The following is a 103,864-nucleotide window of genomic DNA, read 5'->3' as shown; positions in this document are numbered from 1 at the left end:
GGTTGCGTGCCAATCCAAACTGAATCAGCACTACTTCTGCGGCACCAGCATCAACCGCTTCACCCCATAGGCCCGGTCATAATTCTGCGACTGCAGCGGGATCGGCACGTATTGCGCCTTGAGCCAGGACTCGATGCCATTGGCGTAGTCAGGGCTGGCCGGGTTGCCGGACTGGCCGCTGGCGTTCTGCACCATCATCGGCTCCACCTGGGCGAAGTCGACGATCATGCGCAAGGATGAGGCGTTGCTCACCCCGAAACCCGCGCCCCATGCATAGCCTGCGCCATTGAGCGTGCTGTGGTCGCCGCCGGCAGCCACGGCCTCGCGCACCGGCTGCCCTTGGGTCGAGAGCCAGCTGTAGCTGTGCAGTCGGCCCCATTGCCAGGCCTTGCGGTCGACGCCCAGTTGGCTGTCGCCGGCGGTGATGGCAGCGGCCAGGCTGCGAGCCAGAATCTCGGGTTTGTCTTCTTTCTGCGGCGTGCGCACGTCATCCCAGAATGGGCTGTCCTCCCGGCCCAGCAGATGGTCGGCCTGAGCCGACCAGGAGCGCTGGCCGTTGGCAACGAAGGCTTTCCAGCTCGGGCTGTCTTCCGGGCCCAGCTCGTCGAGGAAGATCTGCCGGGCGCTCTCTTGCAAGAACAGTTCGTACACCGCCGCATCTGCCGACGTTGGCGAGAGCCGGCCATCGAAGGCCATCAGCCGGCTATAGGCTTCGCGAGCCTTGGCACGGTCGGCGTCAGGCAAACGCTCGATGGCTTGCTTGAGCGGCTGCACCATGCCGGGGGCCTCGAACATCTTCTTGAGCTTGGCCGCGAACAGCGTGGTCTGGTCGTATTGCATGGCGATGGTGCTGCGGCTGTCCTGCTTGGTCGCTGTAACAAGCTGGGCGAGGCGCTCGCTGCGCGACGGGTCGGCCCAGGCATTGGACAGTTGCATGCCATAGCCATGGGGCACCGTGCGCTGGTTGGCCGTGCCGACCCAGCCCTGAGTGGGATTCTGGTCATAGGGGAACAGCATCGGGTCGGCGTAACCGTCCCAATCGTATTGTGTCTCCCAGCCTGGTGACGGGATCATGCCCAGCCCGTCGCGACGGTTCGGGTAGCGACCGGTGACCTGCCAGCCGATGTTGGCGGCGTCGGCGAACACCATATTGGCAGCAAGGGCGTGAATCTCGCGGCTGGCGTCCGAAGCGTTCTCCACCGATTCGGCCCGCGACAGGTCGAACAGCGCGTCGAGGCTCTTGTCGTCCTTGAAATCGGGTAGTTGCAGCGCCAGGCCATCACCCCCCAGGGCCGGCGACCCGTGGTTGATCGAGAGGTCCAGCAGTGGCCCGTGGCGGGTTTCGTACACCACCTCGCGCAACGGGCTCTGACCCTTGATGAAATAGGTTTCGTTGTGGGCGCTCAACGGCTGCCATTTGCCGTCCACCTGGTACACCAAACGGTTGCCTTCGCTGCGGATTTTTTCCAGGAACAGGTCCTGGTTGTCGCCCTTGACCGCGCTCAGGGCCCAGGCCACCTTGCCGTTGAAACCGCTCAGCACACCGGGCATGCCCGCCAGGGACCAGCCCGCCGTGTGGTATTTCGGCGCGCTGATCTGTACCGCGTTCAAGAGCCCGGGGAGGCGTGTCGGCAACTGCAGGTCGCTGGCCAGCAGGCTCTTGCCCAAGCGCGCCTGTTGCGGCGCGACGGCCCAGTTGGTGGAGTCGTTGGCCCCGGTCATGCTCAACGCGGCGAGTTGTGCACTGGCGGCCTCAAGCGTGGCCAGCCCCGGCAACACGCCGGTCAGGCTGATGCCCTTGAGCTTGTCGGCTTCGGCCAGCGGCAGCGGCTCGTCGGGGTAGGTGGGCAGCAGCCAGGCAAGCTTGTCGGCCCCGACTTTCTGCGCCAGTACCAGCGAGGAGATCTCCTCCTGCAGGTTCACCGAGAGGTTGAAGCTCATCAGGCTGAACACCAGCGCCGAGTCCTCCGGCTGCCAGTATTCCGGGCGGTAGCCGCTGTCGGCCAAGGCCTTGGGCAGGTTGTCGCGATAGCGGAACAGGTAGGCGTTGACCCCGCGAGCATAGACCTCGAAAAAGCGCTTGAGCCGGGGCGATGAGGCGGTGTAGAGCTGCTCGGCGCTGCGCTTGAGGTTGATGCTGCGCATCAGCCGGTCGACGTCGAGGGCTTCGGGGCCATCCAGTTCGGCCAGGCGGCCCTGGGCCAGCAGGCGCATGCGCACCATCTGCTCGATGCGGTCGGTGGCGTTGATGTAGCCCTGGGCGAACAACGCGTCATGGAAGGTGTTGCTCTCGATCAGCGGCATGCCGAGGCTGTTGCGCCGCACCGAAACATTCTGCGCCAGGCCCTTGAGTGGCTGTACGCCGACGGTCGGCGGCAGGCTGCTGGCGTCATTGCCGTCCAGCCAGGCCTGGCAACCGGTCAAGCCCAACAGGGCAACCATGGCGGCGGCTTTGCCGAGGCGGGGAACAAGGGGATTGAGGGCTGGCGAGGCCATGGCGAAGCTCCTGCGGGGTGTGGCGTCGGAAAGGCGCTACGTTAGTGAGGCCGCAGGGCAGGCGCAAGGAGGGGGCGCGGGTTTATTTTCACTCGCCGCGTACCCGCCTCAGGGCGCGCCGGGGTTGATCCTCTGGGCCACGGCATAAGCCCGCACTGTCGCCGGCCGCGCCTTGATCGCTTCGTACCAGCGCTGGACATTGGGGAAGTCGGCCAGATCCTGGCTCTGCCACGGGTGGCGGGCGATCCAGGGGTAAATGGACATGTCGGCGATGCTGTACTCGGCCCCCGCGACAAAGTCGCGATCGGCCAGGCGCCGGTCCAGCACGCCATACAGCCGCGCGGTCTCGTCGATGTAGCGCTTGATGGCATAGGGCAGCTTTTCCGGTGCCGCCCGAGTGAAGTGGTGGTTCTGCCCGGCCATCGGGCCCAGGCCGCCCATCTGCCAGAACAACCACTGCAAGACCTCTTCACGGCCGCGCAGGTCCTGGGCGATGAACTGGCCGGTCTTTTCGGCCAGGTACAACAGGATGGCGCCTGACTCGAACAGCGAAATCGGCTCGCCGCCGTCACTCGGGGCCTGATCGACAATCGCCGGGATGCGGTTGTTGGGGGAAATTTTCAGGAACGCCGGTTCGAACTGCTCGTTCTTGCCGATGTTCACCGGGAACACGGTGTAGGGCAGCCCGGCCTCCTCGAGGAACAGAGTGATCTTGTGGCCGTTGGGGGTGGTCCAATAGTGCAGGTCGATCATGGCGGGGCTCCTGGCGGTGGGTTGTTGGTCTTGTCGAATTGCCTGGATGTCTGTCCTGGCTGCCGTTGGCAGCCAGGGAGATGCATCAAGCCCGGCTCAAGCCCCGTGGCATTTCTTGAATTTCTTCTCGCTCCCGCAAGGGCAAGGGTCGTTGCGACCCACATCCTTCAAGGTGTTGCGCACCGGTTCCAGGGGCGCGTGGTTGCAGTGCGGGCCATGCACGTGGCCGTGGTCATGATCATGGGCGTGGTGGGCATGGTCGTGATCATGGTTGCAATCAGGGCCGTGGACATGGGGTTGCTGGGTCATCGATGTTTCTCCGCAATGAAATTGGCGGGGATTATCTCACCGCTGCGCGCCAATTGCAGTGTGTGTGCGTAGAGGAACCCAGTTTGCAGCTCGCCTTCCAGCCGATAAGGCACTGGCCGGTCGGGGTGGCGCATCAGTTTCACCAGCCCGCGCAGGTGTTCCCAGAGGTTGGTGCGCACCGGCACCTCGAAGTCACCGGTGTGGTGGGCGTCCAGGGTAAACCATTGGTCGCTGGTGCCGTCGGCCAGCAGCAGGTCACCCAGGTAAACCCGGTAGGTCAGGCTGCGGACCGCGACGTTGTCGTCATCCGGGTTGTCGATGCGAAAGTGCAGGATGAAACGCTGCTCCAGCAGGTGCGCCTTCACCACCTGCACCTTGACCAGCGTCAGCTCGGGCTCGCGGGCGTTGCCGGGCAGCCAGCTGGAGCAGCCGGAGAGTTGCAGCAAGGTGTAGAGGTAGAGCGCAACCCAATGCAGACGTGGCATCATTCGACGACTCCCGGGGCCCGCGTGTTGGGCAAACTTTCATCCTGCGCCATACTGCCACGATAGCGCGGCCAGCAGGTGCCGACGAGCAGGAGCAGGTGATGAGTCTTTTCGAAATCGTATTCAGCGGCGAGGTGCTGCCAGGTTTTGCCGGCGAACAGGTCAGAAGCAACCTCGCCCGGCTGTTCCAGGCCGACGAGAGCCGGGTGGCCACGCTGTTCTCCGGGCGCCGCCTGGTGCTCAAGAACAATCTGGATGCCGCGGCGGCAGAAAAATACCGCGCGACCCTCGAGCGTGCAGGCGCACTGGCCGAGGTCAGCCCGATGCTTGTCGAGCCTGAAGAAATCGAGATGACCGCGCCGCCTGCCGCCCCCGTCCGTCGCCTGCAAGTGGCACCCCGGGATGCCTACATGGCGGCCTTCACCCAGGTCGATGCCCCTGACTACGCCATAGCGACCGCCGATGCCAACCTGCAGGACGCCAAGCCCGCTGCCCGTGCGCCGCAACTGGACCTGAGCCAGTTCAGCGTGGCCCCCGCCGGCGCCGACATGGGCCAGGCCAAGCCAGCGGCTGCTCCGCCTGCACCTGACACCTCGCACATCAAGCTGTCCTGAGGTTCAGCCTGAGGTTCAGCGGGTCAGGTAGCTGGAACAGCACTTCTTGAATTTCTGACCGCTGGCGCAAGGGCAGTTGTCATTGCGCCCGGCCTTGAGCGGCACCGTCGGGTCGATGAAATACCAGCGCCCCTGATGCTGCACGAACGATGAACGCTCGCGGTGGCAATGCTCCCCCGCCTGATCGTGCCAGCGCGCGCTGAAACTGACGAACGCATGCTCGGGCTGGCCGCCGAACACCTCCGCCCCTTCTACCTCCAGGCCCAGCCAGGTGCTCTGGGCACTCCACTGGGCAATCGCCTCCAGGTCCAGCCCGGGCTGTTGCACCGGCAAGGTTGTGGCCACCAGGTAATCCAGCTGGCCCAGCACGTAGGCGCTATAGCGCGAGCGCATCAAGGTGCGCGCGTCGGGTGCCGCCTGCCCGGCGTGGTAATGCCCGCAGCAGGCGTCCAGCAGGTTGCCGCTGCCACAGGGACAAATCGAAACACTCATCGGATCTACCACCAATACTTGCCGAAATTCTCCGGATTCGCCCAGAACCGCGCATTGAGCCAATCCGGCACCTGTTTGTACTCCCGCACATCATAGGTATAGAGCGTCACCACCTGATCATCACGCTGAAACCGCTCACTGGCCTGCAACGCCAGCGAATAAAAGTCGGTGTCCCCCCAGCCACAGACCGCCAGATCAGCCAGCACGGCAATCCGGCTGGCATTGAGGTTGCGGATGCCACCCAGCAATTGCAGGCCATCGCGTTTGGGCAGGTGTTCGAGGCAGTCGATAGCTAACGCCAGGTCGAAACGCCGGGCAGCTACCTCGGCGGGCAATGGCCCGGGCGCTACGCAGGTCACCTCGCACCCGGGATGGGCCTGGGCAAAGGCTTGCAGTGCCGGGAATGCACAAGCCCCCAAGACCAGCAAACGAGCGGGTGCCTGTTGGTCGAGCAGGGCGGCCAAAGCCTGTTGCGGGGTGCGGGTGGATAAAGCCTGGGTCATTGCATGTCCTCGTCAGAACCGACAAGACTAGCCGGGAAGGGCGTTATGGCTCAATGGTGGCGCGCATCCGATAGACGGGCTTTACTCTCAGAGCATCGGCGAGCTCGCCGATTCTGATAATAAGGAGAAATCTCGATGAAAAGAGTTCGCAAGGTGCTTCCATTGGTTGTATTGACCACCGTGTTGACAGGTTGTGCAGGATTGCAGAAAACCGATTGGCCGATGTGTGCAGCGGTGGGCGGGGTCACGGGTGCGGCATTGGGAGCCATCAAGACCGGCGCGTGGATCGGCCCTGGGGCTCTGGTCGGCGGAGCGGTGGCGGCGGGTTGGTGCTACGCCCACGGCGATGGCGACGAGGACGGTGATGGCGTGCCGGACAGCCGTGACAAGTGCCCGCACACGCCCAAGGGTGTGAAAGTCGATGCGGACGGTTGCCCGCCACCCGCGCCAGCACCTGTGGTAGAAGCCCCGGCTCCGGTCATGGCGCCCGCCAAGGAAGAGACCCTGGTCATTCGCGATGTGCACTTCGAGTTCGACTCGGCCAAGCTGACTCCGTCGGATAAAAGCCAGCTGGACAAGGTAGCCACGCGTCTCAAGGCTGAAGCCAGCACGGCGCGCCTGAGTGTCACCGGCCACACTGACAGCGTCGGCAGCGACGCCTATAACAAGAAACTCTCGGACAAGCGCGCACATTCGGTGACTGAATACCTTGTCGCCAGCGGCGTTTCGCGCAGCGAATTCATCTCGGTCAAGGGCATGGGCGAAAGCCAGCCGGTCGCGGACAACAAGACCGCTGCGGGCCGGGCTCAGAACCGCCGTACTGAAATACTGATCCAGCGTTAAGGGGGAAAGGAACGGTTCACTGCCCGGTATGTAACCATTCTTGATACTTGTCGACCGTTCGTCCTTGTTAAGTCAAGACAGGCGGTCTTTACTCCTGAGGTACCGGCATCGGCCGGTGACACAGGAGTAATACATAATGAGAGTGTTTACACGGGCAGTGATACCCGTTCTTCTGGTCAGCAGTGTCCTGTCAGGGTGTGCGTCTCACGGAGACGGTTATCCCCCCCTGAATCAGAAGACTTGGCCGATATGCAGCGTGATAGGTGGCCTGGCCGGGGGCGGTCTGGGCGCCATCAAAAGCGGTGTGGTGGCAGGCTTCGGCGCGGTGCTGGGGGCAACCGCCGGTGGCTTGATCTGCTTTGCCCAGGACAGAGACTCGGACGGTGACGGGGTGCCCGACCGTCGTGACCGTTGCCCTGATACCCCGGCCAATACGCCAGTCAGCCACAACGGCTGCCCGTTGCCGCAATACCCCGTCGCTGCCAAGCCGGCGCCTCCCGCACCCGCACCGGCCCCTGAAGAAGTCATTACCTTGCGCGATACCACTGGCAAGGTGCTGTTCGGCTTCAACAAGTCCGACCTGACCCCGGAGGCGCAAAGCGAGTTGCAAGCCCTGTTGCCCAAGCTCAAGGGCGATGACGTCACGGCAGTCAAGGTCGTCGGCCATACCGACAGCGTCGGCAGCGATGCCTACAACCAGAAACTCTCCGAGCGTCGCGCGGCCAGCGTGGTGAACTATCTGGAGCAACAGCAGGTGCCAGCGGCCAAGTTGTCCAGTGAAGGCAAAGGGGAAAGCGAACCCGTCGCCGACAATGGCACAGACGAAGGACGCGCGCAGAATCGTCGCGTCGAGTTGCACTTGAGTCATTGAATCAGACCCGGGTCACAGGCCCTCTGCACTGACATGCAGAGGGCTGCGCTGCCAGATCAGCGTAGCTTCGTGCCCTCTTTCATAAATAATAGCCTCAACCACTGGTGCAGGCCGCTCCGGAGCCGTTACTGTGCGCCCAGTAAAATTCTGGGGGAGGCGGGGATGAAAGGTTATGTTGTGCAAGGTGCAGCCGTCAGAAAACTGTGCGGGCTGGGTTTCATGGCGGTCATGTTCAGTCCGTTGGCAATGGCGCAGAACCTCGATGTCGCGGCCAACTCGCTGATGCGATTGCCCGGCAACTCCACCGTGGTCGAGTTGCAGGAACTGAACGTGGCCGAGTACGGCACGCTGCTGATCCCCGCCAATCTCGTCGAACTCAAGATCGGTCATCTGCACCTGGGCCATGAGGCGCGCATTGCCGTGGTGCCTCATTCCGAAGAGCTGCGTCTGACTATCCAGCAGGCGGATCTGGAGCCGGGTAGCCAGATTCTTGCCCGCGGGGCCCCAGGCACATTCGAAAAACCACCGTTGCCGGCCCGTAACCTGACCCTCCAGATCCAGGCCCTGCAAGGCGCCGAACTCTCCGTGGACGCCCGCGGCGGCAGCGGCACGCCTGGCTATGCCGGGCTGGATGGCGCCGAAGGCGATCCTGCGGGCTGCACCTGGGGTTCGGCGACCCGCGGCTACAACGGCGATAACGGTGCCGACGGCCACGACGGTTCGGCCGGCGCGCTGGTGCGCCTGCAATTGCCGGCCAGCTATCCGGCCGAGCAGATCAAGGTTCGCGTCGACGGCGGCGCCGGTGGTCTGGGCGGCGCGGGCGGCAAGGCCGGTGCGGGAGGGGCAGGCAAGGGGTGCCTGGTCTATCACGCCGACAGTGGCAAGGCCGGACGGGCCGGGGTTGCCGGGCAGCCGGGGCGTCAGGGGCCGGCTGGGCAGGTGGTGGTGCAGCGCTACTGAGGCGGCGATGCCCAAAACACATCCAAGCACAAACCTTCGGACGATCAGAGCAACTGGATTCAGCACAGGATGGTTTAGCGAGGTATGATAGCCGCCGACCCAAACCACTGAAAATTTATCCAGCCCTTGTACATTTTCCGATCATGATCAGTAACCAGCTCAAAACCCAGATTCAGGGGGCCTACACGCGATTTCTCGAGGCCAAGAGCCTCAAGCCGCGCTATGGCCAACGCCTGATGATCGCCGAAATCGCCAAGGTATTGGGCGATATCGAATGCGACGACGAAGGCCGTCGCAGTGGCGATCCCGCCGTGGTGGCGGTGGAGGCAGGTACCGGTACCGGCAAGACCGTGGCTTACAGCATGGCAGCTATCCCTGCGGCCAAGGCGGCCGGCAAGCGGTTGGTCATTGCCACGGCCACCGTGGCCTTGCAGGAGCAGATCGTCTACAAGGATCTGCCCGACCTGATGAAAAACAGTGGGCTGAACTTCACCTTCGCGCTGGCCAAGGGGCGCGGACGCTACCTGTGCCTGTCCAAGCTCGACGTGCTGTTGCAGGAAGGCCATGCGCAGACGGCCACCGCCCAGCTGTTCGAAGAAGAAGGCTTCCGCATCGAGGTGGACGAAGCCAGCCAGAAGCTGTTCACCAGCATGATCGAAAAACTCGCCGGCAATAAGTGGGACGGCGACCGCGACAGCTGGCCCCAGGCGCTGGAAGACAAGGACTGGATGCGCGTCACCACTGATCACAGCCAGTGCACTACGCGGCACTGCCCGAACTTCGGGCAGTGTGCCTTCTACAAGGCCCGCGAGGGCATGGGCAAGGTCGACGTGATCGTCACCAACCACGACATGGTGCTGGCCGACCTGGCCCTGGGTGGCGGCGCAGTGCTGCCCGATCCCCGCGACACCATGTACGTGTTCGACGAAGGCCACCACCTGCCGGACAAAGCCATTGGCCATTTCGCCCACTATTCCCGGCTGCGTTCCACGGCCGACTGGCTGGAGCAGACGGCCAAGAACCTGGCCAAGCTGCTGGCCCAGCACCCATTGCCTGGCGACCTTGGACGCCTGATCGAACAGGTTCCGGAACTGGCCCGCGAGATCAAGACACAGCAGCAGTTCATGTTCACCGCCTGCGAGCAACTGGCGGATTTCCGCGCCGGGGAGGACATGGAAGGCCGCGAGCGGCCGCGTCACCGTTTCGTCGGTGGCGTGGTGCCCGAGCACATGCGCGAGATGGGCATCGAACTGAAGAAAGGCTTCTCCAAGCTCACGGACCTTTTTACTCGCCTGGCCGATCTGCTCAAGGAAGGCATGGACGGCGAAAAGAACATCGGCATCGCCAGCCATCAGGCCGAGGAATGGTACCCGCTGTTTGGCAGCCTGCTGTCCCGGGCCCAGGGCAACTGGGAACTGTGGACCGCATTTACCGCCGAGGACCCCGAAGACAGCCCGCCCATGGCGCGTTGGCTGACCTTGGCGGAAAGCGGGGCCCTGTTCGATATCGAAGTCAACGCCAGCCCGATCCTCGCTGCGGAAATGCTGCGCCGCAACCTGTGGAACGTCGCTTACGGTGCCTTGGTGACGTCCGCTACCCTGACCGCTCTGGGCAAGTTCGATCGTTTTCGCATGCGCGCCGGTCTGCCCAAGGCCGCGGTCACGGCTGTGGTGCCCAGTCCGTTTCATCACGCCGATGCCGGTGTGCTGCGGGTTCCTGACCTGCGCGCCGACCCTCGGGATGCGCCTGCCCACACGGCCGCGATCATTCGCGACTTGCCTGGGCTGGTGGAGGGCTCGCGGGGTACCTTGGTGCTGTTCTCGTCCCGTCGGCAGATGCAGGATGTCTTCGATGGCCTTGACCGAGACTGGCGCAAGCAGGTGTTCATCCAGGGCAACCTGTCCAAGCAGGAAACCCTCAACAAGCACAAAGCCCGGGTGGACGGTGGCGATTCCAGCGTGCTGTTCGGCCTGGCCAGTTTCGCCGAGGGGGTCGACTTGCCCGGTGCCTATTGCGAGCACGTGGTGATTGCCAAGATTCCTTTCGCAGTGCCGGATGACCCGGTGGAAGCCGCGCTGGCCGAATGGATCGAGGCGCGGGGCGGAAATCCTTTCATGGAAATTGCCGTGCCCGATGCTTCGTTGCGCCTGATCCAGGCCTGCGGGCGCTTGCTGCGCACCGAAGCCGACCGCGGCACCATCACCCTGCTGGACCGCCGTGTGGTCACCCAGCGTTACGGCAAAGCCATCCTCAATGCCTTGCCGCCGTTTCGTCGGGAAATCTCCTGACATCTCCTGAAACAAACAACTTGCCCGTCTGAGCCGCTATTTTTACAGACGTCATACAAAACCTTCGAAAGCGATGTCTATGAGACATCGCGCGGCCAGCCATTGGCCACCAAGGAGCTCCCGACCTTTATGATCTGCCGCTTACTGCCCGCTGTTCTTGCCATGACCTGTGCCATGCCGCTCTTGGCTGCCACGGCTGACCAGCAAACGCTGTTCAATTTTGTCCGGCCTACCGACACCGTCCAGGTGGTCACCGACGACACCAGCCTGCCCCAGGTCAATGGCGAGCAGACCGCCGACGGCGAGGTGTTGCGCCGGGTCGTGTTCAATGCCGTGCCCGCGCCCAGGTTGACCCTCAAGCCCAAAAGCGGCAACTGGGACTGGTCTGCCGAGAGCGCCTTGACCATGCGGGTGCAGAGCGCCCAGGACTGGGCGCAGACACTTTATGTGACGGTGCAGAGTAGCGATGGCAAGACCCTCACCAGCCGCGTCGACATGCCGGCCGGGCCGGCCCAGACCGTGGTAGTTCCGCTGGTGGCCAACAGCGCGTCGAGCCAGGGCATGCGGGTCGGGCCCCCGATGCCGTGGAGCTATCAGGGTCAGCGCACCTTGCTGGCCAGCAGCGCCGGGGCCGTTACCCTTGGCCAGGTTGCCTCGGTCAGCGTGGCCATGGACAAACCAGCCGCCGCGCAAAATGTCTTGATCGAGCGTTTTGGCACGGTCGAGGGCGATGCACTGCAAAAAGCTGCGTACGCCGAGCTGTTCGATGGCTACGGCCAATACACGCGTGGGCACTGGCCAGAGAAGATAGCCAGCGACGCGCAACTCAAGTCCGCCGCCACCAAGGAACAGCAGCAGCTCAAAGGCTGGTTGATGGAGCGAAACAAATGGCCAATGGACCGCTATGGTGGCTTGACCAAGGCGGGCTCGTTCAACGCCACGGGCTTCTTCCATACGCGCAAACAAGATGGGCGCTGGCTGCTGGTCACGCCTGACGGGCATCCGTTTTTCTCTCTGGGCGTCAACACCGTTGCGCCTGATGGCGGCAAAACCTACGTCCAGGATCGCGAATGGATGTTTACCGACCTGCCCACCAGCGCTGCGCCACTGGCCCGTTATTACGGCAGCGGTGACAGCCGTACCGGCACCGGCGCCAGCCAGGGGGTCGGCTACAACAGCGGCCGCTGGTTCGACTTTTATGCGGCCAATCTGGAGCGCACCTACGGGCGAACCCCGGAAGGTCTGGACAGCAAACGCTGGGAAAGACACAGCCTTGATCGCTTGCAGGGCTGGGGTTTCAACACCGTGGGCAACTGGAGTGACCCGGGTCTGGAAAACCACGCACGGGTGCCCTACACCTTGCCGCTGTCGATCGTCGGCGACTACGCCAGCATCAGCACCGGCATGGACTGGTGGGGCCGCCTGCCTGATCCGTTCGACCCGCGCTTCGCCATGGCCGCCGAGCGCGCCGTCGCCATCGCTACCCGCGATCACCGCGATGACCCTTGGCTGATCGGCTATTTTGCCGACAACGAGTTGGCCTGGACCGGTGCCGGCAATGACCCCAAGGCGCGCTATGCGCTGGCCTACGGGACGCTGCGCCTGACCACCGACGTGCCCGCCAAGCGGGCCTTCCTCAAGCAGTTGCGCGACAAGTACCGCAATCAGCAGGGGCTGTCCCAGGCCTGGGGCATTGATCTGCCAGCCTGGGAATTGATGGAAGACCCGGGGTTCGAGCCGCCATTGCCCAATCCCGAGCATCCGCAGATCGAAGAGGACTTCAAGCACTTCCAGCGCACCTTTGCCGATGCTTACTTCAAGATCATCGCCGACTCGCTCAAGTGGCACGATCCTAACCACCTGTTGCTGGGCGGTCGTTTTGCGGCCAGTACCCCGGAAGCGGTCGCGTCCTGCGCACAGTATTGCGATGTACTGAGTTTCAATTTCTACACCCCCAAACCTCAGGACGGCTATGACTTCGCGGCTCTGAAAGCGCTGGACAAGCCAGTGATGATCACCGAGTTCCATTTCGGGTCCACTGACCGCGGCCCGTTCTGGGGCGGCCTGATGCAGGTGCCGCGCGACGAGGATCGCGGCGGAGCCTATGCCGGGTTCATCAAAGCGGCGGTGGACGATCCCGTTATCGTGGGTGCGCACTGGTTCCAGTACCTCGACGAGCCGGCCAGTGGACGCCTGCTGGATGGCGAGAACGGTCACTTCGGCCTGGTGGGCATCACCGATGTGCCATGGGCCGGTTTCATCGGCGCAGTGCGCAAGGCCAACCTTGATATGCAGACCAACCTGACCCGGCAGCTGCAACCGGCGAAGAGCAAACCCTGACGCTCGCCGAGGTTCACAAGCGGCCCTGTTGCTGGAACAATGCACAACATTTGTTGTAACACCGGCGCAGGGAATTGAAGGATGCAGATTCAAGGTCATTTCGAGCTCCAGTTCGAAGCCGTTCGCGATGCCTTCGCTGCGCTCTTCGATGATCCTCAAGAGCGCGGAGCGGGGTTGTGCGTGCAGATTGGCGGTGAAACCGTCCTCGATCTGTGGGCCGGTACCTGCGACAAGGAGGGTACCGAGGCCTGGCATACCGATACCATTCTCAATCTGTTTTCCTGCACCAAGACCTTCACCGCTGTCGCCGTCCTGCAGTTGGTGGCGGAGGGCAAGCTGGCCTTGGATGCGCCCGTCGCGCGCTACTGGCCGCAATTCGCAGCGGCTGACAAAGCGCAGATCACCGTGCGCCAGTTGCTCTGCCATCGTGCCGGGCTGCCGGCCCTGCGCGAGTCGTTGCCGCCCGAAGCCCTTTACCAGTGGCAGACCATGACCGACGCCCTGGCCGCCGAAGCGCCCTGGTGGGAGCCAGGCACGGCCCATGGCTACGCCGCCATCACCTATGGCTGGTTGGTGGGCGAGTTGTTGCGCCGCGCCGACGGTCGAGGGCCGGGTGACGCTATTGTCGCGCGAGTCGCCAGGCCTTTGGGTCTGGATTTCCACGTGGGCCTGGCCGACGAGGAGTTTCATCGGGTGGCGCATATTGCCCGGGGCAAAGGCAACACCGGCGACGAGGCGGCCAAGCGTCTGCTGACGGTGACCATGCGCGAGCCGCTGGCGATGTCGACTCGCGCGTTCACCAACCCGCCTTCGATCCTGACCAGCACCAACAAGCCGGAATGGCGGCGCATGCAGCAACCGGCAGCCAACGGTCACGGCAATGCCCGCAGCCTGGCCGGGTTTTACAGCGGTTTGCTGGACGGCAGCCTGCTGGAATCCGAACTGCTCGCCGAATTGACCCGCGAGCACAGCCAAGGGCAGGATCTGACCCTGTTGACGCCGACTCGCTTCGGACTGGGCTGCATGCTCGATCAGCCGCAGTTGGCCAACGCCACCTTCGGCCTCGGGCCTCGCGCCTTTGGCCACCCTGGTGCAGGCGGCTCGGTGGGTTTTGCCGACCCGGAGCGCAATGTTGCCTTTGGCTTTGTGACCAATACGTTAGGCCCTTATATATTGATGGATCCTCGAGCACAGCGTTTGGCCCGTGCGTTGGGCGATTGTTTATAAAAATCGATTTAGCGCTATCAATCGACCGACGGTCTTCTTTATTGTGCTCGACTGTTCTACCCTCGAATCAATTGTTTAAGCGGGTTTCTTAACCCGTTTTATATTTAACTGCTCATTGGAACGCCCATGTCCGCTTACAAGACCCTTGCCCTCGCTGTTTGCCTGGCCGCTGCCGGGTGTGCCCAGACTCCACAGAATCAAAGTGCCCAGAGCGGGCCAGCCTGGTGGCCGTTCGGTGCGCAGAAAGCGGCAGACAAGGTCGCGGACAAGGACGTGGAGAAAGCGGTCAACGACAAGGTTGCCAAGTCTGATGCCCAGTCGGCCGAGCAGAACCATTGGTGGTGGCCGTTTGCTGACGAGAAAAAGGCCGCCGTCCCTGCGGGCCCCGTTGCCGCCGCCGTTATTCCGATGCCTGACCCGAAAGTGACGCAGGCCTGGCTGGACAGTTACGAGCCACGCGTGCGCGAAGCGATCAAGGGCAGCACCTTCAAGCTGGAGCGCCGCGACAACGTCCTGGTGGTGGTTGCACCGGTGGACTCCAGCTTCAACCCCAATCGTCCTGCCATGCTCTTGCCGGTGACCCTCGGCCCGATCACCAATGTTGCCAAAGTGCTTGAGACCGACCCGCACACGGCCGTACTGGTGCTGGGCCATGCCGATACCACCGGGGCGGCCGACGTCAACCAGAAGGTCAGCCAGGAACGCGCTCAGTCCGTGGCAGCGATTTTCCGTCTCAGCGGGCTCCAGCGTAATCGTCTGAACCTGCTGGGCATGGGCTCGGTCATGCCGCGAGCCGCCAATGACAGCCCGCAGGGTCGCGCCTTGAACCGCCGTGTGGAGATCATCCTGACCCAGCAGGAAACCATGCTGGCGCTGGTCAGCAAGTACAGCCAGCCGACGCCGCCTGTCGCCGAGATGGTTGCCATTCAGGACGTCCAGGCCGTGCCGCCGGTCAAAGAGAAGGCAGGGGTAAAGAAGAAAGCCGTTGCTGGCAAGAAGGCTCCAGCCAAGACCGTCGCCGCCAAGAAAAAGCCGGCGACCGCCAAGAAGCCCGTGACGCCGGTGGCGAAGAAGAAAACGGATACCGACCTCACGTCCAACTGATTGCCGAGGCAAGTGAATGACCCAGTCCCTGGCTGACATGCGCCGTGACTACGCCCGCGATGGTTTGACTGAAGTGCAGGCGCCGGACGAGCCGTTCGCGCTGTTCCGCCAGTGGTTCAGTGACGCGGTGAAGACCGAGCAGGCGCCGGTGGAGGCCAACTCCATGCTGCTGGCCACCGTCGACGCTGACGGGCGGCCGCACTGCCGTGTGTTGCTGCTCAAGGGCCTGGATGACCAAGGGTTCACCTTCTTCACCAACTATGAAAGCGCCAAGGCTCAGCAGATGGCGGCCCATGGTTTTGCTGCCATGACCTTTTTCTGGCCGACCCTGGAGCGCCAGGTGCGGATCGAAGGGCGGGTGGCCAAGGTCAGCCATGAAGAGTCTGATGCCTATTACCAGGTGCGGCCGCTGGGCAGCCGCCTGGGGGCCTGGGCGTCGCCCCAGAGCCGAGTGATTGCCGATCGCGGTGAATTGGAGGGGCTGCTGAAGGCCACTCAAGAGCGCTTCGCCCATGACCTCCCACACTGCCCGGAACATTGGGGAGGGTATCGTCTGGTGCCCGACCGTATCGAATTCTGGCAGGGGCGTCCGAGTCGCCTGCACGATCGCCTCAACTACCGTCGCGAGGGCGACAGCTGGACGCGCGAGCGTCTGGCACCCTGATCCGTCCCGAGCTCGGGCACGGGTGTCAGAGACGCCCCGAGGTGCGTTATATTGAGCCTCGGTTTGCGCGGCACGCTGTATGAAGACTGAATAGATACAATTTTATACAGCCTCCGTCGTGACACGTATTAGCACACGGCGTTTAATGTGTGCCTGCCTTTTGGAGAGTCCCTCAATGCGTAAATCATTATTGCTGGCTGCCAGCATTACCAGTCTTTCTCTGATGCTGGGCGGTTGCATGTCCAACCTCAGTGGCGACAGCTATTCGCGCGATGAGGCGCGGCAAGTCCAGACCGTTCGCCTAGGCACCATCGAAGCCTTGCGTCCGGTCAAGATCGAAGGCACCAAGTCGCCTATCGGCGCCGGCGCCGGTGCCGTGGTCGGCGGCGTCGCCGGCAGTGCGATCGGTGGCGGGCGTGGCAGTATCATCACCGCCGTTATCGGCGCAGTAGCGGGTGGCCTTCTGGGCTCGGCCGCCGAAGACGGTCTGACCCGCACTCAGGGCGTGGAAATCACCGTACGTGAAGACGACGGCAGCATGCGCGCCTACGTGCAGCAAGTGCAGGAAAACGAGATTTTCCGCGTGGGCGAGCGTGTTCGTATCATGACGGTCAACGGTACCAGCCGCGTCGCGCACTAAGCGTTGTCAGTGGCGCACAAAAAAGTCCCGGAGTCGGGGCTTTTTTGTGCGCTGGCGTTTGTCTCAGTCAGGGCTGGTCGGCTTTGACGCCATCCGCGTCCAGCCATAGCCGATCAATGCTGCCAGGATAGACCCTGTCAGGATCCCCATGCGGTCTTCACCAGCGTACTCGCTCACCCCCGACACGAATGCCAGCGAGCCGACGAACAGGCTCATGGTGAAGCCGATTCCGCAGAGAATCGCGACGCCAAACACCTGGCCCCAATTGGCGCCTCCCGGTAGCCGGGCCAAGCCCAGCTTGATGGTCAGCCAAGCCAGACCGAACACCCCGAGTGTCTTGCCCACCAGCAGTCCAACGGCAATGCCCAGCGGCACGTGATGAGTGAAACTCTCCAGCGTCACCCCGGCCAGCGGGACCCCGGCGTTGGCGAAGGCAAACAGCGGGAGGATGGCGTAGCCGACCCAGGGATGCAGGGTGTGTTCCAGGCTACGCAGGGGTGACGGTTCGGCGTTGCGGGTACGCAGCGGAATGCAGAATGCCAGCGTCACCCCTGCCAGGGTGGCATGCACGCCGCTCTTGAGCACGCACACCCAGAGCACCAGGCCCACCAGCAGATAAGGCGCGAGCTTGATCACCCCCAGACGGTTCATGGCGATCAGCACCACGATGCATGCCCCAGCCAGCAGCAGCGCCTGGCTCGACAGGTCGGTGGAATAGAACACCGCGATCACGATGATTGCCCCGAGGTCGTCAATGATCGCCAAGGTCATCAGAAACAGTTTCAGGGAGGTCGGCACTCGCTTGCCCAACAGCGCCAGCACCCCCAGGGCAAACGCGATGTCGGTGGCCATGGGAATAGCCCAGCCGCCCATGGCATCGGGGTGGTCGCGGTTGATGAACCAGTAGAGCAGGGCCGGCACCACCATGCCGCCAATGGCGGCGGCACCGGGCAGCACGATCTGCGCAGGATTGGCCAGTTGGCCCTCCAGCACTTCGCGCTTGACCTCCAGGCCGATCAGCAGGAAGAACAGCGCCATCAGGCCATCGTTGATCCACAGCAGCGCCGGCTTGGCGATGACCACACCGCCGATGCCCGCGACCACCGGCGTGTCGAGAAACGCCGAGTAAATGGACGACAGGGGCGAGTTGTTGATGATCAGCGCCAGCGCGGCTGCAGCAATCAGTAGCAGGCCACTGGCGGCTTCCATCTGGAAAAAACGAGTAAAGGTGCTGCGCAGCGCCAAAGGAAATACTCCCTGTAAATTCTGGAAAGAGCCAGCCTAACCCGTTACCGGCATCGTACACAGGTTTTTTCTGCAAGGAATTGTTCGGATGGGCGGGGTGCAGACAGGCCTGGGTTCAGGCTTGCCGAAGCGGCTATTTAAGCGGCTCCGGCCTGGGCTGTCTGTAGGACTTTTCCGAAGCTGAGGCGCAATCAGACTGGAAACTTGAGGCCCAGCATGTTGCGCGCGACGGCTTCGGCAATGCGGATGCCATCCACACCGGCCGAGAGGATGCCGCCGGCATAGCCGGCGCCTTCACCGGCAGGAAACAGGCCGCGAGTGTTGAGGCTCTGCAGATCGGCGCCGCGGGTCAGGCGCAGCGGCGAGGAGGTGCGCGTCTCGATGCCGGTGAGTACCGCGTCATGGCGGGAAAAGCCCTTGATCTGCTTCTCGAAGGCTGGCAATGCCTCGCGGATGGCCTCGATGGCAAAATCGGGCAGGGCCAGCGCCAGGTCACCCAAGGCAACCCCGGGCTTGTACGAAGGCTCGACGCTGCCCAGGGCAGTCGAGGGCACCCCGGCGATGAAATCGCCGACCAGCTGGGCCGGGGCCTCGTAGTTGCTCCCGCCCAGCAGGTAGGCCTTGGATTCCAGCTGTTCCTGCAGTTCGATGCCGGCCAGCGGTCCGCCAGGGTAATCCTGCTCGGGGGTGATGCCGACGACGATACCCGAGTTGGCGTTGCGCTCGTTGCGCGAGTACTGGCTCATGCCGTTGGTGACCACGCGCCCTGGCTCGGAAGTCGCCGCCACCACGGTGCCGCCCGGGCACATGCAGAAGCTGTAGACCGAACGGCCATTGCGCGCGTGGTGCACCAATTTGTAGTCAGCCGCGCCCAGCTTGGGGTGCCCGGCGTATTTGCCCAGGCGCGCCTGATCGATGATCGACTGCGGGTGTTCGATGCGAAAGCCAATGGAGAAGGGTTTGGCCTCCATGAATACGTCCCGCGCATGGAGCATGCGAAAGGTGTCACGGGCACTGTGGCCCAACGCCATGACCACGTTGCGCGAGGCAATGCGTTCGCCGCCGGCCAACTCCACGCCTTGCACCTGGCCTTTCTCGACCAACAGGTCGGTGACCTTCTGTTCGAAACGGATTTCCCCGCCCAGTGCCTCGATCTCGTGGCGCATGGTCTCGACCATGCCGGTCAGGCGAAAGGTGCCGATGTGCGGTTTGCTGACGTAGAGGATCTCCTCGGGCGCCCCGGCCTTGACGAACTCGTGGAGCACCTTGCGGCCATGGTGCAGCGGGTCCTTGATCTGGCTGTAGAGCTTGCCGTCGGAGAAGGTCCCGGCGCCGCCTTCGCCGAACTGCACGTTGGACTCGGCGTTGAGCACATTCTTGCGCCACAGGCCCCAGGTGTCCTTGGTGCGCTGACGCACTTCGCGTCCGCGTTCGAGAACGATGGGCTTGAAGCCCATCTGCGCCAGCAGCAGCGCAGCGAAAATGCCGCAGGGCCCGAAGCCGACCACCAGTGGGCGCTCCTCGAGCCCGGCAGGGGCTTGGCCGACTGGCTTGTAACTGACGTCCGGCGCGGTGTTGACGTTGTGATCGTGCTCGAAGCGATACAGCACCGAGGCTTCATCCGCCAGCGTCAGGTCAATGGTGTAAATGAATTGCAGTTCGGTGTTTTTCTTGCGGGCGTCATAGCTGCGCTTGAACAGGGTGAAGTCCACCAGTTGTTCATCACCGATGCCCAGCCGCTGCAGGATGGCAGGGCGCAGGTCTTCTTCAGCGTGATCCAGGGGAAGTTTGAGTTCGGTGATTCTTAACATGACAGGGTCCAATATCCGGGCCACGGGAGAACGGCCCGGCGGCTTTGCATTAACCGGCAATTATAAACTATTCGCCTGTGCGCTGGCTGTCAGTCGTTGCGGGCGCCGCCGAACCATGCGCACCCACGTTGTACCTCATTGTTGAAACGAAACTCGGCCGTCAGCGACGACACCGTGCCGGTGGCGCTGTCCACGCAGCGTTGCGGGGCGATCCACAGTTCGATGCGCTGGTCATTGGCTTCGGTGGAGAGGTCGAGCCGGCCATCGGGAAGCGTTTCTTCCAGGAAGGGCAGCGCCAGGTCAGGTTGGCCCGGGCGCTGGATTTCCATGCCCTTGGCGTTGACCCGTACAGTCCAGTGCGGCGCCTGGCCGCTGGCTTGCAAGACCAGGTTCTTGTAATTCGGATCGGTGCAGGCGCTGTTCGAGCGCGTCAGGCGGTAGACCTGCTGCAGGTTGACCTGACCATCGGTGCCCCCGGTCTTGCTGGCATCGAAGCTGCCGCGGATGTCGGCATAGAGCGAGCCTGGTTGGCTGGCCAAGGTAGCCGCTTCCTGCAGCACGCTGGTACCGCCGGTATCGCTGACCACGTAATGACGGGGCTCACCGCAGGGATGGAATAACAATTGGCCATTGGCGGCAGTCAGCACGCCTTGCATGCGGGTCAGGCCGGCATTGGAATTCTGGAGCGGGGCGGGTGTGAACAGTTGGCAGGCGCCGAAGAGCGGCAGAAGGGCAAGCAGCAAGGTGGATCGAACAGCGCGCATCGCAGGTCTCCGGGTGGGTTGCGCGGTTTATAGCATGGCGTTTGTCGGCAAAATGTCGGTGACTTTGCACAGGAAAGAGCTTGCTCGGGAACCCGGCACCGCGATGTGATTAATACAACGCAATGCAGGGTTGTTCCCGAGCAAGCTCGTTCTTGCAGCGGCGTCGATCACCCGCCGAGGTAGGCCTCGCGCACCTTCGGGTCAGTCAACAACGTTTCCCCGCTGCCTTGCATCACCACCCGACCGTTTTCCAGTACATAGGCCCGGTCAGCGATTTTCAGTGCCTGGTTGGCGTTCTGCTCTACCAGAAACACGGTCACCCCATCCTTGCGCAGTTGTTCGATGATGTCGAAAATCTGCTGAATGATGATCGGTGCCAGGCCCAGGGACGGCTCGTCCAGCAGCAGGAGCTTGGGTTTGCTCATCAGTGCGCGGCCGATGGCGAGCATCTGCTGCTCGCCCCCGGACATGGTGCCACCGCGCTGGTTGAAGCGTTCCTTGAGGCGCGGGAACAGGTCCAGCACCTTGTCCATCTGCTCCTGGTAATCGCCTTTGGCAGTAAAGAAGCCGCCCATGGCCAGGTTCTCTTCCACCGTCAGGCGGGCGAACACCCGGCGTCCTTCCGGGACCACGGCAATGCTCTTGCGCATGATCTGCGCGGAGTCCTGCCCCACCAACTCTTCACCCATGTAGCGGATGCTGCCCGAATGCGCGCGCGGCGCACCGCACAAGGTCATCAGCAGGGTCGACTTGCCGGCACCGTTGGCGCCGATCAGGGTGACGATCTCGCCCTGACGCACTTCGACGTTGACGCTGTGCAGCGCCTGGATCTTGCCGTAAAACGTGGAAACGTTGTCGAACTGCAGCATTACGCTTCCCCCAGATAGGCTTTGATCACGGCCGGGTTGTCCCGGACTTCTTCAGGCGTGCCGTCGGCCAGAGGCGTGCCCTGGTTGATCACCACGATGTGGTCGGAAATGCTCATCACCAGCTTCATGTCGTGTTCGATCAACAGCACGGTGGCGTCATGCTCCTCGCGCAGGGTGCTGATCAGGGCCTTGAGGTCGTCGGTTTCCCGAGGGTTGAGGCCGGCGGCCGGCTCATCGAGCATGAGGATGCGCGGGCGCGTCATCATGCACCGGGCGATTTCCAGGCGCCGTTGCTGGCCATAGGCCAAGGTGCCGGCGGTGCGGTTGGCAAACTCCTTGAGATTGACCCGCTCCAGCCAGTGCTCGGCGTATTCCATGGCTTCGCGTTCGCTGCGGCGAAACGCCGGGGTCTTGAACAGGCCGGCCAGGAAGTTGGTATTGAGGTGGCGATGCTGGGCAATCAGCAGGTTTTCCACCACCGTCATGTCCTTGAACAGGCGCACGTTCTGAAAGGTGCGAACCACGCCTTTACGGGCGATCAGATGCCCTGGCAGCCCTTGAATCGGCTGTCCATCGAGCAGGATGCTGCCGCCGGTGGGCTTGTAGAAGCCGGTCAGGCAGTTGAACACCGTGGTCTTGCCGGCGCCGTTGGGGCCGATCAGGGCCACCACCTGTTTTTCCTTGACCGTCAGGCCTACGCCGTTGACCGCCAGCAGGCCGCCGAAACGCATGCTGAGGTCGCTTACCTTGAGAATTTCCCGAGTCATTTCTTCAACTCCATATGCGGACGCTGCATAGGGAGCAGGCCTTGCGGACGCCAGATCATCATCAGCACCATCATGGCGCCGAACATCAACATGCGGTACTCGTTGAACTCACGCATCAGCTCGGGCAACAGGATCATCACGATCGCCGCCAGAATCACCCCCAGTTGCGAGCCCATGCCGCCCAGCACGACAATGGCCAGGATGATGGCCGACTCGATGAAGGTGAACGACTCAGGCGTCACCAGCCCTTGGCGCGCAGCAAAGAAGCTGCCGGCAAAACCGGCGAAGCAGGCGCCAAGGGTGAAGGCCGAGAGTTTGATGATGGTCGGGTTAAGCCCCAGCGCGCGGCAGGCGATCTCGTCTTCACGCAACGCTTCCCAGGCACGACCGATGGGCATGCGCAGCAGGCGGTTGATGACGAAGAGCGCGGCCAGGGACATCAGCAACGCGATCAGGTAAAGGAAGATCACCTTGTCGACCGGGTTGTACTCCAGACCGAAATACTCATGGAACGTGCGCATGCCTTCGGCCGCAGTGCGGTCGAAGCTCAAGCCGAACAGCGTCGGTTTGGGGATGCTGCTGATGCCGTTCGGGCCACCTGTCAGGTCCGTGAGGTTACGCAGGAACAGACGGATGATCTCGCCGAAGCCCAGGGTCACGATGGCCAGGTAGTCGCCGCGCAGACGCAGCACCGGAAAGCCCAGCAGGAAGCCGAAGGCAGCGGCGGCAAGGCCGGCCAGCGGCAGGCAGATCCAGAAGCTCCAGCCATAGTAGTGGGACAGCAGCGCGTAGGTATAGGCGCCCACGGCATAGAAACCGACGTAGCCCAGGTCCAGCAGGCCGGCCAGACCGACCACGATGTTCAACCCCAGGCCCAGCATGACGTAGATCAGGATCAGCGTGGCGATGTCGACTGCGCCCCGGGAGCCGAAGAACGGCCAGGCGAACGCGGCGGCGATCAAGCCCAGGATGATCCATTTCTGCGTCGAAGGCAGTGTCAGGAAGTGGCTGGCGCTGGCCGGGATCAGCGGGCCGCGGTGGGTCGAGCGCAGCAGCGAGCTGATCCGCTCGTTGAACAGCACCCGCAGGAACATCAGCAACGAACACAAGGCAATGATCACCAGCGTGGTGGTGCTGGTTTCATGCACTTCCAGGTTGATGCCGACGATGCTCAGTTTCAGGCCGAGCACCGGGTAGGCGACGGCCCAGACCAGCAAGGCGCTGAACAGCGCCGATTTAAGAGAGCGAGTCATACTTTTTCAACCTCCGGGCGGCCCAGAATGCCGGTCGGACGGAACAACAGAACCAGCACCAAAAGGCCGAACGACACCACATCCTTGTACTGGTCGCCGAACACGTCGGCGCCGAAGGCTTCGGCCACCCCCAGTACCAGTCCACCGAGCATGGCGCCCGGAATGCTGCCGATACCGCCGAGTACGGCCGCAGTGAAGGCCTTGAGGCCCACCAGGAAACCGGCGTTGGGGTTGATCACGCCGTATTGCATGCTCAGCAGCACGGCCGCCACGGCGGCGAGGGCGGCGCCGATGACGAAGGTCAGGGCGATGATGTTGTTGGTGTTGATGCCCAGCAGGTTGGCCATCTTCATGTCTTCGGCGCAGGCGCGGCAGGCGCGGCCCAGGCGAGAGCGGGAGATGAACAGGGTCAGGCCGAGCATGGCCACCAGGGTGATGACGAACACCACCACTTGCATGTAGGAAATCATCACTTCCTGTGCCCCCCCTGGCCCGAACGTAAAGTTGCCGGGGATCAGGTTGGGAATGGATTTGTCCTTGGAGTCCTGCGCCAGCAGAACGGTGTTCTGCAGGAATATCGACATGCCGATCGCCGAGATCAACGGGATCAGGCGGTTACTGCCACGCAAGGGACGATAGGCGATGCGTTCGATGCTGTAGCCGTAGGCACTGGTGACCACGATGCTGGCGATGAACGCCGCGATCATGAGCAGCGGCAGGCTATGGATACCCAGCATGGCCAAACCCGCCAGAGCGATGAACGCCACGTACGAGCCGATCATGTACACCTCGCCATGGGCGAAGTTGATCATGCCGATGATGCCGTACACCATGGTGTAACCAATGGCGATCAGGGCATAGGTGCTGCCGACGGTCAGGCCGTTGATCAGTTGTTGGAAGAAGTGATAAAGGTCGGGCATTGAAGCGCTCCTGAAACCTGTACGCATTTCACTGGTGGACCGCCGAGGCACTGCGCTGCGTCAGAGAGCCCGGTTTGGCCAGCGAACCGCTGATAACGGTTTTGAGATTTTCAGGTGAACCGGGTGCCGGATCGCGACACCGGGTTCGTATGAAACAGGTTGATGAAAAACAGGGGTCTGACTAAAACAAAGCCCACTGCTGTCATGCAGTGGGCTTTGTGTCGATCGACTGCGTATTACTGGGGTTTGGCTTCGGTTTTAGGTGCGCCGAAGTGCCACTGGTAAACCACGAATTTGAAATCTTTCAGGTCACCCTTGGCGTCGAAGCTCAGCTCGCCGGTCGGGGTCTTGAAGGTGCCGGCGTGGATGGCTGCGGCCACCTTGGCAGGGTCTTCGCTCTTGGCGGCAGTGATGCCGTCGGCGATAACTTCAACGGCCGAATAGGACGGGAACACGAACGGACCGCTCGGATCCTGCTTGGCATCCTTGAACGCCTTGACCAGCGCAATGTTGGCCGGGTCCTGGTCAAAGGATTTCGGCAGGGTGACCAGCAAGCCCTCGGAGGCTTTCTGGGCAATCTGCGAGATCGAATCGTTGCCCACGCCTTCCGGCCCCATGAACTTGGCGTTCAGGCCTTTTTCCTGTGCCTGGCGCAGAATCAGACCCAGCTCCGGGTGATAGCCGCCGTAGTAGACGAAGTCGACATTGGCTTGCTTGAGCTTGGCGATCAGCGAAGAGAAGTCCTTGTCGCCGGCGTTGATGCCTTCGAACACGGCAACCTTGACGTTCTTGCCTTCAAGGGTCTTCTTCACGGCAGTGGCGATGCCTTCACCGTATTGCTGTTTGTCGTGGATGACCGCCACGATCTTCGGTTTCACGTAGTCGGCGATGTAGTTGCCGGCGGTCGGGCCCTGGGCACTGTCCAGGCCGATGGTGCGGAAGATCATCTTGTAGCCGCGGGCGGTGATGTCCGGGCTGGTAGCCGCCGGGGTGACCATCACGATGCCTTCGTCTTCGTAGATGTCCGAAGCCGGCTGAGTAGAGCTGGAGCAGAGGTGCCCGACCACGAACTTCACGCCGTCGTTGACGACCTTGTTGGCTACCGCCACCGCTTGCTTGGGATCACAGGCGTCATCATATTCGACGGCTTCGAGCATCTTGCCATCCACGCCGCCCTTGGCGTTGATCTGTTCGATGGCCATTTTCGCGCCGCTGAACTGCATGTCGCCGTACTGGGCGACTGCGCCGGTCTTGGGGCCGGCAATGCCGATCTTGATGGTGTCGGCGGCGAACGAATGACTGGCTACGCCGGCCAGGATCATGGCGCCAAACAGCTTGGAAATCCGCTTATTCATAGTGCTCCACTCTAATGTTTTCTTTTTTATAGTCCTGGTGACAGCGTCCGCAGGACCGAGACATCCCTGGGTAGCGCCTACCCCGCGCATGTTACCCCGGGTTGAATCCACCCCCGCCTGCCTGCGCTAACTGTACCGGTACAGTGTATGGCGCGGCTTTGTCGGTTGGAAAGCTGGGGCGGGGGGACAAACGTGTAACGTGTCGCCTTGTCGACACAAAGATACAGAATCACGACGGATCACTGATCTGTCTCGGCAGGGCGCACTGTGAATCAGGGTTTGTCTACGAAAAACAGCACGTTATGATTGCGTACGATTTTTTCTGAAGACGCACCCATGAACGAACAACCTAGCACCCTCTATGCCAAGCTGCTCGGCGAGACCGCAGTCATCACCTGGAAGGAGTTACAACCGTTTTTTGCCCGGGGTGCCCTGTTGTGGGTCGAGTCATCCCTGGACCTGGTCGCCGTGGCCGAGGCCGTGGCGATAGATGATCGAGAGAATGTGGCAGCCTGGCTGGCCTCGGGGGAGCTGGAAAAGCTGTCTGAGACACGGGCGCTGGACCTGGTGGAGCGCGAACCGGTGTTGTGGGCAGTGGTGGTGTCGCCCTGGGTGATGATCCAGGAAAGGGCGGAGCCGTAGGGGTGCGCACCTTTTCAGTGCGATTCTTTTGGGTTGGCGTTGGTACCATCACGGCCAAGGCCTGATCCCGCGGGGTGAGCTTGAAGTTCAACCTTGTGGGAGCAGGGCTTGCCCGCGATGGCCGTGACGCGGTCTTCAGCCGGCCACCAACACCCGAATCGCCTCCAGGCGCAACGCCGCCTTGTCCAACATGGCCAACCCTTCTTCACGCTGCTTGCGCAACGCCACCAGCTCGCTGTCGCGCACAGTCGGGTTGATGGCCTGCAAGGCGGTCAGGCGTGACAACTCTTCATCGGTTTCCGCCGCCAGCCGACGCTGAGCCTCGGCCACGCGCTGGGCGTGGCGGTCGGCGACCTTGCTCTCGCCGGCGTTGATGCGGGGCGCCAGCACGTCGCGCTGGGCCTGGATGAACTTGTTGGCGCTGGCCTTGGGCACGCTTTCGAGCTGGTCATTCAGGGTTTCGAAGGAAACCCGTGCCGCCAGATCGTTACCGTTGGTGTCCAGCAGGCAGCGCAAGGCGGCCGGCGGCAGGTAGCGGCCCAGTTGCAGGGAACGGGGGGCGACTACCTCGCTGACGTAGAGCAGTTCCAGCAAGACCGTGCCGGGCTTGAGTGCCTTGTTCTTGATCAACGCCACTGCCGTATTGCCCATGGAGCCAGACAGCACCAGGTCCATGCCGCCCTGCACCATGGGGTGTTCCCAGGTGATGAACTGCATGTCTTCGCGCGACAGGGCCTGGTGACGATCATAGGTGATGGTCACGCCTTCGTCGTCCCCCAGCGGGAAGCTGGCGTCAAGCATTTTTTCGCTGGGCTTGAGGATCAGCGCGTTCTCGGAATGGTCTTCGCTGTCGATGCCGAACGCATCGAACAGGGTTTCCATGTAGATCGGCAGGGCGAACTGGTCATCCTGTTCTTCGATGGCCTCCACCAATGCCTTGCCCTCACCGCCGCCACCGGAGTTGAGCTCCAGCAGGCGGTCACGACCGGTATGCAGTTCGCTTTCCAGACGCTCGCGCTCGGTGCGTGCTTCTTCTACCAAGGCATCCCATGCATCGTCTTCACCGCCTTCGAGCAGCGGAAGCAGGCGCGGCCCGAATTTGTGTTGCAGGGCGTTGCCGGTCGGGCAAGTGTTGAGGAACGCATTGAGGGCTTGGTGGTACCACTGGAACAGGCGCTCTTGCGGACTGTCCTGCAGGTACGGCACGTGCAGCTCGATGATGTGCTTCTGGCCGATCCGGTCCAGACGGCCGATGCGCTGCTCCAGCAGGTCAGGGTGGGCGGGCAGGTCGAACAGCACCAGGTGATGGGAGAACTGGAAGTTGCGGCCTTCACTGCCGATTTCCGAGCAGATCAGCACCTGGGCGCCGAACTCTTCATCAGCAAAGTAGGCGGCGGCACGGTCGCGCTCGAGGATGTTCATGCCCTCGTGGAATACCGTGGCAGGAATGCCGGAGCGCACGCGCAGGGCGTCTTCCAGGTCCATGGCGGTTTCGGCGTGGGCGCAGATCACCAGGACCTTGGTGCGCTTGAGCATTTTCAGCTGATCGATAAGCCACTCGACCCGCGGGTCGAAACGCCACCAGCGATCGGCATCCTCGGTGGTGCCTTGGGCCTGGAAGGCCACTTCCGGGTACAGCTCGGCGTGTTCGCCCAGCGGCAACTCCATGTACGGGTCCGGATTGGTCAGCGGATAAGGATGCAGCTTGCGCTGGGGGAACCCTTGCACGGCGGCGCGGGTGTTGCGAAACAGCACGCGACCGGTGCCATGGCGGTCCAGCAATTCGCGGATAAGGCGCGGGCCGGCCTCGGCATCGCCCTCGTTGACGGCGGCTGCCAGGGCTTCGCCTTCGACGCCGAGAAAGCCGCGAATGGTTTCATGGGCCTTGGGTGACAGTCGGCCTTGGTCAAGCAGCTCCTGCACCGCTTCGGCCACCGGGCGGTAGTTCTCGCTTTCGGCACGGAAGGCTGCCAGGTCATGAAAGCGGTTCGGGTCCAGCAGGCGCAGACGGGCAAAGTGGCTGTCCTGACCCAGTTGCTCCGGGGTCGCGGTCAGCAACAACACGCCCGGGATGACTTCGGCCAGTTGTTCGACCAACGAGTACTGCGGGCTGACCTTGTCTTCATGCCAGACCAGATGGTGTGCTTCGTCCACCACCAGCAAGTCCCAGCCGGCCGCGAACAGGGCATCCTGAGCTTTCTCGTCCTCGGTGACCCACTCCAGCGACACCAGTGCCAGTTGGGCGTCTTCGAACGGGTTGCTGGCGTCGCTCTCGATGAACCGCTCGGCGTCGAACAAGGCCACTTGCAGGTTGAAGCGCCGGCGCATTTCCACCAGCCACTGGTGTTGAAGGTTTTCCGGAACCAGGATGAGCACGCGGTTGGCGCGGCCGGACAGCAGTTGGCGATGGATCACCAGACCGGCTTCGATGGTCTTGCCCAGACCCACTTCGTCCGCCAGCAACACGCGGGGTGCGATGCGGTCAGCCACTTCACGGGCGATGTGCAATTGGTGGGCGATCGGCTGCGCACGCACACCACCCAGGCCCCACAAGGAGGACTGCAACTGCTTGCTGGTGTGCTCCAGGGTGTTGTATCGCAGCGAGAACCAGGCCAGCGGGTCGATCTGGCCGGCGAACAGGCGGTCGCTGGCCAGGCGGAACTGGATGAAGTTCGACAGCTGGGTTTCCGGCAGGGTGCACAGTTGGTTCTGCGCATTGAGGCCGTGATAGACCAGCAGGCCGTCGACGTCCTCGACTTCGCGCACGGTCAGCTTCCAGCCTTCGAAGTGCGTGATCTGATCACCTGGAGAAAAGCGCACGCGCGTCAGCGGTGCGTTGCGCAAGGCGTATTGGCGGGTCTCGCCCGTGGCCGGGTAGAGCACCGTCAAGAGGCGGCCGTCCTGTGCCAGGACCGTCCCCAGGCCCAGCTCGGCTTCGCTGTCGCTGATCCAGCGTTGCCCCGGTTGATACTGCTGCGCCATTCTGCTCGACTCCCCGCCTGTAAAAAGCCGATGATTCTAACGGATCCGGGGCCATCAGGCCAAAGACTCCGGTTCGCTGGCCGGAATTAGCCTTCTCGCCGACTCTATAGAGCGTTTTGTTGTGAATATGTGACATGGTCGATACATTTGTTCGGCAGTCACTCAAGTCCGGCCATTCGCCGCCGAAAGACAGACTGAAGAGAGGAGAGACCCTTCATGCTGTCGTCTGTATTGCCCATGAATCAAATCGCGGTGACCTCCCAGCTCGACCCGGCCAAGACCGCGCCGATCGTCCCCCCTGTGGCACCCACACAACCCGTGGTGGGCGACAGCCAGGTGAACCTGCGTCAACGGGATTCCGAAGAATCCGCCAGCCAGCTGCGCGAAGAACAGCGCCGTCGGCAGAAACGCGAGCGTCGTCGTGGCGATACCCTGGAACACCTGGATCCCGAGCAGCATCTGCCGATCCCGGGTACTGTCTTGAACGCCGACAACACCGTCCCGGTGGCGCCGTTGATCGAGAACGAAGGCCGTCAGGGACTCTGGGTCGACATACAGATATAGCCAGCAATGCGCGCAGCCGCCATTATTGGCACCTGCCCCCCACCTTGCAGCCATGAGCCATGAGCCAAGACCCGACCCCCATCATCGATTTCAACAGCGAACGCGCCAAGCGCATTCATGACCTCAACGACAAGCGGTTGAACGAAGTGCGTCAGCAATTCGAGCAGGCGATGCCGTTGGGCAAGGGCAAGAAAAAGGCGAAGAAGCCGAAGAAGCGCTGAGGGCCTTTCAACCAATCGAAATGGGCGGCAGCTCGGTCAAGGTCAGGGTTTGACCTTTGCGTGGCGCGATGATCTGCGCTTCGCCATCGACCACCAGCTCGTCGCGCTGGTTGAACACCCGTGTGGCAATTCGCACGCGAAATTTCGGCAGCTTTTCGAGAATCTCCAGGCGCACGGTCAAGGTGTCACCGATTTTCACCGGCTTTTCGAAACTCATCTGCTGATTGACGTAGATGGTCCCCGGGCCAGGCAGCTCGCAGGCCACAGCCGCGCTGATCAAGGCGCCGCTGAACATGCCGTGGGCGATGCGCTCCCTGAACAGGGTGGTGGCGGCATAGGCAGCGTCCAGGTGCACCGGATTGTGGTCGCCGGACATGGCCGCGAACAACTGAATGTCGCGCTCTTCCACGGTTTTGCTGAACTGGGCGGTCTGGCCCACTTGCAGTTCTTCGTAAGGCGTGTTGCTGACCTCGGTCATCGGTGTCGGATCCTTTTCGGGTTAGTCATTCAGGGACGCTGGCAGTCGCGTCGAGCCAGGCGATCATATCGGCGAACACCTGGGCGCGGTTGAGCTCATTGAACACCTCGTGGCGTGCCTGTGGGTAAATAATCGTCTGCACGCGGGCCTTGGCGGCGTCGCGCCAGGCACTGGCGAGATTGATCAGACGTTCCCCCGCACTGACCGGATCACATTTGCCGCCGATAATCAGCAGCGCGAGCCCCGGGCGGACCCGTGCCAGGTGCTCCGGCTGGCTGATGGTAATCAGGCCGCCCAGCAGGTCGATCCACAGCTGATTGGTGCAGCGAAAACCGCACAGGGGGTCGCGGATGTAGGCGTCCACTGCCTGCTCGTCGCGGCTCAGCCAGTCGAACGGCGTGCGGTTGGGTTTGAAGGCCTTGTTGAACGAGCCGAACGAGAGCCAGTCAATCAGCGCACTGCGCCCCGTGGCGCCCAGCCGCCAGCGTTCCAGCCGGGCAACCTGCCGAGCCGCGCGGTACAGGCCGGGAGGTTGAAAGTTGGAGCCGCTGAGAATGGCGCCGGCGACTTCACTGGCGTGGTCGATCAACCAGGCCTGGGCGACGTAGCTGCCCATGCTGTGGCCGAGCAGGACAATGGGCACGCCGGGATGACGCCGGGCAATTTCCTCGCGCAGCGCGCTGACGTCGGCGAGCACTTTTCGCCAGCCGTCAGCCCGCGCATACAGCCCCCGTGGGCTCTGTGGGTCGGTCAGCCCGTGACCTCGCTGATCATGGGCATACAGCCCGTGACCCGCCTCGTTGAGGGCCTGGCCCAGAGCGCCGTAGCGCCCGGCATGATCGGCCATGCCATGGGTCAGCTGGATGATCAGACGTGGCGTCTGTGCCGGAAGCCAGTGGTGCACTTGCAGTGCAATGCCGTCGCTGGCGGTCAAAGTGAAGCGATCCGAGCTCATGCCGTTCCTTGTTCTATGCGCTTGCCCCGAGGGTTTGTCCAGTTCTGTAAAAGGGCAGGAATTCACGGGGCTGATGTTGCTGCATGTTTCTTTTCTGGCTGAGTGGGCCTGTCTGGCGATTACTGCTAAGTTGCGCTCAGCGCGGCCTTTTTCCACGGTCGCGTTCAGGCTAGAGGATAATAATAATGCAACCTGAATTCTGGAATGACAAACGCCCCGTCGGCGTTCCCGGTCATATCGACCTGCACGCCTGGCACTCCGTGGTCGAGGTGTTTGAACGCTCCTGTCGCACCTTCGCCGAGCGGCCCGCCTTCAGCAATCTGGGCGTGACCCTGACCTACGCCGAGCTGGACCGCCACTGCGCCGCCTTTGCCGCATGGCTGCAGCAAAACACCGACCTGCGCCCCGGCGACCGCATCGCCGTGCAGCTGCCCAACGTGCTGCAGTACCCGATTGCAGTGTTCGGCGCCTTGCGTGCCGGGCTGGTGGTGGTCAACACCAACCCCCTGTATACCCCTCGGGAAATGCGTCATCAGTTCAAGGACAGCGGCGCCCGGGCGTTGGTGTACCTGAACCTGTTCGGCCCCAACGTCGAAGAGGTACTGGCCGATACCGACATCCAGTACCTGATCGAGGCGAAGATGGGGGACCTGCTGCCCAGCGTCAAAGGCTGGCTGGTCAATAGCCTGGTCAGTTACAAGAAAAAGCTGACGGCCTATCGCTTGCCGCAGGTCGTATCCTTCAAGACCGTGCTGTATGAAGGGCTGCGCGGCCAGGTCAGCCCGGTGACGCTGAGCCTGGATGACATCGCGGTGCTGCAGTACACCGGAGGAACCACCGGTCTGGCCAAGGGCGCGATGCTTTCCCATGGCAATCTGGTAGCCAACATGCTCCAGGTCCATGCGTGTTTCCAGCAGCAGGACGCGCGTGGCGCGACACTGCTCGACGAGGGGCAGGAGGTCATGATAGCGCCGTTGCCGCTCTACCATGTGTACGCCTTCACCGCCAATTGCATGTGCATGATGCTCACCGGCAACCACAACGTGCTGATCACCAACCCGAGGGACATCGCCGGCTTCATCAAGGAGCTGAAGAAGTGGCGCTTCTCCGCCATGATCGGTTTGAACACTTTGTTTGTCGCCCTGATGGAGCATCCAGAATTTCGATTGCTGGATTTTTCCAGCCTGAAAGTCACCAATTCCGGAGGGACCGCGCTGGTCAAGTCGACGGCCGAACGCTGGCAGCGGGTCACCGGCTGCCGGATCATCGAGGGCTACGGGTTGACCGAGACATCGCCGGTCGCCTGCACCAATCCTTATGGCAGCCTCGGACGGCTGGGCACCGTGGGCATCCCGGTGGTCGGCACCGGCCTCAAGGTGGTTGATGAACTCGGCGTGGAGTTACCGCTGGGCGAGTCCGGCGAGCTGTGCGTGCGTGGCCCGCAGGTGATGCAGGGCTACTGGCGTCAGCCCGAGGCCAGTCGCGAGGTGCTGGACGCGCAGGGATGGCTGAAGACGGGGGACATCGCCGTCATCGATCCCGACGGCTTTGTGCGTATCGTTGACCGCAAGAAGGACATGATCATTGTCTCGGGTTTCAACGTGTACCCGAACGAAATCGAGGATGTGGTCATGGCCCATCCCAAGGTCGCCCAATGTGCGGCCATCGGCGTGGCCGACGAGCGCACCGGCGAGGCGGTCAAACTGTTTGTCGTGCCCCGTGAGCCCGGCCTTGGGCTGGAGGAGCTCAAGGCCTACTGCAAGGCTAACCTCACCGGTTACAAAGTGCCCAAGAACATCGTCTTGCGCAGCTCGTTGCCGATGACGCCGGTGGGCAAGATCCTGCGCCGGGAGCTGCGCGATACGGTGGAGTGAATGGCGTCGGCTCAGGTGACCCACACCAGGCTGAGCAATCGCCCGTCCGCGACGCAGAACTGACCCTCGAACTCGGCCCCGGTGGTCCATTGCGCCGACAGGTCGCTCAGCAGCCTCAGGCGTGCGCGGCCGTCCTCATGCCATTCGACGATTTCGGCATGCTCGAAATAGAAGCGCTTGAGCACCAGCGGATACAGGGCCTTGAACAGGCTTTCCTTGAGGGAGAAGGTCAGCGTCACGATCAGGCTGACCTGCTCGGCAGGGTGCCGGGCCATGCGCCGGCGTTCGTCGGCGGTCAGGATCTCGCCATGCAGGCGCCAGGCCCGCTGGGGCTCGAGCAGGTGTTCCATGTCCAGACCCAACCCGCGCCAGGCGCTGGTGCGGGCAACCACAGCGCCGGCCCAGCCGGCGCCGTGAGTGATGGCGCCACAGATCCCGGCGGGCCAGACAGGCGCCCGGTCCTCGCCGACAGCTGCGACCCAGTCGGGTATCCCCAAAGCCTGCAGGGCAGTGCGCGCGCACACGCGTCCGGCGAGGAATTCGGCCTGGCGCTTGGCCACCGAGCGCTGGATGTTTGCGGGGGCCGCAATGCCTTGGCGGAGGAATTCATCGGGGGAGTGCCGCGCCGGGTCGAAGTGACAGCCGGCCAGCACCGCGCCAGGCAGTGGGCAGGGCAGGGGCCAGTGCAGGACAGGGGCAGAGGAGGGACGATTCATGGGGCCATTTTGCCGGGATCGGCTGCGATTGGGGAGCAGTATTTGATCTGGCAGTGTTACCTATGAGTTCAGGGAGGGTTCAGCCGTCAACCCATAACCTGACGACCATTTTCATGCAGGTCTGGCAGCTCGCCGTGCATTCCAATAGGCTGCACGCACCGTGGTGGTTACGGCTTGTGTCCGTACTCATGCTGCCGTGCAGGCAGCCAGTGGCGGCGATTGTGGGCGGTATCGCTCGGAGAGCACTATGAAATTGTTGGTGGTAGAAGACGAGGCCCTGCTGCGCCATCATCTGCAGACGCGCCTGTCCGAAAGCGGGCACGTGGTGGAAGCGGTGGCCAATGCCGAAGAAGCGTTGTATCAGGCGCAGCAATACAACCATGATCTGGCGGTGGTGGATCTGGGCCTGCCGGGCATGGGTGGCCTGGAGCTGATCCGTCAATTGCGGGCCGAAGGCAAGACCTTTCCCATCCTGATCCTGACCGCACGCGGCAGTTGGGAAGACAAGGTACAGGGCCTTGCCACTGGCGCCGACGACTATGTGGTCAAGCCGTTTCAATTCGAAGAACTCGAGGCGCGACTCAGTGCGCTGTTACGGCGCTCCAGCGGCTTCACTCAGCCGACCATCACGGCGGGCCCGCTGGTGCTCGACATCAACCGCAAGCAAGCCAGCCTCGATGAGCAGCCGCTGGCGCTGACCGCCTTCGAATACCGTATTCTCGAGTACCTCATGCGCCACCATCAGCAGGTGGTCGCCAAGGATCGTCTGATGGAGCAGCTCTACCCGGATGACGAAGAGCGTGATCCCAACGTCATCGAGGTGCTGGTGGGGCGTCTGCGGCGCAAGCTGGAAGGGGATGTGGGGTTCAAGCCCATCGACACCGTGCGTGGCCTGGGTTATCTGTTTACCGAGCGCTGCCGATGATTCGATCGCTGCGAGTGCGCTTGATGGCGGCGGCGGCTCTGCTGGCCGTGCTGTTCATGATCGCCTTGCTGCCTGCGTTGCAGAAAGCCTTCAGCCTGGCACTGCGCGAGTCGATCGAGCAGCGCCTGGCGTCGGACGTGACCACCCTGATCTCGGCCGCGCGCATCGAGAACAACCACCTGCAAATGCCGTCGCTGCTGCCGGACGAGCAATTCAACCTGCCGGAAAGCCGCCTGCTGGGTTACATCTACGACCGTGATGGCAATCTGGTCTGGCGGTCGCGGGCCACGGCCAACCAGAACATCGATTACAAGCCTCGCTACGATGGCGGCGGCAACGTTTTCTCCCGGGCGCATCAGCCTGACGGTACCGAGTTTTTCGTCTACGACGTCGAGATCAAACTGCTGGGCGGTCGTAGTGTCGCCTATAGCATCGTGGCCTTTCAGCCGGTCAGCGAGTATCAGAAGACCCTGTCCGGGCTGCGTTCCAGGCTGTCACTGGGCTTTGGCCTCGCCTTGGTGTTTCTGCTGCTGTTGCTGTGGGGTGGCATGACCTGGGGGCTGCGGGCCCTGCGTCAGCTCAGCCTGGAGCTGGACCAGATCGAGTCCGGCGCTCGTGAAAGCCTCAGCGAAGAGCACCCCCGGGAACTGCTGCGGCTGACCGATTCTCTCAACCGTCTGCTGAGCAGCGAGCGCGAGCAGCGTGGGCGCTACCGTGATTCTCTCGGCGACCTGGCCCACAGTCTCAAGACGCCCCTGGCCGTCTTGCAGGGGGTCAGCGAAACCATTGCCCAGCGTCCGGAGGACCTGGAACAGGCACGTGTTCTCCAGTCGCAGATCGAGCGCATGAGCCAGCAAATCGGCTACCAGTTGCAACGGGCAAGCCTGCGCAAGAGTGGTCTGGTTCGCCACCAGGTGCCCTTGCAGCCCTTGCTGGACAGCCTGTGCAGCACCTTGGGCAAGGTCTACCGCGACAAGTGCGTTCAGGTCAGTTTCGATATTCCCGTATCGGACCTGGTACCCATGGAGCAGGGCGCTCTCCTGGAGATGCTCGGCAATCTGCTGGAAAACGCCTATCGGCTCTGCGTGGGGCACGTCAGGGTTCGTCTGGTCGCGCTTGATACCGAATTGGACCTGTGGGTCGAGGACGATGGCCCTGGCGTACCGGTCGACCAGCGCGAACGAATCCTGCAGCGGGGCGAGCGACTGGATCGACAGAACCCCGGACAGGGCATCGGTCTGGCCGTGGTCAAGGACATCATCGAGAGCTATGGTGCGCAGCTGACCCTCGGTGAGTCCAGCCTCGGTGGCGCCGCGTTTCGGGTGCGGTTGAACGCCCTTTGAGTCTTCGGGCCGGCCGGTTCCGATCGCCGTCTTGAGCTAGTCTGTCATTGACCTCGGCAGGCAATTACGCTGGCCTTGGCTAACGATGGCGGCGGTTTACCGCCATCGCGGGAAGCAATCTCCACTGATGTGGCGAAAAACCGCCAATAACGGAGTCGGCGTTGGCCCTCGACCAGATGCTCAGTCCCGTAATTGCTCGTCAATCAGAAAAATCCGATAGGTGGCACGGGCTTTGCGATGCAACGGGCAGAGTTCTGCAGACCCGCAGCTCGACAAAACAAAAATCCCTCCGGCGCAGGAGGGTTCGTGTTCAGGTATCGCGGCATCAGCGGATGGATGTCGGACGGTACGCTTGAGGACTTTGCCATGACGACTCGTCAGCCATTCTATAAATCCCTGTATTTCCAGGTGATCCTCGCGATCATCGTCGGTGTGCTGATCGGCCACTACTATCCCCAGGCCGGTGTCTCGCTCAAGCCCCTTGGCGATGGCTTCATCAAACTGATCAAAATGGTCATTGCGCCGATCATCTTCTGCACCGTGGTCAGCGGTATCGCTGGCATGCAGAGCATGAAGTCGGTAGGCAAGACCGGTGGCTACGCACTGCTCTACTTTGAAATCGTCTCCTCCATTTCCCTGATCATCGGCCTGGTCGTGGTCAACGTCGTGCAGCCAGGTGCTGGCATGCACATTGATCCGACCAAGCTGGATGCCAGCAAGGTCGCCTCCTACGTGGCGGCCGGTGCTGACCAGAGCATCGTCGGCTTCATCCTCAACATCATCCCCAATACCATCGTCAGCGCGTTTGCCACCGGCGATATCCTGCAGGTGTTGATGTTTTCGGTGATCTTCGGCTTTGCCCTGCATCGCCTGGGTGCCTATGGCAAACCGTTGCTGGACCTGATCGATCGCTTCGCCCACGCCATGTTCAACATCATCAACATGATCATGAAGCTGGCCCCGCTGGGTGCTCTGGGTGCAATGGCCTATACCATCGGGGCTTATGGCGTCGGTTCGCTGTTGCAGTTGGGCCAGTTGATGGCCTGCTTCTACATTACCTGCGTGCTGTTCGTGCTGGTGGTACTGGGCGCCATCGCACGGGGCCATGGCTTCAGCGTGATCAAGTTGATCCGTTATATCCGTGAAGAACTGCTGATCGTGCTGGGCACCTCCTCGTCCGAGTCGGCGCTGCCGCGCATGCTGGTGAAGATGGAGCGTCTGGGCGCGAAGAAATCGGTGGTGGGGCTGGTGATTCCAACCGGCTACTCCTTCAACCTGGACGGTACCTCGATCTACCTGACCATGGCTGCCGTGTTCATCGCTCAGGCGACCGACACGCACATGGACCTTACCCATCAAATCACCTTGATTCTGGTGCTGCTGTTGTCTTCCAAAGGCGCGGCTGGGGTAACCGGCAGCGGTTTCATCGTGCTGGCGGCGACCTTGTCGGCTGTGGGCACCTTGCCAGTGGCCGGCTTGACGCTGATCCTCGGGATCGACCGTTTCATGTCCGAAGCCCGTGCCCTGACCAATCTGGTAGGCAACGCCGTGGCGACCCTGGTGGTGGCCAAGTGGGTCGGCGAGCTGGACGAAGCCAAGATGACGGCCGAGCTGGCGGCGGGGAGCCCTCCGCTGACCCATCTGGTGCCGGAAGATGATCTGGGTGTTGCCGAGGCGCCAGTGGTCACGCCACGCTAAGTCCACAGCCCACAAAAAGCCGCCTTCGGGCGGTTTTTCATCTTGTGAACCCTCAATTCATAGGCCGCCAGGTCCTACTCCACCCGTGTCTCGCCACTGAACACCAACGCCTGCCGACAACGACGGCACAAATACCTGCGCCCCTTGCGCACCAACCCATGTCGCTGCGCTGTAAACGGAAACTCCGGCGTACAAGGACAGTGATAGATATACCGCGTCACCCGGCGCCGCTCGATGGCATAGGTATGACAGCGATTGGGCGGCAGCTCATAAACCCCGCGCATGATCAACTGCCATTCCTCCCCATGGGGTTGAATCGAATCGCCGAACAGCTGATGGGCCACCAGGTGCGCCACCTCGTGGGGCACGGTCTGGCGCAGGAAATCCTCGCTGTTTTCGCGATACAACTGCGGGTTGAAACGCAGCAGATTTTCATGCAAATGAGCGACACCCGCTTTTTGCCCACGCAGTTTCAGGCTGACCTGGGGCCGCTTGAACGGGCGTTTGAAAAAGGCCTCCGCCTGCAGGAAGCAGGATTCGACACGGGAATCGAGTGGGTCGGGCATACGTGACAGATCTCCAGATCGGTCAATTATGCCGCAACGCCTGGACGGTGCCGAGACCTCGAGCGCCCTTGGGCGACGTCTGGCCGGTCAGCCGGCATACACAGGCCCGACACCCAGGCCCCAGATGATCACGGTCAGGGCGATGATAGCGACCAGCACCACCAGCCCGACTGCCAGCACGGAGCTGGCGAATAGAAAGCCTTCTTCGCGGCCAACGCTCATGAAGGTCGGCAGGCCGACATAGAGCAGGTACACCGTGTAGCAGATCGAAGCGCTGCCCACCAGCATCCCTAACCACAGGTGCGGATAGAGGGCCGCGAGGCCGCCGATGAACAGCGGCGTCGCGGTGTAGGTCGCGAATGCCACACAGCGGGGCATGCTGGGTTTGGCGTCGTAGGTGCGTGCCATCCAGTGAATGAACATGCCCATGACCGCGACCCCGCCCAACATGGCGGCGTAGGACATGAGTGCCATCCACAACGCATTATCGGCCGTGAGCACCAGTGCTGTGCGGTCGCCGATCATCCAGCCCAGATGCGTGGTGCCGATGTAGGCGGCGATGGCGGGCACGGCGGCCAAGATCAAGGTGTGGGTCAGGTACAGATGACCGAGGCTTTCTTCTTTTTCGCCGCGTATGTGTTGCCATTCTTGATCAGGGTGGGTGAACAGGCCCACGACATGATGAATCATGATGATCCTCCGCTAAGTGCCAGTGGCCAGTATGGGCCAGGTTCAGCAGGGCTTTTAGAGCGAATCGCACTTTGCACCACCCGGCTAATCTCCTCTTGATCGCTCCGAACGGGGTGACACTGCAGGTGACATTGCAGGTAAAATCCCCGGCTTTGTCACACCTCGCGGATTCAAGGCGCCATGGGCACTCTTTCGGTCAGTCAGAACAAATTGCAGAAACGTCTTCGCCGTCTGGCGGGGGAAGCCGTCGCCGACTACAGCATGATCGAAGATGGCGACAAGGTCATGGTCTGCCTGTCCGGTGGCAAGGACAGCTACACCCTGCTCGACGTGCTGATGCATCTGCAGAAAGTGGCGCCGGTGAAGTTCGACATCGTCGCAGTGAACATGGACCAGAAACAGCCTGGCTTTCCCGAGCACGTGCTGCCGGCCTACCTCGAAGCGCTGGGCGTGGAATACCATATCGTCGAAAAAGACACCTACTCGGTGGTCAAGGAACTGATTCCGGAAGGCAAGACCACGTGTTCCTTGTGCTCGCGCCTGCGCCGGGGCACGCTGTATACCTTTGCCGACGAGATCGGCGCGACCAAGATGGCCCTCGGTCATCACCGTGATGACATCGTCGAGACCTTCTTCCTCAATATGTTCTTCAATGGCTCGATGAAGGCCATGCCGCCCAAGCTGCGCGCCGATGACGGTCGCAACGTGGTGATCCGTCCGCTGGCCTATTGCAATGAAAAGGACATCCAGGCGTATTCGGACTTCAAGCGCTTCCCGATCATCCCTTGCAACCTGTGTGGCTCCCAGGAAAACCTGCAGCGCCAGGTGGTCAAGGAGATGCTGGTGGACTGGGAGCGCAAGCACCCCGGGCGCACGGAAAGTATCTTCCGTGGCTTGCAGAATGTGGTCCCGTCCCAACTGGCCGACCGCAATCTGTTCGATTTCGCCAGCTTGAAGATCGATGAAACGGCGGCGTCGCGATTTGTTTCGGTGGTCAATCTTTAGGCCATTACGCCGATTCTAATGATTCACCGTAAATGCCAACATTGCCGATAACTGACACATCGGCCGGCCACTCTCGGCATGCCATTGGTTGAAAACGTCCTGGACTGCCGCCTGATCGCGTTTGCTGGACGGCACCTTGTCGACAATCCCCTGGGCATTCAGCGCTGCGACCACATCCCAGGTCGGAATAAAGGTGTCCTTGCCGACCATGCGCAGGAAGCGCGGCGTTGACAGTCCACCCATCTGGTTGCCGTGCTTGGCGATGTACTGCCACAAGCCGACGATGTCGGTCACCGGCCACTCGGCAATGAAATTGCCAAAGCTGCCGTGCTCATGAGCCACATCGAGGATCAACTGGGCATTGCGCGGCACGCTCTTGAGTTTGCCCAGGTGACGGATGATGCGGGCGTCCTGCATCAGCCGCTCCAGGTGTTCGGCGCCCATGAGCACCACCTTTTCCGGGTCGAAGCGGAAAAATACTTCCTCGAAAGCCGGCCACTTGGCATCTACCAGGCTGTGCTTGAGGCCAGCACGGAATACCCGCAGGGCCATGGTCGACAGGTAGCGATCAGCGCTGATCTTGCGCAGTTGAGCGGCTGACAATGCGCTCGGCAGTTCGGCTTCCAGGGCTTTGGCCGAGCCGAAACGATTCAGGCAATACTCGTTGAGCCATTTGTAATCTTGCATTCACTCTCATCCTAGGGCCTAGGTGACATAAGGCAGCGTGCCCGCCTCAGGGTTCCAGGCGGCGAGCGGTAGTGGCCAGGCGTTGGCCGAGGGCGCGGCACAAGGCGATTTCGTGTTCGTCCAGTGCACGCTTGCCGTCGGCGCCGGCGTGGTGGCTGGGGCCATAGGGCGTGCCGCCACCACGGGTTTCCAGCAGGGCCGACTCGCTGTAGGGCAGGCCGGTGATAAGCATGCCGTGGTGCAACAGCGGCAGCATCATTGACAGCAAGGTCGACTCCTGCCCGCCGTGCAGGCTGGCGGTGGAGGTGAACACGCCGGCCGGCTTGCCCACCAGAGCGCCCCCCAGCCACAGCGTGCTGGTGCCATCGAGGAAGTACTTGAGGGCGGCGGCCATGTTGCCGAAGCGGGTCGGACTGCCCAGGGCCAGGCCGGCGCAATGCTTGAGGTCGTCGATGCTGGCGAACAGCGCGCCGCTGTCCGGAATGTCCGGCGCGACCGCTTCGCACTCGCTGGAGACGGCGGGCACCGTACGCAGGCGCGCTTCCAGACCGCCCATCTCGACGCCCCGGGCAATCTGCCGGGCCATTTCGCTGGTGGCGCCATGCCGGCTGTAAAACAGCACCAGAATATAGGCAGCGCTCACTCGAGGATCTCCAGGATTTTTTCCGGCGGGCGGCCGATGATCGCTTTATCGCCGTTGACCAGAATCGGACGCTCGATCAGCTTGGGATGGCTGACCATGGCGGCGATCAGTTGTGTGTCGTTCAGGCTGCCGTCGGCCAGACCAAGGGCCTTGTAGTCGTCTTCACCGCTGCGCAGCAATTGGCGCGGGGTCAGGCCGAGCTTGCCGAGCAGGGCTTGCAGAGTCGCAGCATCCGGCGGCGTTTCCAGGTAGCGCACGATGTGCGGTACCAAGCCGCGGGCCTCCAGCAATTCCAGAGCGCCACGGGATTTCGAGCAGCGGGGGTTGTGATAGAGCGTCAGATCGGTCATGTGCAGTCGCATCCAGCCTCGAGAGGCGGCTATTCTAACCGCGCCGGAAGAGACAACGGCAGTTTCGCTTTTCTCGCGGCTCGAACAGGGGGTAGGGGACATCATGCTCAAGCGTGCAAGCTGGGCCGTGGTATGGATGCTGTTGCTGGCAGGTTGCGGCGCCGACTATGGCGTTGACCAGCACGGACAGAAAGTCGCGGCCGATGCTTTGGACAAGCGCTGGCTGGTGGTCAATTACTGGGCTGAGTGGTGCGGTCCCTGCCGTCAGGAAGTTTCCGAGTTGAGCACCTTGGCCAAGCAGTTGGGATCAACCAATGTGCGCGTTATCGGAGTCAACTTCGACAACCTGCAGGGCGATGAGCTGCTCAAGTCCAGCCAGGCCATGGGCATTGGCTACACCGTACTGGCTGCCAATCCGGCCGAACATTTCGGTTTTCCGGAAAGCGAGGGGTTGCCGATCACCTACCTGGTCGATCCCGAGGGCAAGGTGCGCGAGCAGTTGCTGGGGCAGCAGACCGCTGCAGGGTTGAAGGCCGCGCTCAAGGCAGTGGGGGCGCTGCAACGCTAGTGTTCCACCGACTGACGCATCAATCCTGCAGGACCGAGCTTGCTCGGGAAGACGGTGACGCCTTGTTCCCGAGCAAGCTCGGTCCTGCAGCGTATAGGGCGGCCTAACCTTCTTCGGGCCACAGCCGCAACGGCTGACCATTCTCCGGCCACAGGCGCAGTTGCTCATTGGGCTGGATATCCCAGCGCTGCACAGTCTGCAGCGATTTGAGGAAGCGCTGTTCCTGCTCCATCAGCGCGGGTGCACAGAGGCGGCGGGTGCTGCCTGGCGTACCGAAGCTCAGATGGTGATGGGGTGCGAGGGTGTAAGGCGCGTACCAGTGGTTGCAACCCGCCGTACCGTAGGCACGGCCGTCGTCGTCGAGGGTCAGGGTCACGTGGCTGCTGTCGATCAGGGGGCGTTCGCCGATCCACTCCACCGCATAGGTGCGGCTGGTCTGCAACTTGGGTGAGTGATTGGCACAGGCGCTCAGGAGCACCAGGGCGCTTGCCAGTAGTAGATATTTCACGCGTTGGCCACCTGGCATTGGGCACACAGGTGACGATCGCCCTCGGTGCGCCAGCCCAGTTCGGCAATGCGCGCCGTGGCGGCGGGTTTCTGCGCCTTGACGCCGAGCTTGGCGTCGACCGCAAACTCGAAGCTCAGGGCCTTCTGGCAGCCGTTACAGTTGACGGACCACTGGTGGATGGCCAGCTCGCCGAATACCGGGCCGTTGGCCACCGCCACCCACTGCCCGCGCGGGTTGATCAAGTGACGAACCTTCTCGACCTTCAGGCGCATGCTCAGGTCCTTGCTGCCCTTGAGGGTGACCAGCAGGACGTCATCGTCGTGAATCGAGCCACCGTTGCCGGTGACCTGATAGCGGCCGGGCACCAGGGCGCGGCACTCGATCAGGGTGTGTTGCGGGCTCATCAGGCTGTAGCGGAAATCGTGTTCGACCATGGGTCCTCCAAATCTGCGCGACATGCTATCACGCGTTGACCCGGGCCTGTTCTTCCAAGCGGTCCATGGCCTCTGCCAACTGATCGAGGGACGCCACCGCGCCGGGGTCATTCTGCTTGAGCAGGGTTTCACTGCGCTGACAGGCGGCGCGCAGCTGCGGCACGCCACAATAACGGGTGGCGCCGTGCAGGCGGTGCACCCGTTCGATCATTGCGTGGTGGTCATCGGCCTCGCGAGCCTGGCGGATAGCTTCGCGGTCGGCCTCCAGCGAGGCCAGCAGCATGGCCAGCATGTCGGCGGCCAGGTCGGCCTTGCCGGCGGCCAAGCGCAGGCCTTCATCCGCGTCCATCACCAGCAGGCCCGGGTTGTCCGGCGGCCATTCCGGGGCGCGCTCGACGGGCACGTTGCCCAGCACCAATCCGGTCCACTTCAACACCACCTGAGCCAACTGCCGCTCGCTGATGGGTTTGGTCAGGTAGTCGTCCATGCCGCTTTGCAGCAAGGCGCGCTTCTCGTTGGCCATGGCGTGAGCGGTCAGGGCGACGATAGGCAGTGCCGGCCCTGGCTGGACGCTTTCCCACAGGCGGATCTTTTCCGTGGTCTCGCGTCCGTCCATGCCCGGCATCTGCACATCCATCAGTACCAGGTCGAAGGTCTCGTCCTGCACGGCCTGGATCGCGGCCAGGCCGGTGTCCACGGCCAGTACCCGCGCGCCCAGGTCCTCCAGCAGGGTCTGCACCAGCAACAGGTTGGCCGGGTTGTCGTCGACACACAGCACCCGTGGCGGCCGGTCCCCGGAAGGTGCCTCGGCCGGGCCACGCAGGCGCTTGGGATTGACCAGATCGCTGAGGGCGCGTCGCAGCTTGCGGGTGCACGCCGGCTTGGCCTGCAACTGGCTGTTGGCATTGGGCACCGAGACGTGGAACAGCGCCTGCTCGGTGGTGGGGCAGAGTACCAGCACCTGACAACCGTGCTGGTCGAGTTCGCGCAGTTGCTTGCCCAGTTTTTCCGGGGAAATGTCGTGGCGGGTGATGCCCAGTACCGCCAGTTCGATAGGTTGACTGGCCAGGCGGGCGGCTTCGATGCCGGCGCTCAGTTTGTCCAGCGAGGTAAAGGCAATCACCTCCAGTCCGCAGTCTTCCAACTGGTGCTTGAGCGCCTGGCGCGCCAGGTCGTGGCCGTCGACAATGGCGACGCGCCGACCTTGCAGGGGCGGGCGCGGCAGGTCTTCGGCGTCGTCCCGGGCGCGCGGCAGCGTCAGGCTGATCCAGAACTGCGAGCCTTCGCCCGGTTCGCTGTCCACGCCGATTTCGCCGCCCATCTGCTCGATCAGGCGTTTGGAGATCACCAGGCCCAGGCCAGTGCCGCCGGGTTGGCGTGACAGCGAATTATCGGCCTGGCTGAACGCCTGGAACAGGGCGCGGACATCCTGGGTGGAGAGGCCGATGCCAGTATCCTGCACGCTGATACGCAACTGCACGCTGTCTTCGCTGGCTTCCTGCATTTCGGCCCGAGCAACGATGGTGCCTTCGCGGGTGAACTTGATGGCGTTGCTTACCAGGTTGGTAAGGATCTGCTTGAGCCGCAACGGGTCGCCGATCAGCGACATCGGCGTGTCCCGATAGACCAGGCTGACCAGCTCCAGTTGTTTGGCATGGGCTGCCGGGGCGAGGATGGTCAGGGTGTCCTGGAGCAGATCGCGCAGGTTGAAGGGGATGCTGTCGAGCACCAGTTTGCCGGCTTCGATCTTCGAAAAGTCGAGGATTTCGTTGATGATGCCCAGCAGGTTGTCGGCAGATTTTTCGATGGTGCCCAGGTAATCGAGCTGGCGCGGGGTCAGCTCGCTTTTCTGCAGCAGGTGGGTGAAGCCCAGGATGCCGTTGAGCGGCGTACGAATCTCGTGGCTCATGTTGGCCAGAAACTCGGACTTGATGCGGCTGGCCTCCAGCGCCTCCTTGCGCGCCAGATCCAGCTCGATGTTCTGGATTTCAATGGTTTCGAGGTTCTGGCGCACGTCTTCGGTGGCCTGGTCGACGCTGTGTTGCAGTTCTTCCTGGGCATTCTGCAGGGTTTCGGCCATGCGGTTGATGCCGGCGGCCAGTTCGTCCAGTTCGTGGCTGCCAAGGGCCGGCAGGCGTGTCTCCAGATTGCCGTCCTTGAGTTGGGTGACGGCCTGTTTGATCTTGCGCACCGGTTCGCTGATGGCGCGGCTCATGTGGACGGCCAGCAACGCCGTCGCGGTAAGCCCGGCGAGTATCAGCAGCATGCTTGCAAACAGGCTTCGGTAGCCGCGCAGCAAGGTGCCGTCGTGTGAGATCTCCACCTCGACCCAGCCGAACAGACGATCACTTTCGGCGGGCACCGAATCGCCGGCCAGGTCGCGGTGATGGCCGAACACCGGCAGCAGATAGCGCGTGGCGTCGTTGCCGCTGGTCGCCAGCAACTGCGTGCTGCTGCCCAGGGGCATAGGGTTGAGCATGCTCGGCCCGGCATGGGCGAGGGGCGAGCGATCGGCGCCCAGGAACGACACGGCGCGCACATCGGCCTGCTCCAGCGCCTGGGCGGCGATGCGCTCGAGCAGCGCCGTGTCCTTGCGCACCATGGCGGGCGCCGCCAGGGGGGCCAGTTGCTCGGTGATCATCTGGCCGCGGCGAATCAGCTGTGTGTTCAGCTCCGATTGCTGCAACCACATGAAATAGCCGCCCAGCACCACGGCCATCAACGCCGTGGGCAGCAACGCCAGCAGCAGCACCCGGCTCTTGATTCCCAGTTTTCTCAGCACGCCTGTCTCCTGGGCACTTGATATCCTGCAGGCAAAATACCCCGAGTCAGAGTGGATTGCATCCGCAGGTGTTGCGGGCGCACCGGCATTGCCGAATAATCGATGAACGAGAACCAATAGTATCCGACAATGAATCTTGAAAACCTCGCATCGTCCCGCGTGCTCGCCATCGAGGACGATCCCGTGCTGGGCGCCTATGTGCATGACCAGTTAGGCCGCTACGGCTACCAGGTCACCTGGTGCCGCAACGGTCAGGAAGGCCTGGCACTGGCCCGGTCCGAGGGCTACGACGTGGTGCTGATGGACATTCTGATGCCGGGCATGAACGGCCTGGATGTGCTCCAGCGCCTGCGCGAGAGTACCGCAGTGCCGGTGATCCTGATGTCGGCGTTAGGGGCCGAGAATGACCGCATCAGCGGCTTTCGTCGGGGTGCCGACGATTATCTGCCCAAGCCGTTCAGCATGGATGAGCTGCAAGTGCGGGTCGAGGCCATCCTGCGCCGCGTCGTGCTGGAGCGCCAGCGGCGCGAGTCCGGGCCGGTGGCCGTGGCAGTGGACGCCTTGCGCTTCGACGAAACCTTCAGCGACGTCTGGCACAACGGCCTTCAGGCGGGCTTGACGCCCAGCGAATACCGCTTGCTGGAGACTTTGCACCGGCAACATGAGGAGGTTTCAAGCAAGGCCTTCCTTTATCAGCACGTGCTCCAGCGCGGCTATTTCCGGCATGATCGCAGTCTGGACATGCACGTCAGCCAGATCCGCCGCAAGCTCAAGGCCGTGGGTTACGCCGAGCGTCAGTTGCGCACGGTCTGGGGCAAAGGCTACGTCTTGAGCAGCCGCGAGCTGGAGTCATGAACCTGCCGGGGCGGCATTCGCTGTTCTGGCGTCTGGCCATTTTGCTGGTGGGCTTCTCGCTTTTGATGATCAGTCTGAGCTGGTCGGTCGGCCGCTATGTGCAGGAGCGCAATGCCTATCTGTCCGAGACGGTACGGGCCGACCTGCTGCACTACGCGCGCCAGGCCGAGCAAGCCTGGAAGAACGGCGGCCGCGTGGGCGTCGATGCCTGGCTGGCACACTTTCGCCGGCGTCACAGCGACAGCGCCGTCACCCTGGTGGATGGCAACCTGCAAGTCATGGGCAGCGAGCCCTTGACTGCCGAAATGCGTCGCCATCTGACCTTTCTGCGCGGTATCGATTGGCCGGTCAGCAAGCGCGCGCTTGGGGCGCCCTGGCTGAAAGTGGACTTTCCCGGAGACCCGGCCAGTGGCAGCCTGGTCATCCAGTTGCCCGCAGAACTCATGCCAGGGCGCTACGCCATACTCTGGCAAATGGTGACTAACGGGCTGTTACCGGCGCTGCTGACGCTATTGTTCTGTATCGGCCTGTATCGCTTGCTGATCCGTCCGCTGAACGATCTGCGCGAGCAGGCCAACGCCTGGCAGGCTGACCCGCTGGGCACACGCCTTTCTGCTGCAACCACGATGCGCAAGGATGAATTGGGCGAGCTGGGGCGGGCGTTCGATCAGCTTTCCGAGCGTCTGCAGGGCACGGTGGCCTTGCAGCATCAACTGTTACGCGATCTGTCCCACGAGCTGCGCACCCCCTTGAGCCGCTTGAAAGTCGCCAGCGAGAGCGAGGCGGATCCCGGCCGCCTGCGTCAGCGCCTGGACCGGGAAATCGACGGCATGCAGCGGCTGGTGGAGGACACCCTGCAACTGGCCTGGCTGGATGCCGAGCGTACCCCTCAGGCACGCGAGCCCATCCAGCTGCAAGCGTTATGGGAGATGGTTGCCGAAAATGCCTGTTACGAAACCCGCTGGCCCTCGGCACAGTTGCACTGTGCCGTGGCGGCCGAGTGTTGGCTTATGGGCGACCTCAATGCCCTTGCCCAGGCCCTGGAGAATATCCTGCGCAATGCCATCCGCCACTCGCCGGCCCATGGCCGCATCACCCTGCACGGCCGCCTGCTGGAGGAGGATTGGCTGCTGTGGCTGGACGACGAGGGCGGTGGCGTGGCGCCCGGGGATCTTGAGCGAATCTTCGATCCGTTCATCCGCCTCGATGGCTCGCGCCCGGGGGATGGCGGTTTCGGATTGGGCCTGAGCATTGCGCGGCGCTCGGTGGTGGCGCAGGGTGGGCAGCTGTGGGCGCAGAACAATCGCAAGGGGTTGCGGGTAAACCTGCGCTTGCCCCGAGCGGTCCTTGGCGCGGTGTCGAACCCGACTGTAAACGAGCCGCCCCGGTTGTATATAACCAGCTGATATAAAGCCCTCACTTTGCGTGATATGGGCTGGCGACGTTTGCCGGTATGATAGGCAACCTCCCGCAGGCCGGATTGCGAATACATCATGACCGTGCAGTACCTCACCATCGCCGATTGCGTCGGCAATACCCCACTGGTGCGCTTGCAGCGCCTGGCCGGTGTGACCAGCAATACTCTGCTGCTCAAGCTGGAGGGCAACAATCCGGCTGGCTCGGTCAAGGACCGTCCCGCGCTGTCGATGATCAGCCGCGCCGAAAGCCGTGGGCAGATCCAGCCTGGCGACACGTTGATCGAGGCGACCTCGGGCAATACCGGCATTGCCTTGGCCATGGCGGCGGCAATCAAGGGCTACAAGATGATCCTCATCATGCCCGACAACTCCACCGCCGAGCGCAAGGCCGCCATGACGGCCTACGGTGCGCAACTCATTCTGGTCACCCGTGAAGAGGGCATGGAAGGTGCCCGCGACCTGGCCGAACGCATGCAGGCCGAAGGCCGTGGCAAGGTACTCGATCAGTTTGCCAACGGCGACAATCCGGAAGCGCACTACCGCAGCACCGGTCCGGAAATCTGGCAGCAGACCGAGGGCACCATTACCCACTTCGTCAGCTCCATGGGCACCACCGGGACCATCATGGGCACCTCGCGCTACCTCAAGGAGCGCAACCCCCAGGTGCAGATCGTCGGCTTGCAGCCCATGGAAGGCTCGGCCATTCCCGGTATTCGCCGCTGGCCGCAGGAATATCTGCCGAAGATCTACCAGGCCGAGCGCGTCGATCGCATCGTCGACATGGCTCAGGCCGAAGCCGAAGACGTGACCCGGCGCCTGGCCCGCGAGGAAGGCATCTTCTGCGGCGTGTCCTCGGGCGGCGCGGTGGCGGCCATGTTGCGCTTGTCTCAAGAGCTGGAAAACGCGGTCATCGTCGCCATCGTCTGTGACCGCGGCGATCGCTACCTGTCCAGCGGCATTTTCGACGCGCCCAACTGATGGCCGGCAAAGGCAAGCCCGGGCTGCGTTTCCAACCTGCGGGCGGCACGCGCATCAGCCAGATTCCGGCCGGCAAGAAACAGCGCCTGACCATCGAGCGCCTGAGCAGTGACGGCCGCGGCATCGCATTTCTGGACGGGCGTACCTGGTTTGTCGCCGGTGCCCTGGCCGATGAAGAGGTCGAGGCACGGGTGCTCAACGCCCATGGCAAAGTGGTGGAAGCGCGCACCGAGCGGGTCTACACCGCCAGCCCCAGCCGCCGCACGGCGCCTTGCAAGCACTTCGGCACCTGCGGCGGTTGCAGCGTGCAGCATTTACCTCACGCCGAGCAGTTGCAGCTCAAGCAGCGCCAACTGACCGAGCAGTTATCCCGTGTCGCCCATATCGAGCCCCAGGAGTGGGCAGCGCCGTTGGCGGGCCCGGAACTGGGCTACCGCCGCCGCGCGCGGATCGCGGTGCGCTGGGATCAGCGTGCGCGCCGTCTGGACGTAGGGTTTCGTGCCGCCGCCAGCCAGGACATCGTGCCCATCGATGACTGCCTGGTGCTGGTACAGCCTTTGCAGGCACTGATGAAAACGCTGCCTGCGCTGTTGCACGGCTTCGTCAAGCCACAGGTGCTGGGGCATGTCGAGTTGTTCAGTGGTACTGGCCAAGCGCTACTGTTACGCCATGTAGCACCGCTGGCAGAGGCTGATCTGGCTTCTCTGCAACAGTTTTGCCGTGAGCACGACGCACAGCTGTGGCTGCAGGGCGATGGCGAGCCGCAGCCTGACCAGCCCGAGCAGCCGTTGGGCTATGCCTTGCGACCCTGGGGTTTGCAGTTGGCGTACCAGCCGGGTGATTTTGTCCAGGTCAACGCCGAGGTCAATACGGCGATGATCGAGCAGGCGCTGAACTGGTTGGCGCCGAGCCGCGATGAGCGAGTTCTGGACCTGTTCTGCGGCCTCGGCAATTTTGCCCTGCCATTGGCGGGCCTGGCCCGAGAGGTGGTGGCCGTGGAAGGCGTCGGCGTAATGGTCGAGCGCGCCGCGGTCAACGCGGTCAGCAACGGGGTCGGCAATGCGACATTTTTTCAGGCGGATCTGGCGCAGCCTCTGGCCGGGTCTCCATGGGCGAAGGAGGGGTTTGCTGCAGTGCTCCTCGACCCGCCCCGCGATGGCGCTCTGGAGGTGGTGAAACATGTTGCCGCCCTGGGTGCGAAGCGATTGGTTTATGTGTCCTGCAATCCTGCAACTCTGGCGCGCGATGCGGTCGAATTGCTCAAGCAGGGCTACAGGTTAAAACGGGCCGGAATCCTCGACATGTTTCCGCAAACCGCACATGTCGAGGCGATGGCGTTATTCGAAACGAGCCAGGAAGGCTCGTCAACTCCGACTGGCGTGTAGCAACACTGCCCTGCCGGCCCAGCAGGGGCTTAGCCAGCGATTGTTGATGCATTTCGATGCATCTTAGGGAAGGTAACCAAGATGGTACAGGTGAGAGCACACCAGCCGGTCAACACTGACGGCAGTATCAATCTCGATGCATGGCTCGACCACATCGTCAGTGTCGACCTGGTGCTCGACCGCGGGGCCCTCAAGGCGGCCTGCGAGTTCGCGCTGCAGGCCGAGCAACTCGGTAACATGGCCAAGCATTCATGGGCCGATGGCACCTCGTGTTTCCAGGCGGGTCTGGAGATCGCCGAGATTCTCGCCGATCTCAAGCTCGACCAGGACTCGCTGATGGCGGCGGTCATCTACCGCGCCGTGCGTGAAGGACGGGTCACCCTGGCGGAAGTGGAAGCCCGCTTCGGCGGTACCGTCACCAAGCTGATCGACGGCGTGCTGCGCATGGCCGCCATCAGCGCCAGCCTGAGCCCTCGCCAGTCGCTGGTGCTGGGCTCCCAGGCCCAGGTCGAGAACCTGCGCAAGATGCTGGTGGCCATGGTCGACGATGTCCGCGTGGCTTTGATCAAGCTGGCCGAGCGCACCTGCGCCATTCGCGCGGTGAAAAGCGCCGACGACGAAAAACGCAATCGGGTCGCCCGCGAAGTCTTCGACATCTACGCTCCGCTGGCCCACCGGCTGGGTATCGGCCATATCAAATGGGAGCTGGAAGACCTGTCTTTCCGCTACCTGGAGCCCGATCAGTACAAGCAGATCGCCAAGCTGCTGCACGAGCGGCGCATGGACCGGGAACGGTTCATCAGCGAAGTCATGAGCCAGCTGCACGACGAACTGCTCAATACCGGGGTCAAGGCCGACATCAGTGGCCGGGCCAAGCACATCTATTCCATCTGGCGCAAAATGCAGCGCAAGGGCCTGGAATTCAGCCAGATCTACGACGTTCGCGCCGTACGCGTGCTGGTTCCGGAAATGCGCGACTGCTACACCGCGTTGGGCATCGTGCACACCTTGTGGCGGCACATCCCCAAGGAGTTCGACGACTACATCGCCAATCCCAAGGAAAACGGCTACCGCTCGCTGCATACCGCCGTGATCGGGCCTGAAGGCAAAGTGCTGGAGGTGCAGATCCGCACCCACGCCATGCACGAAGAGGCCGAGCTGGGGGTCTGTGCCCACTGGCGTTACAAAGGCACCGACGTCAAATCCGGGTCCAACCACTACGAAGAGAAGATCTCGTGGCTGCGCCAAGTGCTCGAATGGCACGAGGAACTGGGCGACATTGGTGGCCTGGCCGAGCAGTTGCGGGTCGATATCGAGCCCGACCGGGTCTATGTGTTCACCCCCGACGGCCATGCCATCGACTTGCCCAAGGGCGCGACGCCGCTGGACTTCGCCTACCGGGTGCACACCGAAATCGGCCACAACTGCCGGGGCGCGAAGATCAACGGGCGGATCGTGCCGCTCAACTACAGCCTCAACACTGGCGAGCAGGTGGAGATCATCACCAGCAAGCACGGCACGCCGAGCCGCGACTGGCTGAACTCCAACCTGGGCTACGTGACCACGTCCCGGGCCCGGGCCAAGATTGTCCACTGGTTCAAGTTGCAGGCCCGCGACCAGAACGTCGCCGCCGGGCGCACCCTGCTCGAGCGCGAGCTGAGCCGCCTGGGGCTGCCGCAGGTGGATTTCGATCACCTGGCCGAGAAGGTCAACTACAAGACCGCCGATGACATGTTCGCTGCCCTCGGTGCAGGGGATCTGCGCATTGCCCATCTGGTCAATGCCGCCCAGCAGCTGGTGGAGCCCGAGCGCGGCAACGAGCAATTGGAGCTGATTCCGCGCAAGGCTACCGGCTACAAGCCTGGCAAGCGTGGCGACATCCAGATCCAGGGCGTCGGCAACCTGATGACGCAGATGGCAGGCTGCTGCCAGCCTTTGCCGGGCGATGCCATCGTCGGCTACATCACCCAGGGGCGCGGCGTGAGCATTCACCGTCAGGACTGTGCCTCGGTGCTGCAACTGGGCGGACGCGAGCCAGAGCGCATCATTCAGGTCAGCTGGGGGCCAGTGCCGGTGCTCACCTATCCCGTGGACATCATCATTCGCGCCTACGACCGTTCCGGTCTGCTGCGTGACGTATCCCAGGTGCTGCTCAACGAGCGGATCAACGTGCTGGCGGTGAACACCCGCTCGAACAAGGAAGACAACACCGCGCTGATGTCCCTGACCATCGAGATTCCCGGCCTGGATGCGCTGGGTCGCTTGCTGGGGCGCATTTCGCAGTTGCCGAACATCATCGAGACGCGGCGTAATCGCACGCCTTGATACCCGTCTTCGGCCGGGCTCTGTGGGGGCAGGCCTTGGCCGCGATAGCGTCGCTGCCAAGGCCTGCTGCCACGAGACGCCATTGGCCAGCATCGAGAACTTAGCGAATGTACAGCCTGCAAGACCTTCTCAACCTTATGGCCCGCCTGCGCGACCCGCAATATGGCTGCCCCTGGGACCTCAAGCAGAACTACGCGAGCATCGTCCCGCACACCCTCGAAGAAGCCTACGAAGTGGCCGACGCCATCGAGCTGGGCGATTTCGACCAGCTGCGCGGCGAGCTGGGCGACTTGCTGTTCCAGGTGGTGTATTACAGCCAGCTTGCCCGTGAAGAGGGCCGATTCGAATTCGACGCGGTGGTCGATGGCATCACCCGCAAGTTGATCCGCCGCCATCCTCATGTGTTTCCCACCGGCGACCTCTACGGGCCTCTGGACTTGCCCAGGCTGGATGACACTCAAGTCAAACAGCGCTGGGAGGAGATCAAGGCCCAGGAGCGTGCGGAGAAAGCCACGGTGCCCGAACAACTGTCATTGCTCGACGATGTGCCGGCGGCACTGCCGGCCCTGAGCCGCGCCGCCAAGTTGCAGAAGCGCGCGGCTACCGTGGGCTTCGACTGGCCGGCGGCACTGCCGGTGGTGGACAAGGTCCGCGAAGAGCTGGATGAAGTGCTGGAAGCCATGGCCGGTGGCGACACGCTGGCCATAGAGGACGAGCTGGGCGACCTGCTGTTCAGCGTGGTCAATCTGGCTCGCCAGCTCAAGGTCGACCCGGAAAACGCCCTGCGCGGCGCCAATCGCAAGTTCGATCGGCGCTTTCGTTTTATCGAACAGGCATTGCGCGACAGGGGTCGTCCGATTGAAGATTGTGCCCTGGATGAGCTGGACGCTCTGTGGGGCGAAGCCAAACGTCAGGAAAAGAACCTGCCCAGCTGCGGCTGAGCCTAAGTGAGTACACCATGAGTATTTCCCTTCGCGACCAATTGCTGAAAGCCGGTCTGGTCAACCAGAAACAGGTCAAGCAGGTCAGTAAAGAAAAACAGAAACAGAAACGGATGGAGAACAAGGGCCAGGTCGAGGTGGATGACACCCAGCAGCGCCTGGCACAGGAAGCGATGGCCGAAAAGGTCAGGCGCGACCAGGAGCTCAACCGTCAGCAACAGGAAAAAGTCGAGCAGAAGGCCCGTGCCGCGCAGGTCAAGCAACTGATCGAAGCGACGCGCCTGCCCAAATTGACCGGCGAGGATTACTACAACTTCGTCGATGACAAGAAGGTCAAGCGCCTGTCCGTCAATGCGTTGATGCGCAGCAAGCTGAGCAGCGGGGCGCTGGCGATCGTGCAGCATGGCGGGGGTTATGAAGTCATCCCGCGCGAAGCGGCACTCAAGGTCCAGGAGCGCGACCCACGCCGTATTGTGTTGCTCAACACGGCCACCGAGGAAGTGGAAGCCGGTGATGATCCGTATGCGGCCTACAAGATCCCTGACGATCTGATGTGGTAATCACCTCGCCCTGAAACGACAAACCCCGCCGAAGCGGGGTTTGTCGTCTTGAAGGCAGACAACCATTAACTGGCTTGCTGCTGGCGTTTACTTTCCAGTACTTCCAGCTCGGCTTTGTAGTTCTGGGCATCGCTTTCGTTGTGGAACATGCCGACCAGCAGGTCTTGCTGATAGACATCCCAGATACGAATACCGGCGGCTACGCCTTCGTGGGACTTATGGGAATCGTCGCGTTCGCTTACTTTCACAGTCATTCTGAATGCTCCAATTGCATTGATCTTCAGCAGCACCTCGGGTGCATGGCTTTGTTATATATTTTCGTAGCCGGCTAAGTAAATGAACATTTGCGGCAAGTAGTTGTTGCAGGAATTCACATAATCCTGAAACCCGCGTGCTAGCTGGGCTGCGTCGCTTTGTCGCAGGCTAGAGCGGTTGATGAATTTTTGTTTAGGTTGGCTGATCATCACCTGGATCGCGTCATGACCTTTGTCGCGATGCAGGTCAGGCGATATCGGATCATCGGTCGCAAAAAAGCCCCACCGAAGTGAGGCTTTTATCTGTCAGGCCAGCGATCAGCTGCCTTTCACTGCTTTGCCATCCACCGTGCCGTCTTGCAGCATGATGTTGTATTCCTTGCCATCGGTCTCGACCTGCTGCAAACGCACCAGCAGGTAGTTCCAGTCCTTGGCGAACCACAGCACGGTGGTGCGTTTGGTCTGCGTCGGGTCACGCACGCGTTCGACCTTGACGGCATCGATCTGGCCGGCCTTGGTGTCGACCTTCTCGGTGCCCAGCACGCGGAAGTCATAGGTCTCGATCTCGTTGCCGTCGACCACCTGGTAGCTCATGCTCTTCTTGCCGGCGGCCACGTCTTGCTGCAGGGCCAGCTGGTAGGTCGACTTGTCCACCACGCCGCGGTTGAGCGGCAGCTTGATGGTGTCGTTGCGGTCGGTGCCGGTGACCTGCTTGGCCGCCCAGTCGAAGGTCAGATCGACTTTCTTGGTCTTGCCCAGGCCGCCACGTTCGAAGTGATAGGTCTGAGGTTGCAGCACATCCTTGTCGACCTTGATAGTGCTGCTTTCGGTGAGGCTGGCGATCATCATCGCGGCCTTGAAATTGAGGGTCCAGGTGTCACCCTCCTTGCTCAGGCTGCGCTCGGCGGTGCCGCTCATGGGCAGCTGTTTCCAGTCGGCGGTGTAGCTGGCGGAGAATGGCTTGAGGTCGGCGGCCGTGGCCGTCGAGGCAATCAACGGCGAGGCAATCAGAGCGAGGGCGAAAAGCAAAGCGCGACGCATAAAAACTCCTAGGTTCGAATCAAGTGGCCGCTGGCCCCGAGGTACTGGCCGTCCAATATTGCACCTTGGGCACCCAGGCTCAAGCGGCCTTCGGCGAACCAGCGCACGGCCAGTGGGTAGATCTGGTGTTCCCGTGCATGCACCCGCGCCGCCAGACGCTGAGCGTCATCGTCGGCCTGAATCGGGATGGCAGCCTGTACGACCAGAGGGCCGCCATCGAGTTCCTCGGTGACGAAGTGCACGCTGCAGCCATGCTCGCGGTCACCGGCCTCCAAGGCGCGCTGGTGGGTATGCAGGCCTTTATACAGGGGCAGCAGGGAAGGGTGGATGTTCAGCAGGCGACCTTCATAGTGGCGCACGAAGGTGACACTGAGGATACGCATGAAGCCGGCGAGCACCACAAGGTCCGCGCCAAAGTTGTCGATGCATTCAGCCAAGGCCTGATCGAAGGCTTCGCGGTCGACGTAGGCCTTGTGATCGAGGACGGCTGTGGCGATACCCGCGTCCCGGGCTTTTTGCAGGCCCAAGGCGTCGGCACGGTTGGAGATCACCGCGCGGATGCGCGCGGGATACGCGGGAGCTGCCTGGGCAATGCTGTCGATCAGGGCCTGCAGGTTGCTGCCGGTACCCGACAGCAACACTACGACGTTGCAGTGCCCGGAGGTGAACGCCGGCATCAGTGCGCCTTGAGGTTCAGCAACTCGACTTGTGCCGCGCCTTCGGCTGCGACGCCGATTTCACCGATGACCCACGGCTGCTCGCCGTTGGCCTGCAGGTTGGCCAGGGTCTTCTGCACGTCGGCCTGGGCCACGCAGATGACCATGCCGACGCCGCAGTTGAGTACGCGGTGCATTTCGTGTTCGTCGACGTTGCCTTTCTCTTGCAGCCAGTCGAACACCGCCGGACGGGTCCAGCTCGCGACATCGACCTTGGCCTGAGCGCCTTTTGGCAGGACCCGCGGGATGTTGTCCAGCAGACCGCCACCGGTGATGTGGGCCATGGCCTTGACGGCGCCGGTTTCCTTGATCAGCTTGAGCAGCGGTTTGACGTAGATACGGGTCGGCGCCATCAGCAGGTCGGTCAGCGGTTTGCCGTCCAGCTGCACGGTCTCGATATCGGCACCGGCCACTTCGATGATCTTGCGCACCAGCGAATAGCCGTTGGAGTGCGGGCCGGAGGAGGGCAACGCGATCAGGGCGTCACCGGTAGCGACTTTCGAGCCGTCGATGATTTCGGCCTTCTCCACCACACCGACGCAGAACCCGGCCAGGTCGTAGTCTTCGCCTTCGTACATGCCGGGCATTTCAGCGGTCTCGCCGCCCACCAGCGAGCAGCCGGCCAGTTCGCAGCCGGCACCGATGCCGGTGACCACGTCAGCGGCGGTGTCGACGTTGAGCTTGCCGGTGGCGTAGTAGTCCAGGAAGAACAGCGGCTCCGCGCCGCACACCACCAGGTCGTTGACGCACATGGCCACCAGGTCGATGCCGATGCTGTCGTGCCGGTTCAGGTTCAGCGCCAGACGCAGCTTGGTGCCCACGCCGTCGGTGCCGGAAACCAGCACGGGCTGCTTGTAACCCGCCGGGATCTCGCACAGGGCGCCGAAGCCACCCAGGCCGCCCATGACTTCGGGGCGCGCGGTGCGTTTGGCGACGCCTTTGATGCGTTCGACCAGCGCTTCACCGGCGTCGATGTCTACACCGGCGTCCTTGTAGCTCACGGAGGGTTGCTTGCTCATGATCCAGGCCTTTTTGATTCTCGGGTATCGACCGATTGTCATCGGTCTGCGAAGGCGCGCGATTTTATCAGGCTTGCCCGGTAGCGGCTATCACGTCTTGATGAACCGCTGTTGCGTCATCCCCTATGGTGCGGCGGCCATGCAATAATAAAAAACTTTGCGCCGGCCCTGAATGTTTTACCGCCAACAAGGGTCACAGCCACAATCCGTATATTGCCGTCGGGAATAATCCATGCGTTTGAGTCCGTATCTGTTAGCCGGTTGCCTTGCGAGCCTGAGTCTGCAAGGCCACGCTGAAACCGTGAACAACCTGTATCAGGTGCTGGAGCCCGTGGCCACCCAGACCCCGGACGAGCGCAGCGCCGCGACTCAGCGCGCCCTGGAAACCCTGGTGCTGCGCCTGACCGGTGACCCCAAGGCGATCGCCAATCCGGCGCTGGCCGCCGTGCGCAAGGACCCGCAGCAGATCATCAGCCAGTATGGCTACGATGCCGGGCCGCCCCAATCGCTGCAGGTGGAGTTCGACCCCGTCAGCACCGACGCTCAACTGCGTCAGGCCGGGCTGGCCACCTGGGGCAGCAACCGCCCGTCGATTCTGGGCTGGTGGCTCAACGATGGCGCCGACGGTACCAGCAGCCTGGTGGGCGATGGTCAGGCCACCGCCAACCCGTTGCGCCGCGCGGCCCAACACCGGGGCCTGCCTTTGCGCCTGCCGATGGGGGATCTCAACGAACAGCTGGCGGCCACTGCGAAAAACCTCGAAGGCACCGACCCTGCGCCGTTGAAGACGGTGTCCGAGCGCTACAATGCCGATGCCTTGCTGGCGGTGCACGCGCACCAGGACGGTGACAAGTGGCAAGCCAAATGGCACCTGTGGCTGGGCGGCAAGACCGACACCGGCACTGCCGAAGGCACCGATCAAGCCACCCTTGCCGATGCCCTGATGCTGGCGGTCAGTGAGCGTCTGGCGCCGCGTTACCTGGCCAAGCCGGGGGCGAGTACCGACATCACCTTGCAGGTCCAGGGCAACACCCTGGCCCATTATGCCGAGCTCGGCCGCCTGTTGGAGCCATTCGGCGCGCGGCTCAAAAGCGTCGATGGCGACACGGTGGTGTACCGGGTGACCGGCAGTATCGATCAACTGCGGGCTCAGCTGACGCTGGCCAAACTGCAGGAGGTGCAGCCGTCGCCGGTCGTAGCGTCGCCTGTCGCGGTGCCGGGCCAACCGACGGCTCCGGCAGCGCCGACGGCACCGGCCCCCGATCTGGTCTTCCACTGGTAAGCACACCGCTTCCTTCTATCTATATACAAACACAAGGCCACCCCTTGATGACCTATTCACACCGCTGGTTCTGGATCGGCATAGCCTTGCTGGCATGCGCATTCGTGTATTTCCTGCACCCGATTCTGACGCCGTTCCTGATTGCCATCGTGCTGGCCTACATGGCCGACCCCTTGGTCGACAAGTTGGAGGCCTGGGGCTTTTCCCGTACCTGGGGCGTGGTCAGCGTCTTCACGCTGTTCACTCTGATTTTCCTGGCCTTGCTGCTGGTGCTGGTGCCCATGCTCGCCAAGCAGCTGGTGCGTCTCTACGAGCTGGCGCCCCAGGCCCTGGACTGGTTGCAACACGCGGCGCTGCCCTGGTTGCAGACCCACCTGGGCCTGAACGATGGCTTCTGGAAGTTCGACAAGATCAAGGCAGCGATCACCGAGCATATGGGCCAGACCAGCGACATCGTCGGCGTGGTCCTGAGCCAGGCGACGGCGTCGAGCCTGGCCTTGATCAGCTGGCTGGCCAATGTCGTGTTGATCCCGGTCGTGGGTTTCTACCTGTTGCGCGACTGGGACATCATGATGGCGAAGATCCGCAGCCTGCTGCCCCGCGAGCGCGAAGATCAGATCGTCGGCCTGGCCGGCGAGTGCCACGAAGTCCTGGGTGCGTTCGTGCGCGGGCAATTGCTGGTGATGCTGGCCTTGGGCATGATCTACGCCGGGGGGCTGATGCTGGTGGGCGTCGAATTGGGCCTGTTGATCGGGCTGTTGGCCGGTCTGGCGGCGATTGTGCCGTACATGGGCTTTACTATCGGTATCGTCGCGGCCATGGCCACCGGTCTGTTCCAATTCGGTCTCGACCCGTATCACCTGATCGGTATCGCTGCAGTGTTCATGATCGGTCAGGCACTGGAAGGCATGGTCCTGACCCCGTTGCTGGTGGGTGATCGGATCGGTCTTCATCCCGTGGCAGTGATCTTCGCCATTCTCGCCGGTGGCGAGTTGTTCGGTTTTACCGGGATATTGATCGCGCTGCCGGTGGCGGCGGTGATCATGGTGCTGATTCGCCATGTGCACGACCTGTACAAAAAGTCCGATATCTATGGCGGCATGGAAGATCCGGATCTGTAAACCTTTGATTTTGCTTGGGCTCTGCCGCATTGTGCGGCAGACGTGGCAGGTATAAACTTTGCGCACTTCACACTGAGGCCCTTGGCAGTTCGTCAGAACTGCACGCCAGCATGAAACCGATTCAGCTGCCCTTGGGTGTGCGTCTGCGTGATGACGCCACCTTCGTCAACTACTACCCAGGCGCCAACGCCGCCGCTCTCGGCTACGTCGAGCGCCTGTGTGAAGCCGACGCCGGGTGGACCGAAAGCCTCATCTACCTGTGGGGCAAGCACGGTGTGGGTCGCACTCACCTGCTGCAAGCCGCCTGCCTGCGTTTCGAGCAGACGGGCGAGCCCGCCGTCTACCTGCCCTTGGCCGAGTTGCTCGACCGTGGCACAGGCATCCTTGACGACCTCGAACAGTACGAGCTGGTCTGCCTGGATGATCTTCAGGTCGTGGCCGGCAAGGCCGATTGGGAAGAAGCGCTGTTTCACCTGTTCAACCGCCTTCGCGACAGCGGGCGTCGGCTATTGATAGCGGCTTCCCATTCCCCCCGGGAACTGCCGGTCAAACTGGCCGACCTCAAGTCGCGGTTGACCTTGGCGCTGATCTTCCAGATGCGTCCCCTGTCCGATGAAGACAAGCTGCGTGCCCTGCAACTGCGTGCCTCACGTCGCGGCCTGCACCTCACCGACGAAGTAGGTCATTTCATCCTCACCCGTGGCACTCGCAGCATGAGTGCGCTCTTCGACCTGCTGGAACAGCTGGACCAGGCCTCCTTGCAAGCTCAGCGCAAGCTGACCATTCCCTTCCTGAAGGAAACCCTGGGCTGGTAACGGGGCTTTCTTGCGCTCTGAAGCCCCCAGGTCAAAAACCGGGCATTCACCCGGATCATGCTACCCAATGGCGCGAATCGGCTCGCTGAATGAGATATTTGGAAACAATTTCTTGGCGGCGTTGCGCTGGCGGCCCTTGCCCTTATAAAAAATGTGGCCACAGCAAGCCAGACAGGGCAACGGTTCAAGGGAATTGATTAGAAGCCTAACGAAAAGTTGGCCCAGCCCTTGCTTTGCAAAACATCTCTGCATCGGGCATCGATAAGCCCAGACTATCAGCACCTTTTAAGCTTATTCCTTTCGGCGTTTCACTGAAGCGCACAAACAGACTTTGAGTCTATCGGCAACCTGCGTCCGCGCTGGGTCGGGAACGTCTTTGCCAATCGAATCAACCCCGTGCCACAGCATTCTGTGACCGAGTCCAGAATGCCATTTTTAGAGGTGGGCGTTAGATGAACACGAGTTTCCCGGAAGTCACATTTGGTTCGATTGAATTTGCAAATGATGCCGATAGCGGGCATAGTCCCTCCTTCGTCAATTTCACAGACACGGTTGTGCCCATGCTCAAGCGCTTCGCACCCCTCGTGCCCATCGCACTCGTTACCCTGTTGTTGGGTTGCGCCTCACAGTCGCCGCTCCAGCAGCAAGCTGCCATCCAGCCGGTTTCCATCGGCCCCGTGACCGCCCCGGCTCAGCCGCGTGCGCAGGTTCAGGCATTGCACCCTCATTCCCAGGCTTCGTCCTCGGTGCTGGACGACGAAGTCGCCGCCACCGAAGACGCCACCGAGCAAGAGCTCAGCCAGTTCTCCGGCAACGCCCCCTACAAGATGCCGATGCTGGCTGACAGCATCCTCGAGCGTGGCAAGTCGCTGATCGGCACGCGCTACCGCACCGGTGGCAGCACCGAGTCGGGTTTTGATTGCAGCGGTTTCATCGGCTACCTGTTTCGCGAAGAAGCCGGCATGACCCTGCCGCGTTCTACCCGCGACATGATCAACGTCAAGGCGCCGGTGGTTGCTCGCAACAACCTCAAGCCGGGTGATCTGCTGTTCTTCAGTACCCGTGGCCGTGGCCGTGTCAGCCATGCCGGTATCTACCTGGGTGATGATCAGTTCATTCATTCCAGCAGTCACCGCAGCGGCGGCGTTCGCGTCGACAGCCTGGACGACAGCTACTGGAGCAAGACCTTCATCGAGGCCAAGCGGGCCCTGGCCATGGCGCCGGCGACCAGCGTGGGTTCGAAAGGCGCAGTCATCTCCAGAAACTGAAGCAGTAGAAACTCGGCAGTACCCGGAAGTCAGGCTGTTCTCATAGCCTGCGACACAGGCAACAAGATGCGGCGGCGAGCTTGAGAGCTCGGCGCCGTTCGTGTTTTCGGCAGTAGCATCAGGATCCTTGTTATGTCGAGCCAGGCACGTCTTGCCACTCTTCTCCTCGTCGGCTTTCTCGGCGGCTGCGCCAGCGCGCCCCCTCCGCCCCGGCCTGTGCCGGTGGTCGTTCGCCCGGTCGGACCGGCTCCCGCCAATGCCTTTTATCCTGCAGCGGACGATGTGCTGATCCGTGCCATCGGCCTGGTCGGCACGCCCTACCGCTGGGGCGGCAACACCCCTGATTCAGGTTTCGATTGCAGTGGGCTGATCGGTTTTGTCTACCGCGATGCGGCGGGCATCAAGCTGCCGCGCTCGACGCGGGAAATGATCGAGATGCGTGCTCCGCAAGTGAGCCAAGAGGCTTTGCAATCGGGTGATCTGATCTTCTTCGCCACGGGGCGCGGCTCGGAAGTGACCCATGCCGGGATCTACGTCGGCGAAGGGCGCTTTGTCCATGCGCCGGCCACTGGGGGGACGGTCAAGCTGGATTACCTGGCCAAGCCTTATTGGCAGAAGCGCTACCTGAGTGCCAAACGGGTGTTGCTGCCGGATAACCTGGCCAATAACCGCTGACGGCAGCGGCGCAGATGGCGGCTTCGCGAGCAGGCTTGTTCGCGAAGAGGCCCGCTCTGCCGACTTCTACTTGACCGCAGTCACCCGCCAGATCTTGTTCCCCACATCGTCGGCCACCAGCAGTGCGCCCTGCTTGTCCACGATGACGCCCACCGGCCGCCCCATCGCTTCTTCGTCCTTGTTCAGAAAACCACTCAGCACGTCAGTGGGCATCCCGCTGGGCATACCATTGGCGAACGGCACGAACAACACCTTGTAGCCACTGTGGGGCTTGCGGTTCCACGACCCGTGCTGGCCGACGAACGCACCGTGGTTGAACGGAGCCGGCAGGGCGTCGCCGCTGGCAAAGGTAAAGCCGAGCGAGGCGGTGTGCGGACCTACTGCGTAGTCCGGAACGATGGCCTTGGCCACCATGGCCGGGTCCTGCGGGCTGACGCGCACGTCCACGTGCTGGCCGTAATAACTGAAAGGCCAGCCATAGAAGCCGCCATCCTTCACCGAGGTGATGTAGTCCGGTACCAGGTCGCTGCCGATTTCGTCGCGCTCGTTGACCGAGGTCCACAATTTGCCGCTGTCAGGCTCCCAGGCCATGCCGTTGGGGTTGCGCAGCCCTGAGGCAAAGATCCGGTGGCTGCCTGTGGCCGGGTCCACTTCCCAGATTGCCGCGCGTTCCTTTTCAGCATCCAGGCCGTTGTCGCCGACATTGCTGTTGGAACCCACGGTGACATACAGCCGCTTGCCGTCCGGGCTGGCGATCACATTCTTGGTCCAGTGATGGTTGATCGGCCCGCCCGGGAGGTCGGTGACCTTGACCCCGGGCGCGGTAATGGAAGTTTCCCCGGGTTGATAGGTAAAACGCAGCAAGGCATCGGAGTCGGCTACATAGAAATCATTGCCTGCCAGGGCCATCCCGAAGGGTGAGTTCAGTTTGTCGAGGAACACCGTGCGGGTGTCCGCCACGCCGTCGTGGTCGGTGTCGCGCAGCAGGGTGATGCGGTTGGCGCTGGGCACCGTGGCGCCGGCGCGGCCCATCACCAGCTGGCTGACCCAGCCCTTGATTCCCTTGCTGTCATCCGGCTTGGGCGGTGCATTGGTTTCGGCCACCAACACGTCACCGTTGGGTAGCACGTACAGCCAGCGCGGGTGATCGAGGTTCTCGGCGAAGGCGGCAACTTGAGTGCCCTGAGCCGCGACCGGCTTGGTACCGGCCGGCCAGCCCACGGCCTTGGCGATGTTCATGGTCGGCAGCAGCGTCTTGTTCGGCTCCGGCAGTTTGGGTGACGGACCGGTGCCGTCGGACACTTGCAGGGACGAGGATTCACCACAGGCCACCAATGCGGTGGCGAGGGCGATGGTCAGCGCGAGGTGTGTTTTGTGCATGGGGCAGGCTCCGTGACAAAAAATTCAGCTTGTCAGTGGTAGAGGGGGCAAGGTGCCGAGGGTTCAACCGGAACCGCCCCGGCATTTGACGCTCCCCCCACAACCCTCTAACCTTCGCCGCTTGCTTCAGGTGCCCGACCGTTTCCAGATGTGTCGGGTGAAACAGGGAAGCCGGTGAGCCATGAAAGTGGTGATCCCGGCGCTGCCCCCGCAACGGTAAATGAGTCAAGACCGCGCATCGCGCCACTGCCTGAACAGGCGGGAAGGCGCGCGGTGGGAGGCGCTTGCGCCCGCTCATGAGCCCGGAGACCGGCCTGTCGCCCCCTCTATTGATCTGCCGCGCGGGTGAGAGCGGCATTGACGATTTCTTGCGGCGCCCCTGCGGGCGTGCGGCTTTTCGTCGATACCCCAACGGAGAGCTGTGATGAGTGAATCTGCCGAACGCGACGAACGCCATGTGGCGCGCATGCTGCGCAAGAAAGCCGTGATCGATGAACGTATCGCCAACTCCCCCAACGAATGTGGCCTGCTGCTGGTACTCAGTGGCAATGGCAAAGGCAAGAGCAGTTCGGCGTTCGGGATGCTGGCCAGGGCCATGGGCCACGGTATGCAATGCGGTGTCGTCCAGTTTATCAAAGGCCGCAACGCCACCGGCGAAGAGCTGTTTTTCCGGCGCTTCCCCGAACAGGTCAGCTATCACGTGATGGGCGAGGGTTTTACCTGGGAGACCCAGGATCGCCAGCGAGACATCGTCGCCGCCGAGGCCGCCTGGCAAGTCTCCCGGGGTTTTCTGCAGGATCCGGCCGTGGGCCTGGTGGTGCTGGACGAACTGAATATCGCCCTCAAACACGGTTACCTCGAGCTGGATCAGGTGCTCAGCGACCTGCAAGCCCGGCCGCCCATGCAACATGTGGTGGTCACCGGCCGTGGCGCCAAACCCGAGATGATCGAACTGGCCGACACCGTCACTGAAATGGGCATGCTCAAGCACGCTTTTCAGGCTGGCATTCGCGCGCAAAAGGGCATCGAACTGTGAATCAGCCCCGTCATTGCCCCGCTGTGCTGGTGGCGGCGCCGGCGTCGGGCCAAGGCAAGACCACGGTGACTGCGGCGCTGGCGCGGCTGCATCGCAATCAAGGGCGCAAGGTTCGCGTATTCAAGTGCGGACCAGACTTTCTCGACCCGATGATCCACGAGCGGGCCAGTGGCGCGCCGGTGTATCAGCTGGACCTGTGGATGGTGGGCGCCGAGGAAAGTCGTCGCCTGCTGTGGGAGGCGGCCGGGGAAGCCGATCTGATCCTGATCGAAGGGGTCATGGGCCTGTTCGACGGTACGCCGTCCAGCGCCGACCTGGCCCGCCACTTCGGTGTACCGGTGCTGGCCGTGATCGACGGCACCGCCATGGCCCAGACCTTCGGCGCGCTGGCGCTGGGGCTGGCGCGCTATCAGCCGGACCTGCCTTTTGCCGGCGTGCTGGCCAACCGGGTCGGCACTCTGCGCCACGCGCAGTTGCTGGAGAACAGCCTGACCGAAGGGCTGCGCTGGTACGGCGGATTGTCCCGGGAAACCGGTATCGAATTACCCAGCCGTCATTTAGGTCTGGTCCAGGCCAGTGAACTGAACGACCTGGACGCACGCCTGGACGCCGCCGCCGCGGCGCTGGCCGGCAGTTGCCAGGTGGCCCTGCCGCCGCCCGTCACCTTCGAACCGCCGTTGCCGCGTCGTATCGAGCCGTTGCTCGATGGCGTGCGCGTTGCCGTGGCTCGCGACGAAGCTTTTGCCTTTACCTACGGGGCCAGCCTGCAGCTGTTGCGGGAAATGGGCGCCACGTTGAGTTTCTTTTCACCGCTGCATGATGCCGTGCTACCTGAATGCGACAGCCTGTACCTGCCGGGCGGTTATCCGGAACTGCACCATCAGGCTCTGGCTGCCAACGCTCCGATGCTCGCGGCCATCCGTGCCCATCATAAGGACGACAAACCGTTGCTGGCCGAGTGCGGCGGCATGCTCTACCTGCTGGATGCCTTGACCGATGTCGATGGCGTACGGGCCGAACTCCTGGGCCTGCTGGCGGGGGAGGCGGTCATGCAAAAGCGCCTGGCAGCCCTGGCCCTGCAAAGCGTGGAGCTGCCGGAAGGCACTCTGCGCGGCCACACCTATCACCACTCTCTGACTACCACTGAGCACGAGCCGGTGGCACGGGGTGTGAGCCCCAATGGCGGACGCGGCGCCGAAGCGGTGTACCGCTCGGGGCGGATGACGGCTTCTTACGTGCATTTCTATTTTCCTTCCCAACCCACGGCGATTGCGGAGCTGTTGCGACCATGAGTGACCATGCCTTCAGCCTCGACGATCGAGCTGCCATCTACCGGGTAATCGCCGAACGCCGCGACATGCGCCACTTCATTGAAGGCGAGGTGGCGCCCGAGCTGCTGGCACGGTTGCTGGCGGCGGCGCATCAGGCCCCCAGTGTCGGTCTGATGCAGCCGTGGCGCTTTCTGCGTATCACTGATCGGGTCTTGCGCAGCCGTATTCAACAGCTGGTGGAAGACGAGCGGGTACGCACCGCCGAGGCCCTCGGCGAGCGTTCCGACGACTTCATGAAGCTCAAGGTCGAAGGCATTGGGCAGTGTGCCGAAGTGCTGGTGGTGGCCCTGAGTGACGACCGCGAGCGGCACATCTTCGGGCGCCGGACCTTGCCGGAAATGGACATGGCGTCAGTGTCCTGCGCCATCCAGAACCTCTGGCTGACTGCTCGTGCTGAAGGCCTGGGGATGGGCTGGGTGTCGCTGTTCGACCCCCAGGCGCTGGCCGAATTGCTGGCGATGCCCGAAGGTGCATGGCCCCTGGCGGTGCTGTGCCTGGGGCCGGTGGCCGAGTTCTACCCGGTGCCGATGCTGGTGCAGGAAGGCTGGGCCATCGAGCAGCCCTTGCAGGACATGCTGTTCGAGAACCAATGGGGCGTGGCGGGATGAACATGGCCCTGCTGATCGTGGCGGGTGTGGCGCTGGACGCCTTGCTGGGCGAACCCCGGCGCTGGCATCCGCTGGTGGGCTTCGGCCGTCTGGCCAATCGCCTGGAGCAGCGCTTCAACGGTGGTGGCGCCGGTTGGCGTAGCCACGGGGTCACGGCCTGGGTCCTGGCGGTCGTGCCCTTGACCGCGCTGGCCACGCTGCTGTCCTGGCTGCCCGGGGTGGACTGGCTGGTGGACATTCTCGCGCTGTATTGCGCGCTGGGCCTGCGCAGTCTCGGCGAGCACGTCGGGCCGGTGGCTCAGGCACTGCGCACCGGGGATCTGGTGCAGGCACGCCAGCGGGTGGGTTATCTGGTCAGTCGGGAAACCGCCGAGCTGGATGCCACCGCCGTGGCCCGCGCCGCCACTGAATCGGTATTGGAAAACGGCAGCGATGCAGTCTTTGCCGCGTTGTTCTGGTTTGTCCTGCTGGGTGCGCCCGGTGTGGTGCTGTATCGCCTGAGCAATACGCTGGACGCGATGTGGGGCTATCGTAATGAACGCTTCGAGCGTTTTGGCTGGGCGGCGGCGCGGATTGACGATGTGCTCAATTATGTCCCGGCGCGGCTGGTGGCCTTGACCTACGCGCTGCTGGGCAATACCCGCCTGGCTTTGCGTTGCTGGCGCCAGCAGGCGCCACAATGGGACAGCCCCAACGCCGGCCCGGTCATGGCCGCCGGCGCCGGGGCGCTGAACGTACAGCTCGGCGGCCCAGCGGTGTACCACGGCCAATTGCACGAGCGGCCGGCACTGGGCGAAGGTCGCCAGGCGGACGCGATGAGCATCGACAGCGGCTGGCAGCTGGTGCAGCGCGGTGTCTGGCTGTGGTTGTTGATCATCTGCGTGGGAGCGCAATTCTATGCTTGAACACGGTGGACGGTTGCGCGCTGCCGCGCAGCGCTACGGCATTGCCCAGGACGATTGGCTGGACCTCTCCAGCGGCATTGCGCCGTGGTCCTGGCCTATCGCCGAGATCCCCCAGTGTGCCTGGGCCCGTTTGCCTGAGACCGATGACGGCCTGGAGCAGGCCGCCGAGGCCTACTACGGTGCCGACCACCTGTTGCCCGTGCCCGGTTCCCAGGCGGCTATTCAGTTGCTGCCGCGCCTGCGCCGCAGTGGCCGAGTCGCGGTGCTGTCGCCGTGCTACGCCGAACACACCGAGGCCTGGCGCCGCGCCGGGCATGTGGTGCGGGAGATCGGCGACCATGACGTGGAGCATTTCATCGAGAGCCTCGATGTGCTGGTGCTGGTCAATCCGAACAACCCCACCGGGCGCTTGATCGGCACGGCGCAGTTGCTGGAATGGCATGCTCGCCTGGCGTCCCGGGGTGGCTGGCTGGTGGTGGACGAAGCTTTCATGGACACCACGCCGGGCCTGAGCCTGGCGGCCCACTGCAACCGTCCGGGGCTGATCGTGCTGCGCTCCTTCGGCAAATTCTTCGGCCTGGCCGGCGTGCGCCTGGGCTTTGTTCTCGCCGAGCCGAAATTGCTCCATGCACTGGCCGAGCAGGTCGGACCCTGGGCCATCAGTGGCCCCACACGTGTACTGGGTACCGCCTGCCTGCTGGACGGTCCGGGCCACCGCCTGCAGATCCAGCGTTGTGCGGCCAACAGTCAGCGCCTGGAGCAATTGCTCGGCCGCCACGGTTTCACCCCGGCGGGTGGATGCGCCCTGTTTCAGTGGGTGACCTCGCCCCATGCTGCCGAAATTCAGCACTTTATGGCGCAGCGCGGCATCCTCCTGCGCCTGTTCGAGCAGGGCAGCAGCCTGCGCTTTGGTCTGCCCGCCGGCGAGCCTGACTGGCAGCGCCTGGATCAAGCGTTCACCGCCCTTGCTCAGGAGCAGGCATGACGACCCTCATGGTCCAAGGCACCACCTCCGATGCCGGCAAGAGCACCCTGGTCACGGCCTTGTGCCGCTGGCTGAAGCGCCAGGGCATGGGTGTCGTGCCGTTCAAGCCGCAGAACATGGCCCTCAACAGCGCCGTCACCGCCGACGGTGGTGAAATCGGCCGTGCCCAGGCGGTCCAGGCCCAGGCCGCCGGGCTGGCACCTCACACCGACATGAACCCGGTCCTGCTCAAGCCCAACAGTGATACCGGCGCCCAAGTGATCATCCATGGGCGCGCGGTAACCACCATGAATGCGCTGGCGTACCACGATTACAAGGCCATCGCCATGCAGGCTGTGCTGGCATCGCACCAACGTCTGAGCGCCGCGTATCCCGTGGTCATGGTGGAGGGCGCGGGTTCGCCTGCCGAGATCAACCTGCGCGCCGGCGACATCGCCAACATGGGTTTTGCCGAGGCGGTGGACTGCCCGGTGCTGCTGATTGCCGACATCAATCGTGGCGGGGTCTTCGCCCATCTGGTGGGTACCCTGGAACTGCTCTCCGAGAGCGAACAGGCGCGGGTGGCGGGGTTCATCATCAACCGCTTTCGTGGCGACATTGCCTTGCTGCAGCCGGGCCTGGACTGGCTGGAGCAGCGCACTGGCAAACCGGTGATCGGCGTGCTGCCCTATGTCACCGACCTGCACCTGGAAGCCGAGGACGGTCTGGACCGACGCCAGTCGGCCAAGGCCGCGCAGGTGCTCAAGGTGATCGTCCCGGTGCTGCCGCGCATCAGCAACCACACCGACTTCGATCCTTTGCGCCTGCACCCCCAGGTCGACTTGCAGTTCATCGGTCCGGGCGAGCCGATTCCGCCGGCGGACCTGATCATCCTGCCGGGTTCCAAAAGTGTGCGCGGCGACCTCGCCACCTTGCGCAGCCAGGGTTGGGAGCCGGCCATTGCCCGGCACCTGCGCTACGGCGGCAAGGTCCTGGGAATCTGCGGCGGCCTGCAGATGCTGGGCGAGCAGTTGCACGATCCGCTGGGGCTCGAAGGGCCGGCCGGGTCGAGCCCGGGGCTGGGCTTGCTGGCGTTGTCCACGGAACTGGCCGCCGAGAAGCAGCTGCGCAATGTCAGCGGCGCGCTGAGCCTGGAGCGCGCAGCGGTCAGTGGTTATGAAATTCACGCGGGTGTCAGCACCGGGCCGGCGCTTGAACATCCGGCGGTGTACCTGGACGATGGCCGCTGCGACGGCGCCATCAGCGCCGATGGTCAGGTCCTCGGGACTTACCTGCACGGCCTGTTCGAGTCGTCGGCTTCCAGTGCCGCGCTGTTGCGTTGGGGCGGGCTGGAAAACGTGCAGGAAGTCGATTACCACGCCTTGCGCGAGCTGGACATCGAGCGTCTGGCCGACCTGGTGGAACACCACCTGGACACCGGCCATCTGCGCCGTTTGTGCGGGATGGGGGGCTGACATGCTGCAATTGATTCTCGGCGGTGCCCGCTCCGGCAAAAGCCGCCTGGCAGAGCGCCTGGCCAGCGAAACCGGCCTGGCAGTGACTTATATCGCCACCAGCCAGCCGCTGGACGGCGAAATGAACAGCCGCATTGCCCTGCACCGCGAACGGCGGCCGCCTGCCTGGGGCCTGGTGGAGGAACCGGTCGCCCTGGCCGCCGTGCTGCGCGAGCACGCCAGCGCCGGCCGATGCCTGCTGGTGGATTGCCTGACTCTGTGGCTGACCAATCTATTGATCCATGAAGACCCCCAGCGTCTGGCGCTGGAACGCCAGGCGCTGCTGGACAACCTCGGCGCTTTGCCCGGCGAACTGATTTTCGTCAGTAACGAGACCGGCCTTGGCGTGGTGCCGCTGGGTGAATTGACCCGCCGCTACGTCGATGAGGCCGGCCTGCTCCATCAAGCCCTGGCCGAGCGCAGCCAACGCGTGGTGCTGACCGTTGCCGGCTTGCCCCTAACTCTGAAAGGAACACCGCTATGACCCAAGCCTGGTGGTTGCAACCCTGCCAACCGGTGGACGAAACGGTGCTGGCTCAAGCCCGTGAGCGCCAGCAACAATTGACCAAGCCAGCGGGTTCCCTCGGCACGCTGGAGACCCTGGCAGTGCAACTGGCCGGCCTGCAAGGTCGACTCAAGCCCAGTGTCGAGCAGGTCTGGATCGCGATCTTTGCCGGCGACCATGGCGTGGTGGCCGAGGGCGTTTCACCCTACCCGCAGGAAGTGACCGGGCAGATGCTGCTCAACTTCGTCAACGGCGGCGCCGCCATCAGCGTGCTGGCACGACACTTGTCGGCACAACTGGAAGTGGTCGACCTGGGCAATGCCACCTTGGTGGCTGATCTGCCCGGTGTGCGTCATCTGCATATCGCACCGGGTACCGCCAATTTTGTCACGGGCCCGGCGATGAGCGACGAACAGTGCCGGCAAGCCCTGCAGGGTGGGCGCGACAGTGCGCTGAGGGCGCAGGCCGCCGGCGCGCAGTTATTCATCGGTGGCGAAATGGGCATCGGCAACACCACGGCCGCTGCCGCGCTCGCTTGCGCACTGCTCGACAGCCCGGTGCAGGCGCTGGTGGGCCCTGGCACCGGTCTGGACGTGGCGGGTGTCAGCCACAAAGGCCGGGTGATCGAGCGGGCACTGGCGCTCCATGGCGCGCTGGCGAACGAGCCCCTGCAAGCGTTGACCTGCCTGGGCGGTCTGGAAATTGCTGCGCTGGCGGGTGCCTATCTGGCCTGTGCGCAGCAGGGGATTGCCGTGCTGGTAGACGGTTACATCTGCAGTGTCGCGGCCCTGATTGCGGTGGGCCTGAACCCGTCGGTACAACCTTGGTTGCTGTTTGGCCACAAAGGTGCCGAGCCCGGTCATCAGCTCGTGCTCCAGGCCTTGCAGGGTCAGCCGTTGCTGGACCTGGGCCTGCGTCTGGGCGAGGGCAGCGGCGCGGCACTGGCTGTGCCACTGCTGCGCCTGGCCTGTGCGCTGCATGGCGACATGGCCACCTTTGCCGAGGCGGCAGTGGCCGATCGCCCGGCATGACGTTGCACCTGGACCTGCTGCGTCATGGTGAAACCGAGTGCGGCGGTGGCCTGCGTGGCAGCCTGGACGATGCCTTGACCGAACACGGTTGGCGGCAGATGCACGCTGCCGTGCTGGAGGGCGGCCCTTGGCAGCAGGTGGTCACCTCGCCCTTGCAGCGCTGTGCCCTGTTTGCTGAAGCATTGGCCGGGCGCATGGGCCTGCCGCTGGCGGTGGAGCCTGATTTACAGGAGCTGCATTTTGGCGCGTGGGAAGGGCGCAGTGCTGCCGAACTGATGGTCACCGACGAAGCGGGGTTGGGTCGCTTCTGGGCCGACCCTTATGGCTTTACACCACCGGACGGTGAACCCGTCGACGACTTTCGCCGGCGGGTGCTCAGTGCCGTGGGGCGCTTACACCGCCTCTATGCAGGACAGCGGACACTGCTTGTCAGCCACGGCGGTGTCATGCGGCTGCTGCTGGCCCAGGCGCGCGGCTTGCCCCGTGAACAACTCTTGCAGGTCGAGGTGGCCAATGGCGCGCTGTTCTCCCTGCGGGTCGAGGCTGACGGTCGGCTGAGCGAGCCCACTTGAGCATGGCGCCGTTTTGGATTGCCCTGCAGTTTCTCAGCTGTTTGCCCGTGCGCTTGCCGGGCATGCCGGCGCCTCAGGCGATGGGTCGTTCGTTGCTCTGGTACCCGGCGGTCGGGGTGCTGGCGGGTGTGCTGCTGGTCACGGGACTGTGGTGCCTGCAAGGCGCACCGGTCTTGCTGCAAACCGCGTTGCTCCTCAGCGGCTGGGTGCTGTTCAGCGGCGCCCTGCACCTGGACGGCCTGGCCGACAGCGCCGACGCCTGGCTTGGCGGTTTCGGCGACCGTGAACGGACCCTGTTGATCATGAAAGACCCGCGCAGCGGGCCGATCGCCGTGGTGACGCTGGCACTGGTGTTGCTGCTTAAATTCTGTGCCCTGCAGGCGCTGGTGCAGGCCGGGCAGTGGCAAGCGCTGCTGGTCGTGCCGGTGCTGGGGCGAGCAGGGTTGCTGGCGCTGTTTCTGACCACGCCCTATGTACGGGCCGGTGGCCTGGGGCAGGCGTTGGCCGACCATCTGCCGCGACGAGCAGGGTGGTGGGTGCTGGGGCTGGTACTGCTGGGAGCTGTGCTGACGGGACTAGGGCTGCTGAGCCTGGTGGTTTTGATCGGGGTCTTCGCCTGGCTGCGGTCCTTGATGATGCGCCGGCTGGGCGGCACGACCGGAGACACCGCTGGCGCCTTGCTGGAGCTCCTGGAAACGGTGGTGTTGGTGGTCTGGGCTTTGTAGGGCCCCAAGCTTGCCCGGGAACCAGACGCCGCTCCCTGCTTCCCGAGCAAGCTCGGGCCTGCAACGTGGGCGTCCATTGGAGACGGGATAAAAAAACGGGGAAGATTCCCCGTTTTTTAGTGCAACCGCTGGCCATCAGAACTTGTAGGTAGCGCCTACGCCAAAGCCATTGGCGCTGTTGTCATACCGCGCGTCGTAGGTCTGGCCCAGCGCATTGGTCTCGCTGACCGTGACCTTCTTTTCCTTCAGATACGAATAGGCAACGTCGAAGGTCCAGTGCTCGGTCGGGCTCCAGCCAGCACCCAGGCTGAAGATCGTCCGGTCGCCGGTAGGAATGCGGGGCGAACGGTCGGTATTGTTGGTGGGCGACTGGTCCCAGCTCAGGCCGGTTCGCAGTACCCATTCCTTGTTCAACTGGTAGGAGGTGCCCAAGGCGTAGGCCCAGGTGTTGCGCCAGTTCTGCGGTTCGGTGATGCTGCTCAAGGAAGCACCCGCGAGGCCGGCACCGCTGGTGATGTCGTTGTTGACGGTGATGTCCTTCAGGCGGCTCCAGCGTGTCCAGGTCGCACCGCCATAGACGGTCCAGGCATCGGTGAGCGCCTGGGTCACCGACAGGTCGGCGGATTCCGGCGTGGTGATGTTCAGCGAGCCGTTGTAGCGACCGCTGTTCAGCAGCGCCGCAGGTGTGCCGGCCCCGGTGGTGACCGTGGTATGGCCGTCCAGGTTGTAGCTGACCTTGGAGTGATAGGTCAGGCCCACACGGGTCGTGTCGGTGGCCTGCACCAGCACGCCGACGTTATAGCCATAGCCCCAGTCGTCACCCTTGACCTTGACTTCGCTGTCACGCAGCAAAGGGGAGATCGACAGGGCGGAGTTCAGTTCACCGCTCATGCGGTTGATGGTAGGGCCGAAGCCGATCGACACCCGGTCGTTGAAGGCATAGCTGATAGTGGGCTGGAAGGTCACTACCTTGACTTCGCTCTTGTCGCCGAAGTAGCGGCCCTGGAAGGTGCTTTCGTAGTTGGTGACCAGGCCGAATGGCGCGTAGACCCCCAGGCCAAAGGCCCAGTGGTCATCGATTGGTTTGACGTAGAAGCCCATCGGCACGCCGGTGAACGGCACCATGTCGCCCTTGTTGGTGCCCGAGCGCGAACCGCTGGCGCGATCGATGTCGGTGGACGCATCGATAGCGGCCCAGCCGCCAGTGATTTCCTGCTGCTTGATGCGCGACATACCCGCCGGGTTGCCGTACACGGTGCTGGCATCATCCGCAGATGACGAGCGCCCGGCGTAACCGGTGCCCATACCGCTGATACCTTGTTCGTTGAGGGCAAAGCCAGAGGCAAAAATTTGACTGGAGGCAAGGGCGACGGCGAGGCTGATTGTGGTCTTGAGCATTACTTTTTTCATTATTAGAACTCCGATGGGTCAGCCACGCGGAAATTAACAAGTTTTTCACGTCTGCGCTACTGCCCCAATGCCACGTTGTAGAGCGGTTTGTAGGACAATCGGACGATATTGGCTGGTTAATATAGGCGGTGAATGACCCTGCATTAGTTGACTGTTCAGTCAGTCCATGAATGCAAGGTTCCGGCCAACTCTGTCTGAAGTTTTTGGAAAGTCTGAAAGTGGCGGGCCAGAGCGCTTGGCAGCGATGAATCGACATGGCCCGCCGGAGGCCAGATGGCCTCCTGAGTTCAAGTGTAGTGTCAGATAATCGAGCTAAAGGCTTGTTTTTAGCTTGTTTGTTGCAGGATTTGACGGCGGCTATTCAGAAATGGCTTAAGTCATGGCGAGCGGCGATGAAAATTCAGGCATGAAAAACCCCGCCAGAGGGCGGGGTTCGGCTCATTCCGATCGTCGGTCAGGCGACAAGCGCTTGACGCGTGCGGTCGATGACGGCTTGCAGCGGCTCGGCGCTGGAATACTGCTCGGGGTACAGACGTTCGGTATGACGAGCGATGCCGTGTTCGTTCACCAGGGTGAAGCTGAAGCAGCCTTTGCGTGCTGCCATGATCAGGCAGTTCATCGGGGCGAAGGCGTGGGTCAGGGTGCGAATGGCATCTTGGGTATGGATAGAGTGGTTCATGTTATTGGGTGTTCCTGCAAAAGACACAGATCTGATCTGTGCACGACTAAAACGTTCCAGTACGCAAGGCCACCATTGGCTGTGCGAAGAACCTGACTGGAACAAAAGCAGCCAGTGTCGAGCGCTTGTCAAATAAGGGCGCCTGGGCTGACTGGTAGCTACTAGGAGGGCAGGCAGCACTCCGGGGCAAAGGTTCTGGGCCCTGGGTGAAGATCCTGATCAATCTGCAGGTTGGTCGGTTCAGAAGGATCTGGCTTTGCTCGGCCCCTGTTGACAGGAGGGAAAGCGATCTGGAGACCATCGAGTAAGCCGGTTCGCTGAGCTTCCGATTCTTGGAAAAGAAGAACGGGAACAGGAACTGCTTCGGCTAATTGACTTTCAGCTTTGTATCTAACGGAGCGGAGCCTACCCCACAATCAACTGCAGCTGCAAGGTTTTTTTCTGCAAGAATACCCAGCGGTCGATTTCACGGGTATGTATTCGGCGGAGCAGGCCAGTTTGCCCACGTAGATCAAGAAAGGGAAGCCCCCTGACCGCTCCATGGCCGGCGTCCAGGCCAATGCGGGACCACCCTGCAGACAGATAGCTCGGGGTTTGTACACACCTGAACACGCGTTTGTCATCTGTTTGTCATTTGCCTTTTTGCGCCCTCTTAGCTGCTTTTGGAAATTCAAGTCAATGAAAAAAAACGATTTTTTTTATTGGTGAAAAAATCGACAGTTTGTCTGCAGGCCCCGTTTTATATGGGTTTCGGAGAAGGGATTAGCTGTTGTCCACTGAGTTATCCACAGCTTCTGTGGATTGTCCGCAGCGCTTGCTCTAGCACGGGCCTGTACCGAATGTGCTCGAGTTCAGCTTGGTCGAGGGCGCGATCTGTCAAGTCATTTTGTCTGCGTGTACCGACAAATGTCGCCGCCAAAAAGAAATCGCCAAAAGAGAAATTTCATTCCCGCCACGCCTGACCCTTTCAGGGAAAATTGCAGTAGAGTCCGCGCCCCTGCGCCGCTACCCTCGGCACATGCCCCGTGCTTTCTGGAGACCCTATGTTGTTGGAGCTGACCCCGTTGCTGTGCGGCTTGCTGATTGCCGCGGTTCCGTTGCTTGCGCTGGCCTGGCAGCTGCAACGCCGATTGTCGGCCCTGCAGGCTGGCAGTGCCTTGATGGACGAGCGCCTGGCCACCGCCCTGCTGGCTCAGGACGGCCTGGGTGCGCAATTGGAGGCGAGCCGCGACGAGATCAGTGACCTGGCGCAGGCCAACTCGCTGAAACAGGCCGAGCTGGCGGCCCAGGCGCGGGAACTGGAATTGCTGCAGGTCGACCGCGATAACAGCCGCGACGCGGAACACGCCTGGGGGCTGGAGCGCAATGCGCGGGAAGCGGAGTTGCGCCGTCTGGGCGCCCAGTGTGCCGGTCTTGATGCCGAGCTGCGCGAACAGCAGGACAGCCACCAGCAGCGCCTGACCGACCTGCAGGGGTCACGGGATGAGCTGCGGGCGCAATTTGCCGAGCTGGCCGGGAAGATTTTCGACGAGCGAGAACAACGCTTTGCCGACAGCAGCCAGCAACGCCTCGGCCAACTGCTCGACCCGCTCAAGGAGCGCATCCAATCCTTCGAAAAACGTGTGGAGGAAAGCTACCAGCAGGAGGCCCGTGAACGTTTTTCCCTGGCCAAGGAGCTGGAGCGTCTGCAGTTGCTCAACCAGCGCCTTGGCGACGAGGCCACCAACCTGACCCGTGCCCTCAAGGGCCAGAAGACCCAGGGCAACTGGGGCGAGCTGATCCTTGAACGGGTGCTGGAACAGGCGGGCCTGGAAAAAGGCCGTGAGTACCAGACCCAGGTCAGCCTCAAGGGGCCGGACGGCGAGCGATTTCAACCGGACGTGCTGATCATGCTGCCCGGCGACAAGCAGGTGGTGGTCGACTCCAAGGTCAGCCTGACGGCCTACCAGCAGTACATCGTCGCCGAAGACAGCGGCGTCGCCCAGGCCGCGCTGAAGCAACATGTGCTGTCGCTGCGCAACCATGTGAAAGGCTTGTCGGGCAAGGATTACAACCGGCTCGAAGGTCTGCACAGCCTGGATTTCGTGCTGCTCTTCGTGCCCATCGAAGCGGCGTTTTCCGCCGCCTTGCAGGCCGAGCCCAATCTGTTTCAAGAGGCGTTCGACCGGCAGATCGTGATCGTCAGCCCAACCACCATGCTGGCAACCCTGCGGGTCATCGACAGCCTGTGGAAGCAGGAGCGCCAGGGCCAGAATGCGCGTGAAATCGCCGAGCGCGCCGGCTGGCTGTACGACAAGTTTGTGCTGTTCATCCAGGACCTCGACGAAGTCGGTAATCGCCTGCAACAGTTGGACAAGGCCTACAGCGCGGCGCGCAACAAGCTGACCGAGGGCCGCGGCAACCTGGTCAGCCGCAGCGAACAGCTCAAGTTGCTGGGCGCGCGGGCCAGCAAAAGCCTGCCGGCCGACCTGCTCGAACGCGCCTTGACCGACGAGGACGCGTTCAGTGACCCGTCAGGTGTCGATTCAACAGCGCCCGCAGTGCCGCCGGCTTGACCGGTTTGGCCAGGTAATCCAGGCCTGCCGCGTGTACCAGTGCCACGGTCTCGCTGCGCCGGTCGGCACTGATCACCACGCCGGGCAGCGGGGCGGCCAGGCCGCTGCGCAGCCAGGCGGTCAGCGCCGGGCCGGTATCGCCCGCGTCCAGATGGAAATCCACCAGCACCAACTCTGGCCGTAGCCCTGCGTCCAGCAGCTGCTGGCACTCTTGGCGGTTGCGTGCGGTGGAGACCGTGCAGCCCCAGCGGCTGAGCAGGCTGCTCATGCCGGTGAGGATACTGTCTTCGTTGTCGACACAGAGCACCTGTGCCCCTGCCAGGGCCTGGCCGCTGTCAGCGATCATCAGCGCTACCCGAGGCGCCTCGCTGCTGGAAATAGCGACCTCGACGCTGAATACGCTGCCCACGCCGGGCCATGAGCGCACCTGCAGGCGGTGGCCCAGCACCCGGCACAAACCGTCGGCAATGGCCAGCCCCAAGCCCAGGCCTTTTTCCGCGCGGGTCTGGTGGCTGTCCAGGCGCTTGAATTCCTCAAAGATCACTTGCAGCTTGTCTTCGGCAATACCCGGCCCGCGATCCCAGACTTCCAGGCGCAGGCGCTCGGCCTCGCGGCGCACCCCCAAGAGGATCGGGCCTTTGCCGTAGCGCAGGGCATTGGTCAGGAAATTCTGCAGAATACGCCGCAGCAGCCGAATGTCGCTGGCCACATGCAGGTGGCTGCCGCGCACCCTGAACCTGAGACCTTGCTCGTTAGCCAGTGCCTGAAACTCGGCAGAAAGCGGCCCATACAAGTCGGCGAGGGAGAAGGGCTGCACATTGGGCAGGATCTTGCCGTTTTCCAGACGGGAAATGTCCAGCAGGTCGCTGATCAGGTCCTCGGCCGAGCGCAACGAACTGTCCAGGTGGCGCACCAGTTGCTGCGCCTGTGGCGACAGCGCGTCCTCTTGGTGAGACAGCGCCGCAGAGAACAGCCGTGCGGCATTGAGCGGCTGCATCAGGTCGTGACTCACAGCGGTGAGAAAGCGCGTCTTGGACTGGTTGGCCAGTTCGGCCACGCCCTTGGCCGCGGTCAGTGCGCCGTTGAGTTGCGACAGCTCCCGGGTGCGCGCCAATACCCGTTGTTCGAGGCCTTCGTTGGCCTCCTTGAGGCCCAGTTCGGCGTCTCGGTAAGCGGTGATGTCAGTGAAACTCATGACGAAGCCGCCGCCGGGCATGGGGTTGCCGATCAGTTCGATGGTCTGGCCGTTGGGGAACATCCGTTCGGAGGTGTGGGCGCGGCCCTGACGCATCCAGTGCAGTCTCCTCGCCACATGCACTTCGGCCTCGCCGGGGCCGCACAGGCCACGTTCGGCGTTGAAGCGGATGATGTCGGCGATGGGGCGTCCGACGCTGATCAGTCCTTCGGGATAATCGAACAGTTCCAGGTAGCGACGGTTCCACGCCACCAGCCGCAAGGACGGGTCGACCACGCTGATGCCCTGGGTGATGTTCTCGATGGCGCCCTGCAGCAAGGCCCGATTGAACTGGAGCACCTCCGAGGCTTCGTCGGCAATGCGCACCACGTCCTCCAGCTGCATTTCCCGGCCTTCGATGGCCGCCTTGACCACTGCGCGGGTCGATGAACTGCCCAGCACCCCGGCCAGCAGGCGTTCGGTGTGGGCGATCCAGTCGCCGTCGGCGTTCTGGTTGTGGTTCAAGGCCTTGCCTTGGCGTTGGGCGTAGCGCTCGAAACTCAGGCGCGCGCGGTCTTCACCGACAAAGCGCGCAGCCAGCTTGAGCAGGTCATCGATGCGCACCGCCAGCAAAGGCCGATTACGCGGGCCGCCGTCGGCCTGTTGGCCGATAAAGCGCCCGGCCTGCCAGTGCTCGGAGACCCGCGTGCGCGACAGCAGCGAAACGCCGATGAACAGGCTGAAATTGCCCGCCAGGGATAGCACTACCCCTTGCGTCAGAGGTGTGATGGGCAGGTCGAACGGGTTGCTGTGCAGCCACGCCAAGCCCGGAAAAGTGCTCAGCGCCCAGCCCAGGCTGTGGGCCGCGATGGGAAGCACGAGGGCGTAGAACCAGAGGAAGGTGCCGGCGGCCAGGCCGGCAAAGACCCCGCGCCGATTGGCCTGCTTCCAGTACAGTGCGCCCAGCATCGCCGGCGCCAGTTGGGTGACGGCGGCGAAGGCGATCAGGCCGATGGTGGCCAGGCTTGCGGTCGAACCCAGCAGGCGATAACTGACGTAGGCCAACAGCAGGATGACCACGATGCTGACCCGGCGCACGGTCAGCATCCAGTGGCGAAACAGCTCGAACGGCCGCTCGGCGCGTTGGCGGCGCAACAGCCAGGGCAGCAGCATGTCGTTGGAGACCATGGTCGACAATGCCACGCTGGCGACGATCACCATGCCGGTGGCCGCCGAGGCGCCGCCGATAAAGGCCGCCAGCGCCAGCCAGGGATGGGCTTCGGCCAAGGGCAGGCTGATCACGAAGGAGTCGGGGATGACCGAACCCGGCAGGCGCATTTGCCCGGCCAGGGCGATCGGCACGACAAAGAGCGCGGCGAGGACCAGGTAGCCGGGGAAGATCCAGCGGGCCATGCGCAGGTCCCGAGGGTCGGTGTTCTCTACCACCGTGACGTGAAACTGCCGGGGCAGGCAGATCACCGCCATCATGGTGACGAAGGTCTGCACCAGCATCGACGGCCAATTGACCGTTTCGCTCCAGTAGTGTTCCAGGCTGGGTGCGGCCCGGGCCTGGCTAAGCAGGTCGCCGAAACCGTCGTACAGGTGGAAGGTGACGAACACGCCCACGGCGATGAAGGCCAGCAGCTTGACCAGCGCCTCGAAGGCAATGGCCAGCACCATGCCGCGATGGTGCTCGGTGACGTCGAGGTTGCGGGTGCCGAAGATGATGGTGAACAGCGCCAGGACCAGCGACACCACCAGGGCGGTGTCCTGTACCCGAGGCCCGGTGGCGTCGGCACCGGCGCCGATCAGCAAGTTGACGCCCAGCACGATGCCTTTGAGTTGCAGCGCGATGTAGGGCAGCACGCCGACCAGGCAGATCAGTGCCACCACCACCGCCAGGCTCTGGGATTTGCCATAGCGCGCGGCGATGAAATCGGCAATCGAGGTGATGTTTTCGCGCTTGCTGATGAGCACCATTTTCTGCTGCACCCAAGGCGCGAACACCATGAGCAGTACCGGCCCCAGGTAGATCGGCAGGAAGGCCCAGAGCTGTTCGGCCGCCTGGCCGACGGCGCCGAAGAAGGTCCAGCTGGTGCACCATACCGCCAGCGACAGGCTGTAGACCCAGCCGCGCAGACGTGGCGACAGCGGCGTGCGGCGGCGATCGCCATAAAAGGCGATGGCGAACATCACGGCCATGTAGGCCAGGGCAACGGCGGCGATCAGCCCGCTGGACAGCGACATGGAGTGGGGTTCCTTGGAGATCTTGTCATGGCGGTCGGCAAGCCCTGTCGCAGACGTTGCAGATAACCTCGAACCCTGTGTGAGCAGCCCTTGGGCGCGATGGTATCACCGCGCAAGTCAGCCAGACCGTGCCACCAGCATCGCAGGCAAGCCTTGCTCCCACAAGGCCAGACTGAGCCACGGACCTTGTGGGAGAAAAAGCATGGAATCACCCACAACAGGTCGGTGCATACTGCACCCATTTATTCGCCGAGAGATGGGTCAATGACTGCACCGCTGCCACCACGCCGCTTCTGGAGCCTGGTGTACCTGACGTTCACCCTGCTGACCTTCCTGGCCGCTTCCAGCGCCCCGACCCCGCTTTATCACCTTTATCAAGAAGCCTGGAGCTTTTCCCCGGCCATGCTCACGCTGATCTTCGGGGTCTATGCCTTGAGCTTGCTGGGCGCCTTGCTCACGGTGGGCTCGCTGTCGGACTACCTGGGTCGCAAACCGGTGCTGTTGCTGGCGCTGCTCCTGGAGATCCTGTCCATGCTGCTGTTCATCGCTGCTGTGGATGTCAGCTGGCTGCTCCTCGCTCGTCTGTTGCAAGGGTTCGCCACCGGGATTGCCACCAGTTCACTGGGCGCGGCGCTGTTGGACAACGACAAGGTCCAGGGGGCATTGCTCAACAGCCTCGCGCCCTTGCTGGGCATGGCCTGCGGTGGTCTGGGCAGCAGCCTGCTGGCCGAATTCGCCCCCGAGCCGTTGCGTCTGGTGTACATCGTAGTGCTGGGTCTGTTTGTGTTTCAGGCCATTCTGCTGCTGCGCCTGCCGGAAAGCGTCAGCCGTGTTCCCGGCGCACTGGCCTCGCTCAAGCCCACCGTAAGCATTCCATCGCAAACGCGCTCAGCCTTGTTGCGCATGCTGCCGATCAACACGGCAACCTGGTCGCTGGGCGGTTTCTTCCTGTCGCTGGTCCCTTCTGTGGTGCGCGCGGTGACCGGTTCCACGTCCAATCTGCTGGGCGGTGCTTTGGTAGCAACCTTGACCCTGGCGGGGGCGGCGGCGATTTTTTCGCTGCGTAATCGCCAGGCCGAAAACGTCCTGCGCCTGGGCGGCTGTCTGTTGGCCTGCGGCCTTGCCGTGATCCTTGTCGCCGCCCAATCGGGCTCACTGCCGCTGTTTTTCGTCGGCACTCTGTTGGCCGGTTGTGGCTTCGGCTCGGGGTTTCTCGGCTCGGTGCGCACGCTGATGCCGCTGGCCCACGCCCATGAGCGCGCGGGCCTGATGGCCAGCTATTATGTGCTCAGCTACCTGGCCTTCTGCGTGCCGTCGTTCATTGCAGGCGCCATGGTGCGGCGTTTCGGGCTGCTGGCGACCACTGATGGCTATGCGTCGATCGTGATTGTGTTGTGTGCCCTGGCCTTGCTCAACCTGGCATTACGCCGGCCAGCCCTGAATCATCCAGGACGATAATCCATGAGTCATTCGCAATTTGCCCTGTTGGGCAAACGTCGCTTCTTGCCGTTTTTCCTGACCCAATCACTGGGCGCGTTCAACGACAACGTGTTCAAGCAATCGTTGATTCTGGCGATCCTGTACAAGCTCGACATCGCGGGTGACCGCACGGTCTGGGTCAATCTCTGCGCGCTGTTGTTCATCCTGCCGTTCTTTCTTTTTTCGGCGCTGGCGGGCCAGTTTGGCGAGAAGTTCGCCAAGCAGGCGCTGATTCGTCTGCTCAAGCTGGCAGAAGTGGTGATCATGGCGATCGGCGCCGTGGGGTTCGCGTTCAATCAACTGTGGTTGATGCTGCTGGCGCTGTTTGCCATGGGCGTGCACTCGGCACTGTTCGGCCCGGTGAAGTACTCGATTCTGCCCCAGGCCTTGCAGGAGGACGAACTGGTCGGCGGCAACGGGCTGGTGGAAATGGGCACCTTTCTGGCCATTCTCGCGGGCACCATCACGGCGGGCATCATGCTGTCTTCGGCCCACTACGCCACGGTGGTGGGCACTGCCATCGTGCTCATTGCCGCCCTCGGCTACCTGGCCAGTCGCGCCATTCCGAGGGCTGTGGCCAGTTCGCCGCAGTTGCAGATCGACTGGAACATCTTCACCCAGTCCCGGCTCACGCTGAAACTGGGCTTCAGCCAGACCACCGCCGTGTCGCGTTCGCTGGTGGGCAACTCGTGGTTCTGGTTCGTCGGCGCGATCTACCTCACCCAGATCCCGGCCTACGCCAAGGAGTGGCTGTACGGCGACGAAACCGTGGTCACGCTGATTCTTACCGTGTTCTCGGTGGGCATAGCGCTGGGTTCGATGCTGTGCGAGCGGCTCTCGGGGCGCAAGGTGGAGATTGGCCTGGTGCCGTTCGGCTCCTTTGGCCTGACCTTGTTCGGGCTGTTGCTCTGGTGGAACTCGGGCGGTTTCCCACAGGCGGCGGCACCCCATGACTGGTGGCAGGTGTTGAACATCGGCAAGGCCTGGTGGGTGTTGATCGACGTGTTGGGGCTCGGGGTTTTCGGCGGCTTTTACATCGTGCCGCTCTATGCGCTGGTGCAGTCGCGCACGGCGGAAAACCAGAGGGCCCGGGTGATCGCCGCCAACAACATCCTCAACGCGCTGTTCATGGTGGTTTCGGCGATTGTTTCGATCCTGCTGCTGACCGTGGTCAAGCTGTCGATCCCGCAGCTTTTTCTGGTGGTGTCTCTGCTGAACATCGGCGTCAACGCCTACATCTTTCGGATCGTTCCGGAATTCACCATGCGCTTCATGATCTGGCTGTTGAGCCACTCCATGTACCGGGTCAAGCATGAGGGCCTCGAGCAGATCCCCGACGAAGGCGCCGCCTTGCTGGTGTGCAACCACGTGTCGTTCGTCGATGCATTGCTGATCAGCGGCGCCGTGCGTCGACCGATCCGTTTCGTCATGTACTACAAGATATTTCGCCTGCCAGTGCTCAACTTCATCTTCAGCACCGCCGGCGCCATCCCCATTGCCGGGCGCACCGAAAGCCTGCGCATCTACGAGGAAGCCTTCGCGCGGATCCAGCGCTACCTGGCCGAGGGTGAACTGGTGTGCATCTTCCCGGAAGGCAAGCTGACCACCGATGGCGAAATCAACGAGTTCAAAAGCGGCGTGACCACCATTCTTGCCGAGTCCGACGTGCCCGTAGTGCCCTTGGCGCTCCAGGGCCTGTGGGGCAGCTTTTTCAGCCGCGACCCACAGAAGGGCCTGTTCCATCGGATCTGGTCAAAAGTGACCCTGGTGGCCGGCCCCCCGGTAACTGGCGAGGCGGCGACGCCTCAATTGTTGCGTCAGCAGGTGACAGCGTTGCGGGGGGAGCAGCGCTGAAAAAGGGCTACTCCCGCGGCGTTTGCTCATCCGCCATCTTGCGAAACCAAGTCGACAACAGCGCGCCCGAGATGTTGTGCCATACGCTGAACAGCGCGCTGGGCACGGCCGCCAAGGGGGAGAAGTGGGCGCTGGCCAAGGCTGCGCCGAGGCCGGAGTTCTGCATGCCGACTTCCAGCGAGAGCGACTTGCGTTGGGCCAGCGGCAGTTTGAACAGCTTGCCGGTGAAATAGCCGAGCAGGAAGCCGAAGGTGTTGTGCAGGATCACCACGGCCATGATCAGCAGGCCCGATTCGGCAATTTTCGCCTGGCTGGCGGCGACCACGGCGCAGACGATCATGACGATACTGACCACCGACACCAGCGGCAGCACGTCGATGGCCAGGGCGACCTTGGCGCCCAGCAGGCGTTGGGCGACCACGCCGAGCACGATGGGCAGCATCACGAACTGCAGGATCGACCAGAACATGTCCATGAAGGACACCGGCAGCCAGGCCGAGGCCAGCAGCCAGATCAGGGTCGGGGTCAGCAGCGGGGCGAGGAGGGTGGTCACCGCGGCGATGGCCACTGACAAAGCCAGGTCGCCCTTGGCCAGCCAGGTCATCACGTTGGACGAGGTGCCGCTCGGGCAGCAGCCGACGAGGATCACGCCCACGGCGATTTCGGCTGGCAGGTGAAACGCCTGGCACAGGCCCCAGGCCACCCCCGGCATGATGATGAAATGGGCGACCACGCCCAGCAGCACGCGCCAGGGATGGCGGCTGAGTTCGGCGAAGTCGTCAAGCCTGAGGGTCAGGCCCATGCCGAACATGACCAGGCCCAGCAGGGGCACGATCAGGCTCTTGAGGCCGAGAAACCATTGGGGTTCAAGGAACGCCAGCACGGCGAACAGCAGGACCCAGTAGGCAAAGGTGTTGCCGACGAAGCGGCTGAGGGCGGCCAGGGCGCGCATGGTGGTTCCTTGTTTTTGAATGGGGTGGGGGCGATCGCGGGCTCCGCGCTCCTGTGGTGTCAGTTGCAGAAGCGTGCGCAGCCCGCGATCAGGTCAAGCATTAAATCCCCTGCGGCATCTCTTCGCCGCCCAGCGCTTCGAACAACTCCGGCAGGAAATCGCCAAAGGTCAGCATCATCAGGGTAAAGCTGGCGTCCAGTTGCCCCAGGGCCTCTTCGCCGCCGTCTTCCTCAGCCTTGTCCATCAGCACTTCTTCGAACTTCAGGCGCTTGATCACCGACTTGTCGTCGAGGACGAAAGACAGCTGGTCCTTCCACGCCAGGGACAGTTGGGTGACCTGCTTGCCCGTGCTCAGGTGCAGCTGGATTTCGTCGCTGGTCAGGTCCTGGCGCTTGCAGCGCACGATGCCGCCGTCTTCGCCGGTGTCGCGCAGTTCGCATTCGTCCAGCACATAGAAGTCGTCGGCGGCTTTCTGGGTCTTGACCCACTCGGTCATGGTGGCTGTGGGCGCGACCTTGACGGTCAGCGGGCGCAATGGCAGCGAGCCCATCACTTCACGCAGGGTCGACAGCAGGTCCTCGGCGCGCTTGGGGCTTGCCGAGTTCACCAGTACCAGGCCCTGCCTGGGGGCAATGGCGGCGAAGGTCGATGAGCGGCGAATAAAGGCACGGGGCAGGAAGGCCTGGATGATTTCATCCTTGATCTGATCGCGCTCCTTCTTGTAGACCTTGCGCATCTGCTCGGCTTCGATCTCCTCGACCTTTTCCTTGACCGCATCGCGCACGACGCTGCCCGGCAGGATGCGTTCTTCCTTGCGCGCCGAAATCAGCAGGAAATCACCGCTCACGTGCACCAGCGGCGCATCGGCACCCTTGCCGAAGGGGGCGACGAAACCGTAGGTGGTCAACTCCTGGCTTGCACAAGGACGGGCCGGCTTGGTGGCCAGTGCGGTTTCCAGCGCTTCGGGTTCGAACGGGATGTCCTGGGTCAGACGGTACACAAGCAGGTTTTTGAACCACATGGGGCGAGTCTCTCCTTAATACATAAGGCGGGCATTAAACGCTGTGCGAGGCCTCGCGCCAACCCTGTGCTAAGTCTTTGGAAGGGTTGCAAAAAATTTTTAAAAAAGTGCTTGCCAGAGGTAGGGTCGCTCCGTAGAATGCGCGCCACACGATGAGTGAAGGGTGATTAGCTCAGCTGGGAGAGCATCTGCCTTACAAGCAGAGGGTCGGCGGTTCGATCCCGTCATCACCCACCAATCTCTCTTTGTGTATCGCGCAGCGGTAGTTCAGTCGGTTAGAATACCGGCCTGTCACGCCGGGGGTCGCGGGTTCGAGTCCCGTCCGCTGCGCCATATCTCGCTTCAAGGCCCTTGAACTCCTTGAAGCACTAAAAAAGCGACCTCAGGGTCGCTTTTTTTTGTCTGCGATTCAGCGCAGTTCCTCCAGTTTCACCCAGCGGTGTTCCAGGGCGGCCTGACGTATGGCGGTGGTGATGCGTTCCACCTGCCACGCATCCTCGAAATCGCTGCCCGCCTTGCCGCCCCCCGTCAACGCCATGATCAGTTCGTGCACCTCCAGGGTCTTGAGCTCGTTGTAGCCCAATTGATGACCGGGTGCCGGGCTGAACGCGGCATAACCCGGCAGATCAGGGCCTGCCAACAGGCGCTGGAAGCCTTCCTGGCCGCGACGATAAAGGCGCAGTTCGTTCAGGCGTTCCTGGTCGAATGACACGGTGCCCAAGGTCCCGCTGATTTCGAAGCTTAAATGGTTCTTGTAGCCGTGCTTGAGCCAGCTGGTACTGATGGCGCCGCTGGCGCCGTTGGCAAAACGCAGCAAGGCGCTGGCCAGATCGTCCACTTCGATGGCCCGGCCCTCGCGTTCGGTATGGACCGTGCGCAGGTCGGCGCACACGGCCTCGACTTCGCCCAGCAGGTGACGAGCCATGCCCAGCAGGTGGCTGCCCAGGTCGGCCAAGGCACCACCGGCCTGCGAAGGATCGCAGCGCCAGGAGAAGGGTGCCTTGGGATCGGCCATGAAGTCTTCGCTGAACTCCCCCTGGAAAGCGAGGATCTGGCCCAGCTCCCCGGCCTGGATCATCTGGCGCAAGTGTTCGATCATCGGGTTGTGCTGATAGTTGAAGCCGACCCGGGTCACCACGCCGGCCGACTGTGCCGCGCGGTGCAGTCGCCCGGCTTGCTCAAGGCTCACCGCCAGCGGTTTTTCGCAGTACACCGCCTTGCCCGCTTCCAGTGCCGCCAGGGCCATGGGGCAATGCAGGGCATTGGGGGTGGTGATGGCCACCACGTCGATGCGCGGATCGGCGATCAGCGCCTGCCAGTCACAGGCAGTGTCGAAGCCCCAGGCGGTGGCGCAGTGTTCGGCGCGCACCGGGTCACTGTCGGCCAACGCCACAAGGCGCAATGCCACAGGCAGCTCGAATACTGCGCTGACCTGACGAAAGGCCAGGGCGTGAGCGCGGCCCATGAAGCCTGTGCCGATCAAGCCGATTCCAAGGGTTTGCATAGTGGGTGCCCTCTCATTGTTGTTGTATGAGGGTTCTTTCTAGAATAAAAATTGATAATAAGCAAATTATAGAATTTAAATACTATTGTGCAACAGGTCGGTTCGGCTCTACAGCTCCATTGCGCGCGTGACGATAAGCGCTGACTGCGTCGTATACTGCCCGACGCAAACGATTGATGCCGCCGATCGGTCGGTGGGCCTCGATGCCGTGCCAGGGGCTGAAGGACAGGTTGTCACACATCAGGTTCTGCTCGGGTGTGTCGAAGTCCTGGGCGGGAATACGCAGTCGGGCCACCGTTTCGAAGGGCGCGTCGCTTTCTTTCCACTCCACGCTGGTGTCCTCGATCGGCATGTAGCGCGCCGGGTTCTGCCGCTGAATCTGCAGCACAAAGCAGGCCGGCACGCGGTCGGCCGAGAGCTGCTGGTACAGTGCGCTGCGCAAGAAATTGGGCAACTCACGGTTGGGTTTGGCCAGCGTATAAGCCGGGCAACTGTGCGGGTCCGGCCGCACGCGAAACTTGGCATTGGCCGTACCGAGCTTATAGGGCGACACCGAGTAATAGGTGGCCCGGGTCGGGCTGGCCGGTGCATCGGCCAGCGTGGCCTGGGCGATCAGCAGGTGTCGCACCTGCCAGGACCTCGGGTCCCAGCTCGGGAAGAAGGCCATTACCGTCTTGCCCTGAGCCTGCGCTGCGATGTTCTGCCGGTACTCGGCCACGTCGCTGACAAAGAAATTGGCATGGTTGAACATCACGAAGTCCTGTTCGTGACGGGCCTGCTGGCTGTCGATCAGCTGTCTGCCCGCCACGCCGAGCAGTTTGATGGCCATGCCCCGGGCGTCTTGCAAGTTATCGAACTGCGGATAGGCATTGCCATTGGACAGGCGAATCCACGCTTGCCATCGCTTGCCCGGCTCGCTGAACACCCCTTGGCGCAACTCGGCGGGCAGGCCATCGAGCACGCTGACCTCGGCCTGTACGCAGCCATGGGCCTTGGCATGGGCGTCGCGCAGGTAGCGAGTGGCTTCGCGGTGCTGGTCGACCACGCGGATGGCGGTCTGGATGATGTCTTGGGTCATGCCGGCCTCGCCCGCCGGGATCTGTTCTTCGCTGGAAACCGGGCCGGAGAACAGGTAGGCATACCAAGCCGTCATCCCCAGCCAGCCGAGGCCGGCCAACAGTGCACCCATCGCGATGCTCTTGAGCAAGAAGCGGCCCAGCCATGCCCACAGGCGTGCGATGCGGCCGGGCTGGCGACGATTGAACAGGCGACGTTCGATCATGGCAATTGACCCTCCAGTGGGCCGCCCAGCACTTTCAGGTACTCCAGCAGCGCCCAGCGCTCCTGGGGTTGCAGCAGCCGCCCGATCACGCCGCGTCCTCGGGGGCCGTCGCGGAATTCGTGGCCGCTGTTGTGGTTGCCGGTGATGCGCGTGTCGTAGAGAAAACCACCCTTGAAGGGCTCGGTGCGGTAGCCGAGGTGTTGCGGATCATAGTCCAGGCTGCCGCGATAGAAGCGGGCGGCCCTTTCATCCTGAGGCGACAGCAACTGATAGATCGTCGGCACCGAACCGTTGTGCAGGAAGGGCGGTGTCGCCCATATTCCGTCCAGCGGGCGGGCCTTGTAGGCGCGCAGTTGCTGGACACCGATGGGCAGATTGAAACCGTTCATTTCACCGCGCTCGGCTGGCGCGATGCCGGCCTCGCGGTACGCACGGTCTTCGACAAAGGCGGTGACGTAGGCCAGGCCGGTGGCCACGCTGACCTGCTTGAGGTCCAGCGGGCCGAGGGGCGGGGTGAACTCGATGCCGAGCCTGTCGAGTTCGGCCGGGTCCCACTTCAGCGCGCTGACATCGAAGCGCTGATCGGCGATGTTGTCCGCCGAGGTGGGGTCGGTACCGATGTATTCGGTGGGCAGCATGTGCAGCTGCACCACGGGCCAGCCGCTGCGGTTGTCCATGGCGGGCACGTGGCAGGCCGCACAGTTTTCCTTGAACAAGGTCCGTCCTTGAGCGGCGCGTTGCAGATCGACGTTGCCCAGCAAGTCTTCGGGCCAGGCGGGCGGTTTGAGTCGTTGCAGGGTTTGTTCGATCAGGTGCAGATCGCGAATGCGCACGCTGGACGGATAGCGATCGACACCGCTCAGGGGCTGCCCGTGGTCGTCGAAGAAGCTCAGGGTGGCGCCCACGCCCAGGGATTCGCCGACATTGCGGGCCATGGGTTGGCGGGCGGAGCCGTTCCATTGCACCCAGTCGAATGTCCAGATGTCCCAGAGCTGGGGGTAATCCACCGGGGCATTGCCGACTCTGTAGTTGGCGGGTGAAATGGCGTCGCCGAAGGTGGCGTTGGCGATTCGGCCGAAAGCATCGGTGCGGCCCGGGCCCTCCTGGGTGGGGTAGAGGCCCAGGTGGGTATCGTTCCAGGCGGCATGGATGAAGGTGTCCAGCGAGGCCTTGAACGCTCGGCGCAGGGTGTCGTATTCGGCGGCTTGATAATTATCCCCCAGCACGCGACGCGCGAAGCGCTTGAACTTCCAGGGCAGGTAGTAAGTGGCTGCCATGCTCGACACCAGCGCCTGACCAAAACTGCCGCCGCGCAAGGTAGGCACGCTGGAGGGCAGCACGTGCTGCGCCGAGCCGCCATCGATACGCACGGCGCGACCGGCATAGCGCAGCTCGCCGGTATGGCAGGCCGCACAGGTGATATCCAGGTACTGGGCCGAGTCGCCGGCATTGCTGTGGCGGGTAAAGCCGACTGGAAGGTTGCCAGGGTTGAGCACCGTGGCGTGTTGCGCCGGGTCCAGCAGAAAGCCGAAGCGGGCCATGTGCTCAGGGGCCGCGAAGCGGGCCTGGGAAAACGGCAGTTCCAAGGCGGTGAACCAATCATAGTGCAGGCCTTTGACCTGGGTGCCCTGAGGGGTGAAGTAATACGCTTGGCGGTCGGCGTCGCTCCACTGCTCCAGGTACTGCACGCGGCTGGGTGGGTGATAGTCGGGCAGATTCGGGTTGGCGACGTAATACACCACCACGGCCAGCAACAGCAGGGCGACGAGCACCAGCACTGAAAAAACTCGGGAGATTACGCGCACGGGTCACATCCTTGTAGGCGAATCGAGATTTATGCCTGACCCCGAGGGATGATAGCAAGTAGCTATATCCCTTTTCTTTGTAGGAAAATTCTGAAAAGCATAGCGCCCACTTCACGTGCACACATGAATGGTGGTGGCGGCGACGGGATCCTGGCTGGCTGCTACCATGACCCTCCGCTTCAAGCCTGTTCGAACGCCATGAATCTCGATACCCGCATCAAGTTTCGTCACCTGCTGTGCTTTCTCGAAATTGCCCGGCACGGCAGCTTCGCCAAGGCCGCCGATGCCGTGTCCATCAGTCAGCCGGCCATCTCGAAAACCCTCAAGGAGCTGGAAGAGCTGCTGGAGACCCGGTTGTTCGAACGGGGCAAGCAAGGGGTCGAACTGACAGCCTCCGGCGTGCGCTTCATGCGCTATGCCGGGCCTTGTGTGCAGGCTTTGCGCGACGGTGTAAGGACCTTGCGGGTGGAAGAGCACGAGGCGCCGCAGGTGCGGGTCGGTGTGCTGTCGACGGTGGAAAGCGAACTCATGCCCCGGGTGCTCAACCAGCTGCATGCTCGTCACGCGGCGCTGGTGGTCAGCGTTGCCACCGGCCCCAGCGCTTATCTGCTGTCGCAGTTGCATGTCGGCGAGCTGGACGTGGTCGTCGGGCGCATGACCGACAGCCCGCAGATTCAAGGGCTGTTGTTCGAGCACCTGTACAGCGAATCGATGACCCTGGTGGTGCGCCCCGGCCATCCGTTGCTGGCCACCCCCCTCACGGACCGTGCGCGGGTCGGGGATCACCCACTGGTGCTGCCGCTGGCCGGCACCACCATTCGCAAGCATGCCGACAGCCTCTTCGTGCAATGCGGCATCGAGTTGCCCGGCCAGCGCCTGGAAACCCTGTCGCCGACCCTCAGTCGCCGTTATGTGCTCAGCAGCAATGCCATCTGGGTCGCGCCACGGGATGCGGTGCGTCTGGAAATCACCCTCAAGGAGTTGTTCGAGCTGGATCTGGGGGTGACCGAGCCTGGAGGCTCGGTGGGCATCTGCAGTAACGCAGCGGTGCCGCTGACCTTGCCGGCACAATGGCTGTGCGAAGTGGTGCGCGAGGTCGCCAAAAGCTATCGCGCGGTCTAGGCACCGTCAGATTTTCGCTGGGTTGTGTAAGGTTTGCGTAAGGACGGCGTGCCACCAGGTTAATCCCTTTGCTGGCCTGAACTTATCTACCTTTTTCCGCTCTCATGCCGGTAGCCATTGGTCGGGGCCGCTGCTAAGCTCGCGGCTTTAATTGATTTGCCCTTATGGCGCATGAACAAGGAAATAGCATGAAACAGCATCGGTTGGCGGCGGCGATTGCCCTGGTAAGTTTGGTCCTTGCGGGTTGCGATCAGCACTCCAGCGTTGAGCTGAAAACCCCAGCCCAGAAAGCCTCCTACGGTATCGGCCTGAACATGGGCAAAAGCCTGGCTCAAGAAGGCATGGACGATCTCGACTCCAAGGCCGTAGCCGAAGGTATCGAAGACGCCGTCGGCAAGAAACCGCAGAAACTCAAGGACGACGAACTGGTCGCCGCGTTTGCCGACCTGCAGAAACGTTCCGAAGAGCGCATGGCCAAGGCCAGCGCCGACGCTGAAGCGGCGGGCAAGAAGTTCCTGGCTGAAAACGCCAAGAAAGATGGCGTAGTGACCACTGCTTCCGGCCTGCAATACCAGATCATCAAGAAAGCCGACGGCCCGCAGCCCAAGCCGACTGATGTCGTGACTGTTCACTACGAAGGCAAGCTGATCGACGGCAAGGTCTTCGACAGCTCCATCGAGCGCGGGAGCCCGATCGACCTGCCGGTCAGCGGCGTGATCCCGGGTTGGGTTGAAGGTCTGCAGTTGATGCACGTCGGCGAGAAGGTCAAGCTGTTCATCCCGGCCAACCTGGCCTACGGTGCCCAGAGCCCGAGCCCGACCATTCCGGCCAACTCGGTGCTGGTGTTCGACCTGGAGCTGATCGCGATCAAGGATCCGGCCAAGGCTGACGCCGCTGCTCCTGCCAAGGCTGATGCCGCTGGCGGTGATGAAGATGAAGAAGGCGCAACACCGGCCAAGTAATCCCGCCGGTTAAACCCGCTTTGACAAACGCCCCGTTTCGACGGGGCGTTTTTATTGGGGTAACCGTGACGCGGTGACAGGTCCAGAACCTTCCACCACCCCCACAGTCCCATCCAAATGGATCAAATAACGCCCGATTCAACCCCAACCCTTGTAACAAGGGCATGACAGGCCGGCCCATGACCGTCTGTTCACATGTTTATCCACAATAAATGTGGATAACCCTGGTGTCTGCGTGGAGAGTCTATGAAAGTACCTCGAGGTTTTGCCCGGTTTGTCCCCTTGGCAGAGGGGCTGCTGCGGCGCGGCCGATTGCCTGCGCTGATTTTCGCGGTCACACGCAAGAGCAAGCATTACCGCCTTGGCGCCCTCAAGCAAGACGTACAACTGTTACAGGCGCTGTGCATGGCCTATTGGCGGGGCGAGTACCGCGCCATCAGTGGCAAATCGATGGTTTCAGTGGTGGCCGGACTGCTGTATTTCGTCAGCCCCATCGATCTGATTCCTGACTGGATACTGGGCGTCGGCATGCTCGACGACATCGCCGTGCTGACCTGGGTCATGAAGACCCTCAGCCAGGAGCTGGAGGCTTTTCGTACCTGGCGCGAGGCCCAGAGCCCCGAGCACCTGCAAGTGGTCGAGCGGCTGCCCCAAAGCCGCGGCGACCTGGATCTGGAGCAGCGCCAACGCTGATCACGCCGTGCTGTTGCGATCAAATGGCAAATAGCCGCCCCCTGAAGCTGTAACGGCTGGTAATATATTCGCTCCAGCGATTATGCCACCGCTCAGATTCCGTAATCCTGCAGGGGGTTTCCATGGATATTCAGGTCATCAGCCGCGACGGCCAGCCGGAGTACGCCGTCGTCCCGTGGGAGCGCTATCAGGCGTTGTTGGCGGCGGCCGGCGTGGCTGCAGAGCCCGTCGTCGCACCCGCCCCGCAGCTTGCCGCCACTCCTGCGGAGCTGCCACCACTGAGCGACTTGCGCCGTCTGCGCGAAGCCAAGGGCCTGGTGGTCGAGAGCCTGGCGCGCACCGTGGGTATCAGCCCTTCCTACCTCACAATGATCGAGAGCGGCGCGCGCGAGCCCGACGCTGCCATTCGCCGCAGTCTGGCATGGGAGTTGGGGGTACCGGGCTGGGGAGACAGGCTATGAGCGTGCGCATCAGCCGACAGCAATGGGATGGTTTGCTCGCCGAGCTGGACCACGCTCGACGCCAGCGCCACCTGCTGACCTACCGTGCACTGCTCGAGCGCCTGCAACTGCCGACCCCCGCCATGCAGACCCTGACGGCGGCCCTGGAACATCTGGCGGTGCTGGATGCCCGAGCCGAGCAACCCTTGCGCAGCTCGTTGGTGATCAGCCAAGGCGCCAGTCGCCTGCCGCGTACCGGCTTCTTTGAATGTGTGGAGCGCCTGGGGCGCTTCTCCGGGCCGTCGGATGGGGTGGCGGCAGCGTCGTGGCATGCCTCGGAGGTGGTGCGGGTGTTCGAGTACGCTTATCCCGAGCAGTGCGCTTCTTGATGAAAGATTTTTTACACGCGCCCATCGCCTGACGGCCATCGCGGACTGACAGAAAGCCACAAAAAAGGGCTGGCACCCGAAGGTCCAGCCCTTTTCCATTGCGGTCAAAGCCGTTATTGCTTGTCCGCCGCCGGATTCTGCTTGAGGTAGTCGAGCAGAATGCGGCCGGTTTCAGCCAGGTACGCATCGTCTTCCGGTTTGGTCTTGTCCGGTTCGGCCATGGCGTCCTCGTCTTCCTTTTTCATCTCCTTGAGCGGTTCCTGGCCCTTGGCTTTGCGCTTGGCGTTTTCGATGGCCAGTTGCTTGGCTTCGATATCGGCGTGCTGGGCACGACGCTCGGCTTCGTTGAGGCTGACGGTCTTCTCGTTCAGGAGGCTGTCGGCCAGTGCCAGGCGGTCGCGGATGTAGATGAAGTCCGGGTCCTTGAGCACGCGTGCATCATGATCGGCCTTGAGCTTGTCCAGGTAAGGCTTGAACGGATCGGTGGCGGGCTTGATCGAGGGCTTGATGGTGTCCCACGGCATGGACTCGGGCAGCGCGCTTTCACCGATTTCCTTGGTGTCGATGATCGACGGGAAGGCGACGTCCGGCAGCACGCCCTGGTGCTGAGTGCTCTGGCCAGAGACGCGGTAGAACTTGGCCAGGGTCAGCTTCAGTTCGCCATGGTTGAGCGGCTGGATGGTCTGCACGGTGCCTTTGCCGAAGGTCTGGCCACCAATGATCAGCGCGCGGTGGTAGTCCTGCATGGCACCGGCAAAAATCTCCGAAGCCGAGGCCGAGAGACGGTTGACCAGCAACGCCAGGGGCCCTTTGTAGAAGGCCCCCGGGTTTTCGTCTTCAAGCACATCGACCTTGCCGTCGGCGTTGCGCACCAGCACGGTCGGACCTTTGTCGATGAACAGGCTGGTCAGCTCGGTGGCTTCCTGCAGCGAGCCGCCGCCGTTGTTGCGCAGGTCGATGACGATGCCATCGACTTTCTCGGCCTGCAGCTCGGTGATCAGCTTCTTCACATCGCGGGTGGTGGACTTGTAGTCCGGGTCGCCCGCGCGGAAGGCCTTGAAGTCGAGGTAGAAGGCCGGCACGTCGATGACGCCGAGTTTGTATTCCTTGCCGTCTTCCTTGAGGTGCAGGATGGATTTCTTCGCCGCCTGCTCTTCAAGCTTGACCGCTTCGCGAGTGATGGAAACGATCTTGCTGGTCTGGTCGTTCGGCGCATTGGTATGCGGGATCACGTCCAGGCGCACCACGGAGCCCTTGGCGCCACGGATCAGCTTGACCACTTCGTCCAGGCGCCAGCCCACCACGTCGACCATTTCCTTGTCGCCCTGGGCAACGCCGATGATCTTGTCGGCCGGGGCCAGCTGCTTGGTCTTGTCAGCCGGGCCTGCCGGTACCAGACGGACGATCTTGACTTGATCGTTGTCGCTTTGCAGAACGGCACCGATGCCTTCCAGCGACAAGCTCATGTTGATGTCGAAGTTTTCCGCGTTGTCGGGTGACAGGTAGTTGGTGTGCGGGTCATAGGACATGGCGAAATTGTTCATGTACGCCTGGAAGATGTCCTCGCTGCGAGTCTGGTCCAGGCGCGCCAACTGGTTCTTGTAGCGCTTGGTCAGGGTGTCCTGGATCTGCTTGTTGTCCTTGCCGGCAATTTTCATGCGCAGCACTTCATCCATCACACGCTTGCGCCACAGGTCGTCGAGCTCGGCGTCGTTCTTCGGCCACGGTGCGTCCTTGCGGTCGATCAGCAAGGTTTCGTGGGTGGTGAAGTCCATCTTGTCGACGCCCTTGTCGAGCATCGCGATGGAGAAATCGAGCTGGTTCTTGACCCGGTCAAGGTAGCGTTTGTAGATGACGAAGCCCGCGTTCAGGTCGCCGGCCTTGAGGAAGTCGTCGAACTGCGATTTCCACTTGTCGAACTCGGTGATGTCGCTGGCCAGGAAGTAACTGTGCGACGGATCGAGGAGCTTGATGTAGGCGTCGTAGATGATCACCGAGCGCTCGTGGTTGAGCGGCGGCTTGCTGTAGTGATGGCGTTTGAGCAGCTCGACTATGTTCAGGCTGGCAATCACCTCGTCACGGTCAGGCTGAAGGTTATCCCAGCTATTGGCCGCAAAGGTGCTGGCCGACATCGCCAATGAACCAAGGCCAATGCAGAGTGCAAGTGCGGTGCTGGGGAAGAAGTGCTTCATGCTGATTCGACGTGGGGGCAATTGATCACGCATATTAGGCCGTCTTTGAAGTCGCCGGTTCCGATGAATCCGGCCGCATAATGCAAAAGCCCGTAGCGTGGCTGCGGGCTCAGTCCTGAACTAACTATGGAGGCACTGTGAAGGCATTGCAAGGCGTTGAAGGTCATGTGGAGTGGGTAGAGGAGCCAAGTCCGCTCTGTGATGTAGGTCAAGTGAAGATTCGCATCGCGGCGGCCGGCCTCAATCGTGCCGATCTGTTGCAACGCGCCGGTTTGTATCCGCCGCCGCCGGGTGCCAGCGAGGTCCTCGGCATGGAATGTTCCGGAGTGATCATCGAGGTGGGCGCCGGTTGCGCCTGGCAGGTCGGTGACCGAGTCTGCGCGCTGTTGGCCGGTGGCGGCATGGCCGAAGAAGTGGTGGTGGACGGCCGTCATGTACTGCCGGTGCCTGAAGGCCTGAGCCTCGTCGAGGCGGCCGGTATCCCCGAGGTGTACGCCACTGTCTGGCTGAAGCTCTTTCAGCTGGCCGCGCTCAAGCCCGGCGAGAAAGTCTTGTTGCATGCCGGAGCCAGTGGCGTCGGCTCGGCGGCTATCCAGTTGTGCAAGGCGTTCGGCAACCCGTGCTGGGTCAGCGTCGGCTCGGCAGAGCGGCTGGCGTACTGTGAAGCGCTGGGAGCCCAGGGTGGGGCGGTGCGCGGTGACGATCTGGCGTCATTGAATGACTTTGCGCCATTCGATGTGATTCTCGACCCGGTGGGTGCGCCGTACACCGAACTCAACCTCAAACTGCTCAACCGCGATGGCCGTCTGGTGTTGATCGGTCTCATGGGCGGCCACACGGCCTCAGTGGACCTGGCGTTGGTGCTGGGCAAGCGTCTGCAAATCCTCGGCTCGACGTTGCGCAGCCGGGATGATCAGTTCAAGGCCGATCTGTTGAGTGATCTGGGTCAGCAGGTATGGCCGCTGTTCGCCGACGGGCGATTGAAACCACAGATTGCCAGGACCTTCCCGATCACTGATGCCGAAGCGGCGTTTGCCGAGCTGGCCGGGAATCGGGTGTCGGGCAAGGTGGTGCTGGTGGTGGATGCAGGGCTGGTCTGACGCCGTGCGACAGGGTGGGAGCAGGTCTTGGCCGTGATGCAGACGACGCGGTCTGGCGGTATTGCGCGGTCATGCCATCGCCGGCCGCCTGCGCAACCTCACCTTTCCCGCAACGCCTCGGTGCGCGCCTTCAACACCGGCTTGAGCAGATAATCCAGCACGCTCTTCTCCCCGGTGATGATGTCCACCGTGGCCGTCATCCCGGGAATGATCACCAGCGGCTTGGCGTCGGTACCCAGGTGATTGCGGTCGGTGCGCACCTGGATCAGGTAAAAACTGTTGCCCTTGTCATCGGTCACGGTGTCGGCACCGATCAACTCCAGTTTCGCCTTGAGGCCACCGTAGATGGTGTAATCGTAGGCACTGAACTTGACCATCGCCGGCTGCCCCGGATGCAGGAAGGCGACGTCCTGGGGGCGCACGCGAGCTTCGATCAGCAGGTTGTCTTCCAGCGGCACGATCTCCACCAGGTCGCTGCCCGGCTGCACCACGCCGCCGATGGTGTTGACCTTCAGGGTCTTGACCACGCCGTGCACCGGCGACGTCACGGTGGTGCGGCTGACGCGGTCGTCGATGGCGATGCTGGTGGCGGTGATCTTCGACAGGTCGGTGCGTTTGTCGTTGAGGTCCTTGGCAGCGCTGGCGCGGAAGGTCTGCTCGGCTTCGTTGACCTTGCTGCGGATTTCCGCGATGGCAGCCTGGGCGCGCGGGATCGCCAAGGAGGTGGCGTCGAGCATGCCCTTGGCTTCCACGGTTTTCTGCTTGAGCCGCAGGATCTCCACCGGCGAGATCGCCCCGGTACCCACCAGCGGCGTGGACATACGGGTCTCTTCCTGCAGCAACGCCAGTGACGAGCTGTACTGACCCTGCTTGGAGCGGTATTCGGCCAGCTCCTGGGTCTTTTGTACCAACTGCTCGTTGAGGGTGTTCTTCTCGCTTTCCAGCTGGCGCTTGCGCGATTCATACAGCGACATTTCGTCCGCGGCCACTTGCGGGGCCTTGGCGCGAATCTCGGCGGAGACCTCGAACGGTGTGCCATCGGACTCGGCCTGCAAGCGCGCTACCTGCGCCGTCAGTGCGTACCGGTCGGCCTCGCTCTCGCCGCGGTTGGAGCGAAAGCGCGTGTCGTCCAGGCGCAGTAACACGTCGCCTTTGTTCACCATCTGCCCTTCATGGACGAAGATCTCGGTGACGATGCCGCCCTCCAGGTTCTGAATCACCTGCACCTTGCTGGAGGGGATGGCCTTGCCTTCGCCCATGGTCACTTCCTGGAGCACCGCGAACTTGGCCCAGATCAGCGCGGCGACCAGCAGAGCGGCGGCAATCCAGACCGTCAGGCGTAAAACCCTGGGGGAGTCCGGCAAGGACGCACTGGCCAGTTCCGGGAGAAACTCGCTTTCGGCGGTCTTGCTGAAGCTGCCCAGGTAGCTGCGTTGGGGTGTTTGTTGCCCAGTGGGTAGGGACATGAGTCGTTACTCCTGAGGCGTCGGTTGCGCGGTTGCATGGCCATTACCGACCCGACCATTGCGCAAGGCCTCGATCACCGCTTCCTTGGGGCCGTCCACCAGCACCCGGCCGTTGTCCAGCACCACCAGACGGTCCACCAGGCTGAGCATGGAGGTGCGGTGGGTGACCAGCAGCAAGGTCTTGCCCGGCACCCAGCTGTGCAGGCGCGCGCGCAAGGCATCTTCGCTGGCGTTGTCCATGTGGCTGGTGGGCTCGTCGAGCAACAGGATCGGCGGCTCGAGCAGCAGTGCCCGGGCCAGCAGGACAGCCTGGCGCTGGCCACCGGAAAGCAGTTGCCCGCGTTCGCCCACCGGGCGATCAAAGCCAAGCGGATGCTGGCGCGCCAGGTCGATCACACCGGTCATCTGCGCGACTTCGAGCATCCGTGAGTCGGAGACGTAGCGCGCCCCCAGGGTGAGGTTGTCGCGCAGGCTGCCGGCCAGCAGCGGCAGGTCGTGGGCGACGTAGCCGATCTGGCTGCGCAGGTCGGCTACGTCCAGCTGGCGCAGGTCCAGACCGTCCAGCAGCAGTTGCCCGCTTTCAGGTTCGTAGAAGCCCATCAACAGGCGCCCCAGGGTGCTCTTGCCCGAACCGCTGCGGCCGATGATGCCCACGCGCTCGCCGGGCTTGAGGCTGAAGCTGACCTGGTCCAGCGCCGGCCCAGCCTGCCCGGCGTAGCGGAAGCTGACCTTGTCGGCGACCACGGCGCCTTCCAGTTGCGTGCGGTCCAGCGGCCGTTGGGCAGGGTCGCGCTCCTGGGGCAGGGCCATCAGGGCGTCGGTGCTGCGCATGGTCAACTGCGCTTGCTGATAGCGGGTGATCAACCCGGCGATCTGCCCCAGGGGCGCGAGCACCCGGCTGCCGAGCATGTAGCTGGCCACCAGCGCACCGACGCTGAGGGTACCGCCGATGATGCTGTAGACGCCGACGACGATGGTCGCCATGCCGCAGAACTGCTGGATGAACAAGGTACCGTTGGAGGCGATGGCCGACAGGTTGCGGGCGTGGGCATCCAGCCGGGTGATCGCGCCGTGGGTACTTTCCCATTTGTACTGGCGCTCGCTTTCGCCGCCGCAGGCCTTGAGGGTTTCCAGGCCACCGAGGGTTTCGATGAGCAGGGCCTGGCGCTCTCCGGCGAGAATCAGGCTGCGCTGCACGGTATCGCGCAGGCGCCGCTGGATCAGCATGGCGAAGCCGATGGTGATGGGGAAGGCCAATAGCGGGATCAGCACCAGCCAGCCGCCGAGCAGGCCGATCACCACCAGCATCAAGGCGGCAAAGGGCAGGTCGATGATGCTGGTCAGGGTGACGGCAGTGAGAAATTCGCGCAGCCCCTGGAAGTCATGAATGCTCTGGGCAAAACCGCCCACGGTGGCGGGGCGTGCCTTCATCGACATGCCGGTGATGCGTTCGAACAAAGTGGCGGAAAGGATCAGATCGGTCTTCTTGCCGGCCTGATCCAGCAAGTGCGAGCGCACCACCCGCAGGATCAGCTCGAAGACCGTGCCCACCAACAGACCGATCGCCAGCATCCATAGCGTCGGCGTCGCCTGGTTGGGCACCACCCGGTCGTAGGTCTGCATGACGAACAGCGGCATCATCAACGCCAGCAGGTTGATCAGCAGGCTGGCCAGAATGGCGTCGCTGTAGAGCCAGCGCGAGAGTTTCAGGGTGTCGCGAAACCAGGCAGTGACCCGGGGCATCAATGGCGTGCGCAGGTCTTCGAGTTCGTGGCGGGGGCGGGCAAACAGCGCGTGGCCGCTGTAGGCCTCGGTCAGTTCCTCGCGGCTGACCCATTGCTCGCCACCGTCTGCCTCGCTGGGCAGGATCAGCGCGCGACCGTCGTCGCCCCAGCGCCGCAGCACGGCACAACGACCGTCGCTCAGAATCAACAGAACCGGCAGGTTGAGCGCGGCAATGGCGCTCAGATCGCGGCGCAGCACCCGGGCCTGGAGACCGGCCCGCGCGGCGGCGCGGGGCAGCAAGTCCAGGCTCAAACGTTGCTCCTTGAGGGGCAGGCCGGCGCTGAGGCCAGCGCGACTGACGTTACATCCGTGTAGCGTGCAGAGAATCAACAGACCATCAAGCAAGGGGTCATCGAAACTCTGGCGGGGGTCTAAGCCACCCGCTGCGTGCAGATTGCTCAAAAAGGATCACTCCGCCGGCTGATATTACTTCATGTCTGGCAAGTGCACGTCGCTCTTCACATCGTTCTGGGCGACGGCAGCTGCCGGCAAGACGACTTTGACTTTGCTCAACAACAGGCCTTCGCTGGCCAGTACGCGGTAGCCTGAGTATTCCTCGGTATAACGCAGAGTAGCGTAGTTGCGGCTGGCGTTGTAAAGCTCGTTTTCGCTGTCCAGCAGGTCAAGCAGGGTCCGTTGACCGAGGCCGAACTGGTCTTGGTAGGCCGCGCGAACCCGGGTGGTGGTCTCGGCATATTCACGGGCGTACGGCGTCTGGATCCGGGTGTTTTCCAGCGCATGCCAGGCCAGCGACAGGTTCTCGTTGATCTGGCGCAGCGCGTTGTTGCGGATGTCCATGGCCTGGTTGATCTTGTGCGCGTCGGACTGCAGGCGGGCCTTGTCGCTGCCACCGTGGAACAGGTTGTAGTTCAAGGTCACGCCAGCACGCCAGTCGTTGTTGCGGCCTTCTTCGCCCGACAGGTTGTTGTTCGCACCCACGGCCATTTCGGCAGCGACGGTGGGGTAGAACGCCGACTTGGCCTCGTCGTACTGCTTCTCGGCCGACTGCACATCGGCCTGGGCGGATTTCAGGTAGGGGTTGTTGTCCAGCATGGCTTTCTTGGCGGTCTGAAGGTCAGCCGGCAGTTCGCCCTTGATCGAGGCCAGCGGTTCCAACTCGTCGGGTTCGCGGCCCACGGCGCTGAAGAAGTTCGACTCGGCGTCGTTCAGGTCGACCTGAGCGGTGTACAGGTTGTTCTCCGCCAGCGCGCGACGGGCGCGGGACTGGTCGACGTCGGCCGTGCTGCCCACACCGCGCTGGCTGCGCAGACCGATCTGGTCGTTGACGCGCAAGTGCGCCTGCAGGTTGTTCTTGGCCAGGTCCAACAGTTCGCGGCGCTTGAGCACTTCGAGGTAGACCTCGACCGCGCGCAGGGCGAGGTCCTGGGCGGTGCCTTGCACGTAGTAGGCGCGGGAATTGACGATCGACGACGTGCGGCCCACTTCGTTGGTGGTGGCCGAGCCGTCGAACAGCATCTGGCGCAGACGCAGCTCGGACTGGGTGTAGTTCAGGGTCTCGGTATGACCGTTTTCGATGGCGCGGGTGGTCGGGTTATCGGATTTTTCACGGCCGTAACCGGCGACCAGATCGACGCTGGGCAGGTAACCGCCCTTGGCCGCCTTGACGTCTTCGTCCGCCGACAGGCGGTTGTTGATGGCAGACTGCAGTTCCGGATGGTTATCTACAGTCGACTGGATGGCCTCAGCCAAGGACATGGCATTGGCGTTCGCGCAGGCCATCGACATCAGCATCGCGCCGCACAGCGGGGTCAAAACGCGCATTTCGTACATCTCCCTGAATTCTCAATGTTTGTGTCGCACTCGCCATTTTTATGGCGATGTTTATTGTGTAAAACGTTTCAACGGCGTAACGGCTGTCTGAAGCATAAGTTCAAACAAATTCTAGACTGTTTTCGAATAGGTGTTATTCAAAAAAAAACTTATACGCTCCCTCCATTTCGGGACATTGTTTCCTCCCAAACCCGTGTGCTGTGTAGCTATATCATGGTTTGTCGGGTTAGGGAAAAGGTTCAAATTTTTTTGCAGCGAAGGCCGAGCTAGTCGCTTGAGGGAAGAGGTGAACGGGGTTTTCTGCGCGACAAGAAAATGACTTTGTACGATTTTCGTTACCCCGTTTCGCCCTTTGCTGGCTGGGATAGTATCGAGATATTTCCGATTTGAATCGGATTATTTCAAGAAGTGATGCAAATCCTCTAACAGGCTGGATCATGGATACGTGCGATGGATCGCGCTTTCCTGCGGCGTGCCCGCAGGACTGAGTCACCGCCGGTTGCTGGTCGATCCACTTTCATGCACTGCTCGCCT

The 103,864-nt window shown here is 62.7% G+C and carries 93 protein-coding genes, 2 tRNA genes and 1 riboswitch; of the genes, 52 read left to right on the top strand and 43 right to left on the bottom strand.

The annotated features are described in order from the left end of the window. Positions 1–30: 30 nt before the first annotated feature. The 4 genes from HB675_RS18080 to HB675_RS18065 form a co-directional block, all read right to left on the bottom strand. A complete protein-coding gene (locus HB675_RS18080; protein ID WP_213880005.1) occupies positions 31–2,496 on the bottom strand; it encodes a penicillin acylase family protein in 2,466 nt (821 codons plus the stop codon). 108 nt (positions 2,497–2,604) lie between these two features. After that, positions 2,605–3,249: a glutathione binding-like protein gene (locus tag HB675_RS18075; protein WP_213880003.1), complete on the bottom strand. Its 645-nt coding sequence runs from the start codon at positions 3,247–3,249 to the stop codon at positions 2,605–2,607. Positions 3,250–3,345: 96 nt separating this feature from the next. Continuing rightward, positions 3,346–3,558, bottom strand: coding sequence for an SEC-C metal-binding domain-containing protein (locus HB675_RS18070; RefSeq protein ID WP_213880001.1), 213 nt, complete (start codon positions 3,556–3,558; stop codon positions 3,346–3,348). Further along, on the bottom strand, positions 3,555–4,046 hold the full coding sequence (locus tag HB675_RS18065; protein WP_213879999.1) for an LEA type 2 family protein: 492 nt from the start codon (positions 4,044–4,046) through the stop codon (positions 3,555–3,557). The genes HB675_RS18070 and HB675_RS18065 overlap by 4 nt, the downstream gene beginning before the upstream one ends. 98 nt (positions 4,047–4,144) lie before the next feature. Here HB675_RS18065 and HB675_RS18060 point away from each other — a divergent pair, with 98 nt between their 5' ends. Next, positions 4,145–4,657 carry a hypothetical protein gene (locus HB675_RS18060; protein WP_213879997.1) on the top strand — a complete coding sequence of 171 codons (513 nt, stop codon included), beginning with the start codon at positions 4,145–4,147 and terminating at the stop codon, positions 4,655–4,657. Between the two features lie 15 nt (positions 4,658–4,672). Here HB675_RS18060 and HB675_RS18055 read toward each other — a convergent pair whose 3' ends face one another. Then, a complete protein-coding gene (locus HB675_RS18055; protein ID WP_213879995.1) occupies positions 4,673–5,149 on the bottom strand; it encodes a YchJ family protein in 477 nt (158 codons plus the stop codon). A gap of 5 nt (positions 5,150–5,154) precedes the next feature. Beyond that, entirely contained in the window at positions 5,155–5,652 is a 498-nt protein-coding gene (locus HB675_RS18050; RefSeq protein ID WP_213879993.1) for a DUF6231 family protein, read from the bottom strand. A 135-nt stretch (positions 5,653–5,787) separates the two neighbouring features. Between HB675_RS18050 and HB675_RS18045 the strand changes: the two genes are divergently transcribed. The 9 genes from HB675_RS18045 (at position 5,788) to HB675_RS18005 (ending at position 16,589) form a co-directional block, all read left to right on the top strand. Further along, positions 5,788–6,495 (top strand): OmpA family protein, encoded by a 708-nt coding sequence (locus tag HB675_RS18045; protein WP_213879991.1) that lies wholly within the window; start codon positions 5,788–5,790, stop codon positions 6,493–6,495. A 136-nt stretch (positions 6,496–6,631) separates the two neighbouring features. Beyond that, positions 6,632–7,366, top strand: a complete 735-nt coding sequence (locus HB675_RS18040) for an OmpA family protein (protein ID WP_213879990.1) — start codon at positions 6,632–6,634, stop codon at positions 7,364–7,366. A 162-nt stretch (positions 7,367–7,528) separates the two neighbouring features. Then, entirely contained in the window at positions 7,529–8,326 is a 798-nt protein-coding gene (locus HB675_RS18035) for a collagen-like protein (RefSeq protein ID WP_256737592.1), read from the top strand. Positions 8,327–8,469: 143 nt separating this feature from the next. Continuing rightward, the gene (gene dinG / locus HB675_RS18030) at positions 8,470–10,614 is read left to right on the top strand and encodes an ATP-dependent DNA helicase DinG (RefSeq protein ID WP_213879987.1); all 2,145 of its coding nucleotides are present in this window, start codon (positions 8,470–8,472) and stop codon (positions 10,612–10,614) included. A 132-nt stretch (positions 10,615–10,746) separates the two neighbouring features. After that, the gene (locus HB675_RS18025; protein WP_213880015.1) at positions 10,747–12,954 is read left to right on the top strand and encodes a beta-galactosidase; all 2,208 of its coding nucleotides are present in this window, start codon (positions 10,747–10,749) and stop codon (positions 12,952–12,954) included. Between the two features lie 81 nt (positions 12,955–13,035). Next, a complete protein-coding gene (locus HB675_RS18020; protein WP_213879985.1) occupies positions 13,036–14,181 on the top strand; it encodes a serine hydrolase domain-containing protein in 1,146 nt (381 codons plus the stop codon). Between the two features lie 126 nt (positions 14,182–14,307). Continuing rightward, positions 14,308–15,285 (top strand): OmpA family protein, encoded by a 978-nt coding sequence (locus HB675_RS18015; RefSeq protein WP_213879983.1) that lies wholly within the window; start codon positions 14,308–14,310, stop codon positions 15,283–15,285. A 16-nt stretch (positions 15,286–15,301) separates the two neighbouring features. Beyond that, positions 15,302–15,949, top strand: coding sequence for a pyridoxamine 5'-phosphate oxidase (gene pdxH / locus HB675_RS18010; protein WP_213879981.1), 648 nt, complete (start codon positions 15,302–15,304; stop codon positions 15,947–15,949). Between the two features lie 175 nt (positions 15,950–16,124). Next, positions 16,125–16,589 carry a glycine zipper 2TM domain-containing protein gene (locus HB675_RS18005; RefSeq protein WP_213879979.1) on the top strand — a complete coding sequence of 155 codons (465 nt, stop codon included), beginning with the start codon at positions 16,125–16,127 and terminating at the stop codon, positions 16,587–16,589. Positions 16,590–16,652: 63 nt separating this feature from the next. Here the strand turns inward: HB675_RS18005 and nhaA are convergent, their stop codons facing one another. The 8 genes from nhaA to HB675_RS17965 all read right to left on the bottom strand — a co-directional run bounded on the left by nhaA (position 16,653) and on the right by HB675_RS17965 (position 25,573). Beyond that, the gene (gene nhaA, locus HB675_RS18000; protein WP_213879977.1) at positions 16,653–17,834 is read right to left on the bottom strand and encodes a Na+/H+ antiporter NhaA; all 1,182 of its coding nucleotides are present in this window, start codon (positions 17,832–17,834) and stop codon (positions 16,653–16,655) included. Positions 17,835–18,025: 191 nt separating this feature from the next. Then, complete coding sequence (locus HB675_RS17995; protein ID WP_213879975.1) at positions 18,026–19,645, bottom strand: NAD(P)/FAD-dependent oxidoreductase; 1,620 nt, start codon at positions 19,643–19,645, stop codon at positions 18,026–18,028. 89 nt (positions 19,646–19,734) lie between these two features. Further along, positions 19,735–20,409 (bottom strand): hypothetical protein, encoded by a 675-nt coding sequence (locus HB675_RS17990; RefSeq protein WP_213879974.1) that lies wholly within the window; start codon positions 20,407–20,409, stop codon positions 19,735–19,737. Between the two features lie 167 nt (positions 20,410–20,576). Then, entirely contained in the window at positions 20,577–21,278 is a 702-nt protein-coding gene (locus HB675_RS17985) for an ABC transporter ATP-binding protein (protein ID WP_213879972.1), read from the bottom strand. After that, complete coding sequence (livG, locus tag HB675_RS17980) at positions 21,278–22,045, bottom strand: high-affinity branched-chain amino acid ABC transporter ATP-binding protein LivG (protein ID WP_213879970.1); 768 nt, start codon at positions 22,043–22,045, stop codon at positions 21,278–21,280. Before livG ends, HB675_RS17985 begins: the two co-directional genes overlap by 1 nt. Then, the gene (locus HB675_RS17975; protein WP_213879968.1) at positions 22,042–23,298 is read right to left on the bottom strand and encodes a high-affinity branched-chain amino acid ABC transporter permease LivM; all 1,257 of its coding nucleotides are present in this window, start codon (positions 23,296–23,298) and stop codon (positions 22,042–22,044) included. The genes livG and HB675_RS17975 overlap by 4 nt, the downstream gene beginning before the upstream one ends. Beyond that, the gene (gene livH, locus HB675_RS17970) at positions 23,295–24,218 is read right to left on the bottom strand and encodes a high-affinity branched-chain amino acid ABC transporter permease LivH (RefSeq protein WP_213879966.1); all 924 of its coding nucleotides are present in this window, start codon (positions 24,216–24,218) and stop codon (positions 23,295–23,297) included. The genes HB675_RS17975 and livH overlap by 4 nt, the downstream gene beginning before the upstream one ends. Before the next feature lie 236 nt (positions 24,219–24,454). Then, positions 24,455–25,573: a branched-chain amino acid ABC transporter substrate-binding protein gene (locus tag HB675_RS17965; protein WP_213879964.1), complete on the bottom strand. Its 1,119-nt coding sequence runs from the start codon at positions 25,571–25,573 to the stop codon at positions 24,455–24,457. Positions 25,574–25,909: 336 nt separating this feature from the next. Here HB675_RS17965 and HB675_RS17960 point away from each other — a divergent pair, with 336 nt between their 5' ends. Then, positions 25,910–26,215, top strand: a complete 306-nt coding sequence (locus HB675_RS17960) for a DUF2288 domain-containing protein (protein ID WP_213879962.1) — start codon at positions 25,910–25,912, stop codon at positions 26,213–26,215. Between the two features lie 135 nt (positions 26,216–26,350). Here the strand turns inward: HB675_RS17960 and rapA are convergent, their stop codons facing one another. Beyond that, a complete protein-coding gene (gene rapA, locus HB675_RS17955) occupies positions 26,351–29,197 on the bottom strand; it encodes an RNA polymerase-associated protein RapA (protein WP_213879960.1) in 2,847 nt (948 codons plus the stop codon). A 216-nt stretch (positions 29,198–29,413) separates the two neighbouring features. Here rapA and HB675_RS17950 point away from each other — a divergent pair, with 216 nt between their 5' ends. Both HB675_RS17950 and HB675_RS17945 read left to right on the top strand, forming a co-directional pair. Next, entirely contained in the window at positions 29,414–29,761 is a 348-nt protein-coding gene (locus HB675_RS17950; protein WP_213879958.1) for an aspartate-semialdehyde dehydrogenase, read from the top strand. 59 nt (positions 29,762–29,820) lie between these two features. Beyond that, positions 29,821–29,982, top strand: a complete 162-nt coding sequence (locus HB675_RS17945) for a hypothetical protein (protein ID WP_213879956.1) — start codon at positions 29,821–29,823, stop codon at positions 29,980–29,982. 7 nt (positions 29,983–29,989) lie between these two features. On the opposite strand, the gene HB675_RS17940 is transcribed toward HB675_RS17945, so the two are convergent. Further along, positions 29,990–30,460 (bottom strand): MaoC family dehydratase, encoded by a 471-nt coding sequence (locus HB675_RS17940; protein ID WP_213879954.1) that lies wholly within the window; start codon positions 30,458–30,460, stop codon positions 29,990–29,992. Positions 30,461–30,485: 25 nt separating this feature from the next. Continuing rightward, positions 30,486–31,415 (bottom strand): alpha/beta hydrolase, encoded by a 930-nt coding sequence (locus HB675_RS17935; protein ID WP_213879952.1) that lies wholly within the window; start codon positions 31,413–31,415, stop codon positions 30,486–30,488. Between the two features lie 185 nt (positions 31,416–31,600). On the opposite strand from HB675_RS17935, the gene fadD2 reads away from it, so the two are divergent. Beyond that, on the top strand, positions 31,601–33,289 hold the full coding sequence (gene fadD2 / locus HB675_RS17930) for a long-chain-fatty-acid--CoA ligase (protein WP_213879950.1): 1,689 nt from the start codon (positions 31,601–31,603) through the stop codon (positions 33,287–33,289). Between the two features lie 11 nt (positions 33,290–33,300). On the opposite strand, the gene HB675_RS17925 is transcribed toward fadD2, so the two are convergent. After that, positions 33,301–34,005: a 4'-phosphopantetheinyl transferase gene (locus tag HB675_RS17925; RefSeq protein WP_213879948.1), complete on the bottom strand. Its 705-nt coding sequence runs from the start codon at positions 34,003–34,005 to the stop codon at positions 33,301–33,303. Positions 34,006–34,252: 247 nt separating this feature from the next. Here HB675_RS17925 and HB675_RS17920 point away from each other — a divergent pair, with 247 nt between their 5' ends. From HB675_RS17920 to HB675_RS17910, 3 genes are all read left to right on the top strand, one after another. Continuing rightward, positions 34,253–34,930, top strand: a complete 678-nt coding sequence (locus HB675_RS17920) for a response regulator (protein WP_213879946.1) — start codon at positions 34,253–34,255, stop codon at positions 34,928–34,930. Beyond that, positions 34,927–36,273 carry an ATP-binding protein gene (locus tag HB675_RS17915; protein ID WP_213879944.1) on the top strand — a complete coding sequence of 449 codons (1,347 nt, stop codon included), beginning with the start codon at positions 34,927–34,929 and terminating at the stop codon, positions 36,271–36,273. The genes HB675_RS17920 and HB675_RS17915 overlap by 4 nt, the downstream gene beginning before the upstream one ends. A 366-nt stretch (positions 36,274–36,639) precedes the next feature. Then, positions 36,640–37,971 (top strand): dicarboxylate/amino acid:cation symporter, encoded by a 1,332-nt coding sequence (locus HB675_RS17910; protein WP_213879942.1) that lies wholly within the window; start codon positions 36,640–36,642, stop codon positions 37,969–37,971. A 74-nt stretch (positions 37,972–38,045) separates the two neighbouring features. On the opposite strand, the gene HB675_RS17905 is transcribed toward HB675_RS17910, so the two are convergent. Together HB675_RS17905 and HB675_RS17900 are read right to left on the bottom strand one after the other, a co-directional pair. After that, positions 38,046–38,537: a SprT family zinc-dependent metalloprotease gene (locus HB675_RS17905; RefSeq protein WP_213879940.1), complete on the bottom strand. Its 492-nt coding sequence runs from the start codon at positions 38,535–38,537 to the stop codon at positions 38,046–38,048. 87 nt (positions 38,538–38,624) lie between these two features. Then, complete coding sequence (locus HB675_RS17900) at positions 38,625–39,227, bottom strand: Yip1 family protein (RefSeq protein ID WP_213879939.1); 603 nt, start codon at positions 39,225–39,227, stop codon at positions 38,625–38,627. 180 nt (positions 39,228–39,407) lie between these two features. Between HB675_RS17900 and ttcA the strand changes: the two genes are divergently transcribed. Further along, positions 39,408–40,232 carry a tRNA 2-thiocytidine(32) synthetase TtcA gene (gene ttcA / locus HB675_RS17895; RefSeq protein WP_213879937.1) on the top strand — a complete coding sequence of 275 codons (825 nt, stop codon included), beginning with the start codon at positions 39,408–39,410 and terminating at the stop codon, positions 40,230–40,232. 15 nt (positions 40,233–40,247) lie between these two features. On the opposite strand, the gene HB675_RS17890 is transcribed toward ttcA, so the two are convergent. From HB675_RS17890 to arsC, 3 genes are read right to left on the bottom strand one after another with little or no spacing between them, the layout of a single operon-like run. Next, a complete protein-coding gene (locus HB675_RS17890) occupies positions 40,248–40,919 on the bottom strand; it encodes a DNA-3-methyladenine glycosylase I (RefSeq protein WP_213879935.1) in 672 nt (223 codons plus the stop codon). A gap of 46 nt (positions 40,920–40,965) precedes the next feature. Then, positions 40,966–41,562 carry an NAD(P)H:quinone oxidoreductase gene (gene wrbA / locus HB675_RS17885; RefSeq protein WP_213879933.1) on the bottom strand — a complete coding sequence of 199 codons (597 nt, stop codon included), beginning with the start codon at positions 41,560–41,562 and terminating at the stop codon, positions 40,966–40,968. Then, entirely contained in the window at positions 41,559–41,912 is a 354-nt protein-coding gene (arsC, locus tag HB675_RS17880; protein WP_213879931.1) for an arsenate reductase (glutaredoxin), read from the bottom strand. Before arsC ends, wrbA begins: the two co-directional genes overlap by 4 nt. Before the next feature lie 103 nt (positions 41,913–42,015). Here arsC and HB675_RS17875 point away from each other — a divergent pair, with 103 nt between their 5' ends. Beyond that, positions 42,016–42,480 (top strand): TlpA disulfide reductase family protein, encoded by a 465-nt coding sequence (locus HB675_RS17875; protein ID WP_213879929.1) that lies wholly within the window; start codon positions 42,016–42,018, stop codon positions 42,478–42,480. 103 nt (positions 42,481–42,583) lie between these two features. Here HB675_RS17875 and HB675_RS17870 read toward each other — a convergent pair whose 3' ends face one another. Genes HB675_RS17870 through HB675_RS17860 form a run of 3 tightly spaced genes read right to left on the bottom strand, consistent with a single transcriptional unit; the run spans position 42,584 to position 46,204 of the window. Then, positions 42,584–42,988 (bottom strand): META domain-containing protein, encoded by a 405-nt coding sequence (locus HB675_RS17870; protein WP_345945777.1) that lies wholly within the window; start codon positions 42,986–42,988, stop codon positions 42,584–42,586. Next, positions 42,985–43,422, bottom strand: a complete 438-nt coding sequence (locus HB675_RS17865) for a hypothetical protein (RefSeq protein WP_213879923.1) — start codon at positions 43,420–43,422, stop codon at positions 42,985–42,987. The genes HB675_RS17870 and HB675_RS17865 overlap by 4 nt, the downstream gene beginning before the upstream one ends. A 28-nt stretch (positions 43,423–43,450) precedes the next feature. After that, entirely contained in the window at positions 43,451–46,204 is a 2,754-nt protein-coding gene (locus tag HB675_RS17860) for a response regulator (RefSeq protein WP_213879921.1), read from the bottom strand. A gap of 129 nt (positions 46,205–46,333) precedes the next feature. On the opposite strand from HB675_RS17860, the gene HB675_RS17855 reads away from it, so the two are divergent. The 7 genes from HB675_RS17855 to HB675_RS17825 all read left to right on the top strand — a co-directional run bounded on the left by HB675_RS17855 (position 46,334) and on the right by HB675_RS17825 (position 54,666). After that, positions 46,334–47,059 (top strand): response regulator transcription factor, encoded by a 726-nt coding sequence (locus HB675_RS17855; protein WP_213879919.1) that lies wholly within the window; start codon positions 46,334–46,336, stop codon positions 47,057–47,059. Beyond that, positions 47,056–48,465 (top strand): sensor histidine kinase, encoded by a 1,410-nt coding sequence (locus HB675_RS17850; RefSeq protein ID WP_213879917.1) that lies wholly within the window; start codon positions 47,056–47,058, stop codon positions 48,463–48,465. Before HB675_RS17855 ends, HB675_RS17850 begins: the two co-directional genes overlap by 4 nt. A gap of 87 nt (positions 48,466–48,552) precedes the next feature. Next, complete coding sequence (gene cysM, locus HB675_RS17845; protein ID WP_213879915.1) at positions 48,553–49,455, top strand: cysteine synthase CysM; 903 nt, start codon at positions 48,553–48,555, stop codon at positions 49,453–49,455. Next, the gene (rlmD, locus tag HB675_RS17840; protein WP_213879913.1) at positions 49,455–50,840 is read left to right on the top strand and encodes a 23S rRNA (uracil(1939)-C(5))-methyltransferase RlmD; all 1,386 of its coding nucleotides are present in this window, start codon (positions 49,455–49,457) and stop codon (positions 50,838–50,840) included. The genes cysM and rlmD overlap by 1 nt, the downstream gene beginning before the upstream one ends. A gap of 81 nt (positions 50,841–50,921) precedes the next feature. After that, positions 50,922–53,165 carry a GTP diphosphokinase gene (gene relA / locus HB675_RS17835; RefSeq protein WP_213879911.1) on the top strand — a complete coding sequence of 748 codons (2,244 nt, stop codon included), beginning with the start codon at positions 50,922–50,924 and terminating at the stop codon, positions 53,163–53,165. Positions 53,166–53,272: 107 nt separating this feature from the next. After that, the gene (mazG, locus tag HB675_RS17830) at positions 53,273–54,106 is read left to right on the top strand and encodes a nucleoside triphosphate pyrophosphohydrolase (protein ID WP_213879909.1); all 834 of its coding nucleotides are present in this window, start codon (positions 53,273–53,275) and stop codon (positions 54,104–54,106) included. A gap of 17 nt (positions 54,107–54,123) precedes the next feature. After that, positions 54,124–54,666 (top strand): DUF2058 domain-containing protein, encoded by a 543-nt coding sequence (locus HB675_RS17825; protein ID WP_213879907.1) that lies wholly within the window; start codon positions 54,124–54,126, stop codon positions 54,664–54,666. A 65-nt stretch (positions 54,667–54,731) separates the two neighbouring features. On the opposite strand, the gene HB675_RS17820 is transcribed toward HB675_RS17825, so the two are convergent. The 4 genes from HB675_RS17820 to purM form a co-directional block, all read right to left on the bottom strand. After that, positions 54,732–54,920, bottom strand: coding sequence for a hypothetical protein (locus tag HB675_RS17820; protein ID WP_213879905.1), 189 nt, complete (start codon positions 54,918–54,920; stop codon positions 54,732–54,734). A gap of 318 nt (positions 54,921–55,238) precedes the next feature. Further along, on the bottom strand, positions 55,239–55,961 hold the full coding sequence (locus HB675_RS17815) for a DUF3108 domain-containing protein (protein ID WP_213879903.1): 723 nt from the start codon (positions 55,959–55,961) through the stop codon (positions 55,239–55,241). 8 nt (positions 55,962–55,969) lie between these two features. Then, positions 55,970–56,638, bottom strand: coding sequence for a phosphoribosylglycinamide formyltransferase (gene purN / locus HB675_RS17810; protein ID WP_213879901.1), 669 nt, complete (start codon positions 56,636–56,638; stop codon positions 55,970–55,972). Beyond that, on the bottom strand, positions 56,638–57,696 hold the full coding sequence (gene purM, locus HB675_RS17805; RefSeq protein WP_213879899.1) for a phosphoribosylformylglycinamidine cyclo-ligase: 1,059 nt from the start codon (positions 57,694–57,696) through the stop codon (positions 56,638–56,640). The genes purN and purM overlap by 1 nt, the downstream gene beginning before the upstream one ends. A gap of 232 nt (positions 57,697–57,928) precedes the next feature. Between purM and HB675_RS17800 the strand changes: the two genes are divergently transcribed. The 5 genes from HB675_RS17800 (at position 57,929) to HB675_RS17780 (ending at position 62,857) form a co-directional block, all read left to right on the top strand. After that, the gene (locus HB675_RS17800; protein WP_213879897.1) at positions 57,929–58,978 is read left to right on the top strand and encodes a DUF2066 domain-containing protein; all 1,050 of its coding nucleotides are present in this window, start codon (positions 57,929–57,931) and stop codon (positions 58,976–58,978) included. Positions 58,979–59,025: 47 nt separating this feature from the next. After that, positions 59,026–60,099, top strand: a complete 1,074-nt coding sequence (locus tag HB675_RS17795) for an AI-2E family transporter (protein ID WP_213879895.1) — start codon at positions 59,026–59,028, stop codon at positions 60,097–60,099. 110 nt (positions 60,100–60,209) lie between these two features. Continuing rightward, positions 60,210–60,914, top strand: a complete 705-nt coding sequence (gene hda, locus HB675_RS17790; RefSeq protein WP_213879893.1) for a DnaA regulatory inactivator Hda — start codon at positions 60,210–60,212, stop codon at positions 60,912–60,914. A 560-nt stretch (positions 60,915–61,474) separates the two neighbouring features. Further along, entirely contained in the window at positions 61,475–62,182 is a 708-nt protein-coding gene (locus HB675_RS17785; RefSeq protein ID WP_213879891.1) for an NlpC/P60 family protein, read from the top strand. Positions 62,183–62,314: 132 nt separating this feature from the next. After that, positions 62,315–62,857, top strand: coding sequence for a C40 family peptidase (locus HB675_RS17780; RefSeq protein WP_213879889.1), 543 nt, complete (start codon positions 62,315–62,317; stop codon positions 62,855–62,857). A gap of 66 nt (positions 62,858–62,923) precedes the next feature. Here HB675_RS17780 and HB675_RS17775 read toward each other — a convergent pair whose 3' ends face one another. Then, positions 62,924–64,237, bottom strand: a complete 1,314-nt coding sequence (locus tag HB675_RS17775) for a sorbosone dehydrogenase family protein (RefSeq protein WP_213879887.1) — start codon at positions 64,235–64,237, stop codon at positions 62,924–62,926. A gap of 111 nt (positions 64,238–64,348) precedes the next feature. Next, positions 64,349–64,570, top strand: a riboswitch (cobalamin riboswitch). Between the two features lie 91 nt (positions 64,571–64,661). On the opposite strand from HB675_RS17775, the gene cobO reads away from it, so the two are divergent. Genes cobO through HB675_RS17725 form a run of 10 tightly spaced genes read left to right on the top strand, consistent with a single transcriptional unit; the run spans position 64,662 to position 73,428 of the window. Beyond that, on the top strand, positions 64,662–65,273 hold the full coding sequence (gene cobO, locus HB675_RS17770; RefSeq protein ID WP_213879885.1) for a cob(I)yrinic acid a,c-diamide adenosyltransferase: 612 nt from the start codon (positions 64,662–64,664) through the stop codon (positions 65,271–65,273). Then, a complete protein-coding gene (locus tag HB675_RS17765) occupies positions 65,270–66,565 on the top strand; it encodes a cobyrinate a,c-diamide synthase (RefSeq protein WP_213879883.1) in 1,296 nt (431 codons plus the stop codon). Before cobO ends, HB675_RS17765 begins: the two co-directional genes overlap by 4 nt. Continuing rightward, positions 66,562–67,212 (top strand): 5,6-dimethylbenzimidazole synthase, encoded by a 651-nt coding sequence (bluB, locus tag HB675_RS17760; protein WP_213879881.1) that lies wholly within the window; start codon positions 66,562–66,564, stop codon positions 67,210–67,212. The genes HB675_RS17765 and bluB overlap by 4 nt, the downstream gene beginning before the upstream one ends. After that, a complete protein-coding gene (gene cbiB, locus HB675_RS17755; protein WP_213879879.1) occupies positions 67,209–68,117 on the top strand; it encodes an adenosylcobinamide-phosphate synthase CbiB in 909 nt (302 codons plus the stop codon). Before bluB ends, cbiB begins: the two co-directional genes overlap by 4 nt. Further along, a complete protein-coding gene (gene cobD / locus HB675_RS17750) occupies positions 68,110–69,102 on the top strand; it encodes a threonine-phosphate decarboxylase CobD (RefSeq protein WP_213879877.1) in 993 nt (330 codons plus the stop codon). The genes cbiB and cobD overlap by 8 nt, the downstream gene beginning before the upstream one ends. Next, positions 69,099–70,556: a cobyric acid synthase gene (locus HB675_RS17745; protein ID WP_213879875.1), complete on the top strand. Its 1,458-nt coding sequence runs from the start codon at positions 69,099–69,101 to the stop codon at positions 70,554–70,556. Before cobD ends, HB675_RS17745 begins: the two co-directional genes overlap by 4 nt. 1 nt (position 70,557) lies before the next feature. Beyond that, complete coding sequence (gene cobU, locus HB675_RS17740; protein WP_213879874.1) at positions 70,558–71,079, top strand: bifunctional adenosylcobinamide kinase/adenosylcobinamide-phosphate guanylyltransferase; 522 nt, start codon at positions 70,558–70,560, stop codon at positions 71,077–71,079. Further along, positions 71,076–72,131: a nicotinate-nucleotide--dimethylbenzimidazole phosphoribosyltransferase gene (cobT, locus tag HB675_RS17735; RefSeq protein ID WP_213879873.1), complete on the top strand. Its 1,056-nt coding sequence runs from the start codon at positions 71,076–71,078 to the stop codon at positions 72,129–72,131. Before cobU ends, cobT begins: the two co-directional genes overlap by 4 nt. Continuing rightward, on the top strand, positions 72,128–72,703 hold the full coding sequence (cobC, locus tag HB675_RS17730; RefSeq protein ID WP_213879872.1) for an alpha-ribazole phosphatase family protein: 576 nt from the start codon (positions 72,128–72,130) through the stop codon (positions 72,701–72,703). The genes cobT and cobC overlap by 4 nt, the downstream gene beginning before the upstream one ends. Before the next feature lie 2 nt (positions 72,704–72,705). Next, positions 72,706–73,428 carry an adenosylcobinamide-GDP ribazoletransferase gene (locus HB675_RS17725; RefSeq protein WP_213879871.1) on the top strand — a complete coding sequence of 241 codons (723 nt, stop codon included), beginning with the start codon at positions 72,706–72,708 and terminating at the stop codon, positions 73,426–73,428. A 135-nt stretch (positions 73,429–73,563) separates the two neighbouring features. Here the strand turns inward: HB675_RS17725 and HB675_RS17720 are convergent, their stop codons facing one another. Both HB675_RS17720 and HB675_RS17715 read right to left on the bottom strand, forming a co-directional pair. Next, a complete protein-coding gene (locus tag HB675_RS17720) occupies positions 73,564–74,838 on the bottom strand; it encodes an outer membrane protein transport protein (protein ID WP_213879870.1) in 1,275 nt (424 codons plus the stop codon). Between the two features lie 454 nt (positions 74,839–75,292). Beyond that, positions 75,293–75,517: a hypothetical protein gene (locus HB675_RS17715; RefSeq protein WP_213879869.1), complete on the bottom strand. Its 225-nt coding sequence runs from the start codon at positions 75,515–75,517 to the stop codon at positions 75,293–75,295. A gap of 1,157 nt (positions 75,518–76,674) precedes the next feature. Between HB675_RS17715 and rmuC the strand changes: the two genes are divergently transcribed. Continuing rightward, positions 76,675–78,072 carry a DNA recombination protein RmuC gene (gene rmuC, locus HB675_RS17710; RefSeq protein WP_213880013.1) on the top strand — a complete coding sequence of 466 codons (1,398 nt, stop codon included), beginning with the start codon at positions 76,675–76,677 and terminating at the stop codon, positions 78,070–78,072. On the opposite strand, the gene HB675_RS17705 is transcribed toward rmuC, so the two are convergent. Next, positions 78,020–81,493, bottom strand: coding sequence for a PAS domain-containing hybrid sensor histidine kinase/response regulator (locus tag HB675_RS17705; RefSeq protein WP_213879867.1), 3,474 nt, complete (start codon positions 81,491–81,493; stop codon positions 78,020–78,022). The genes rmuC and HB675_RS17705 overlap by 53 nt on opposite strands. Positions 81,494–81,757: 264 nt before the next feature. Between HB675_RS17705 and HB675_RS17700 the strand changes: the two genes are divergently transcribed. Both HB675_RS17700 and HB675_RS17695 read left to right on the top strand, forming a co-directional pair. After that, positions 81,758–82,951 carry an MFS transporter gene (locus HB675_RS17700; RefSeq protein ID WP_213879865.1) on the top strand — a complete coding sequence of 398 codons (1,194 nt, stop codon included), beginning with the start codon at positions 81,758–81,760 and terminating at the stop codon, positions 82,949–82,951. Between the two features lie 3 nt (positions 82,952–82,954). Continuing rightward, positions 82,955–84,826, top strand: coding sequence for an MFS transporter (locus tag HB675_RS17695; RefSeq protein ID WP_213879863.1), 1,872 nt, complete (start codon positions 82,955–82,957; stop codon positions 84,824–84,826). A 7-nt stretch (positions 84,827–84,833) separates the two neighbouring features. Here HB675_RS17695 and HB675_RS17690 read toward each other — a convergent pair whose 3' ends face one another. Together HB675_RS17690 and rdgC are read right to left on the bottom strand one after the other, a co-directional pair. Next, a complete protein-coding gene (locus HB675_RS17690; protein ID WP_213879861.1) occupies positions 84,834–85,778 on the bottom strand; it encodes a bile acid:sodium symporter family protein in 945 nt (314 codons plus the stop codon). 100 nt (positions 85,779–85,878) lie between these two features. Then, positions 85,879–86,799: a recombination-associated protein RdgC gene (gene rdgC, locus HB675_RS17685; RefSeq protein ID WP_213879859.1), complete on the bottom strand. Its 921-nt coding sequence runs from the start codon at positions 86,797–86,799 to the stop codon at positions 85,879–85,881. Between the two features lie 161 nt (positions 86,800–86,960). Here rdgC and HB675_RS17680 point away from each other — a divergent pair. Beyond that, positions 86,961–87,036: transfer RNA gene (locus HB675_RS17680), tRNA-Val, on the top strand. Positions 87,037–87,055: 19 nt separating this feature from the next. Beyond that, positions 87,056–87,132: transfer RNA gene (locus HB675_RS17675), tRNA-Asp, on the top strand. A gap of 76 nt (positions 87,133–87,208) precedes the next feature. On the opposite strand, the gene HB675_RS17670 is transcribed toward HB675_RS17675, so the two are convergent. From HB675_RS17670 to HB675_RS17660, 3 genes are all read right to left on the bottom strand, one after another. Then, positions 87,209–88,303 carry a Gfo/Idh/MocA family oxidoreductase gene (locus tag HB675_RS17670; RefSeq protein WP_213879858.1) on the bottom strand — a complete coding sequence of 365 codons (1,095 nt, stop codon included), beginning with the start codon at positions 88,301–88,303 and terminating at the stop codon, positions 87,209–87,211. Between the two features lie 82 nt (positions 88,304–88,385). Next, a complete protein-coding gene (locus tag HB675_RS17665) occupies positions 88,386–89,585 on the bottom strand; it encodes a catalase family protein (RefSeq protein WP_213879856.1) in 1,200 nt (399 codons plus the stop codon). Beyond that, positions 89,582–91,390 (bottom strand): di-heme-cytochrome C peroxidase, encoded by a 1,809-nt coding sequence (locus HB675_RS17660; RefSeq protein WP_213879854.1) that lies wholly within the window; start codon positions 91,388–91,390, stop codon positions 89,582–89,584. Before HB675_RS17660 ends, HB675_RS17665 begins: the two co-directional genes overlap by 4 nt. A 198-nt stretch (positions 91,391–91,588) precedes the next feature. On the opposite strand from HB675_RS17660, the gene pcaQ reads away from it, so the two are divergent. The 5 genes from pcaQ to HB675_RS17635 all read left to right on the top strand — a co-directional run bounded on the left by pcaQ (position 91,589) and on the right by HB675_RS17635 (position 94,996). Then, on the top strand, positions 91,589–92,512 hold the full coding sequence (pcaQ, locus tag HB675_RS17655) for a pca operon transcription factor PcaQ (RefSeq protein ID WP_213879852.1): 924 nt from the start codon (positions 91,589–91,591) through the stop codon (positions 92,510–92,512). Between the two features lie 188 nt (positions 92,513–92,700). Beyond that, complete coding sequence (locus HB675_RS17650; protein ID WP_213879851.1) at positions 92,701–93,474, top strand: FKBP-type peptidyl-prolyl cis-trans isomerase; 774 nt, start codon at positions 92,701–92,703, stop codon at positions 93,472–93,474. Positions 93,475–93,720: 246 nt separating this feature from the next. Continuing rightward, the gene (locus HB675_RS17645; RefSeq protein ID WP_213879848.1) at positions 93,721–94,167 is read left to right on the top strand and encodes a YkvA family protein; all 447 of its coding nucleotides are present in this window, start codon (positions 93,721–93,723) and stop codon (positions 94,165–94,167) included. Between the two features lie 122 nt (positions 94,168–94,289). Beyond that, positions 94,290–94,628, top strand: a complete 339-nt coding sequence (locus HB675_RS17640; RefSeq protein ID WP_213879846.1) for a helix-turn-helix transcriptional regulator — start codon at positions 94,290–94,292, stop codon at positions 94,626–94,628. Then, positions 94,625–94,996 (top strand): hypothetical protein, encoded by a 372-nt coding sequence (locus tag HB675_RS17635; protein ID WP_213879844.1) that lies wholly within the window; start codon positions 94,625–94,627, stop codon positions 94,994–94,996. Before HB675_RS17640 ends, HB675_RS17635 begins: the two co-directional genes overlap by 4 nt. Positions 94,997–95,109: 113 nt before the next feature. On the opposite strand, the gene HB675_RS17630 is transcribed toward HB675_RS17635, so the two are convergent. After that, positions 95,110–97,188, bottom strand: a complete 2,079-nt coding sequence (locus HB675_RS17630) for a carboxy terminal-processing peptidase (RefSeq protein ID WP_213880011.1) — start codon at positions 97,186–97,188, stop codon at positions 95,110–95,112. A gap of 137 nt (positions 97,189–97,325) precedes the next feature. Here HB675_RS17630 and HB675_RS17625 point away from each other — a divergent pair, with 137 nt between their 5' ends. After that, complete coding sequence (locus HB675_RS17625) at positions 97,326–98,288, top strand: zinc-binding dehydrogenase (protein ID WP_213879842.1); 963 nt, start codon at positions 97,326–97,328, stop codon at positions 98,286–98,288. Between the two features lie 98 nt (positions 98,289–98,386). Here the strand turns inward: HB675_RS17625 and HB675_RS17620 are convergent, their stop codons facing one another. Genes HB675_RS17620 through HB675_RS17610 form a run of 3 tightly spaced genes read right to left on the bottom strand, consistent with a single transcriptional unit; the run spans position 98,387 to position 103,321 of the window. Beyond that, positions 98,387–99,754 (bottom strand): HlyD family type I secretion periplasmic adaptor subunit, encoded by a 1,368-nt coding sequence (locus tag HB675_RS17620; RefSeq protein WP_213879840.1) that lies wholly within the window; start codon positions 99,752–99,754, stop codon positions 98,387–98,389. Between the two features lie 6 nt (positions 99,755–99,760). Further along, positions 99,761–101,941, bottom strand: coding sequence for a type I secretion system permease/ATPase (locus HB675_RS17615; RefSeq protein WP_213879838.1), 2,181 nt, complete (start codon positions 101,939–101,941; stop codon positions 99,761–99,763). 24 nt (positions 101,942–101,965) lie between these two features. Next, the gene (locus HB675_RS17610) at positions 101,966–103,321 is read right to left on the bottom strand and encodes a TolC family outer membrane protein (protein WP_213879836.1); all 1,356 of its coding nucleotides are present in this window, start codon (positions 103,319–103,321) and stop codon (positions 101,966–101,968) included. Positions 103,322–103,864 lie beyond the last annotated feature (543 nt).

The organism is Pseudomonas sp. dw_358, assembly GCF_018449655.1.
Classification (GTDB): Bacteria; Pseudomonadota; Gammaproteobacteria; order Pseudomonadales; family Pseudomonadaceae; genus Aquipseudomonas.
This window is presented reverse-complemented; position numbering and strand designations above follow the sequence as displayed.

Bases quoted from the DNA above. Each gene is read 5' to 3' on its own strand.
- HB675_RS17715 (WP_213879869.1), bottom strand. From the start codon at position 75,517: ATGAACCACTCTATCCATACCCAAGATGCCATTCGCACCCTGACCCAC.
- HB675_RS17690 (WP_213879861.1), bottom strand. From the start codon at position 85,778: ATGCGCGCCCTGGCCGCCCTCAGCCGCTTCGTCGGCAACACCTTTGCC.
- HB675_RS18080 (WP_213880005.1), bottom strand. From the start codon at position 2,496: ATGGCCTCGCCAGCCCTCAATCCCCTTGTTCCCCGCCTCGGCAAAGCC.
- HB675_RS17785 (WP_213879891.1), top strand. From the start codon at position 61,475: ATGCTCAAGCGCTTCGCACCCCTCGTGCCCATCGCACTCGTTACCCTG.
- mazG (WP_213879909.1), top strand. From the start codon at position 53,273: ATGTACAGCCTGCAAGACCTTCTCAACCTTATGGCCCGCCTGCGCGAC.
- HB675_RS18055 (WP_213879995.1), bottom strand. From the start codon at position 5,149: ATGAGTGTTTCGATTTGTCCCTGTGGCAGCGGCAACCTGCTGGACGCC.
- HB675_RS17795 (WP_213879895.1), top strand. From the start codon at position 59,026: ATGACCTATTCACACCGCTGGTTCTGGATCGGCATAGCCTTGCTGGCA.
- HB675_RS17865 (WP_213879923.1), bottom strand. From the start codon at position 43,422: ATGGTCGAACACGATTTCCGCTACAGCCTGATGAGCCCGCAACACACC.
- rapA (WP_213879960.1), bottom strand. From the start codon at position 29,197: ATGGCGCAGCAGTATCAACCGGGGCAACGCTGGATCAGCGACAGCGAA.
- HB675_RS17985 (WP_213879972.1), bottom strand. From the start codon at position 21,278: ATGCTGCAGTTCGACAACGTTTCCACGTTTTACGGCAAGATCCAGGCG.
- HB675_RS17825 (WP_213879907.1), top strand. From the start codon at position 54,124: ATGAGTATTTCCCTTCGCGACCAATTGCTGAAAGCCGGTCTGGTCAAC.
- cobT (WP_213879873.1), top strand. From the start codon at position 71,076: ATGACCCAAGCCTGGTGGTTGCAACCCTGCCAACCGGTGGACGAAACG.
- cobD (WP_213879877.1), top strand. From the start codon at position 68,110: ATGCTTGAACACGGTGGACGGTTGCGCGCTGCCGCGCAGCGCTACGGC.
- HB675_RS17915 (WP_213879944.1), top strand. From the start codon at position 34,927: ATGATTCGATCGCTGCGAGTGCGCTTGATGGCGGCGGCGGCTCTGCTG.
- HB675_RS18005 (WP_213879979.1), top strand. From the start codon at position 16,125: ATGCGTAAATCATTATTGCTGGCTGCCAGCATTACCAGTCTTTCTCTG.
- HB675_RS18050 (WP_213879993.1), bottom strand. From the start codon at position 5,652: ATGACCCAGGCTTTATCCACCCGCACCCCGCAACAGGCTTTGGCCGCC.
- purN (WP_213879901.1), bottom strand. From the start codon at position 56,638: ATGCCGGCGTTCACCTCCGGGCACTGCAACGTCGTAGTGTTGCTGTCG.
- HB675_RS17800 (WP_213879897.1), top strand. From the start codon at position 57,929: ATGCGTTTGAGTCCGTATCTGTTAGCCGGTTGCCTTGCGAGCCTGAGT.
- HB675_RS17700 (WP_213879865.1), top strand. From the start codon at position 81,758: ATGACTGCACCGCTGCCACCACGCCGCTTCTGGAGCCTGGTGTACCTG.
- bluB (WP_213879881.1), top strand. From the start codon at position 66,562: ATGAGTGACCATGCCTTCAGCCTCGACGATCGAGCTGCCATCTACCGG.
- HB675_RS18020 (WP_213879985.1), top strand. From the start codon at position 13,036: ATGCAGATTCAAGGTCATTTCGAGCTCCAGTTCGAAGCCGTTCGCGAT.
- HB675_RS18040 (WP_213879990.1), top strand. From the start codon at position 6,632: ATGAGAGTGTTTACACGGGCAGTGATACCCGTTCTTCTGGTCAGCAGT.
- dinG (WP_213879987.1), top strand. From the start codon at position 8,470: ATGATCAGTAACCAGCTCAAAACCCAGATTCAGGGGGCCTACACGCGA.
- HB675_RS17850 (WP_213879917.1), top strand. From the start codon at position 47,056: ATGAACCTGCCGGGGCGGCATTCGCTGTTCTGGCGTCTGGCCATTTTG.
- relA (WP_213879911.1), top strand. From the start codon at position 50,922: ATGGTACAGGTGAGAGCACACCAGCCGGTCAACACTGACGGCAGTATC.
- HB675_RS17780 (WP_213879889.1), top strand. From the start codon at position 62,315: ATGTCGAGCCAGGCACGTCTTGCCACTCTTCTCCTCGTCGGCTTTCTC.
- HB675_RS17890 (WP_213879935.1), bottom strand. From the start codon at position 40,919: ATGCAAGATTACAAATGGCTCAACGAGTATTGCCTGAATCGTTTCGGC.
- HB675_RS17745 (WP_213879875.1), top strand. From the start codon at position 69,099: ATGACGACCCTCATGGTCCAAGGCACCACCTCCGATGCCGGCAAGAGC.
- HB675_RS17905 (WP_213879940.1), bottom strand. From the start codon at position 38,537: ATGCCCGACCCACTCGATTCCCGTGTCGAATCCTGCTTCCTGCAGGCG.
- pdxH (WP_213879981.1), top strand. From the start codon at position 15,302: ATGACCCAGTCCCTGGCTGACATGCGCCGTGACTACGCCCGCGATGGT.
- HB675_RS17960 (WP_213879962.1), top strand. From the start codon at position 25,910: ATGAACGAACAACCTAGCACCCTCTATGCCAAGCTGCTCGGCGAGACC.
- hda (WP_213879893.1), top strand. From the start codon at position 60,210: ATGAAACCGATTCAGCTGCCCTTGGGTGTGCGTCTGCGTGATGACGCC.
- HB675_RS18045 (WP_213879991.1), top strand. From the start codon at position 5,788: ATGAAAAGAGTTCGCAAGGTGCTTCCATTGGTTGTATTGACCACCGTG.
- HB675_RS18015 (WP_213879983.1), top strand. From the start codon at position 14,308: ATGTCCGCTTACAAGACCCTTGCCCTCGCTGTTTGCCTGGCCGCTGCC.
- HB675_RS17950 (WP_213879958.1), top strand. From the start codon at position 29,414: ATGCTGTCGTCTGTATTGCCCATGAATCAAATCGCGGTGACCTCCCAG.
- HB675_RS18065 (WP_213879999.1), bottom strand. From the start codon at position 4,046: ATGATGCCACGTCTGCATTGGGTTGCGCTCTACCTCTACACCTTGCTG.
- HB675_RS17695 (WP_213879863.1), top strand. From the start codon at position 82,955: ATGAGTCATTCGCAATTTGCCCTGTTGGGCAAACGTCGCTTCTTGCCG.
- HB675_RS17630 (WP_213880011.1), bottom strand. From the start codon at position 97,188: ATGAAGCACTTCTTCCCCAGCACCGCACTTGCACTCTGCATTGGCCTT.
- cobU (WP_213879874.1), top strand. From the start codon at position 70,558: ATGCTGCAATTGATTCTCGGCGGTGCCCGCTCCGGCAAAAGCCGCCTG.
- HB675_RS17995 (WP_213879975.1), bottom strand. From the start codon at position 19,645: ATGTTAAGAATCACCGAACTCAAACTTCCCCTGGATCACGCTGAAGAA.
- HB675_RS17945 (WP_213879956.1), top strand. From the start codon at position 29,821: ATGAGCCAAGACCCGACCCCCATCATCGATTTCAACAGCGAACGCGCC.
- HB675_RS17725 (WP_213879871.1), top strand. From the start codon at position 72,706: ATGGCGCCGTTTTGGATTGCCCTGCAGTTTCTCAGCTGTTTGCCCGTG.
- fadD2 (WP_213879950.1), top strand. From the start codon at position 31,601: ATGCAACCTGAATTCTGGAATGACAAACGCCCCGTCGGCGTTCCCGGT.
- arsC (WP_213879931.1), bottom strand. From the start codon at position 41,912: ATGACCGATCTGACGCTCTATCACAACCCCCGCTGCTCGAAATCCCGT.
- HB675_RS18070 (WP_213880001.1), bottom strand. From the start codon at position 3,558: ATGACCCAGCAACCCCATGTCCACGGCCCTGATTGCAACCATGATCAC.
- livG (WP_213879970.1), bottom strand. From the start codon at position 22,045: ATGACTCGGGAAATTCTCAAGGTAAGCGACCTCAGCATGCGTTTCGGC.
- HB675_RS18035 (WP_256737592.1), top strand. From the start codon at position 7,529: ATGAAAGGTTATGTTGTGCAAGGTGCAGCCGTCAGAAAACTGTGCGGG.
- cbiB (WP_213879879.1), top strand. From the start codon at position 67,209: ATGAACATGGCCCTGCTGATCGTGGCGGGTGTGGCGCTGGACGCCTTG.
- livH (WP_213879966.1), bottom strand. From the start codon at position 24,218: ATGCCCGACCTTTATCACTTCTTCCAACAACTGATCAACGGCCTGACC.
- HB675_RS17775 (WP_213879887.1), bottom strand. From the start codon at position 64,237: ATGCACAAAACACACCTCGCGCTGACCATCGCCCTCGCCACCGCATTG.
- rlmD (WP_213879913.1), top strand. From the start codon at position 49,455: ATGGCCGGCAAAGGCAAGCCCGGGCTGCGTTTCCAACCTGCGGGCGGC.
- HB675_RS17935 (WP_213879952.1), bottom strand. From the start codon at position 31,415: ATGAGCTCGGATCGCTTCACTTTGACCGCCAGCGACGGCATTGCACTG.
- HB675_RS17815 (WP_213879903.1), bottom strand. From the start codon at position 55,961: ATGCGTCGCGCTTTGCTTTTCGCCCTCGCTCTGATTGCCTCGCCGTTG.
- HB675_RS17620 (WP_213879840.1), bottom strand. From the start codon at position 99,754: ATGTCCCTACCCACTGGGCAACAAACACCCCAACGCAGCTACCTGGGC.
- HB675_RS17705 (WP_213879867.1), bottom strand. From the start codon at position 81,493: ATGTCGCTGTCCAGCGGGCTGATCGCCGCCGTTGCCCTGGCCTACATG.
- HB675_RS17650 (WP_213879851.1), top strand. From the start codon at position 92,701: ATGAAACAGCATCGGTTGGCGGCGGCGATTGCCCTGGTAAGTTTGGTC.
- HB675_RS17940 (WP_213879954.1), bottom strand. From the start codon at position 30,460: ATGACCGAGGTCAGCAACACGCCTTACGAAGAACTGCAAGTGGGCCAG.
- HB675_RS17910 (WP_213879942.1), top strand. From the start codon at position 36,640: ATGACGACTCGTCAGCCATTCTATAAATCCCTGTATTTCCAGGTGATC.
- HB675_RS18075 (WP_213880003.1), bottom strand. From the start codon at position 3,249: ATGATCGACCTGCACTATTGGACCACCCCCAACGGCCACAAGATCACT.
- HB675_RS18060 (WP_213879997.1), top strand. From the start codon at position 4,145: ATGAGTCTTTTCGAAATCGTATTCAGCGGCGAGGTGCTGCCAGGTTTT.
- purM (WP_213879899.1), bottom strand. From the start codon at position 57,696: ATGAGCAAGCAACCCTCCGTGAGCTACAAGGACGCCGGTGTAGACATC.
- HB675_RS17720 (WP_213879870.1), bottom strand. From the start codon at position 74,838: ATGAAAAAAGTAATGCTCAAGACCACAATCAGCCTCGCCGTCGCCCTT.
- HB675_RS17610 (WP_213879836.1), bottom strand. From the start codon at position 103,321: ATGCGCGTTTTGACCCCGCTGTGCGGCGCGATGCTGATGTCGATGGCC.
- ttcA (WP_213879937.1), top strand. From the start codon at position 39,408: ATGGGCACTCTTTCGGTCAGTCAGAACAAATTGCAGAAACGTCTTCGC.
- HB675_RS17665 (WP_213879856.1), bottom strand. From the start codon at position 89,585: ATGATCGAACGTCGCCTGTTCAATCGTCGCCAGCCCGGCCGCATCGCA.
- HB675_RS17900 (WP_213879939.1), bottom strand. From the start codon at position 39,227: ATGATTCATCATGTCGTGGGCCTGTTCACCCACCCTGATCAAGAATGG.
- HB675_RS17855 (WP_213879919.1), top strand. From the start codon at position 46,334: ATGAATCTTGAAAACCTCGCATCGTCCCGCGTGCTCGCCATCGAGGAC.
- HB675_RS17640 (WP_213879846.1), top strand. From the start codon at position 94,290: ATGGATATTCAGGTCATCAGCCGCGACGGCCAGCCGGAGTACGCCGTC.
- pcaQ (WP_213879852.1), top strand. From the start codon at position 91,589: ATGAATCTCGATACCCGCATCAAGTTTCGTCACCTGCTGTGCTTTCTC.
- rdgC (WP_213879859.1), bottom strand. From the start codon at position 86,799: ATGTGGTTCAAAAACCTGCTTGTGTACCGTCTGACCCAGGACATCCCG.
- HB675_RS17635 (WP_213879844.1), top strand. From the start codon at position 94,625: ATGAGCGTGCGCATCAGCCGACAGCAATGGGATGGTTTGCTCGCCGAG.
- cysM (WP_213879915.1), top strand. From the start codon at position 48,553: ATGACCGTGCAGTACCTCACCATCGCCGATTGCGTCGGCAATACCCCA.
- HB675_RS17920 (WP_213879946.1), top strand. From the start codon at position 34,253: ATGAAATTGTTGGTGGTAGAAGACGAGGCCCTGCTGCGCCATCATCTG.
- HB675_RS17875 (WP_213879929.1), top strand. From the start codon at position 42,016: ATGCTCAAGCGTGCAAGCTGGGCCGTGGTATGGATGCTGTTGCTGGCA.
- cobO (WP_213879885.1), top strand. From the start codon at position 64,662: ATGAGTGAATCTGCCGAACGCGACGAACGCCATGTGGCGCGCATGCTG.
- cobC (WP_213879872.1), top strand. From the start codon at position 72,128: ATGACGTTGCACCTGGACCTGCTGCGTCATGGTGAAACCGAGTGCGGC.
- HB675_RS17820 (WP_213879905.1), bottom strand. From the start codon at position 54,920: ATGACTGTGAAAGTAAGCGAACGCGACGATTCCCATAAGTCCCACGAA.
- HB675_RS17645 (WP_213879848.1), top strand. From the start codon at position 93,721: ATGAAAGTACCTCGAGGTTTTGCCCGGTTTGTCCCCTTGGCAGAGGGG.
- HB675_RS17670 (WP_213879858.1), bottom strand. From the start codon at position 88,303: ATGCAAACCCTTGGAATCGGCTTGATCGGCACAGGCTTCATGGGCCGC.
- HB675_RS17925 (WP_213879948.1), bottom strand. From the start codon at position 34,005: ATGAATCGTCCCTCCTCTGCCCCTGTCCTGCACTGGCCCCTGCCCTGC.
- HB675_RS17975 (WP_213879968.1), bottom strand. From the start codon at position 23,298: ATGACTCGCTCTCTTAAATCGGCGCTGTTCAGCGCCTTGCTGGTCTGG.
- HB675_RS17965 (WP_213879964.1), bottom strand. From the start codon at position 25,573: ATGAATAAGCGGATTTCCAAGCTGTTTGGCGCCATGATCCTGGCCGGC.
- HB675_RS17990 (WP_213879974.1), bottom strand. From the start codon at position 20,409: ATGCGCGCTGTTCGATCCACCTTGCTGCTTGCCCTTCTGCCGCTCTTC.